Annotated in this window: 98 protein-coding genes, 4 tRNA genes and 2 pseudogenes (1 of these 104 only partly in view); 38 read left to right on the top strand and 66 right to left on the bottom strand. The window is 60.7% G+C overall.

The features are described from left to right. The 14 genes from BLU48_RS06265 to BLU48_RS06330 all read right to left on the bottom strand — a co-directional run. A protein-coding gene (locus BLU48_RS06265; protein ID WP_046068771.1) for a LacI family DNA-binding transcriptional regulator crosses the window boundary here: on the bottom strand, window positions 1-412 show its start. It extends 593 nt beyond the left edge of the window; 412 of the gene's 1,005 nt are visible here — the first part of the coding sequence; the start codon lies at window positions 410-412; its stop codon lies beyond the left edge, outside the window. Window positions 413-470: 58 nt separating this feature from the next. Next, the gene (locus BLU48_RS06270) at window positions 471-1,334 is read right to left on the bottom strand and encodes a LysR family transcriptional regulator (RefSeq protein ID WP_057024915.1); all 864 of its coding nucleotides are present in this window, start codon (window positions 1,332-1,334) and stop codon (window positions 471-473) included. A 154-nt stretch (window positions 1,335-1,488) separates the two neighbouring features. Beyond that, window positions 1,489-2,892, bottom strand: a complete 1,404-nt coding sequence (locus BLU48_RS06275) for an amidase (RefSeq protein ID WP_057024914.1) — start codon at window positions 2,890-2,892, stop codon at window positions 1,489-1,491. Then, complete coding sequence (locus BLU48_RS06280) at window positions 2,889-4,157, bottom strand: Zn-dependent hydrolase (RefSeq protein WP_057024913.1); 1,269 nt, start codon at window positions 4,155-4,157, stop codon at window positions 2,889-2,891. Before BLU48_RS06280 ends, BLU48_RS06275 begins: the two co-directional genes overlap by 4 nt. Before the next feature lie 13 nt (window positions 4,158-4,170). Next, window positions 4,171-4,866 (bottom strand): ABC transporter ATP-binding protein, encoded by a 696-nt coding sequence (locus BLU48_RS06285; RefSeq protein ID WP_057024912.1) that lies wholly within the window; start codon window positions 4,864-4,866, stop codon window positions 4,171-4,173. Continuing rightward, on the bottom strand, window positions 4,866-5,615 hold the full coding sequence (locus tag BLU48_RS06290) for an ABC transporter ATP-binding protein (RefSeq protein ID WP_056846641.1): 750 nt from the start codon (window positions 5,613-5,615) through the stop codon (window positions 4,866-4,868). The genes BLU48_RS06285 and BLU48_RS06290 overlap by 1 nt, the downstream gene beginning before the upstream one ends. Then, window positions 5,612-6,622: a branched-chain amino acid ABC transporter permease gene (locus tag BLU48_RS06295; protein ID WP_057024911.1), complete on the bottom strand. Its 1,011-nt coding sequence runs from the start codon at window positions 6,620-6,622 to the stop codon at window positions 5,612-5,614. The genes BLU48_RS06290 and BLU48_RS06295 overlap by 4 nt, the downstream gene beginning before the upstream one ends. A gap of 1 nt (window position 6,623) precedes the next feature. After that, entirely contained in the window at window positions 6,624-7,484 is an 861-nt protein-coding gene (locus BLU48_RS06300) for a branched-chain amino acid ABC transporter permease (RefSeq protein WP_003215751.1), read from the bottom strand. A gap of 56 nt (window positions 7,485-7,540) precedes the next feature. Then, complete coding sequence (locus BLU48_RS06305; protein ID WP_057024910.1) at window positions 7,541-8,743, bottom strand: ABC transporter substrate-binding protein; 1,203 nt, start codon at window positions 8,741-8,743, stop codon at window positions 7,541-7,543. A 226-nt stretch (window positions 8,744-8,969) separates the two neighbouring features. Next, on the bottom strand, window positions 8,970-9,737 hold the full coding sequence (locus tag BLU48_RS06310) for a FadR/GntR family transcriptional regulator (RefSeq protein WP_057024909.1): 768 nt from the start codon (window positions 9,735-9,737) through the stop codon (window positions 8,970-8,972). 108 nt (window positions 9,738-9,845) lie between these two features. Then, window positions 9,846-10,592, bottom strand: a complete 747-nt coding sequence (locus BLU48_RS06315; protein WP_057024908.1) for an alpha/beta hydrolase family protein — start codon at window positions 10,590-10,592, stop codon at window positions 9,846-9,848. Window positions 10,593-10,698: 106 nt separating this feature from the next. Then, on the bottom strand, window positions 10,699-12,111 hold the full coding sequence (locus BLU48_RS06320; RefSeq protein WP_057024907.1) for an efflux transporter outer membrane subunit: 1,413 nt from the start codon (window positions 12,109-12,111) through the stop codon (window positions 10,699-10,701). Beyond that, on the bottom strand, window positions 12,104-14,074 hold the full coding sequence (locus tag BLU48_RS06325; RefSeq protein ID WP_057024998.1) for a MacB family efflux pump subunit: 1,971 nt from the start codon (window positions 14,072-14,074) through the stop codon (window positions 12,104-12,106). The genes BLU48_RS06320 and BLU48_RS06325 overlap by 8 nt, the downstream gene beginning before the upstream one ends. A 1-nt stretch (window position 14,075) precedes the next feature. Next, entirely contained in the window at window positions 14,076-15,245 is a 1,170-nt protein-coding gene (locus BLU48_RS06330) for an efflux RND transporter periplasmic adaptor subunit (RefSeq protein ID WP_057024906.1), read from the bottom strand. A gap of 255 nt (window positions 15,246-15,500) precedes the next feature. On the opposite strand from BLU48_RS06330, the gene BLU48_RS06335 reads away from it, so the two are divergent. The 5 genes from BLU48_RS06335 to BLU48_RS06355 all read left to right on the top strand — a co-directional run bounded on the left by BLU48_RS06335 (window position 15,501) and on the right by BLU48_RS06355 (window position 21,353). Further along, on the top strand, window positions 15,501-15,983 hold the full coding sequence (locus BLU48_RS06335) for a sigma-70 family RNA polymerase sigma factor (RefSeq protein ID WP_057024905.1): 483 nt from the start codon (window positions 15,501-15,503) through the stop codon (window positions 15,981-15,983). Between the two features lie 120 nt (window positions 15,984-16,103). Next, window positions 16,104-17,441, top strand: coding sequence for a lysine N(6)-hydroxylase/L-ornithine N(5)-oxygenase family protein (locus BLU48_RS06340; protein ID WP_057024904.1), 1,338 nt, complete (start codon window positions 16,104-16,106; stop codon window positions 17,439-17,441). A gap of 76 nt (window positions 17,442-17,517) precedes the next feature. Next, a complete protein-coding gene (locus tag BLU48_RS06345; protein WP_043048769.1) occupies window positions 17,518-18,738 on the top strand; it encodes a putative DNA modification/repair radical SAM protein in 1,221 nt (406 codons plus the stop codon). Then, the gene (locus BLU48_RS06350; protein WP_057024903.1) at window positions 18,735-19,568 is read left to right on the top strand and encodes a TIGR03915 family putative DNA repair protein; all 834 of its coding nucleotides are present in this window, start codon (window positions 18,735-18,737) and stop codon (window positions 19,566-19,568) included. Before BLU48_RS06345 ends, BLU48_RS06350 begins: the two co-directional genes overlap by 4 nt. A gap of 253 nt (window positions 19,569-19,821) precedes the next feature. After that, window positions 19,822-21,353 (top strand): IS3 family transposase gene (locus BLU48_RS06355; RefSeq protein ID WP_231989018.1). Its coding sequence is split into 2 segments (ribosomal slippage): window positions 19,822-20,263 and window positions 20,263-21,353, totalling 1,533 coding nucleotides; the frame shifts between segments, so codons are not numbered across the junction. Between the two features lie 368 nt (window positions 21,354-21,721). Here BLU48_RS06355 and BLU48_RS06360 read toward each other — a convergent pair. The 7 genes from BLU48_RS06360 to ctlX form a co-directional block, all read right to left on the bottom strand. Beyond that, window positions 21,722-22,219 (bottom strand): Lrp/AsnC family transcriptional regulator, encoded by a 498-nt coding sequence (locus BLU48_RS06360; RefSeq protein WP_043048767.1) that lies wholly within the window; start codon window positions 22,217-22,219, stop codon window positions 21,722-21,724. 4 nt (window positions 22,220-22,223) lie between these two features. Then, window positions 22,224-23,054 (bottom strand): ABC transporter ATP-binding protein, encoded by an 831-nt coding sequence (locus BLU48_RS06365; protein ID WP_231989019.1) that lies wholly within the window; start codon window positions 23,052-23,054, stop codon window positions 22,224-22,226. A gap of 3 nt (window positions 23,055-23,057) precedes the next feature. Beyond that, window positions 23,058-23,771, bottom strand: a complete 714-nt coding sequence (locus BLU48_RS06370; RefSeq protein ID WP_046068753.1) for an ABC transporter permease — start codon at window positions 23,769-23,771, stop codon at window positions 23,058-23,060. Then, a complete protein-coding gene (locus BLU48_RS06375) occupies window positions 23,768-24,469 on the bottom strand; it encodes an ABC transporter permease (RefSeq protein ID WP_057025196.1) in 702 nt (233 codons plus the stop codon). The genes BLU48_RS06370 and BLU48_RS06375 overlap by 4 nt, the downstream gene beginning before the upstream one ends. A 173-nt stretch (window positions 24,470-24,642) precedes the next feature. Beyond that, on the bottom strand, window positions 24,643-25,422 hold the full coding sequence (locus BLU48_RS06380; protein WP_057025197.1) for an ABC transporter substrate-binding protein: 780 nt from the start codon (window positions 25,420-25,422) through the stop codon (window positions 24,643-24,645). A 226-nt stretch (window positions 25,423-25,648) separates the two neighbouring features. Further along, window positions 25,649-26,695, bottom strand: a complete 1,047-nt coding sequence (locus BLU48_RS06385; RefSeq protein WP_046068750.1) for an ornithine cyclodeaminase — start codon at window positions 26,693-26,695, stop codon at window positions 25,649-25,651. Between the two features lie 11 nt (window positions 26,696-26,706). Beyond that, window positions 26,707-27,633 carry a citrulline utilization hydrolase CtlX gene (gene ctlX, locus BLU48_RS06390; protein ID WP_057025198.1) on the bottom strand — a complete coding sequence of 309 codons (927 nt, stop codon included), beginning with the start codon at window positions 27,631-27,633 and terminating at the stop codon, window positions 26,707-26,709. Window positions 27,634-27,917: 284 nt separating this feature from the next. On the opposite strand from ctlX, the gene BLU48_RS06395 reads away from it, so the two are divergent. Next, window positions 27,918-28,814 carry a GNAT family acetyltransferase gene (locus BLU48_RS06395; protein ID WP_082636725.1) on the top strand — a complete coding sequence of 299 codons (897 nt, stop codon included), beginning with the start codon at window positions 27,918-27,920 and terminating at the stop codon, window positions 28,812-28,814. Window positions 28,815-28,857: 43 nt separating this feature from the next. Here the strand turns inward: BLU48_RS06395 and BLU48_RS06400 are convergent, their stop codons facing one another. Beyond that, the gene (locus tag BLU48_RS06400; RefSeq protein WP_057025199.1) at window positions 28,858-29,136 is read right to left on the bottom strand and encodes a hypothetical protein; all 279 of its coding nucleotides are present in this window, start codon (window positions 29,134-29,136) and stop codon (window positions 28,858-28,860) included. 226 nt (window positions 29,137-29,362) lie between these two features. On the opposite strand from BLU48_RS06400, the pseudogene BLU48_RS31630 reads away from it, so the two are divergent. Then, window positions 29,363-29,509 (top strand): annotated as a pseudogene (locus BLU48_RS31630) (GNAT family acetyltransferase); the annotation flags it as partial. A 128-nt stretch (window positions 29,510-29,637) separates the two neighbouring features. Here BLU48_RS31630 and BLU48_RS06405 read toward each other — a convergent pair. The 5 genes from BLU48_RS06405 to BLU48_RS06425 all read right to left on the bottom strand — a co-directional run bounded on the left by BLU48_RS06405 (window position 29,638) and on the right by BLU48_RS06425 (window position 35,808). Continuing rightward, window positions 29,638-30,657, bottom strand: coding sequence for a branched-chain amino acid aminotransferase (locus BLU48_RS06405; RefSeq protein WP_046068748.1), 1,020 nt, complete (start codon window positions 30,655-30,657; stop codon window positions 29,638-29,640). 208 nt (window positions 30,658-30,865) lie between these two features. Further along, window positions 30,866-32,245: a dihydrolipoyl dehydrogenase gene (lpdA, locus tag BLU48_RS06410; RefSeq protein WP_057025200.1), complete on the bottom strand. Its 1,380-nt coding sequence runs from the start codon at window positions 32,243-32,245 to the stop codon at window positions 30,866-30,868. 4 nt (window positions 32,246-32,249) lie between these two features. Further along, window positions 32,250-33,512: a dihydrolipoamide acetyltransferase family protein gene (locus BLU48_RS06415; protein WP_057025201.1), complete on the bottom strand. Its 1,263-nt coding sequence runs from the start codon at window positions 33,510-33,512 to the stop codon at window positions 32,250-32,252. Then, a complete protein-coding gene (locus BLU48_RS06420) occupies window positions 33,513-34,571 on the bottom strand; it encodes an alpha-ketoacid dehydrogenase subunit beta (protein WP_005789444.1) in 1,059 nt (352 codons plus the stop codon). It abuts the gene before it with no gap. Window position 34,572: 1 nt separating this feature from the next. Further along, window positions 34,573-35,808, bottom strand: coding sequence for a 3-methyl-2-oxobutanoate dehydrogenase (2-methylpropanoyl-transferring) subunit alpha (locus BLU48_RS06425; RefSeq protein WP_057025202.1), 1,236 nt, complete (start codon window positions 35,806-35,808; stop codon window positions 34,573-34,575). Between the two features lie 195 nt (window positions 35,809-36,003). Between BLU48_RS06425 and bkdR the strand changes: the two genes are divergently transcribed. Continuing rightward, entirely contained in the window at window positions 36,004-36,492 is a 489-nt protein-coding gene (gene bkdR / locus BLU48_RS06430) for a Bkd operon transcriptional regulator BkdR (protein ID WP_003174877.1), read from the top strand. A 121-nt stretch (window positions 36,493-36,613) separates the two neighbouring features. Here bkdR and BLU48_RS06435 read toward each other — a convergent pair whose 3' ends face one another. Continuing rightward, window positions 36,614-37,477: an MBL fold metallo-hydrolase gene (locus BLU48_RS06435; RefSeq protein ID WP_043048745.1), complete on the bottom strand. Its 864-nt coding sequence runs from the start codon at window positions 37,475-37,477 to the stop codon at window positions 36,614-36,616. A gap of 94 nt (window positions 37,478-37,571) precedes the next feature. Between BLU48_RS06435 and BLU48_RS06440 the strand changes: the two genes are divergently transcribed. The 6 genes from BLU48_RS06440 (at window position 37,572) to BLU48_RS06465 (ending at window position 44,551) form a co-directional block, all read left to right on the top strand. Then, on the top strand, window positions 37,572-37,907 hold the full coding sequence (locus BLU48_RS06440) for an ArsR/SmtB family transcription factor (RefSeq protein ID WP_043048744.1): 336 nt from the start codon (window positions 37,572-37,574) through the stop codon (window positions 37,905-37,907). 51 nt (window positions 37,908-37,958) lie between these two features. After that, the gene (locus tag BLU48_RS06445) at window positions 37,959-39,203 is read left to right on the top strand and encodes an NAD(P)/FAD-dependent oxidoreductase (RefSeq protein WP_057025203.1); all 1,245 of its coding nucleotides are present in this window, start codon (window positions 37,959-37,961) and stop codon (window positions 39,201-39,203) included. Next, on the top strand, window positions 39,204-40,010 hold the full coding sequence (locus BLU48_RS06450) for a sulfite exporter TauE/SafE family protein (RefSeq protein ID WP_057025204.1): 807 nt from the start codon (window positions 39,204-39,206) through the stop codon (window positions 40,008-40,010). It abuts the gene before it with no gap. 109 nt (window positions 40,011-40,119) lie between these two features. Beyond that, window positions 40,120-41,598, top strand: a complete 1,479-nt coding sequence (locus tag BLU48_RS06455; protein WP_057025205.1) for a DASS family sodium-coupled anion symporter — start codon at window positions 40,120-40,122, stop codon at window positions 41,596-41,598. A gap of 158 nt (window positions 41,599-41,756) precedes the next feature. After that, on the top strand, window positions 41,757-43,403 hold the full coding sequence (locus BLU48_RS06460) for an MFS transporter (protein ID WP_057025206.1): 1,647 nt from the start codon (window positions 41,757-41,759) through the stop codon (window positions 43,401-43,403). Continuing rightward, the gene (locus tag BLU48_RS06465) at window positions 43,400-44,551 is read left to right on the top strand and encodes an HlyD family secretion protein (RefSeq protein WP_043048736.1); all 1,152 of its coding nucleotides are present in this window, start codon (window positions 43,400-43,402) and stop codon (window positions 44,549-44,551) included. Before BLU48_RS06460 ends, BLU48_RS06465 begins: the two co-directional genes overlap by 4 nt. A 140-nt stretch (window positions 44,552-44,691) precedes the next feature. Here BLU48_RS06465 and BLU48_RS06470 read toward each other — a convergent pair whose 3' ends face one another. The 8 genes from BLU48_RS06470 to copC form a co-directional block, all read right to left on the bottom strand. Next, a complete protein-coding gene (locus BLU48_RS06470; protein WP_043048735.1) occupies window positions 44,692-45,972 on the bottom strand; it encodes a TRAP transporter large permease in 1,281 nt (426 codons plus the stop codon). Between the two features lie 2 nt (window positions 45,973-45,974). Continuing rightward, window positions 45,975-46,502 carry a TRAP transporter small permease gene (locus tag BLU48_RS06475; protein ID WP_043048734.1) on the bottom strand — a complete coding sequence of 176 codons (528 nt, stop codon included), beginning with the start codon at window positions 46,500-46,502 and terminating at the stop codon, window positions 45,975-45,977. 65 nt (window positions 46,503-46,567) lie between these two features. Beyond that, window positions 46,568-47,530 (bottom strand): TRAP transporter substrate-binding protein, encoded by a 963-nt coding sequence (locus BLU48_RS06480; protein WP_057025207.1) that lies wholly within the window; start codon window positions 47,528-47,530, stop codon window positions 46,568-46,570. 51 nt (window positions 47,531-47,581) lie between these two features. Beyond that, the gene (locus BLU48_RS06485) at window positions 47,582-48,457 is read right to left on the bottom strand and encodes an SMP-30/gluconolactonase/LRE family protein (protein ID WP_057025208.1); all 876 of its coding nucleotides are present in this window, start codon (window positions 48,455-48,457) and stop codon (window positions 47,582-47,584) included. 30 nt (window positions 48,458-48,487) lie between these two features. Continuing rightward, window positions 48,488-49,306 (bottom strand): NAD-dependent epimerase/dehydratase family protein, encoded by an 819-nt coding sequence (locus BLU48_RS06490; protein ID WP_057025209.1) that lies wholly within the window; start codon window positions 49,304-49,306, stop codon window positions 48,488-48,490. A gap of 137 nt (window positions 49,307-49,443) precedes the next feature. Beyond that, on the bottom strand, window positions 49,444-50,706 hold the full coding sequence (locus BLU48_RS06495; RefSeq protein WP_057025210.1) for an OprD family porin: 1,263 nt from the start codon (window positions 50,704-50,706) through the stop codon (window positions 49,444-49,446). Between the two features lie 261 nt (window positions 50,707-50,967). Then, window positions 50,968-51,825: a copper homeostasis membrane protein CopD gene (copD, locus tag BLU48_RS06500; protein ID WP_057025211.1), complete on the bottom strand. Its 858-nt coding sequence runs from the start codon at window positions 51,823-51,825 to the stop codon at window positions 50,968-50,970. A gap of 3 nt (window positions 51,826-51,828) precedes the next feature. After that, the gene (copC, locus tag BLU48_RS06505; protein WP_057025212.1) at window positions 51,829-52,194 is read right to left on the bottom strand and encodes a copper homeostasis periplasmic binding protein CopC; all 366 of its coding nucleotides are present in this window, start codon (window positions 52,192-52,194) and stop codon (window positions 51,829-51,831) included. A gap of 115 nt (window positions 52,195-52,309) precedes the next feature. Between copC and BLU48_RS06510 the strand changes: the two genes are divergently transcribed. Next, window positions 52,310-52,930, top strand: a complete 621-nt coding sequence (locus tag BLU48_RS06510) for a TetR/AcrR family transcriptional regulator (RefSeq protein WP_043048725.1) — start codon at window positions 52,310-52,312, stop codon at window positions 52,928-52,930. Window positions 52,931-53,043: 113 nt separating this feature from the next. On the opposite strand, the gene preA is transcribed toward BLU48_RS06510, so the two are convergent. From preA to hydA, 3 genes are all read right to left on the bottom strand, one after another. After that, on the bottom strand, window positions 53,044-54,318 hold the full coding sequence (gene preA / locus BLU48_RS06515) for an NAD-dependent dihydropyrimidine dehydrogenase subunit PreA (protein ID WP_057025213.1): 1,275 nt from the start codon (window positions 54,316-54,318) through the stop codon (window positions 53,044-53,046). Further along, window positions 54,318-55,685: an NAD(P)-dependent oxidoreductase gene (locus BLU48_RS06520; protein ID WP_057025214.1), complete on the bottom strand. Its 1,368-nt coding sequence runs from the start codon at window positions 55,683-55,685 to the stop codon at window positions 54,318-54,320. Before BLU48_RS06520 ends, preA begins: the two co-directional genes overlap by 1 nt. Before the next feature lie 162 nt (window positions 55,686-55,847). Further along, window positions 55,848-57,287 carry a dihydropyrimidinase gene (gene hydA / locus BLU48_RS06525; protein WP_057025215.1) on the bottom strand — a complete coding sequence of 480 codons (1,440 nt, stop codon included), beginning with the start codon at window positions 57,285-57,287 and terminating at the stop codon, window positions 55,848-55,850. Window positions 57,288-57,880: 593 nt separating this feature from the next. On the opposite strand from hydA, the gene BLU48_RS06530 reads away from it, so the two are divergent. Then, entirely contained in the window at window positions 57,881-59,371 is a 1,491-nt protein-coding gene (locus BLU48_RS06530; RefSeq protein WP_057025216.1) for an NCS1 family nucleobase:cation symporter-1, read from the top strand. A 164-nt stretch (window positions 59,372-59,535) separates the two neighbouring features. Further along, entirely contained in the window at window positions 59,536-60,819 is a 1,284-nt protein-coding gene (locus BLU48_RS06535) for a Zn-dependent hydrolase (protein WP_057025217.1), read from the top strand. Between the two features lie 116 nt (window positions 60,820-60,935). Here BLU48_RS06535 and BLU48_RS06540 read toward each other — a convergent pair whose 3' ends face one another. From BLU48_RS06540 to BLU48_RS06555, 4 genes are all read right to left on the bottom strand, one after another. Further along, window positions 60,936-61,394, bottom strand: coding sequence for an REP-associated tyrosine transposase (locus BLU48_RS06540; protein ID WP_057025218.1), 459 nt, complete (start codon window positions 61,392-61,394; stop codon window positions 60,936-60,938). 245 nt (window positions 61,395-61,639) lie between these two features. Further along, a complete protein-coding gene (locus BLU48_RS06545; RefSeq protein ID WP_057025219.1) occupies window positions 61,640-63,058 on the bottom strand; it encodes an efflux transporter outer membrane subunit in 1,419 nt (472 codons plus the stop codon). Beyond that, the gene (locus BLU48_RS06550) at window positions 63,042-64,211 is read right to left on the bottom strand and encodes an efflux RND transporter periplasmic adaptor subunit (RefSeq protein WP_057025220.1); all 1,170 of its coding nucleotides are present in this window, start codon (window positions 64,209-64,211) and stop codon (window positions 63,042-63,044) included. The genes BLU48_RS06545 and BLU48_RS06550 overlap by 17 nt, the downstream gene beginning before the upstream one ends. Then, the gene (locus BLU48_RS06555) at window positions 64,201-67,422 is read right to left on the bottom strand and encodes an efflux RND transporter permease subunit (RefSeq protein ID WP_057025221.1); all 3,222 of its coding nucleotides are present in this window, start codon (window positions 67,420-67,422) and stop codon (window positions 64,201-64,203) included. The genes BLU48_RS06550 and BLU48_RS06555 overlap by 11 nt, the downstream gene beginning before the upstream one ends. A gap of 204 nt (window positions 67,423-67,626) precedes the next feature. On the opposite strand from BLU48_RS06555, the pseudogene BLU48_RS06560 reads away from it, so the two are divergent. Continuing rightward, window positions 67,627-68,036: pseudogene (locus BLU48_RS06560) on the top strand (PA0061/PA0062 family lipoprotein). Here the strand turns inward: BLU48_RS06560 and BLU48_RS31980 are convergent. Then, window positions 68,033-68,194: a hypothetical protein gene (locus BLU48_RS31980; RefSeq protein ID WP_164484828.1), complete on the bottom strand. Its 162-nt coding sequence runs from the start codon at window positions 68,192-68,194 to the stop codon at window positions 68,033-68,035. The pseudogene BLU48_RS06560 and the gene BLU48_RS31980 sit on opposite strands and share 4 nt — an antisense overlap. A gap of 210 nt (window positions 68,195-68,404) precedes the next feature. Here BLU48_RS31980 and BLU48_RS06565 point away from each other — a divergent pair, with 210 nt between their 5' ends. After that, on the top strand, window positions 68,405-69,067 hold the full coding sequence (locus tag BLU48_RS06565; RefSeq protein WP_057025222.1) for a peptidase C39 family protein: 663 nt from the start codon (window positions 68,405-68,407) through the stop codon (window positions 69,065-69,067). Window positions 69,068-69,193: 126 nt separating this feature from the next. On the opposite strand, the gene pbpG is transcribed toward BLU48_RS06565, so the two are convergent. Together pbpG and folD are read right to left on the bottom strand one after the other, a co-directional pair. After that, a complete protein-coding gene (pbpG, locus tag BLU48_RS06570) occupies window positions 69,194-70,117 on the bottom strand; it encodes a D-alanyl-D-alanine endopeptidase (RefSeq protein ID WP_057025223.1) in 924 nt (307 codons plus the stop codon). A gap of 206 nt (window positions 70,118-70,323) precedes the next feature. Further along, entirely contained in the window at window positions 70,324-71,178 is an 855-nt protein-coding gene (gene folD / locus BLU48_RS06575) for a bifunctional methylenetetrahydrofolate dehydrogenase/methenyltetrahydrofolate cyclohydrolase FolD (RefSeq protein WP_057025224.1), read from the bottom strand. 275 nt (window positions 71,179-71,453) lie between these two features. On the opposite strand from folD, the gene BLU48_RS06580 reads away from it, so the two are divergent. The 10 genes from BLU48_RS06580 to BLU48_RS06625 all read left to right on the top strand — a co-directional run bounded on the left by BLU48_RS06580 (window position 71,454) and on the right by BLU48_RS06625 (window position 80,869). Further along, window positions 71,454-71,530 (top strand) — tRNA-Arg (locus BLU48_RS06580). 32 nt (window positions 71,531-71,562) lie between these two features. Then, window positions 71,563-71,638 (top strand) — tRNA-His (locus BLU48_RS06585). Window positions 71,639-71,694: 56 nt separating this feature from the next. After that, window positions 71,695-71,779, top strand: a tRNA-Leu gene (locus tag BLU48_RS06590). A gap of 78 nt (window positions 71,780-71,857) precedes the next feature. Further along, a tRNA-His gene (locus tag BLU48_RS06595) sits at window positions 71,858-71,933 on the top strand. 397 nt (window positions 71,934-72,330) lie between these two features. Then, window positions 72,331-73,641, top strand: a complete 1,311-nt coding sequence (gene tig, locus BLU48_RS06600; RefSeq protein ID WP_034120380.1) for a trigger factor — start codon at window positions 72,331-72,333, stop codon at window positions 73,639-73,641. A 91-nt stretch (window positions 73,642-73,732) separates the two neighbouring features. Beyond that, complete coding sequence (clpP, locus tag BLU48_RS06605; RefSeq protein ID WP_057025225.1) at window positions 73,733-74,368, top strand: ATP-dependent Clp endopeptidase proteolytic subunit ClpP; 636 nt, start codon at window positions 73,733-73,735, stop codon at window positions 74,366-74,368. 111 nt (window positions 74,369-74,479) lie between these two features. Continuing rightward, window positions 74,480-75,763 carry an ATP-dependent Clp protease ATP-binding subunit ClpX gene (gene clpX, locus BLU48_RS06610; RefSeq protein ID WP_017136464.1) on the top strand — a complete coding sequence of 428 codons (1,284 nt, stop codon included), beginning with the start codon at window positions 74,480-74,482 and terminating at the stop codon, window positions 75,761-75,763. 183 nt (window positions 75,764-75,946) lie between these two features. Next, window positions 75,947-78,343, top strand: a complete 2,397-nt coding sequence (gene lon, locus BLU48_RS06615; protein WP_057025226.1) for an endopeptidase La — start codon at window positions 75,947-75,949, stop codon at window positions 78,341-78,343. A gap of 148 nt (window positions 78,344-78,491) precedes the next feature. Beyond that, complete coding sequence (locus tag BLU48_RS06620) at window positions 78,492-78,764, top strand: HU family DNA-binding protein (RefSeq protein ID WP_003174819.1); 273 nt, start codon at window positions 78,492-78,494, stop codon at window positions 78,762-78,764. Window positions 78,765-78,994: 230 nt separating this feature from the next. Continuing rightward, the gene (locus tag BLU48_RS06625) at window positions 78,995-80,869 is read left to right on the top strand and encodes a SurA N-terminal domain-containing protein (RefSeq protein WP_057025227.1); all 1,875 of its coding nucleotides are present in this window, start codon (window positions 78,995-78,997) and stop codon (window positions 80,867-80,869) included. A gap of 80 nt (window positions 80,870-80,949) precedes the next feature. Here BLU48_RS06625 and nhaA read toward each other — a convergent pair whose 3' ends face one another. Both nhaA and BLU48_RS06635 read right to left on the bottom strand, forming a co-directional pair. Then, window positions 80,950-82,293, bottom strand: coding sequence for a Na+/H+ antiporter NhaA (gene nhaA / locus BLU48_RS06630; protein ID WP_057025228.1), 1,344 nt, complete (start codon window positions 82,291-82,293; stop codon window positions 80,950-80,952). A gap of 117 nt (window positions 82,294-82,410) precedes the next feature. Further along, complete coding sequence (locus tag BLU48_RS06635; RefSeq protein ID WP_057025229.1) at window positions 82,411-83,592, bottom strand: MFS transporter; 1,182 nt, start codon at window positions 83,590-83,592, stop codon at window positions 82,411-82,413. A 115-nt stretch (window positions 83,593-83,707) separates the two neighbouring features. On the opposite strand from BLU48_RS06635, the gene BLU48_RS06640 reads away from it, so the two are divergent. Continuing rightward, window positions 83,708-84,607, top strand: a complete 900-nt coding sequence (locus BLU48_RS06640) for a LysR family transcriptional regulator (RefSeq protein WP_057025230.1) — start codon at window positions 83,708-83,710, stop codon at window positions 84,605-84,607. 89 nt (window positions 84,608-84,696) lie between these two features. After that, complete coding sequence (locus BLU48_RS06645) at window positions 84,697-85,518, top strand: DUF2242 domain-containing protein (protein WP_057025231.1); 822 nt, start codon at window positions 84,697-84,699, stop codon at window positions 85,516-85,518. Window position 85,519: 1 nt separating this feature from the next. Here the strand turns inward: BLU48_RS06645 and aceE are convergent, their stop codons facing one another. After that, window positions 85,520-88,180 (bottom strand): pyruvate dehydrogenase (acetyl-transferring), homodimeric type, encoded by a 2,661-nt coding sequence (aceE, locus tag BLU48_RS06650; RefSeq protein WP_057025232.1) that lies wholly within the window; start codon window positions 88,178-88,180, stop codon window positions 85,520-85,522. Between the two features lie 144 nt (window positions 88,181-88,324). On the opposite strand from aceE, the gene BLU48_RS06655 reads away from it, so the two are divergent. Then, window positions 88,325-88,795, top strand: coding sequence for a MarR family winged helix-turn-helix transcriptional regulator (locus BLU48_RS06655; protein ID WP_057025233.1), 471 nt, complete (start codon window positions 88,325-88,327; stop codon window positions 88,793-88,795). A gap of 39 nt (window positions 88,796-88,834) precedes the next feature. Here the strand turns inward: BLU48_RS06655 and BLU48_RS06660 are convergent, their stop codons facing one another. Further along, window positions 88,835-89,839, bottom strand: coding sequence for a transketolase-like TK C-terminal-containing protein (locus tag BLU48_RS06660; protein WP_057025234.1), 1,005 nt, complete (start codon window positions 89,837-89,839; stop codon window positions 88,835-88,837). Window positions 89,840-89,961: 122 nt separating this feature from the next. Here BLU48_RS06660 and BLU48_RS31635 point away from each other — a divergent pair, with 122 nt between their 5' ends. Continuing rightward, complete coding sequence (locus tag BLU48_RS31635) at window positions 89,962-90,159, top strand: hypothetical protein (protein WP_124356201.1); 198 nt, start codon at window positions 89,962-89,964, stop codon at window positions 90,157-90,159. 8 nt (window positions 90,160-90,167) lie between these two features. Here the strand turns inward: BLU48_RS31635 and BLU48_RS06665 are convergent, their stop codons facing one another. Continuing rightward, window positions 90,168-91,202 carry an AraC family transcriptional regulator gene (locus BLU48_RS06665; RefSeq protein ID WP_057025235.1) on the bottom strand — a complete coding sequence of 345 codons (1,035 nt, stop codon included), beginning with the start codon at window positions 91,200-91,202 and terminating at the stop codon, window positions 90,168-90,170. A gap of 3 nt (window positions 91,203-91,205) precedes the next feature. Further along, complete coding sequence (locus BLU48_RS06670; RefSeq protein WP_057025236.1) at window positions 91,206-92,336, bottom strand: carbon-nitrogen hydrolase family protein; 1,131 nt, start codon at window positions 92,334-92,336, stop codon at window positions 91,206-91,208. Window positions 92,337-92,546: 210 nt separating this feature from the next. Between BLU48_RS06670 and BLU48_RS06675 the strand changes: the two genes are divergently transcribed. Continuing rightward, entirely contained in the window at window positions 92,547-94,586 is a 2,040-nt protein-coding gene (locus BLU48_RS06675; protein ID WP_057025237.1) for an NADPH-dependent 2,4-dienoyl-CoA reductase, read from the top strand. 57 nt (window positions 94,587-94,643) lie between these two features. Then, window positions 94,644-95,561, top strand: a complete 918-nt coding sequence (locus BLU48_RS06680; protein ID WP_057025238.1) for a 1-aminocyclopropane-1-carboxylate deaminase/D-cysteine desulfhydrase — start codon at window positions 94,644-94,646, stop codon at window positions 95,559-95,561. Here BLU48_RS06680 and BLU48_RS06685 read toward each other — a convergent pair. The 8 genes from BLU48_RS06685 to BLU48_RS06720 all read right to left on the bottom strand — a co-directional run bounded on the left by BLU48_RS06685 (window position 95,543) and on the right by BLU48_RS06720 (window position 104,412). After that, entirely contained in the window at window positions 95,543-96,565 is a 1,023-nt protein-coding gene (locus tag BLU48_RS06685) for a Rieske 2Fe-2S domain-containing protein (RefSeq protein ID WP_057025239.1), read from the bottom strand. The genes BLU48_RS06680 and BLU48_RS06685 overlap by 19 nt on opposite strands. A gap of 40 nt (window positions 96,566-96,605) precedes the next feature. Continuing rightward, window positions 96,606-97,718, bottom strand: a complete 1,113-nt coding sequence (locus BLU48_RS06690) for a terpene synthase family protein (protein ID WP_124356200.1) — start codon at window positions 97,716-97,718, stop codon at window positions 96,606-96,608. A 49-nt stretch (window positions 97,719-97,767) separates the two neighbouring features. Further along, window positions 97,768-98,706 (bottom strand): SAM-dependent methyltransferase, encoded by a 939-nt coding sequence (locus BLU48_RS06695; protein WP_057025241.1) that lies wholly within the window; start codon window positions 98,704-98,706, stop codon window positions 97,768-97,770. Between the two features lie 25 nt (window positions 98,707-98,731). Further along, window positions 98,732-100,558, bottom strand: a complete 1,827-nt coding sequence (dxs, locus tag BLU48_RS06700; RefSeq protein WP_057025242.1) for a 1-deoxy-D-xylulose-5-phosphate synthase — start codon at window positions 100,556-100,558, stop codon at window positions 98,732-98,734. A gap of 224 nt (window positions 100,559-100,782) precedes the next feature. Beyond that, window positions 100,783-101,328 carry an isopentenyl-diphosphate Delta-isomerase gene (idi, locus tag BLU48_RS06705; RefSeq protein WP_057025243.1) on the bottom strand — a complete coding sequence of 182 codons (546 nt, stop codon included), beginning with the start codon at window positions 101,326-101,328 and terminating at the stop codon, window positions 100,783-100,785. A 443-nt stretch (window positions 101,329-101,771) separates the two neighbouring features. Then, window positions 101,772-102,332: a cytochrome b gene (locus BLU48_RS06710; RefSeq protein ID WP_057025244.1), complete on the bottom strand. Its 561-nt coding sequence runs from the start codon at window positions 102,330-102,332 to the stop codon at window positions 101,772-101,774. Between the two features lie 114 nt (window positions 102,333-102,446). After that, a complete protein-coding gene (phnX, locus tag BLU48_RS06715) occupies window positions 102,447-103,274 on the bottom strand; it encodes a phosphonoacetaldehyde hydrolase (protein WP_057025245.1) in 828 nt (275 codons plus the stop codon). A gap of 28 nt (window positions 103,275-103,302) precedes the next feature. Then, window positions 103,303-104,412: a 2-aminoethylphosphonate--pyruvate transaminase gene (locus tag BLU48_RS06720; RefSeq protein ID WP_057025246.1), complete on the bottom strand. Its 1,110-nt coding sequence runs from the start codon at window positions 104,410-104,412 to the stop codon at window positions 103,303-103,305. A gap of 113 nt (window positions 104,413-104,525) precedes the next feature. Here BLU48_RS06720 and BLU48_RS06725 point away from each other — a divergent pair, with 113 nt between their 5' ends. Then, window positions 104,526-105,380, top strand: a complete 855-nt coding sequence (locus BLU48_RS06725) for a LysR substrate-binding domain-containing protein (RefSeq protein WP_057025247.1) — start codon at window positions 104,526-104,528, stop codon at window positions 105,378-105,380. Here BLU48_RS06725 and BLU48_RS06730 read toward each other — a convergent pair. Beyond that, window positions 105,356-106,246 carry a LysR substrate-binding domain-containing protein gene (locus BLU48_RS06730; RefSeq protein WP_057025248.1) on the bottom strand — a complete coding sequence of 297 codons (891 nt, stop codon included), beginning with the start codon at window positions 106,244-106,246 and terminating at the stop codon, window positions 105,356-105,358. The two genes, BLU48_RS06725 and BLU48_RS06730, sit on opposite strands and share 25 nt — an antisense overlap. Window positions 106,247-106,503: 257 nt before the next feature. Here BLU48_RS06730 and BLU48_RS06735 point away from each other — a divergent pair, with 257 nt between their 5' ends. Then, a complete protein-coding gene (locus tag BLU48_RS06735) occupies window positions 106,504-107,829 on the top strand; it encodes an MFS transporter (protein WP_057025249.1) in 1,326 nt (441 codons plus the stop codon). A gap of 109 nt (window positions 107,830-107,938) precedes the next feature. Further along, entirely contained in the window at window positions 107,939-108,646 is a 708-nt protein-coding gene (locus tag BLU48_RS06740; protein WP_005789254.1) for a YebC/PmpR family DNA-binding transcriptional regulator, read from the top strand. A gap of 972 nt (window positions 108,647-109,618) precedes the next feature. On the opposite strand, the gene BLU48_RS06750 is transcribed toward BLU48_RS06740, so the two are convergent. The 5 genes from BLU48_RS06750 to BLU48_RS06770 form a co-directional block, all read right to left on the bottom strand. Next, a protein-coding gene (locus BLU48_RS06750) for an IS3 family transposase (protein ID WP_124356199.1) occupies window positions 109,619-111,150 on the bottom strand; the annotation gives its coding sequence in 2 pieces (ribosomal slippage) (window positions 109,619-110,709 and window positions 110,709-111,150; 1,533 coding nt in all). 260 nt (window positions 111,151-111,410) lie between these two features. Beyond that, window positions 111,411-112,703, bottom strand: coding sequence for a protein kinase (locus BLU48_RS06755; protein WP_057024420.1), 1,293 nt, complete (start codon window positions 112,701-112,703; stop codon window positions 111,411-111,413). Window positions 112,704-112,741: 38 nt separating this feature from the next. Further along, window positions 112,742-113,836: a cell division protein ZapE gene (gene zapE, locus BLU48_RS06760; protein ID WP_057024264.1), complete on the bottom strand. Its 1,095-nt coding sequence runs from the start codon at window positions 113,834-113,836 to the stop codon at window positions 112,742-112,744. A gap of 111 nt (window positions 113,837-113,947) precedes the next feature. Continuing rightward, window positions 113,948-114,685: an anti-sigma factor family protein gene (locus BLU48_RS06765; RefSeq protein ID WP_057024265.1), complete on the bottom strand. Its 738-nt coding sequence runs from the start codon at window positions 114,683-114,685 to the stop codon at window positions 113,948-113,950. Further along, window positions 114,682-115,188, bottom strand: a complete 507-nt coding sequence (locus tag BLU48_RS06770; RefSeq protein ID WP_057024266.1) for a sigma-70 family RNA polymerase sigma factor — start codon at window positions 115,186-115,188, stop codon at window positions 114,682-114,684. Before BLU48_RS06770 ends, BLU48_RS06765 begins: the two co-directional genes overlap by 4 nt. Window positions 115,189-115,343: the final 155 nt, after the last annotated feature.

Below are 115,343 nucleotides of genomic sequence, written 5' to 3' on the forward strand. Positions count from 1 at the left end.
CGGGCTGGTAGCTCGGTTCATCGGAGACCGGCGACAGGATGATCCCCGCCACGCGGTAGCCCAGCAGGGTATCCACCGCTTTGCTCTCGAGTTCCTCCAGCTCATCGGTGTCCACCAGCATGATGGTGTAGCCGTGCTTTTTCGCCTCGCGGGAAATCGCCTTGATCATCTCGCTGTAGAACGGGTTGTCCACCGACGCGGTAATCACCCCGATGATCAGGCTCTCACTGCGCTTGAGCCCACGGGCGAAGGCGTTGGGCACATAGTCCAGCTCCCGCGCTACCTCCAGGATGCGCGCCAGGGTGGCGGGTTTGACCAGGTCGGGTTTGCTCAGCGCCCGGGACACCGTGATGGTGGTCATGCCGACGCGTTTGGCGATGTCGCTGATGGTGACGGACTTTTTCTTGTTCATCGGTAAGGCTGCAAAAGGACACACCCGCAGGCTAGCATGCGCGGCGGCATCCGGTGCTTCAAATCAGCGGATCCCAGCGTTGCGACCAGTCACTTTCAGCCTTGACCACTTCGCGTAGCAGCGCCAATGCCTGTTGCAGCACCGCCGAATCCCGCGCCCGTGAATACACCAGGTAGGTAGGGAAACTGAATTCCGGGGCCTTGGCCACCCGCTGCATCACGCCGCTGTCCAGGTAGCTTTGCACCACCCGCGTACGGAAGTAGCCGGCACCGCCATTTTCCAGGATGTACTGCAACGCCAACGGCCCGAGGTTGAAGCTCAGCGCGGCGCGGGCCTTGTCGGGCAGGGCGGCGTCATGTTGCTGGCGAAAACCCTGGCCCCAGTCGATATATACGTAGGGCTCGGGTTTGCTCGCCAGTTGCACTAGGATCAGTTTTTCTTCCAGCACTTGCTCCACTTGCAAGCCCGGCCAGTATTGCGGCTGGAACACCAGCGCTGCGTCGAGCACACCCAGTTCCAATTGGCGCAGCAGGTATTCACCCTCGCGGATTTCGGTGCGCAGGGCATGCCCGGGGATATGTTCGCGCAGCGCCTGAGCCCAGCCGAGCATCAACGGGTTGCACAGGCTCACCTCACCGCCGATATGCAGCACATTGCGATAGCCATCGGGCAACGGCAGATCACGGCGTGCAGCCTCCCAGGTTTGCAGCAGCTGGTTGGCGTACACCACAAAGGCTTCGCCATCGGCGGTCAGGCGCGCACCGGCACGGTTGCGGATAAACAGCGTGCTGCCCAGCTGGCTCTCCAGGTTCTTCACCCGGGCGGTGATGGCGGTCTGGGTGACGTGCAGTTTCTCGGCCGCTGCGGCCAGGCTGCCGCAGCGCGTGATTTCCAGGAAGGTGCGTGCCAGTTCGATGTCCATGAAGCCCCCCGGAAGATGAATGGAGGGCATTGTAGTGGAATGCGGTAAAACTGTGGGAGGGGGCTTGCTCCCGATGAGGGAGTTTCAGCAAATGCAGCGGTGACTGACTCGCCGCCATCGGGAGCAAGCCCCCTCCCACCGGTTCAACTGAATTTCAGCTCAGGGTTTCAGGTGCTGCCAAATGCTCGGTAGGGAATGCCTTTGCATACGCGTGGCAAACCCTCAACACCTGCTCATCGGCAAACCGTGCGCCCACCACATGCAGCCCCACCGGCAGCCCATTCGCCGCCAATCCACAGGGCACCGACGCCGCTGGTTGCTGGGTCAGGTTGAAGGGGTAGGTAAACGGCGTCCATTCCATCCATTCGTTCATCCCCGAACCCGGCGGTACGTTGTGCCCGGCTTCGAACGCGGTAATCGGCATCACCGGCGACACCAGCACGTCGTAGTGCTCATGGAACGCCGCCATGCGCGCAACCAGTGCGGCGCGCGCTTCCAAGGCGGCGTTGAAGTCATCCAGGCTCAGATGCTCGCCCCGTTGCGCAATACGCAGCAGCCCCGGGTCCAACAGTTGCTTTTGCGCGTCGCTCATGGAACTGGTCAGGCGTGCGGCGCCGGCGGCCCAAAGGGTGCTGAACACCTCAAGCGGGTCGCTGAAACCCGGGTCGATCTGCTCGACATGGGCGCCCAATTGCACCAGGCCCTCCACCGCCTGGGCGACGACCTTGGCGACTTGCGGGTCGACATCCACATAGCCGAACGAGGGGCTATAAGCCACGCGCAAGCCCTTCAGATCCGCCCCTGGGGTGAGCCAGGGCGTGGTCCTTGGCGCCCCGATCAGGCCATCGCGCACATCCATTTGTGCCACGGTTTGCAACATCAGCACGCTGTCTTCCACCGTGCGGGTCATGGGCCCCAGGTGCGACAGGATGGTCATGGAGCTGGCCGGCCACTGCGGCACATAACCGAAGGTCGGCTTGATCCCGAACGTGCCGGTGAAGGCACAGGGTATGCGGATCGAGCCGCCGGCATCGCTGCCCTGGTGCAGCACACCCAGGTTCAGCGCCGCTGCCGCACCGGCGCCACCTGAGGAACCGCCCGCCGTGGTGCGGGTGTCCCACGGGTTGCGGGTGATGCCGTACAGCGGGTTGTCGGTGACGCCTTTCCAGCCGAACTCGGGGGTGGTGGTCTTGCCCAGCAGCACCGCGCCGGCCTTGCGCATGAAGTGCGAGAAGGGCGCGTCCACATCCCACGGTCCCTCGGCGGATGAGGTGCGCGAGCCCTTGCGCGTAGGCATGCCGAGGGTCAGGGTCAGGTCTTTGATCGACGCTGGCACGCCATCCAGGGCGCCGCAAGGGGCACCTTTTAACCAGCGTTGTTCCGAGGCCCGCGCCGCGTTCAATGCACCCTCAGGATCGACATGGCAGTAGGCGTTCACCACCGGGTTGTAGCGCTCGATGCGCAGCAACGCATCTTCGGTGACCTCCACCGGTGACAAGCTTTTGTCGCGAAAATGCTGCAACAGTTGCACCGCTGTCAGTTGGCCAATCTCACTCATGCCAGATCCCCCTGTGCCGCATTCACCATGGCCCGCAGCAACACTGCGCAACCTGCCGCCAGGTCATCCGGTGTGGCGTTTTCGATTTCGTTATGGCTGATGCCGCCTTCGCACGGCACAAAGATCATCCCGGCCGGGCCCAGTTCGGCGACGAAAATCGCGTCATGCCCGGCGCCGCTGACGATGTCCATATGGCTCAAGCCCAAGGCGCTCGCAGCCTCGCGCACGGCATTGACGCAGGTCGGGTGGAAGTCCAGCGGCGGGAAGTCGGCGGTGGGCGTCAGCTCAAAGGTCAAGCCGTGGCGGGCGGCCGTGGTTTCGATCACGCCGCGCACTTCATCGACCATGGCTTGCAACTTGTCGGCATGCAGGTGGCGCAAGTCGATGGTCATCTGCACCTGGCCTGGAATCACATTGCGCGAACCGGGGTGCAGGCTCAGGCAACCAACGGTGCCGCAGGCATGGGGTTGTTGCTGATGGGCGATACGGTTGACTGCGCTGACCACCTCGGCGGCGCCGACCAGGGCGTCCTTGCGCAGGTGCATCGGGGTGGGGCCGGCGTGGGCTTCGACGCCGGTGAGGGTCAGGTCGAACCATTTCTGGCCCAGGCAGCCCATGACCACGCCGATAGTGGTGGCCTGGTCTTCCAGTACCGGGCCTTGCTCGATATGCGCTTCGAAGTAGGCGCCGACCGGATGGCCCAAAACCGCACGGGAACCGGCATAGCCGATGCGCTGCAATTCGGCGCCTACCGACAGGCCGTGGTCGTCGCGTTTGTCGAGGGTGTCCTGCAAGTCGAACTTCCCGGCAAATACCCCGGAACCCATCATGCACGGCGGGAAGCGCGAGCCTTCTTCGTTGGTCCACACCACCACTTCAATCGGCGCTTGGGTCTCGATCTGCAAGTCATTCAAGGTACGGATCACTTCCAGTCCGGCCATCACCCCGTAGCAACCGTCGAACTTGCCGCCGGTGGGTTGAGTGTCGATGTGGCTGCCGGTCATCACCGGGGGCAGGGCGGGGTTGCTTCCGGCACGACGCGCAAAGATATTGCCGATGGCGTCGACAGTGACGCTGCACCCGGCCGCTTCGCACCACTGCACAAACAGGTCACGGGCCTGGCGGTCCAGATCGGTGAGGGCCAGGCGGCACACGCCACCCTTGGCGGTGGCGCCGAGTCGGGCCAGGTCCATCAGCGATTGCCACAGGCGGTCGCGGTTGATCAGCGGGGCGTTGCTCTGCAGCGGTTGCGCAAAACTATTCATGGGCATTCTCCGGTCAGGCACTCAGGGCCAGATAGCGGTTCTTGATCGACGGGTCGGCACGGAAGTCAGCAGCGCTGCCTTCGTACACCACGCGGCCCTGTTCGAGTACGTAATGGCGGTCGGCGAGCTTGTCGCAGACCATCAGGTTCTGTTCCACCAGCAGCACCGGCAGGCCGTCGTCCTTGACCTTGCGCAGGATCTTCACCAATTCGTCGACAATCACCGGCGCCAAACCCTCGGTGGGTTCGTCGAGGATCAGCAGCTTGGGATCGTTCAGCAGGGCGCGGGCGATGGCGAGCATCTGTTGTTCGCCACCGGACAACGCATGGCCGGCGTTTTTGCGCCGTTCCTTGAGGCGCGGGAACATGGCGTAGACGTCTTCCAGCTGCCAGCGGCTGTTCTTGCGGGCGGCGATGCGCAGGTTTTCCTCAACGGTCAGCAGACGGAAAATCCCACGGTTCTCCGGCACCAGCGCCAAGCCCTGACGTGCGATTTCAAAGATCTTCTGCCCCACCAGTGCCTGGCCGTTGAAGTGAACCTGGCCCTGGCGCGGGCAGATGATGCCCAGGATGCTGCGCAAAGTGGTGGTCTTGCCGGCGCCATTGCGACCCAGCAGGGTCACCAGCTCGCCGGGGTTGACGGTCAATGACACGCCCTCCAGCACATGGCTCTTGTCGTAGTAGGAATGGATATTCTCGACGATCAGCATCAGGCAGCCTCCCCAAGGTACGCAGTACGCACACGCTCATCGGCACGCACGAAATCCGGCGTGCCTTCCACCAGGATCTGGCCGTGGCTCATCACCGTGATACGTTGGCTGATGGACATGACAATGCTCATGTTGTGTTCGATCAGCAGCACCGTGTGGTCGCGGCCGAGGTCGCTGATCAGTTGGGTCATGATCGGGATGTCGTCGATGCCCATGCCCGAAGTGGGCTCGTCGAGCATCAGCAGTTTCGGTTTGGAACAGATCGACATGCCCACTTCCAGTACCCGCTGCTGGCCGTGGGACAACTCGCCGGCCAAGGTGTCGGCACGGGCGGTGAGTTGCAGGCGTTCCAGCACCTGGTCGGCCATCTCCAGGTGTTCGCGCTTGCTGTCCACACGGCGCCAGAAATTCAGGGCGCGCGCACCGTCACGGCCCTGGGCGGCCAGGCGCAGGTTTTCGCGCACGCTGAGGTTCTGGAACAGGCTGGTGAGCTGGAACGAGCGCGCCATGCCCAGGCCGACACGGGCGTGGGCCGGTTTGCGCATCAGGTTCTTGCCGTCGAAATGCATCGCCCCGGCGGTGGCCTGGCGTTCGCCGGTCAGGCAGTGGAACAGGCTGGTCTTGCCGGCGCCGTTGGGGCCGATGATGGTGTGGATGGTGCCGGCCTCGACCTTGAGGTTGACGCCATTGACTGCATGGAACGCGCCGTAGGCCAGTTCCAGGTTCCGGGTTTCCAGCAGGATGCTCATAGCTCTTGCTCCTTGGTGACGACGGCGGGTTTGCGGCTGCCACGCACCTTCTCGAACAGCGACGCCAGGCCGCCCCATAAACCACCACGCATGAAGATCACCACCAGGATCAGGATCACCCCCAGCAGCATCAGCCAGCGCGGCCACAGGTCGGAGAGGAAATCCCCCAGCAGCACGATGGAACCGGCACCAAGCAGGGAGCCGAACAGCGAGCCCGTACCGCCGACAATGGTCATGATCAGGATGTTCTCGGACATCGCCAGGTCGATGTTCGACAGCGGCACAAAGTGCAGCAACATGGCGTACAGCGCCCCGGCAATCCCGGTGACCGCGCCGGACAGCACGAACACCAGGATCTTGAAGTGCCGCGTGTCGTAGCCGATGGCCGAGGCGCGGGTTTCGTTTTCGCGGATCGCCATCAGCGTGCTGCCGAACGGCGAAGCGATCACCCGGCGTGCGCCGATAAAGATCAGCAGGAACAGCACCGCGACAAAAGCATAGAAGGCGCGAGCGTCGGCCAGCGATAACAGTACGGTGTCACCGATACGGATTTCCGGGCGTGGCACGCTGAGCAGGCCGTTGTCGCCGCCGGTCCAATCGCTCAAGGTGTAGGCGACGAAGTAGGCCATCTGGCTGAACGCCAAGGTCAGCATCACGAAGTAGATGCCGGTGCGACGAATCGCCAGGGCGCCCACCAGCAATGCCAGGAAACCGCCGGCGATGGCGGCACCCAGCAGTGCGGTGAACAACCCCAGTTGCAGGTGAATCATCAGCAGTGCTGCGCAATAGGCACCGGCGCCAAAGAAGATGCCTTGGCCGAACGACAACAGCCCGGTGTAGCCCAGCAGCAGGTTGCACGCCAGGGCAGCCATGGCAAAGATCAGGATCTCGGTGGCCAGGGTCGCCGAGGGCAATAGCAACGGCAGGCCGATCAGCACCGCCAATACCCACAGCAGCATGGCTTTGGATTGCGTCTTGGCAAACGGCAGGGGGTTTTTCTCGCTCATGTCAGGCTCTCCCGAACAGGCCGTAGGGGCGCACCAGAATCACCACGGCCATCGCGCCGTAGATCATCAGGCTCGCACCCTGGGGCCAGAGTGTGGTCATCAGGCTTTGCACCACGCCCACCAGCAAACCGCCGACCAGCGCACCGCTGAAGGAACCCATGCCGCCGATCACCACCACCACGAACGCCACCCCGAGAATTTCAGGCCCGACAAAGGGCTGGGCGCCGCGCAACGGTGCGAACAGCACGCCGGCGACACCGGCCAGGGCTACGCCGAGGGCGAAGGTCATGGAGAACAGGCGGAAGATATTGGTGCCCAGCAGCGACACGGTTTCGGTGCTCTCACTGCCGGCGCGCACCAGGGCGCCGAAGCGCGTGCGTTCCAGCAGCAGCCACAGGCCGAGGCCAACCAGCCCGGAAAACACGATGAGGAACAGGCGGTAGTAGGGGTAGACGAAATCCCCCACCACCAGCACGCCGCGCAGCAGTTCCGGTACCGCGACGCTCTTGCCCACCGGGCCCCAGATCATCACGCTGGCTTCCTGGATGATCAGTGCGATGCCCAGGGTCACCAGGATCTGGAACATGTGCGGCAAGTGGTAGATCCGTTGGATCAGCAAGCGCTCGATCACCCAGGCCAGTGCGGCGACCACCAGCGGCGCGATCAGCAGCGCCAGCCAGAAGCTGCCGGTGAGGCTGACGGCGGTGTAGCAGATGTAGGCCCCCAGCAGGAAGAACGCGCCGTGGGCAAAGTTGACGAAGTTGAGCAGGCCGAAAATGATCGTCAGCCCGACCGCAATCAGGAAATAGATCATCCCCAGCCCAAGGCCGTTGAGGATCTGGAACAGGTAAAGATTAAGCATGCAGGAACCCTCGGCAGGACGCCGCTTGCGCGGCCCTGCGCTACATATTCAGGGGATCAGCCGAGCGAGCAGCCCGTCGCCTCGACCGCAGGGAACGATTGGCCGGCGCTGAGCACTTTGGCCAGGTCGTCCTTGTCGGCCATGTCGCCGCTGGCCTTGCCGATCAGCAGGTAGTAATCCTTGATCACCTGATGGTCGCCGGCACGGATCGACTCTTTGCCGGTCGGGCCTTCGTAGCTCAAGCCCTGCATGGCCTTGGCCACGGTTGCACCGTCGAAGCTGCCGGTGGCAATGATGGTGTCGAGCATGACCTTGGTACTGATGTAGTCGGCGGCCAGCGGGTAGGTGGGGTTGATCCCGTATTTGGCCTGGGTCAGCTTGACCAGTTCACGATTGAGCGGGGTGTCGACCTGGTGCCAGTACTGCGCGCCGAGGTACACGCCTTCGAGCACATCGCTGCCCAGTTCCTGGAACTGGTCGAGGCCGGCCGACCACACCAGCAGTACCTTCATGCGCTCCTTGATGCCGAAGTTCACTGCCTGGCGCAGGGTGTTGGACGACTGGCTGCCGAAGTTGAGCAGCACCAGCACATCGGGCCGGGTGGAAATGGCATTGGTCAGGTAACCGGAGAACTCCTGCTCCTGCAGCGAGTGATAGCTGTTGCCGACGTGTTCCAGGCCGTGCTCCTTGAGCACGTTCCTGGCGCCTTCGAGCAAGGCTTCGCCGAACACGTATTGCGGGGTGATGGTGTACCAGCGCTTGGCGTCCGGCAGCAGCTTGATCAGCGGCACCATGGTTTCGCGGATCGCGCCGTAGGTGGGCACCGACCAGCGGAAGGTCGCCTTGTTGCAGTCTTTACCGGTGACTTCATCGGCGCCCACCGGGGTCATGAACACGCCGCCGACCTTGTCGACTTCCTTGGCCACCGCGAGGGCGGAGGAGGACAAGGTGCAACCCTGGAAGAACCGTGCGCCGTCTTGCTGAATCGCCTCCTGCACCTTGCGCACCGCCTTGCCGGCGTTGCCTTCGGTGTCGATGACCTTGTAGTTCAGCGGGCGCCCGAGCAGCTCGGGGTGCTGGTCCACTGCCAGGCGCGAACCCATGTCGGCAAATTTGCCATAGCTGGCAAAGGCACCAGACATGGACTTGAGGCCGTAAAAGGTAAAGGGCTCGGCGGCGAATGCCGAACGCACGCTCAGCGGCAAGCTGAGGGCGGCGGCCGCGGTGAGGCTGGCTTTCAATAACGTACGACGCTGCATGGGGTGACTCCCTGGTTTAGTTATTGGCAGGAGCGGCAAGGGCGATACGGTGGTGCAAGGGCCTGTGGGCAGGCTTGTTATTGGGACGACGTGCTAGCTTGGTTGGAACAGGGTCAAACTGTAGGAGGGGGCTTGCTCCCGATAGCGGTGTGCCTGTCGACATCCCTGTTGAATGTGCCCGCCTTATCGCGGGCAAGCCCCCTCCCACATTGGATTGTCGGTGTGCTTAAGAGTGATCGAACTCCAGAAGGAAGTGGGGGCTGACTTGGCCTTCAAGGGCGGTCATGTGGTGTTCGGCATCGCACATATGCTCATGCATCAAGCTGCGCACCGCGCCCTCATCACCTGCACGAAAAGCGATCAGCAGTTGCTTGTGATAATCGAGGTTGGCCGCGTCGAACTGCTTGCGCTTGGGCTTGTAGGCTTTTTTCAGCACCACCAGGTCGCGCAGCAGGTCGTTGAGAAACTGCGCCATAAAGCTCAGCAGCGGGTTGGGGCAAGCCCTGGCCAGCAGGTTGTGGAACTCCAGTTCCGCCAGGCGCTGTTCGCGCTGGCCGGCTTCGCTGTCTTCGGGGGCGCTGCAGAAATCCACGTTGGCTTGCAGGGCTTGATAGTCGTCTTCGCCCAAGCGCCCGAGTACTGACACCGCCAGTTCCACTTCGATGACCTTGCGCAATTGATAGACCTGCTCGCCATCCAGATGCTGGAAGTGCAGGTAGTTGCGCAAGGCGCGGCTGGCCGGCTCGGTGCCGGCCTGGTTCAGATAGGCGCCACCACTGGGGCCGGTGCGCGTGCTCACCAGGCCCTCGACCTCCAGCGCCTTGAGCGCTTCACGGGCCGAGCCCTTGGAGCACTGGAAGCTCTCCATCAGCTCGCGCTCAGTGGGCAGGCGGTCGCCGGGCTTCAGGGCATCGGTGACGATGGAGCGCTTGACCGATTCGACAATTACATCGGACAGCTTCTGGCGTTTGCGGCGCAGCGGACGAGTCAGCATGGGTGCGATTTATCGTATTAATGCGGATAAATAGCACTTAATAACGATTGGGCTTGAGCGTCAACGCAGGGTGTCGTTTTCGGTGGCAACAGGTCGTAAATGTACTGATCAACGCCAGGTGCCGAGGTCGAGGCAACGGGCGGACGGCGGTGGCTGTTTGCCGAAGGCAAGGAAATCCCCCAGCCAGCGGCTGACACAGCCGTCGGCGTTCGACTCCTTGAGCAGGAGTTGCTCGACGCCCATGGCGATAGGTTCGCCAGGCTCGGCATTGATCAGCACCATGCGCGCCACGCGCTCGGGATACAGCGCGCCGTAGCGGCTGCCGAGGCGGGCGGCGGTGGCGTTGCCCAGGTAGTTGAGGCGTGCCTCGCCGAGTTGCACGCGTACAAACTCCATGTCCCGTGCGGCTTGCTCGACCGCATTCATCTGCCGTAGGTCGCGGGCGCTCAGTTCGATGACGTCATAACGGTCAACCAATGTGCGATAGGCGCGGGTGGCAAGGGATTCCCAGCGGCTGGCCAGATGCAGGGCGAAAGGCGCTTCCCTGGCCGGAGAGGGCTCGCCGGCCTGGATAAACACCACACCTTCGCGGTCGAGCGGTTGCCGTGCGCCGACGCGGGTTACGCTCAGGCGTATACGGCCGCGCTCGGGAGCGGCATGGTCGCGGGGTACGCTGACCAGGCCGCATTGGGTGCGTTCTACGACCTCTGGGTCCAGGCGCGCCGTCGTGGGCAGGGGGCAGTCCAGCAGCCAGTCGATCGCAGTAGGGGCAATCAAGGGCTCGGCCAGCGCCAGGTTGGGTATCAGCCAGCAGCAGAGGCAGGCCAGGCTTTTTACGAAAACGCTGGGTTTCATCAAGAGGTCCCGGGGAGCCGTGTGATAACGGCTTTTTTACCAAGGACCTTGGGTTGGAAAATGTAAGGTGAAGAAACAGCTCGTGTATGAAATGAGAGTTTGTTTATCAGCTTTCGGTGTTCCAACCCCCCCCTAATGCCTTGTACAGGGCGATGCTGGCTTGCATACGCGACAGGCGCAATTGCACGTTCAAGTCTTGGGCGGCGTAGAGGGTGCGTTGGGTCTCCAGCACCGTGAGCAAGTCCTCGGCCCCGGCCTCATAGCGGTTTTGTGCAATCTGGAATGCCGCCTGCGCCTGTTGCAGCTCTTCGGTCTGCCACTGGCGTTGCTGGTCCAGGCGGGTGATGCTGCTCAGGCCTTTTTCTACATCGGCAAAGCCGTTGATGATCGCTCCTCGATAGGTTTGCAGCAGCTCATCCTGGCGCGCCCGGGCCTTGTCGCGCTCGGCGCTTAAACGGCCGCTGTTGAAGATGGGTGCGACCAGGCCAGCGGTCAGGGTGTAGTAGGGGCTACGCAGGATTTGCCCAGCCTTATAGGCGTCGGAGCCGAGCGTGGCGCCGAGGGTCACGGCGGGCAGCATGGCGGCGCGGGCCACGCTGACATCCGCCTGGGCAGCGGCCAGCTCGGCTTCGGCCTTGGCCAGGTCGGGGCGCCGGCTCAGCAGTTGGCTCGGTACGCCCGGGCCTATGGATGGCCAGGTGAGCGTCTGGAAGGCTTCATGGCCCAGGTCGAGGGCCTGCACCGGCTGGCCGAGGAGGGCGGCGAGGGTGATCCGCGCCTCTTCGGCCACCTGTTGGATCAGCGGCAATTGCCGTTGCTGGCCGGCCACCAGGCTTTTCTGCTGGGCCAGCTCCAGGGCGGTGGCGGAGCCTGCGTCGTAGCGGGTCTGCACCAGGCCGAGGACGTTGCGCGCATTGGCCAGGTTGAGTTCGGCAATGTGTTGGCGTTGCTGCGCGGCCAGGGTTTGCGCATAGCGGTCGGCCACGTTGCTGAGCAAGGTCAGCTCCACCGTGGCCTGGTCCGACTCACTGGCGCGCAGGCTGTAGAGTGCGCTGTCGCGGGCGGCAGCGCGGCCGCCCCAGAAGTCCACTTCATAGCTGGCGCTGAAGTTTGCGCCGAAATTATTCACCGTTTCGTCGCTTTGCGAGGCGTCCAGGTCCGGCCCGCCCTGGCCGCGCAGCAGCCTCTGGTGACTGCTGGCGAGGTTGAATTTCACCTCCGGCAACAGTGGCGCGCCAGCGATCACTGCCGTGGCCTGGGCCTGCCGCACCCGGGCCATGGCGGCAGCCACGTCGAAACTGTCGCGCCGGGCCTGGTCGATCAGGCGGTTCAACGCCGGGCTGCCAAACTGCGTCCACCAGCGCTGGTTGGTGGCCTGGGTCGTCTCGCGTTCGGCGTATTGCCAGGCGGCGGGCGGGGCGATGCCGCTGGCGAGTGTGGGCGGGTTGCCGGTACAGGCGCTAAGCAGCAGGCACAGACTGAGCGCTGACAGCTGCGCTGGAATGGATCGATTATTCACTGGTCAACGCCTTAACCGGATCGAGCCGGGCAGCTTTACGGGCCGGCATAAAGCCGAATACGACGCCGGTGACCAGTGCACAGCCAAACGCACCGAACACGGCCACCAGGGAAAACTGTACCGCCACTTCGGCCAGCACCAGCACGCCGCCCACCAGCAACGCCAGGGCGATACCGAACAGGCCGCCGACCACCGAGAGCATCACCGCCTCGGTGAGAAATTGGCGCAGGATGTCGCGCTGGCGCGCCCCGGTGGCCATGCGAATGCCGATTTCGCGGGTACGCTCACGCACGGTCATCAACATGATGTTCATCACGCCGATACCGCCGACCAGCAGGGAAATCGCGGCAATCGAGCCGAGCATCAACGACAGGGAATTCTGGGTCCGAGCTTCGGCCTGGATCATCGCGGCGTTGTTGGTCAGCTCGTAGTCACGCTTGCCGTTGTGCAGCTTCAACATCAGCTGGTCGATCGCCACTTCGGCTTCATGCACCTTGCGTGCATCGGTGGTGCCAATCACCACGTATTCGGGGTTATAGCTGCCGAACAGGCGAACACTGGCGGCGCTATATGGAATGGCGATACGGTCGTCACTGTCCTTGTCGCCAGAGCTGGAGCCTTTTTCCGCGAGCACGCCGATCACCTGGAACGGCACATTCTCGATCAGAATGTACTGGCCGATTGGGTTGGGCACGTCCTTGAAGAGTTTCTGACGGATGCGCGCGCCGATCACGGCGACCGTGGCGGCAGCCTGTTCGTCGGCCTCGGTGAAGTAGCTGCCCTCGACCACCGGCCAGTTGAAGAGGTGCGGGAAGTTGGTGTCGTTGCCACCCACGTAGGCCATGTAGTCGACATTGGCGAAGCGCACGCCGGCTTCGGCGCCGTTGACCGGCATGATGCGCTTGACCTGGGGCAACGCCGCCAGGGCCTCGACATCCTTGAGGGTCACGATACCCGATGGCGTACGCGGGTTGGGCGAAGAGCCGCTGAGGTAGATGATATTGGAGCCGAACGCGCCCATCTGCGCCATGACCTGGCGTTTGCTGCCTTCGCCCACCGCTAGCATCACCACCACCGACGCCACGCCGATGATGATCCCCAGCAAGGTCAGGGCGGTGCGGAAGCGGTTGACCCACATCACTCGCCAGGCGGCTTGCACCGCGTCCAGCAACTCGGCCTTCCATGCGCCGTTGTGCTCGGCGCCGTCGGCCAGGCGCTGGCGCAGGTCCACGGCCTGCAGGGCGCCGGCCGCCAGGGCTGGCTTGACCGTGCAGGTGTCGGCCGAGTCGCTGATGATCTGGCCGTCGCGGATCTCGATGATACGGTTGGCCCGCGCCGCCACTTCGCGGTCGTGGGTGATCAGGATGACCACATGGCCCTGGCCCGCCAGTTCGTCGAGCAAGGTCATGACCTCGGCGCCGCTGTGGCTGTCGAGGGCGCCGGTGGGTTCGTCGGCGAGGATGATATGCCCGCCGTTCATCAGGGCGCGGGCGATGGATACCCGTTGCTGTTGCCCACCGGAAAGCTGGTGCGGGCGATTGCCGGTGCGTTCGGCCAGCCCCAGGCGGGTGAGCAGGGCGTTGGCGCGGGCATGCCGTTGGGCAGCGCTGATGCCGGCATAGATCGCCGGCATCTCGACGTTTTCCTGGGCCGAGCCTGAGGGAATCAAATGGTAGCCTTGGAACACAAACCCGAAGGCTTCACGGCGCAGCCAGGCCAGCTCGTCGCTGCCCAGGTGGGCGACGTTTTCCCCGGCGAAGAGGTAGTCGCCTTCGGTCGGTCGGTCGAGGCAGCCAAGGATATTCATCAGCGTCGACTTGCCGGAACCGGAGGCACCGACAATGGCGACGAACTCCCCGGCCTGGATCGACAGGTCGATGCCGCGCAACACGTCGACCTGCGGGCTGTCGCCGCCGCCGTAGGATTTGCAGATGTGCTTGAGTTCGATCAGCGGCGTGGCCACGTCAACCCCCACTGCTGTCGGACGGGCCGATCAACAGGTGATCGCCCTCATTGAGACCCTCGAGCACCTCGATGCGCAGGCGGTCGCTGATACCCAGGCGCACTTTGCGCTCTTCGATGGCGCCGTTTTGCGCCACGACCCGGGCGATCTGTGTGTCTGCGCCGGGCGTGCCCTGCAGGGCGGCGACGGGCACGGTCAGGGTGTCCTTGACTTGGCCTGAGACGAAAAATACCTGGGTGGTCATTTCCGCCATCAGCGCGTTGTCGGCGTTGTCCACGTCCAGCAGCACGGTGTAGAGCACCACTCGGCCGGTCCCGCTCTTGCTGGAGCTGCTCGGGCTGCCGCTGCCCTGGGTTTCGTTCAGGGGCTTGGGCGGGATCGGCAGGATCTGGCGCACGGTACTGGCCCAGCGTCGGCTGCCGCCGCTCAACGTGGTGAAATACGCACGCATGCCGGGTTTGACGTGGCCGATGTCGGCTTCGGAAACTTCGGCCCATACGGTCATCGGCGACAGCTTGGCGATGCGCAGGATCAGCGGGGTTTGTTGTTGTGCGTTGAGGGTCTGGCCGACCCGCGCATCCACGGCTACCACGGTGCCGGTCATCGGTGCATAGATGCGCGTGTAGCCCAGCTCGGCTTCATCGCTGCGCAGGCTGGCCCGGGCCTGGCGGATCTGGGCCTGGAACATGTCGACCCGGGCCTGGGTCGCGCTGAGTTCGGCCTGGGCGGTCTGCACGTCTTCTTCGCGGGTGGCATTGCCGGCGCTCAGGCGCTGCTGGCGCTGATACTTCTGGCGGGCCAGCGCGTGCTGGGCTTTTTGCTCCTGCAATTGGGCCTCGAGGTTTTCGATGGCGTAGCGGCTGGCATCGAGCTTGGCTTGTTGTGTCGAAGGATCGATCTCCACCAGCAACTGGCCTTCCTTGACCTGGTCACCGGCTTCGACATGGATCATGCGGATCTGCCCGGAGGCCTGGGCGCCGACGTCCACATACCGTCGCGGTTGCAGGGTGCCCAGGGCGGTGACGCTGTTTTCGATATCGCCGCGGGTCACGGTGACGGTCGCCAGGGCGTCGCGGCCCGGCGCCAGGCCCTGCCAGGTGGCGAACGCAACAATGGGAATCAGGCACGCTACCGCTAGCAGGGCGCGTCGGGCAGGTCGAGGGCGTTTCATGGGTAGGTTCCAGCCAGGAAAGATCGGGGCGCAGTTGCGCAGAGCTGACAGTTAAACGAGAAAAAGCCCCAGGGATTTAGGCTGTTACACACGCAGAAACAGGTCTGCGGAGAAAAAAAACCTACGTTGATGCAAGACTTCTTTAAAAGTAGATGAGAATTACTATAAATTGCACACACTCAAACTGCCATCATCGATGGCCTCGTTCCTGCTCGGGCGGGCATCGTCAGCACCACGGCCATGGGGCCAGGAGTCATGTTGGAAAACTACTATCGCGAGCTGGTGTGTTTCCTCAACGCCAAGCTGGGCAACCGTCAGGTGGCCGAAGATGTGGTGCATGACGCTTATGTGCGGGTGCTGGAGCGCGCCAGCGATACGCCGATCGAGCAGCCCCGTGCGTTTCTTTACCGCACGGCCTTGAACTTGGTGATTGACGGCCACCGACGCAATGCCTTGCGTCAGACCGAACCCCTTGAGGTGCTGGACAGCGAAGAGCGTTTCGCCCCTTGTTCACCCCACACCAGCCACGACCAGCGCCAACGCCTGGAGATGCTCGAGCGCGCCCTGGCCGAGTTGCCGGCCGCCTGTCGCGACAGCTTCCTGCTGCGCAAACTCGAAGGCCTGTCCCACCTGCAGATCGCCGCGCGCCTGGGCATTTCCCGCAGCCTGGTGGAAAAACACATCGTCAACGCGATGAAGCATTGCCGAGTGCGCATGCGCGAGTGGGAAGCGCACTGATCAGCTGTTGGTTAAATTTTATTTCACTGTCCTCGTTTCCTATCAACACACGGCCGGTTGTTCAGGCCATGAAAGGTATCCCGCCCCCACCGCCAAGGGGCTTATCCAGAGGACACTGGAATGACACAGGCAATTGCTTCGCCCGCGGTTCATGATTTGATCGGGATCGGCTTCGGCCCCTCGAACCTGGCGCTGGCCATCGCCCTGCAGGAACGTGAAAAGGCCCAGGGCAAGCTGGACGTGCTGTTTCTCGACAAGCAAGCCGACTACCGCTGGCACGGCAACACCCTGGTGACCCAGAGTGAACTGCAGATTTCCTTCCTCAAGGACCTGGTGACCCTGCGCAACCCCACCAGCCCATATTCCTTCGTCAATTACCTCAAGGCCCATGACCGCCTGGTGGACTTCATCAACATGGGCACCTTCTACCCCTGCCGCATGGAGTACAACGACTACCTGCGCTGGGTCGCGGGGCAGTTTCAGGCCCAGGCGAGCTACGGTGAGGAAGTGCTGGCCATCGAGCCGATCCTGCACCAGCAGCAGGTCGAGGCGTTGCGGGTGATCTCCCGTGATGCCCAGGGTGAGCAGCATGTGCGCACCACTCGCTCGGTGGTCGTCAGCGCCGGTGGCACGCCGCGTATTCCCGAGGCGTTCCAGGCGCTCAAGGGTGACAGCCGGGTGTTCCACCACTCCCACTACCTGGAGCGCATGGCCAGCCAGCCCTGCGTGAGCGGCAAGGCCATGCGCATTGCGGTGATCGGCGGCGGCCAGAGCGCGGCTGAAGCGTTTATTGACCTCAATGACAGCTTCCCGTCGGTGCAGGTCGATATGATCCTGCGCGGCTCGGCCCTCAAGCCGGCCGATGACAGCCCGTTCGTCAACGAAGTGTTCTCGCCGGCCTTCACCGACCTGGTGTTCCAGCAAGTCGGTGCTGAGCGCGAGCGCCTGGTCGCCGAGTACCGCAACACCAACTATTCGGTGGTGGACCTGGACCTGATCGAGCGCATCTACGGGATTTTCTACCGCCAGAAAGTCTCCGGCATCGCGCGCCAGGCGTTCCGCACCATGACCGTGGTGGAGAAAGCCACCGCCGGCCCGCTGGGTATCGAACTGGTGCTGCGCAACAACGCCACTGGCGAAACCAGCCTCAACCATTACGACGCAGTGATCCTGGCCACCGGCTACGAGCGCCAGATGCACCGCGAACTGTTGGCGCCGCTGCAGGCCTATATGGGCGATTTCGAAGTGGCCCGCGACTACCGCATCGTCACCGACGAGCGCTGCAAGGCCGGCATCTACATCCAGGGCTTCAGCCAGGCCAGCCATGGCTTGAGCGATACCTTGCTGTCGGTGCTGCCGATTCGCGCCGATGAGATTGCGGCGTCGTTGTATGAGAACGATCAAAATCGTGACAAGGGCCGTTCGGTGCAGGACCTGCTGCTGGCCACCGCCAGCTGAGCCGTTCCTACAGACGGCACTTGTGACAAGGTGTGGCTATTGGTACTGTACAAAAAACCAGTATCGGTAGCCCGCCATGCAGTTGATCGAAAAACTCAGCATCCTCGCTGACGCCGCCAAGTACGACGCATCCTGCGCCAGCAGTGGCGCGCCCAAGCGCAGTTCCGAGGGCAAGGCGGGGCTGGGGTCCACCGATGGCATGGGCATTTGCCACAGCTACACACCTGACGGGCGCTGCGTGTCGTTGCTCAAGGTGTTGCTCACCAACTTCTGCCTGTACGACTGCCAATACTGCGTCAATCGCCGTTCCAGCGACGTGCCCCGTGCGCGTTTCAGCCCGGAAGAGGTGGTGACCCTGACCCTGGATTTCTACAAGCGCAACTGCGTCAGCGGGCTGTTCCTCAGTTCCGGCATCATCCGTTCGGCCGACTACACCATGGAACAACTGGTGCGGGTGGCCAAGCTGCTGCGCGAAGAGCATGACTTTCGTGGCTATATCCACCTCAAGACCATCCCCGAGGCCGACCCGGCGCTGATCGCCGAGGCGGGGCGCTATGCCGACCGTCTCAGCGTGAATATCGAATTGCCCACCGATGCCAGCCTGCAAACCCTGGCGCCGGAGAAACAGATCGTCTCGATCAAGCAGGCCATGCAGACCATTTATACCGGCGAGCAGACGGTGCTGAACGAACCCCGTGCCCCGCGTTTCGCCCCGGCCGGGCAGAGCACGCAGATGATCGTTGGCGCCGACGACACCGATGACAGCACCATCCTCCACGGTGCCGAGGCGTTGTATGGCAATTTCAAGCTGCGCCGCGTGTATTACTCGGCGTTCAGCCCCATCCCCAACAGCCCGAAAAGCGTACCCCTGGCCGCGCCGCCGCTGATGCGCGAACACCGTTTGTACCAGGCCGATTTCCTCCTGCGCAGCTACGGTTTCAGCGCCAACGAACTGTTTACAGGCCCCGGCCACCTGGCCCTGGATATCGACCCCAAGCTGGCCTGGGCCCTTGAGCACCGCGAGGTGTTCCCGCTGGACCTGAACCGCGCCGAGCCGACCCTGATTGCGCGTATTCCCGGCATCGGCCTGCGCACCACCCAGCGCCTGGTGGACCTGCGCCGCGAACGCAAGATCCGCTTCGAAGACCTTGCACGCATGCGCTGCGTGCTGGCCAAGGCCAAGCCTTTTTTCATCACCAGCGACTACCACCCGCAACAGGCCGACAGCACCAGCGTGTTGTTGCGCGAGCAATTGCGCGACCGCCCGCAGCCACAACAGATGGGGTTGTGGGGATGATCAGCCTGGAATGCGACAACCTGTTCAGCACCTGGCGCGAACAGGCGCGCTGGCTGCTCAGCCATCAGGTCGACCCCAGCCAGGTGAGTTGGGGCCAGACGCAGGCGGCGGACCTGTTCGCCACCGATGAGCCGATCCCGCCAGGGCTGGGGCCGTTCCAGGCACGGATCCCCAAGGCGCTGCTGGAACTGCTGGAGTCGGCCGCCTGTTACCACGGCGATCAGCGTTGGAGTTTGTTGTACGAGGTGCTTTGGCGGGTCAGCCATGGTGATCGCACCGCGATGTTGGCGGGGGACAAGCTGGGCAGCGAGTTGCAGCGGCGCATCAAGCAGGTCAGCCGTGAAGCCCATCACCTGCATGCGTTTGTGCGCTTTATTGCCCTGCCGGCCGAGGCGGGGCCGGAACTGCCGGAGTACGTGGCCTGGCATGAGCCGGCCCACGACATTCTCAAAAGCGCCAGCCAGCACTTTGTCGGGCGCATGGGCCGCCATCGCTGGATGATCGCGACGCCCCTGGACGGGGTGTATTACGACGGCGAACAGTTGATTCATCAACGCCGGTGCCCCGAGGCCTGGCAGCAACTGGCGCAGAATGTTGACGACCCCCACAGTGCGATGTGGCTGACCTACTACAGCTACATCTTCAACCCGGCGCGGTTGAACCCCAAGGTGATGGAGGGGCACCTGCCGAGTCGATTCTGGAAGAATCTGCCGGAGGGCAAGTTGATACCGGGGTTGATCAGCGAGGCGCGGACGGGCAAGCAGAAGGATGGGCAAGCGAAGCTGGTGGGTACTAAACCCGGCAAGCGTATTGCAAGCGGGCACGGTTGAAAAAAATGTGGGAGCCTCCACCACATCTTCGATGTGACGCTGTCGCGCAGCAAACTAGGGAGCTTGCTCCCGTGGCGGCCTGACAGCCGACCGGGATGTTGGATCAGACCGAGTACATATCCGTTATTTAGGTTACGGCCACTATTGGTTCCGCTTTTACAGCGGGTCACTTTTGAAAAGAGCCCCCCGTGTCAGCCTATCTGTCACCTCTGATGTTTGACTCAATCATTCAAGGGGGCGAAGGTGTTTGGCAATGCCGAAATGTTATGACAATGACTTCAAAGATTGGGCGGTTCTGCAAATGATGCCGCCCCTTAATCGAGCGGTGGCAGAACTCGCCGTTGCAATCGGCGTCACCCCACAGTCACTACGAGATTGGAGACAAATGGCTAGAGATAAAGGTTTGGTCGTTCCAGGCAATAACAAGACAAGTGATCAGTGGTCCAGTGCCGATAAGTTTAATGCCGTTATGGAAACCGCACCGTTGAGCGAGGTTGAGCTTTCTCAATACTGCCGAATCAAAGGCATTTATCCTGAGCAGATTCAACAATGGCGCCTAGCGTGCCAGAACGCCAACGACACACCTGATCCTCAGCCCTCTAAGAAGCAATCCGTCGAGCAAACAACAATTAAGGAGCTTGAGCGGCAACTGCTTCGCTCCGACGCTGATCGCAAGGAGGCGGTGGCTTTGCTGGAGCTCAGAAAAAAAGCCAATGCGATTTGGGGCAAGGACGAGGAAGACTGATCAGCGCCTCCGATCGTATACAGGTTTTAGGGCTGATCGCCGAAGCAGTAGCCAGTGGGGCGCGCCGATTTCGGGCGTGTAATGAACTTGGGCTTTGTCTGCGGACAGTCCAGCGCTGGCGAACCTGCGCAGTAGACAGACGCCAGACAGTCCAGCGCGAAGCGCCGCCAAACAAACTTAGCGCTCTAGAGCGTCAGGCTGTTTTGGATGCCGCCAATCAACCTGGTTATGCGAGCCTGACACCGCATCAAATCGTCCCAAAACTAGCGGACGAAGGCATTTATTTGGCATCGGAGTCCACGTTTTATCGGGTGATGAGAGAAGCGAATCAGAACACACGCCGTGGTCGAGCGAAGGCGCCCAAGCGCAGAGTTTTGACCACACATCGTGCCGACGGCCCTAATCAGGTGTGGTGTTGGGATATCACTTGGTTACCCACCACCATCAAGGGCCGTTTTTACTACTGGTACATGGTCAAGGACATCTACAGCCGCAAGTTGGTGACCAACGAAGTACATGAGTCCGAATGTTCAGAACATGCTTGTGCACTACTTGAAAAGGGATGTTTACGGGAGCATACCGCGGGTCGGCCGTTGATTCTGCACTCGGACAACGGGCATGTGATGAAGGGCTCGCTGCTGCGTGAAAGCATGATCTCGCTGGGTGTTGAACCGTCCTTCAGCCGCCCTCGGGTTAGCAACGATAACGCATACGCCGAAGCGCTTTTCCGCACAGCCAAATATTGCCCGCTGTGGCCAGACCAGCCGTTCGACGACCTGACTCAAGCGAGGCTCTGGGTGCAGAAATTTGTTGAGTGGTACAACGAAGAACACCGCCACAGCGCCTTGAAGTACGTGACGCCGAACGAGCGCCACGAGGGTAAGGCGCCGGCTTTGCTGCTAGCCCGCAATGATCTGTACAAGTCCGCTAAAGCGGCTAATCCCAGCCGCTGGAGCGGGGACACACGTAACTGGCAGCTTGCAGAAGCTGTTTATCTGAACCCGGAGCGACCGGATGCTAAGGCCGCAATGGGTTGCTAAAACAGTAGTAAGGCGACAGATACATTGACACGTACCGTCTTTTCAAAAGTGAGCCGCCGTAAGGGCGGAACCTATAGTGGCCGTTACCTAAGCAACGGATATGTACTCGCCCCAACAACCCAACAACCCGGTCACATCGTCGACGTGGCGCCGTCGCGCAGCAACCTGGGCCGCCACCAAAATATCCGGCGTTAAGACTAAATTTTAACTCTTTAAAATCAGTAGCTTACTTGTTGTTTGAGGGGGCTTGCTCCCGATAGCGGTGGGTCAGTGAAAGATGAGCTGACTGACACACTGCTATCGGGAGCAAGTCGAATCGTCGCACCGCCCCTCCCACATTGGATCTTCATTGGCTTGGGGAAGAGGGATCAGGCCAGTTCGGTAGCAGTGTTCTTGACCACCGCCAACTCCGGATGCGCCACCAACTTATCAATGTGCAACTCATCATTATTCAACCAGGTCTCGGTCAGCACCCGGTAATGCTCCATGTCCCGGCAGCGCATGCGCAGGCTGTAGTCGAACGGCCCGCTGATCAGCTGGCATTCGAACACCTGCGGGCAGGCCTTCACACAGGCTTCGAAGGCCTTTTGTGCCGAACGCCCGCTCTGGTTGGACAAGGCCACCAGCACCAGCAGCGACAGCCCCGGTGAGACCATTTGCACGTCGATGATCGCCCCATACCCACGGATCACCCCGCGTCGCTCCAGCTTGCGCACCCGCTCCAGGCAGGGCCTGGGGGTGAGGTGCACCAGCGATGAGAGCCTTTCGTAGGTGATACGCCCCTGGTGCCGCAGCACGTCGATGATCGCTTCGTCGATGCGATCCAGCGCAGGGGAAGAATGGGGTCCGTTGGCCTTGGTATCCATGGGTTCACTTCAAACGGTTGGAAAGAAATTGCTGCAAGCGTTCGCTGTTGGGATGGTCGAGGATCTCGGCGCCGCCGTGTTCCTCGACCCGGCCCTGATGCAAGAACAGCACCTGGCTGGACACCTGGCGGGCAAAGCCCATTTCGTGGGTGACCATCAGCATGGTACGACCTTCCTCGGCCAACGTCTGTATGACTTTGAGGACTTCTCCTACAAGTTCTGGGTCGAGGGCAGAAGTCGGTTCATCGAACAGGATAATCTCCGGCTCCATTGCCAGCGCCCGGGCAATCGCCACGCGCTGCTGCTGGCCACCGGACAGGAACGCCGGGTATTGGTCCGCCACGCGGCTTGGCAGGCCAACCTTGTCCAAGTACAGGCGTGCGCGTTTTTCCGCTTCGGCGGCGCTCACGTCCAGCACCCGGCGCGGGGCCATGGTGATGTTTTCCAGCACGGTCATGTGGCTCCACAGGTTGAAGTGCTGGAACACCATGGCCAGTCGCGTGCGCAGGTTTTGCAGTTGCGCCTGATGCGGTGCGCGGCTGCCGGCGCGGCCTTGCTGCATCTGGATGCTGATGCCATCCAGGGTGATAACCCCGGCGTCGGGTTGTTCGAGAAAATTGATACAACGCAACATGGTGCTCTTGCCCGAACCGCTGGCGCCGATCAGGCTGATCACATCGCCCTGGCGCGCATTGAGGGACACGCCCTTGAGCACTTCATGGTCGCCGTAGCGTTTATGGATGCCTTCGACTTGCAGCTTGATCGCGGCAGTTGCAGCGTTGGTCACGGGTACATCCACCGGATAAGCGGCCAGGGCCTGCGCGGACTGATTCATGGGTTAGCCTCGGGTAGGAACAAGAAAACGCATCCAGCGACGTTCGGCCAGTCGAAACAGGCCCACCAGTGCAAAGGACAGCAGCATGTAGAGCAGGGCGGCGATGCCGAAGGCCTGGAAGGTCAGGAATGTCTCGGCATTTGCGTCGCGGGCGACCTTGAGGATGTCGGCAACCGTGGCGGTGAACGCCAGCGAAGTGGCGTGCAGCATCAGGATCATTTCATTGCTGTAGGCCGGCAGCGCGCGGCGCAAGGCGGCGGGCACCACCACATACAGGTTCAGCCGCCAGCCGTGCAGGCCATAGGCGCGTGCCGCTTCGATTTCGCCGTGGGGAATATTGCGGATCGCCCCGGCGAAGATTTCCACGGTGTAGGCGCAGGTGTTGAGCACAAACGCCAACAGGGTGCAGTTCAGCGCATTGCGGAAAAACTGGTTGAGCAGGGCGTTGTCCTGCACCACCTCCAGGCTGTACAGCCCGGTGTAGCAAATCAGCAATTGGATATACAGCGGTGTGCCACGGAACAGGTAGGTGTAGACCTCCACCGGCCAGCGCAGCCAAAAGTGCTGCGAAACCCGCGCCAGCGCCAGGGGGATCGACAGGCAAAAGCCGAGCACCACCGAGATGATGAACAGCCACAAGGTCATGGCCACGCCTGACAACCCCGTGCCATCGCTGAACAGATAGGCCAGGCCGTATTGCTGGAACAGTTCGATCATCGCGCCATCCCCTTGATGCCCAGGTTGTAGCGCCGTTCGAGGCGCTTGAAGATGCGGTTGGAGAGGGTGGTGATCACCAGGTACACCAGCCCCGCAAGGATCAGGAAGTACAGCGGCTCGCTGGTGGACTTGCCGGCGTTCTGCGCGGCCTTGACCAAGTCCGACAGGCCGATGATCGACACCAGCGCCGTGGACTTGAGCAGCACCAGCCAGTTATTGCCAAGGCCCGGCAGGGCAAAGCGCATCAGTTGCGGGAACAGCACCAGGTGAAAGCGCTGCCAGCGGCTCAGGCCATAGGCGGTAGCGGCTTCCAATTGGCCTACCGGCACACTGAGGATCGCGCCCCGGAAGTTCTCGGTGAAATACGCTCCATAGATAAACCCCAGGGTGACCACCCCGGCGGTAAACGGGTCGATTTCGAAATACCCCCAGCCGAACACTTCGGTCAGGTCATTGAGCCACAGTTGCAGGCTGTAGAAGATCAGCAGGATCAGCACCAGGTCCGGCACGCTGCGGATCAGCGTGGTGTACAGCGTGGCCGGTACGCGCAGCCATTTGGCGCTGGAGAGTTTGGCGCCAGCGGCGACCAGGCCCAGGCTGAGGCTCAGGGCCAGGGCCAGGAAGGACAGCTTGAGCGTCATCCAGGCACCCTGGGCCAGCATCGGGCCGTAGCCTTGCAGGTTGAAGAGTTCGTTCATGGGGAAGATCTCTAAAAGGCACACACTCAATCTCTGTGGGAACCGACTTGTGTGGGAGGGGGCTTGCTCCCGATAGCGGTGGTTCAGTCAATATTTTCAATGACTGACACACTGCTATCGGGAGCAAGCCCCCTCCCACACAAGCGTGTTCCACAGGGCAGGCGATGGCTTAGTTATTCGTTGTAGATATCTTGATCGCCGAAGTATTTCTTCTGGATCTTGGCGTAGGAGCCATCGGCCTGTACCGCGGCGATGCCCTTGTTGATCAGCTCACGCAGTGCCTGGTCGTTCTTGCGCAGGCCCATGGCGATGTCCAGGGGCAGGGTCGGGTCCTTGAAGGCCGGGCCGGTTTTGAAGTCGGTGCCTTCGGGCTTGGACAGGAAGTTGAGCTGGGCTTCGAGCTTGTCGGTCAGGGTAGCGTCGAGGCGACCGTTCTGCAGGTCGGCGTAGTTCTGCTCCTGGGATTGGTACGCCTTGATCTGCGCACCAAGCTTGGCCAGGTGTGCCCGCGCATAGGCTTCCTGCAGCGAGCCTTGCAATACGCCGACTTGCTTGCCATTGAGGGATTCGGGCGTGTCGCCGAAATCCGCGCCTTTGCGAGTGATCACCGACGTCGGGCTGAGGAACAGCCGATCGGTGAAATCGATGACTTTTTCCCGCGCCGGGGTCACCGCCATGGAGGACATGATCGCATCGAACTTGCGCGCCCGCAGGGCCGGGATCATGCCGTCGAACTCGTTGTGCACCCAGGTGCATTTGACCTCGAGCTTGGCGCAGATGGCGTTGCCCAATTCGATATCGAAGCCTTGCAGGCTGCCGTCGGCGGCTACGGATTCGAAGGGTGGGTATTCGGGGAACACGCCGAAGCGGATTTCTTTCCACTCCTGAGCGTGGGCAGCAGTAGCGCACAGTGGCAACAGCAAAGCAGCGAAAAGTGATCGCAGTGGAGTCATGTGGAGGTCCCTTTATTTTGTAATTGATGTCAGGGCAGTGAATAACTGGGAGCAGAGAATGCTTCATGATGGTGCGTTTTTTGTGTCGTTTACCCGGTGCACAAAGCGCAAATTGCGCTGTTAAAACGAGCAATGCAGCTGAATCGGCTGTGACACCCGCTGAATCGGCTTTTCATCGGTGAAAATCCGGCCTGCCCTTGGCGCAAAGCGGCAGGCCAGAGCGGTCTCAGGCGCGCTTTTTCTGCTGTGCGGCCGGCTGCTGGGCCAGGCGGGCAAACAGGTCTTTCGGGTCGGCCAGGTCGGGTACCAGTTCCAGTTCGCTGCCTACATCGAGGGCCTTGGCCACGTCCAGCACATAGCGCAAGGCCGAATAGTCTTCGATGGCAAAACCCACCGAGTCGAACAGGGTGACTTGGCGCTCATTCTCGCGGCCGGGTTTCTGGCCGTTGATCACCTGCCATAGCTCGGTGACTGGCGAGTCTTCCGGCATGTGCTGGATCTCGCCCTCGATACGGCTTTGCGGTTCGTACTCGACGATCACGCGGGCGCGCTCGACGATGCGTCGGTCCAGCTCGGTCTTGCCTGGGCAATCGCCGCCCACGGCGTTGAGGTGCATGCCGGGCTCGATCATCTCGTCCGTCAGGATGGTGGCGTAGGCCTTGTCGGCGGTGACGGTGGTGACGATATCCGCGCCTTTGACCGCTTCGGCGACGCTGCCGGCCAGGACCACCTTGATCGCCGGAAACGCCTTGAGGTTGGCGGCGAGCTTGGCGGTGGCCTTGGGGTCGATATCGAACAAGCGGATTTCAGTGATGCCGAGCATGGCGTGGAAGGCCAGGGCCTGGAATTCGCTCTGGCAGCCGTTGCCGATCAGCGCCATGCTGCGGCTGTCGGCGCGGGCCAGGTAGCGGGCAACCAGGGCTGAGGTGGCGGCGGTGCGGATCGCGGTGGTCAGGGTCATTTCCGCCAGCAGCACCGGTTTGCCGGTGTCCACATCGCCCAGGGCGCCGAAAGCCATCACCGTGAGCATGCCGGCCAGGGTGTTTTTCGGATGGCCGTTGACGTATTTGAAGGCGTATAGCGAAGCGTCGGACACCGGCATCAGCTCGATCACACCATCTGGTGAATGGTTGGCCAGGCGCGCGCATTTCTCGAAATCCTGCCAGCGCAGGTAGTCGGCGCGGATATAGTCGGCCATCTCGGTGATGCAGGTTTGCAGGCCTTTCTGCGAGACCAGGTAGCTGAGGTCGTTGACGTCGATGTAACGGGTCATGGCAAGACTCCTTATTGAAATGAGGGACGTGCTGGCAGATGCACTTCGGCCAGCATGCAGCGGGCACTGCCGCCGCCGATGCGTTCGATGTTGTCGATATTCACCACCACCGGCCGCGTGTGGCGCTCCACATGCTGGCGCTGGGCAGGTTGCAGCGCGCCCCAGGCGCTGGCGGACATCACCAGCAGCGGCTGACCGTCACGGTCGTGGACTTCGAGCATGTTGCCGGCGAAGGCTTCCAACTGGTCGAAGTCGAGGGCGAGGATGTCTTTGCCGGTGTCGCGCAGGGAGCGCTCCAAAGTCAGGCGCTCGCCCTCATCAGGCAGCGCCTGCAGGCACACCACCGCGAGGTCGCGGCCGACGCTCATCATTACGTTGCTGTGGTAGATCGGCGCGTGGTGGCGGTCGAGGGCGTGGAACACGCAGAGCTGGTAGTCGAGGCGTTCGGCGAACTGGCGCAGGGCGGCGTGGTGGGTGCGCCCGGAGTGGCAGGCGTAGCTGATGCGGTGCTGGCGATCGAGCACCATGCTGCCGGTGCCTTCGAGGAAGATGTTCTGTTGTTCAAGGTGACTCAGGTCGATGGTGTCTTTTATCGCAAAACGTTGCTCCAGTACCTGCAGTACGCCTTTGTTGCGCTCCAGGCGGCGGTTCTGGCCCTCCATGGGGTAGAGCACCAGGCTGCCGTCGGCGTGGCTGCTCCACCAGTTGTTGGGGAAGATCGAGTCCGGAGTGTGGGGCGCCGGGGTGTCCTGCACCACCAGTACTTCCACGCCGTGATTGCGCAGGGTTTCGACATAACCGTCGAACTCCTCCAGCGCTTTGTGCTGTGCACTGAGCGGGTCCGGCGGCGGGCGTTGAAAACGGTTGTTGATCGCGGTGTCCGGGTTGAAGGCAAAGCGCGCCGGGCGGATCATCAGGACGGTGTTGGTGGTTTGCATGGGGGCACGGGTCCATGGGGTGATCTTGTAGCGCTATTTTGTGCGTTGTCGGGGAAGTATCTCGGCTGAAACAGCAGGGCGGCCCAGCCGGGAAAGCTGAAAAGGGCAGTGATGCAGCCGAATCGGCTGTCAGATTGAAATGCGATCAACCTGTGGGAGCTGGCTTGCCTGCGATAGCGGTGTGTCAGCCCCATTAATCTGGCTGACACACCGCTATCGCAGGCAAGCCAGCTCCCACATTGGTATTGTGGTGATTGTTATCGTTGTGTCCGCCAGGAGGAATTATGTCTACCGCCGTTCGCCTCGCCCAGCCAGCCGATGCCGAGGGCATCAGCCAGGTCATCCTGGCCGCCTTGCACAGCAGTAATGCGCGGGATTATCCGGCGGATGTGATTGCGCGAGTCGCCAGCAATTTTTCCCCTGAGGCTGTGCTGGAATTGCTCAAGCGCCGTGTCGTGCTGGTGGCCACCCAGGACCAGGTGATCGTTGCCACCGCTGCCCTTGACGCCAACGTAGTGCGTTCGGTGTTCGTCAATCCGGCGTTGCAAGGGCAGGGCATTGGCCGGTTGTTGATGATCGAGATCGAATTGCGTGCCCGGGAGGCGGGCGTAACGGTATTGAGCGTGCCATCCTCGCTGACTGCGGAATCCTTCTACACCAGGCTGGGTTTTCATACCGTGCGCGATGTCTACCATGGCAACGAGCGCACGCTGGTGATGGAAAAGGCGCTGTCATCCCGGCACCCCATCGGCCTGTACCGTGACCGTCAGCACCGTGCGCAGGTGGTTGCGCTGTGGGAGGAGGCCTTTGCTTACGACACTGCGCATAACTTGCCGAGCCTGGCGATTGACAAGAAGCTGGCGGTCAACGATGGGTTGTTCTTCGTCGCCACCGACAAGAAAGCCGTGATCGGCACGATACTCGCCGGTTATGACGGTCACCGTGGCTGGCTGTACTCCGTGGCTGTGCATGCCGACTATCGTCGCCATGGTTTGGGATCGTCGCTGGTGCGCCATGCCGAGCAGGCGTTGACGGCCTTGGGCTGCATGAAGATCAACCTGCAGATCACCGGCGGCAATGACGTGGTGGTGGGGTTTTATGAGGCGCTGGGGTATGGGGTGGAGCCGAGGATCAGTATGGGTAAGAGGATCGTTGAGTGTATTCCAGGACAGAGTAGATGACCGACAGCAATCTGATCATCCGTCTAGCCTTTAAGGCTTACGCTTATTTTTTCCGCTTCGCGGTATAGCCTTTCATTGCCGCAAAAGCATTCGCCAAGTTCAGAAACAGGATCTTGTCGTCAATATCCCCTTCGACATCGCCGTCACCGTCGGCATCCCCCGGGTTTGAGGAACGGTCATAAAAACCATTTTTTTCGCTGGAACTGGCATACACCAGAAGAGGGTCGGGATCGTTGGGGGCATTCAATACTTCCATCAATATTTCTTTGCTTGCGTCACCTTCGAAGTCATCTGTCGTGAGGTGAATGATAAATTTGCCCATGAGGTGTCTCCTTGAGGTTTGGTGAGAATCCAGCCTCTGCATTTATAATCTCGATCCCTGCGCATCTCTACTGTCAAACTTGACAGGGTGGATGCATTTACAGTTGATCGTTCCCACGCTCTGCGTGGGAATGCCGCCAGGGACGCTCCGCGTCCCGCCGGACAACTTAAATGTCGGTAGATGACGCGGAGCGTGGGAACGATCAGCATGGCGCGACGCATAACCTGCCGAGCAGGCGGTGACGGCGCTGGGCTGCATGAAGATCAACCTGCAGATCACTGGCGGCAATGACGTAGTTGTGGGGTTCTACGACGCGTTGGGGTATGGGGTGGAGTTGGGCAAGAAGATTGTCGGGAATATCCCTCAATCCTGAAAATACTGGAGATCCAATGTGGGAGGGGGCTTGCTCCCGATAGTGGAGTGTCAGTCGATGAAGATGTTGACTGACCTGCCGCCATCGGGAGCAAGCCCCCTCCCACAGGGTATTGCGGTGTCGCTGGCTTATACCTTGACGATCCAACCCGCGGGCGCTTCAACATCACCGGTCTGCACACCCGTCAGCTCCTTATAGAGCTTCTGGGTGATCGGGCCGACTTCGGTCTCGCTGTGGAACACGTGCAGCTTGCCGTTGTACTGGATGCCGCCGATCGGCGAAATCACTGCCGCGGTACCGCAGGCGCCGGCTTCCTTGAACTGGTCCAGCTTGTCGATGAACACTTCGCCCTCGACCACTTCCAGGCCCAGGCGGGTCTGGGCCAGTTCGATCAGCGACAGGCGGGTGATGCCTGGCAGTACCGAAGGCGACTTCGGTGTGATGAACTGGTTGTCGTGGGTGATCCCGAAGAAGTTGGCCGAGCCGACTTCTTCGATTTTCGAGTGGGTCATCGGGTCCAGGTAGATCGCGTCAGCGAAGCCGGATTTCTTCGCTTCCGAGCCCGGCATCAGGCTGGCGGCGTAGTTGCCACCGACCTTGGCGGCGCCGGTGCCTTGCGGCGCGGCGCGGTCGTAGCCGGAGATCTGGAAGTTGTGCGGCACCAGGCCGCCCTTGAAGTAGGCACCGACCGGGATGCAGAACACCGAGAAGATGAACTCCGGCGCAGTGCGCACGCCGATGTTGTCACCGGTGCCGATCACGAACGGGCGCAGGTACAGCGCGCCGCCGCTGCCGTACGGCGGGATGAAGCGCTCGTTGGCCTTGACCACTTGTCTACAGGCGTCGATGAAGGCTTCGGTCGGTACTTGCGGCATCAGCAGGCGGCCGCAGCTGCGCTGCATGCGCGCAGCGTTCTGGTCCGGGCGGAACAGGTTGATCGAACCGTCCTTGCAACGATAGGCCTTCAAGCCCTCGAAGCACTGCTGCCCATAGTGCAGGGCGGTGGAGCCCTCGCTGATGTGCAGCACGTTGTCGTCGGTCAGGGTGCCTTCCTGCCATTCGCCGTTCTTCCAGACCTGGAGAAACCGCTTGTCGGTCTTGATGTAGTCAAAACCCAGCTTGTCCCAATTGATGCTTTCGTTACCCATGACACCCTCTATCTCTGGTCAAGTCGGATTTTTTTCTGGATGGGAGCAACAATACTGCATTCTTGGCTTGTGTGGGAGCCACTGAGTGGACGCCTTCAGCCTCTGTATTGACCGATCCACCACCGCTATCGGGGGCAAGCCCCCTCCCACATTTGGAATGCATTTCCCTGTGGGAGGTGGGCTTGCCCCCGATGGCCACGCCACGGTTTTACATATGCAACGCATGCCCCAATGCCCGCAACGCCGCTTCCTGTACCGCTTCACCCAGGGTCGGGTGGGCATGAATGGTGCCGGCCACATCCTCCAGGCGCGCGCCCATTTCCAGGCTCAGGCCAAAAGCGGTGGACAGCTCGGAGACCCCGGCACCCACGGCTTGCCAACCGACAATCAGGTGATTGTCACGTCGCGCCACCACCCGCACGAAGCCGGCTTTGGACTCCAGGGTCATGGCCCGGCCATTGGCGGCGAACGGGAAGCTCGACACGATGCAGTCCAGGCCGGCGGCCTTGGCGTCGTCCGGGGTCTTGCCGACTACCACCAGCTCCGGGTCGGTAAAGCACACCGCCGGAATCGCAGCCGGGTTGAATTCGCGGGCTTTACCGCTGATCAGCTCGGCAACCATCTCACCCTGGGCCATGGCCCGGTGCGCCAGCATCGGTTCGCCGCTGAGGTCGCCGATGGCGTACACATTGCGCATGCTGGTCTGGCAGCGGCTGTCGATCTTGATCGCTGCGCCGTTCATGTCCAGGTTCAGCGCTTCGAGATTCCAGCCCTGGGTGTTGGGCTTGCGGCCCACGGCCACCAGCACCTGGTCGGTGTCCAGCGCGAGAGAGTCGCCGTCGGGCGTGCGCACTTGCAGTTTGTTGTCGGCAAAGCCGGTGACACTGTGCCCAAGGTAAAACTTCACCCCGAGTTTCTTCAGGGACTCGGCCACCGGTAAGGTCAGCTCGGCATCGTAGGCGGGCAGGATATGTTCCTGAGCCTCGACCACACTCACTTCGGCACCGAGCTTGCGATAGGCAATGCCCAGTTCCAGGCCGATATAACCGCCGCCCACCACGATCAGGCGCCTGGGCACGCGGGTTGGCGCCAGGGCTTCGGTGGAGGAGATGATCGGCCCGCCAATCGGCAGCATCGGTAGATTGACGCTTTTCGAACCGGTGGCCAACAGCAGGTGCTCGCACTGGATACGCTGTTCGCCCACCTCGACGGTCTTGCCGTCGACCACCTTGGCCCAACCGTGGATCACCTGCACCTTGTGTTTTTTCAGCAGCGCTGCGACGCCGGTGGTCAGGCGGTCGACGATACCGTCTTTCCATTCCACGCTTTTGCGGATGTCCAGGGTCGGCACATCCACTTCGATACCCAGTTGCGAGCCCTGGCTGTGGTGCACGGTTTGCTGGAACTGTTCGGCCACATGAATCAGGGCCTTGGACGGAATGCAGCCGATGTTCAGGCAGGTGCCGCCCAGTGCCTGGCCTTCCACCAGGATGGTGGGGATACCCAACTGACCGGCGCGAATCGCCGCCACATAACCGCCCGGGCCGCCGCCGATAATCAGCAGCGTGGTGTGCAATGTCTGAGTCATGCCTTTACTCCAGGAACAGGCTGGCGGGTTGTTCGAGCAGGCCGCGGATGGCCTGGATGAATTGCGCCGCGTCCATGCCGTCGACCACGCGGTGATCGAAGGAGCTGGAGAGGTTCATCATCTTGCGTACCACGATCTGGCCCCTGATCACCATGGGCCGTTCGACGATGCGGTTGACACCGACGATGGCCACTTCCGGCAGGTTCAATACCGGCGTGCTGACAATGCCGCCCAAGGCGCCAAGGCTGGTCAGGGTGATGGTCGAACCGGACAACTCTTCACGGCTGGCCTTGCCCGTGCGTGCAGCGTTGGCCAGGCGTGCGATTTCCTCGGCAGTGCCCCACAGGCTGCGGGCTTCGGCGTGGCGTACCACTGGCACCATCAGGCCAACGTCGCTCTGGGTGGCGACGCCCACATGCACCGCGCCGAGACGGGTGATGACCTGGGCTTCGTCGTCATAGCGGGCGTTGATCTGCGGGAACTCGCGCAGCGCCACCACCATGGCGCGCACGATGAACGGCAGCAGGGTCAGCTTGCCGCGTGTGGCAGCGTGCTTCTCATTGAGGTGCACGCGCAACTCGTCGAGGGCGGTGACGTCGATTTCTTCCACGTAGCTGAAATGCGCGGCGCGACGGGTGGCGTCCTGCATGCGCTGGGCGATCTTGCGACGCATGCCGATCACCGGGATCTGGTGTTCGTCATTGCGCTCGGTGTAAGGGTTGACTGCACTCGTACCGGCGGCCGGACCCTGCTGCAGGTACGCCTCCAGATCTTCGTGAAGAATCCGGCCCGCCGGGCCCGTGCCCTGGACCAGGCGCAGTTGAATCCCCGCATCCAGCGCGTGCTTGCGCACGGCGGGGGAGGCCAGGGGGCGCTCACTGGCTTCACGGGCCACGGGGGCTTGCGGCGCTTTCACGGCAGGCGCGGGTTTGCTTTCCACCGGTGCCGGTGCAGGTTTGGCTTCGGCCACAGGCGCGGCCTTTACCGGTTCGGCGGCCGCCGGCACATCCCTGGTATTGCCCGCGCCTTCCACTTCAATGCTGATCAAAATACTGCCCACCGCCATGACTTCACCCGGCTCGCCGCCGAGGGAAATCACCTTGCCGTGGACCGGCGAGGGAATATCCACCATCGCCTTGTCGGTCATTACATCCGCCAGCACCTGGTCTTCAACCACCAGGTCGCCGACCTTCACATGCCATTGCGACAATTCAACTTCCGCGATGCCTTCGCCGATGTCCGGCATCTTGATAACGTGCGTACCCATTCAGACCTCCATGACCCGTTTCAACGCCGCGCCCACTCGGGACGGGCCTGGGAAATACGCCCATTCCTGCGCGTGCGGGTAGGGGGTGTCCCAACCGGTGACGCGCTCGATTGGCGCTTCCAGGTGGTGGAAGCAATGCTCTTGCACCAGCGACACCAGCTCGGCACCAAAGCCGCAGGTGCGGGTGGCTTCATGCACCACCACGCAACGGCCGGTCTTTTTCACCGACTTGACGATGGTTTCCAGGTCCAGCGGCCACAGGCTGCGCAGGTCGATGACTTCGGCGTCAATGCCGGTTTCTTCGGCGGCGACTTGGGAGACGTACACGGTGGTGCCGTAGGTCAGCACGGTCACGGCCGAACCTGGGCGCACGATGGCGGCCACGTCCAGCGGCACGGTGTAGTAACCGTCCGGAACCTGGGCTTGCGGGTGTTTCGACCACGGCGTTACCGGGCGGTCGTGGTGGCCGTCGAACGGGCCGTTGTACAGGCGCTTGGGCTCAAGGAAGATCACCGGGTCATCGTTCTCGATGGAGGCGATCAGCAGGCCCTTGGCGTCATAGGGGTTGGACGGCATCACTGTACGCAGGCCACAGACCTGGGTGAACACCGCTTCGATACTCTGGCTGTGGGTCTGGCCACCGTAGATGCCGCCGCCGCAGGGCATGCGCATGGTCAGGGGCGCAGTGAACTGGCCGGCCGAACGATAGCGCAGGCGTGCCGCTTCGGAGATGATCTGGTCGGTGGCGGGGTAGACGTAGTCGGCGAACTGGATTTCAGCCACCGGGCGCAAGCCGTAGGCACCCATGCCCACGGCCACGCCGACAATGCCGCTTTCCGAGATCGGTGCGTCGAATACCCGCGAGCTGCCGTACTTGGTCTGCAGACCTTCGGTGCAACGGAACACGCCGCCAAAGTAGCCGACGTCCTGGCCGAACACCACCACATTGTCGTCACGTTCAAGCATCACATCCATGGCCGAGCGCAGGGCCTGGATCATGGTCATGGTGGTGGTGGTCATGGCGGTTTCCAGTTCGATGCTGTTGTTGTGGTCGTTCATGTCACACCCCCAACTCTTGACGCTGGCGCTTCAAGTGCTCCGGCATCTCTTTATAGACGTCCTCGAACATGGTCGCGGCGCTTGGAATCTGGCCGCCGGCCAGGGTGCCGTACTGCTCGGCTTCCTTCTGCGCCTTGACCACTTCGGCTTCAAGCTCGGCACTGACCGCCGCGTGTTCCTCTTCGGACCACTGGCCAATCTTGATCAGGTGCTGCTTGAGGCGGGCAATCGGGTCGCCCAGCGGGAAGTGGCTCCAGTCGTCGGCGGGGCGGTATTTGGATGGGTCATCGGAGGTGGAATGCGGACCGGCGCGGTAGGTGACCCATTCGATCAGGGTTGGCCCAAGGTTGCGGCGCGCACGCTCGGCAGCCCAGGCCGAGGCGGCGTACACCGCGATAAAATCGTTGCCGTCCACCCGCAGGGAGGCCATGCCGCAACCGACGCCGCGTCCGGCGAAGGTGGTGGCTTCACCGCCGGCGATGGCTTGGAAAGTAGAGATGGCCCATTGGTTGTTGACCACGTTGAGTATCACCGGCGCGCGGTAGACGTGGGCGAAGGTGAGGGCGGCGTGGAAGTCTGATTCAGCCGTGGCGCCGTCGCCGATCCAGGCCGAGGCGATCTTGGTATCGCCCTTGATCGCCGAGGCCATGCCCCAGCCCACGCCCTGGACGAATTGGGTGGCGAGGTTGCCGGAAATGGTGAAGAAACCCGCATCCTTGACCGAATACATGATCGGCAACTGGCGACCCTTGAGCGGGTCACGCTCGTTGGACAGCAGTTGGCAGATCAGGTCCACCAGCGGCACGTCGCGGGCCATCAGGATGCTTTGCTGGCGATAGGTGGGGAAGCACATGTCGTCGATGTTCAAGGCCAGGGCCTGGGCGCTGCCGATGGCTTCTTCGCCAAGGCTTTGCATATAGAACGACATCTTTTTCTGACGTTGGGCGACCACCATGCGGTTGTCGAAGATGCGCGTCTTGAGCATGGCGCGCATACCGCGGCGCATGATCTCGACAGGCACGCCTTCGGCCCACGGGCCAAGGGCCTGGCCCTGGTCGTCGAGCACACGGATCAGGCCCTTGGCCAGGTCGGCGGTGTCGGCGGGTTCTACGTCGATGGCGGGTTTGCGTACCAGGCCGGCGTCGGTCAGGCGCAGGTAGGTGAAATCGGTCTTGCAGCCCGGGCGGCCCGAGGGTTCGGGAACGTGCAGGCGCAGCGGTGCATACGGCTGGGTCATGGCTTTCTACGCTCTATCTTGTGAATTTCTTGTAGTGGGCGCGCTAGCTGACAGTCAGTCTTCGGGTAGAAGAAATCCTGTCCTACAACAATCATAGGCGTGGCGTAGAAGAATATTTATCTGTGTTTCATTGCGCCCGGGACCATTTGCGGATAAAAAAACTGCATAAACATAATAAACAGGTGATTTTGTCTCATGCGCAAACTGGACCGTACCGATATCGGCATTCTCAACGCCCTGCAGGAGAATGCACGGATCACCAACGCCGACCTGGCCCGCTCGGTCAACTTGTCGCCGACGCCGTGTTTCAATCGGGTCAAGGCCATGGAAGAGCTGGGCCTGATTCGTGAGCAGGTCACGCTGCTGGATGCCGACCTGTTGGGGCTGCACGTCAATGTGTTCATCCATGTGAGCCTGGAAAAGCAGAATGAGCTGGCATTGCAGCAATTCGAAGGGGCGATCTCCGACCGGCCGGAAGTGATGGAGTGCTATCTGATGGCGGGTGATCCGGATTATCTGATCCGCGTGCTGGTGCCGACGATCCAGTCGCTGGAGCGCTTCATGATGGACTTTTTGACCAAGGTGCCGGGGGTGGCGAACATTCGCTCCAGCTTTGCCTTGAAGCAAGTGCGCTACAAAACCGCACTGCCATTGCCGGCCAACGGCATCAGCCTCGGTTCCTGATTCAACACAGGACAAAATGTGGGAGGGGGCTTGCTCCCGATAGCGGTGTGTCAGTCAACTTATGTGTAGCTGATCCACTGCTATCGGGAGCAAGCCCCCTCCCACATTTTTTTACCGCATTTCAAAGTTGGTTGAGGGGGATCTTCAGGTAGGTCACGCCATTCTCTTCCGCTGGCGGCATGTTCCCCGCCCGCACATTCACCTGGATTGCCGGCAACAACAGCGTCGGCATGCCCAGCCCGGCATCACGGGTGGTGCGCATCTCTACAAACGTCGCTTCATCCACCCCGTCATGCACGTGGATATTCCCCGCCCGTTGTTCCGCCACCGTCGTCAGGCACTTGGCCTCACGCCCCTCAGGTGGATAGTCATGGCACACATACAGCTTGGTATCCGAAGGGAACGCCAGCAGCTTGCGCATCGATGCGTACAACTGCCGCGCATCACCGCCGGGAAAGTCGCAGCGGGCGGTGCCGACGTCGGGCATGAACAGCGTGTCGCCCACCAGGATCAAGCGGCCGTCGATCAAGTAGGCCATGTCGGCCGGGGTGTGTCCCGGCACATGCAGGGCCTGGGCTTTCAAACCGCCGATATGAAAGATTTCATCCGGCGCAAACAGGTGATCGAACTGTGAACCGTCGACGCGAAATTCCGGCTCCAGGTTGAACAGGTGCTTGAACACACCCTGTACCTTGCTGATCGACTCGCCGATCGCGATCTTGCCGCCCAACGTGCGACGAAGGTAGGGCGCGGCGGACAGGTGGTCGGCATGGGCGTGGGTTTCGAGCAACCACTGCACCTGCAAGCCGTGCTCGCGCACAAAGGCAATGACCTTGTCAGCCTGGGCGGTGTCGGTACGCCCGGACGCCGGGTCGTAATTGAGCACCGAGTCGACGATGGCGCAGGGGCCGCCATCCGCTTCATAGACGATATAGGTGTAGGTCGACGATGCGTCATCCAGAAAGGCTTGAATCAACGCTGGCATGGCGGCTGTCCCCGATGAAGAAAAAAGTGGTTACAATCAGTTTATGTTTAAACATAATGTCTTGAGCTTAAGTGACATAAAGGACCCGAAGCAAATGGAATCTACCTTGAGTGAGGGCGAAGTCGCCCAGTTGCGTGCGTCGGCGTCCAAGGCCTGCTGCCTGCTCAAGGCCCTGGCCAATGAAGACCGGCTGTTGATCCTGTGCCAGTTGACCCAGGGCGAGCGCAACGTCGGCGAGCTCGAAGCCTTGACTGGCGTGCGCCAGCCCACCCTGTCCCAACAGTTGGGCATCCTGCGCGATGAAGGGCTGGTCGCAACCCGTCGTGAAGGCAAATACATTTTCTACGGCCTGGCCAGCCACGAAGTGATTCAAGTAATGAAGACCCTGTCCGGCCTGTATTGCGGCGCGGTCATAAAAAGCTGGGCGTGACGCCATCCGGCAGCGACCCTTGTGTGCATTGACTCAAAAAGGCAGTAGACAATGACCGAACAACACTGGGGACCCACCATCAGTGGCGATATCGTCGTTATCGGCGCCGGCTCGGCAGGCATCGGCCTGGTGGCCAGCCTGCTCAAGCGCGACCCGCACCTGAACATCACCCTGATCGAACCCAACGATTACCACTGTTACCAGCCGGCCTGGACCCTGGTGGGCGGTGGCGCCTACGACCTGGCAAAGACCCGTCGCCCGCTGGCCGACGTGTTGCCCAACGGCGTCAGTTGGGTACAGGCCGCCGTCAGCGAGCTGCTGCCCGACGAACAAACCCTGGTGCTCGACAGCGGCCAGCGCGTGACCTGGAACAACCTGATCGTCTGCCCCGGCCTGCGCCTGGCCTGGGAGAAAATCGAGGGCCTGCAGGACACCCTCGGCCGCCACGGCGTGACCTCCAACTACAGCTATGAGCACGCCGCCTATACCTGGCAACTGGTGCAGCAACTCAAGGGCGGCAAGGCGCTGTTCACCCAGCCGGCCATGCCGATCAAATGCGCCGGCGCGCCGCAGAAAGCCATGTATCTGTCGTGCGACCACTGGCTCAAGCAGGGCAATCTCAACAACATCGACGTCGAATTCAACCTGGCCGGCGCCGCGCTGTTCGGCGTGCCGACCTTTGTGCCGCCGTTGATGAAATACGTCGAGAAATACAACGCGCGCCTGGCGTTCAATTCCAACCTGGTGAAAGTCGATGGCCCGGCGCGCAAGGCCTGGTTCGAAGTGAAGGACGCCGAAGGCAAGGTGAACGTCGAAGAGAAAACCTTCGATATGTTGCACGTCGTGCCGCCGCAGCTGGCCCCGGATTTTATCCGCCAGAGCCCGCTGGCCGATGCCGCCGGCTGGTGCGAAGTGAACCCCCACAGTCTGCAACACCTGCGCTACCCGCACATCTTCGGCCTGGGCGATGTGTGCGGCACCAGCAACGCCAAGACCGCCGCCGCCGTGCGAAAGCAGATCGTGGTGGTGGCCGAGAACCTGCTGGCCCTGCGCAAACAGGCGCCGCTGCCGCTCAAGTACGACGGCTATGGCTCCTGCCCGCTGACGGTGGAGAAGGGCAAGGTGGTACTCGCCGAGTTCGGCTACGGCGGCAAGCTGCTGCCGACCTTTCCCCTCGACCCGACCCGGGCGCGCCGCTCCATGTGGTTCCTCAAGGCCACGCTGCTGCCGTGGTTCTACTGGAACGGCATGCTCAAGGGCCGCGAGTGGCTGACCCGCCTGAGCAAGGTGGACTGAATGCTGCTGGCCAGTGTGTTGGGTGTATTGATGGGCCTGGTCATGGGCCTGACCGGCGCCGGCGGCGGCATCCTCGGGGTGCCGGCACTGGTGCTGGGGCTGGGCTTGAGCATGACCCAGGCCGCCCCGGTGTCGCTGCTCGCAGTAGGCGCGGCGGCGGCAGTGGGCGCCATTGATGGCTTGCGCCATGGGCTGGTGCGTTATCGCGCTGCGCTGTTGATCGCATTGCTGGGCGCATTGTTTTCGCCGCTGGGCGTGTTCGTCGCCCACCAATTGTCGGAGCAACTGCTGATGGGTTTGTTCAGTGCCTTGATGGTGCTGGTGGCTTGGCGCATGTTGCGGCGCGAGAAAGCCGAAGCCGGGCCAAGCGACCATGGCTCGGCCTCATGGGGCCAGAAGAACTGCATGCTCAATCAGCAGACCGGGCGCCTGGCCTGGACGGCCAAATGCACGGCCACCCTGGCTGCTTTGGGCGCGGTGACCGGCGCGGTCTCGGGGTTGCTTGGCGTGGGCGGCGGCTTCCTGATCGTGCCGGCGTTCAAGCAACTGACCGACGTGCAAATGCGTGGGATCGTCGCGACTTCGTTGATGGTGGTCAGCCTGCTTTCCCTGATCGGCGTAGTGGGGGCGTTTCATGCCGGGGTTAGCATCGAGCCTGTAGGCTGGATGTTTATCGGCGCAAGCATCGTCGGCATGCTGGCCGGGCGGCGGTTGTGTTCGGTGATTCCTGCACGCAGCTTGCAGGTGGGTTTTGCCAGCCTGTGTGTGGTGGTCGCGGTTGGAATGCTGGCTAACGCATTGCGCTGAATCTCTTCGGGTGAGGGCGGCGGCGTGGTGCGTTGATGCCCGTCAACACCTGCTGCGGCGAATGGGTCCATGGTGTCTGCCTGATTAACAGGCCGACGGAGACCCCCCCATGAGCGCCCCGGCAATAACCATGGCATCCTTCAAATTACCCCTGGGCCTGGTGGTCGGCGTGCTGGTGATGGTCGGCGTCCTGCTGTTGCCGCTGCCCGCCGACCTGCCGGTGGCCGGGCATCGCATGCTGGCGATCCTCGCGTTTGCCGTGGTGGTGTGGATCACCGAGGCGGTGTCTTATGAAGCCAGCGCGATCATGATCACCTCGCTCATGGCGTTTCTGCTGGGCACTGCGCCGTCGCTGCAGGATCCCACGCACCTGATCGGCTCCAGCCCGGCCATCAGCATGGCGCTCACTGGCTTCTCCAATCCGGCGCTGGCGTTGGTGGCGGGAGCGTTGTTCATAGCTGCGGCCATGACCCACACGGGCCTGGACCGGCGCATCGCCCTGGTGACCCTGACCCGGGTCGGCACCAGCACGCGCGGTATTTTGCTGGGGGCGATTGCGGTGACTATCCTGCTCAGCCTCGTTGTACCCAGCGCCACGGCGCGCAGTGCCTGCGTGGTGCCGATCATGATGGGAGTGGTCGCCGCGTTTGGCGTCGACAAACGCTCGAACATCGCCGCTGGGCTGATGATCGTGGTGGCCCAGGGCACCAGCATCTGGAACGTCGGGATTCAGACCGCCGCTGCACAGAACCTGCTGACCGTGGGCTTTATGGACAAGATGCTCGGCCAGCGCGTGTCATGGATCGACTGGCTGATCGCCGGCGCGCCGTGGGCAGTGATCATGTCGGCGGTATTGCTGTTGCTGGTGATCAAGTTGCTGCCGCCGGAAACCGACAGCATTCCTGGCGGCAAGGAAGCGGTGGCCCAATCGTTGGTGGACATCGGCCCGATGACCGGACCGCAGAAGCGCCTGTTGGCGGTCTCGGTGTTGCTGCTGCTGGCCTGGGCCACCGAAGGCCGCCTGCACGCGTTTGACACTACTTCGACGACCTATGCAGGTCTGGTCTTTTTGCTGCTGCCGGGCATCGGTGTGATGACTTGGAAGGATGTGCAGTCGCGCATCCCCTGGGGCACTGTGATTGTGTTCGGCGTGGGGATCAGCTTGGGTACCGCACTGCTGACCACCCAGGCTGGGCAATGGCTGGGCTCGCAGGTGGTGACGCATACCGGGTTGGGCCTTGTCGGGCCGTTAGGGGTGTTTGCGATCCTGGCGGCGTTTTTGATCGTGATCCACCTGGGGTTCGCCAGTGCGACGGCGCTGACCTCGGCGTTGCTGCCGATATTGATCGCGGTGTTGCAGACCTTGCCGGCGGAGTTCAATCGGTTGGGGATGACGATGCTGCTGGGGTTTGTGATGAGCTACGGGTTTATCCTGCCGATCAATGCGCCGCAGAATATGGTGTGTTTGGGCACCGGAACGTTTACGGCGCGGCAGTTTGCCAAGGTGGGGATCCTGGTGACGTTGATTGGTTACGGGTTGATGTTAGTGTTTGCGGCCACTTATTGGAGTTGGCTCGGTTGGATCTGATTGGAATGCGCATGTCGTCGAGCACAGAAAGCAGCGTGTGACTGGCTGGATGGGGGCTTACCGATACGTCCGAGATGGCAAGATGACCGCCGCTCAGGTTTACTGTGCCTGAGTAATGGTTTTACCGACTTCACCCGTCGGGTCATCTAGGTCACCGAATGGACAAATACACCCCCCACAGCTGGCAGCCCCACGAGCGCCCGAGCCTGCCCGGTTCGCCGTCGACGCCGCTGCACCCTACCCACAAGCGCTGGCTGTACGCGATGGTCGGAGTGCTGGTGGCGATCACCGGTGGCCTGGGCAACGCCCTGGTCATCGCCAACCTGCAATACCTGCAAGGCGCCCTCGGCGCGACCACTGCGGAAATGGCCTGGCTGCCGGCCGCCTATGTAATGACCAACGTGTGCATGAACCTGCTGCTGGTGAAGTTTCGCCAGCAGTTCGGCCTGCGCGCGTTTACCGAGGTGTTCCTGGTGCTCTATGCGCTGGTGACCTTCGGGCATTTGTTTGTCAACGACCTCAACTCGGCTATCGCCGTGCGCGCCGCCCATGGCATGGTCGGTGCGGCACTGAGTTCACTGGGCCTGTACTACATGATCCAGGCGTTCCCGGCGAAGTGGCGTTTGAAAGCCCTGGTGCTCGGCTTGGGCACCGCGCAGCTTGCGTTACCGTTGGCGCGATTGTTCTCTGAAGACTTGCTGCAGATCGCCGAATGGCGCGGGTTGTACCTGTTCGAATTGGGCCTGGCCTTGATCTGCCTGGGCTGTGTGTTCCTGCTCAAGCTGCCGCCCGGCGACCGCTTCAAGACCTTTGAAAAACTCGATTTTCTCACCTTCGCCATCCTCGCCAGCGGCGTGGCCTTGCTCTGCGCGGTGCTGTCGTTGGGGCGTATCGACTGGTGGCTGGAAGCACCCTGGATCGGCGTGGCCTCGGCCTGTTCCCTGGTGCTGATCATGACGGGGCTGGCCATCGAGCATAACCGCAGCAACCCGATGCTGATGACGCGCTGGCTGGGCAGCGGCGCGATGATTCGCCTGGCCTTGGCGGTGGTGCTGATCCGTATGGTGCTGTCCGAGCAATCCACCGGTGCGGTGGGGTTCATGCAGATGCTCAACATGAGCTACCAGCAGATGCATACCCTGTATGTGGTGATGCTGGCCGGCGCGATCGCCGGGCTGGTGGTCAGCGCATTGACGATCAACCCGGCGCACCTGCTGATGCCCCTGGTGATTTCCCTGGCGCTGATGGCCACAGGCTCGGTGATGGACAGTTTCTCCAGCAACCTGACTCGCCCGCAAAACCTCTACATCAGCCAGTTCCTGCTAGGCTTTGGCGGCACGTTCTTCCTTGGGCCGACCATGGTACTGGGCACTAAAAACGTACTGACCAACCCACGCAACCTGGTGAGTTTCTCGGTGATGTTCGGGATCTGCCAGAACCTCGGCGGCCTGATCGGCGCGGCCTTGCTCGGCACCTTCCAGATCGTGCGCGAGAAATATCACTCGAGCATGATCGTCGAGCACCTGACCCTGATCGATCCACGTGTAGCGGCGCGGGTGCAGAGCGGCGGTTCGGCCTATGGCGGGATCGTCGCCGACCCGGAGTTGCGCAACCTCATGGGTATTCGCAGCCTGGCCACGGCGGCCACCCGTGAGGCGAACGTAATGGCCTACAACGATGTCTTCATGCTGATCGCGATTATCGCGATCCTGACCATGCTCTGGATCTTTACCCGCAGCTTGTGGCTGATGAGCACCACTAAGGCAGCAGCCCCTCCCGTTCAACCCAGCGGCGCTTCTTCATGACCGAACCGACTTCTACCACCACGACCACCAACGCCATCGCCGCGACCCCGGAAGGCACCACGCCCCCCGGCGCCACGGTGACCGAGCCGCGTTCCCTGCGGGTGCGTATCGTCTCGTCCCTGGGCTTTGCCGCGATTGCCATCATCGGTGTGTTGATCGTGCTGTATGCCTGGCAGTTGCCACCGTTCAGCAGCGCGGTGGAGACCACCGAGAATGCCCTTGTGCGCGGGCAGGTGACGATTATCGGCCCGCAGCTCAGCGGCTATGTATTCGAAGTGCCGGTGCAGGACTTCCAGTATGTGAAGGCCGGTGATCTGCTGGTGCGCCTGGACGACCGTATTTATAAGCAGCGCCTGGACCAGGCCCTGGCGCAACTGGCGGTGCAGAAGGCGTCGCTGGCCAATGTGGTGCAGCAACGCAACAGCGCCGAAGCAACTATCAAGCTGCGCCAGGCCGCGTTGGTCGATAGCCAGGCCCAGGCGCGCAAAAGCACCGCTGACTTGCGCCGCAACGAAGAACTGATCAGCGACGGCTCTGTGTCCAAGCGCGAGCTGGACGTGACCCGCGCCGCCAATGCCCAGACCATCGCCGCCGTGGCCCAGGCCCAGGCCAGCCTGGAAATTGCCCGCCAGGACCTGCAGACCGTCATCGTCAATCGCGGCTCCCTGGAGGCAGCAGTGGCGAGTGCCGAGGCGGCGGTGGAGCTGGCACGGATCGATTTGTCCAACACCCGCATCACCGCCCCCCGCGACGGCCAGCTCGGGCAGATCGGCGTGCGTCTGGGGGCCTACGTCAATTCCGGCGCGCAATTGATGGCCCTGGTGCCCAAGCAGCTGTGGGTGATCGCCAATATGAAAGAAACCCAGATGGACAATGTGCAGGTGGGCCAGCCGGTGACCTTCACCGTGGACGCGCTGAACCATCGCAAATTCCATGGCACGGTGCAGCACATCTCACCGGCAACCGGGTCCGAGTTCAGCCTGTTGCAGGCCGACAACGCCACCGGCAACTTCGTCAAGATCGCCCAGCGCGTGCCAGTGAGGATTACCGTGGATCCGGATCAGGCCGAGAGTGAGCGGTTGCGGCCGGGGTTGTCGGTGGTGGTGAGTATCGATACTGCCGGGCGCCTCAAAAACTCACCGCCCTGACACTGACACAGTGCAGAGCAAAATGTGGGAGGGGGCTTGCTCCCGATAGCAGTGGATCAGTCATATCTGTAGTGACTGTCACACCGCAATCGGGAGCAAGCCCCCTCCCACATTTGCTCACCTCTGTTCTGACGTTCGGGTTACAGCACCAAGTGCGGCAACCACAACGACAACGCCGGGATGTAGGTGACGGCGATCAACACCAGAAACAGCACCGCATAGAACGGCAGCAGGGCGGTCACGGTTTTCTCGATGCTGACCTTGCCCACCGCCGCGCCGACGAACAATACCGCGCCCACTGGAGGCGTGATCAAGCCAATGCCGAGGTTGACCAGCATGATCATGCCGAAGTGCACCGGGTCAACGCCGATGCCGAGGATCACCGGCATCAGGATCGGCGTGAGGATCAGGATCAGCGGCGCCATGTCCATTACCGTGCCGAGCAACAGCAGCATGACGTTGATGCACATCAGGATCACGTAGCGGTTGTCCGACAGGGTCAGGAACAATGTGGTGATCTTCGCTGGGATCTGCATCAGGGTCATGATGTAGCCGAAGCTGGCGGCGAAGGCGATGAGGATCATCACGATGGAAATGGTGCGCACCGTGCGGTGCATCAGCTTGGGCAGCTCGCTCCACTTGTAGTCGCGGTAGATGAACATGGTGACGAAGAACGCCCACAGCACCGCGATGGCCGCGGACTCGGTGGCGGTGAAGATGCCTGACAAGATGCCGCCAAGGATAATCACCATGGCCATCAGGCCCCAGAGCGCATCAGCGCAGATTTTCAGCGCCTGCTTGAGCGGGATGACTTCGCCCTTGGGGTAGTTGCGCTTTTTTGCGAAGATCAGGCACAGCACCATCAGGCACGCGCTCATTAAAAGGCCCGGCACCACGCCGGCCATGAACAATGAGGCGATCGACACCGTGCCGCCGGCAGCCAGGGAGTAGAGCACCGAGTTGTGACTGGGCGGCGTCAGCAGCGCCTGTACCGAGCCACTCACGGTCACCGCCGTGGCGAACTCCCGCGGGTAGCCACGGCGTTCCATTTCCGGGATCAGCACCGAACCGACCGAGGCGGTATCGGCCACCGACGAGCCGGAAATCGCGCCGAAAAACGTCGAGGCCATGATGTTGACCAGGGACAGGCCGCCACGCACAAAGCCCACCAGCACCCCGGCAAACGCCACCAGGCGCCGCGACATGCCGCCCTCGGCCATGATTGCGCCGGCCAACACGAAGAACGGAATCGCCATCAGCGAAAACTTGTTCACCCCGCCCGCCACCTGGATCATCAAGGCCTGGAAGGGAATGTCGATCCACCACGCGCCGATCAGCGCCGACAGCCCGAGGGCGTAGGCCACCGGCATGCCAATCAGGATCAGGGCGATAAAGCTGCCCAACAGAATCAATGCGTCCATAGTCAGGCAGCCCCTTCGCTTTCTTCCACCAGGTCGAAGCGCACAACGCGCCGGTTGCTCTGGTCCCCGAGCAGGAGTTTTTCCACCACAAAGATCAGGGTCAGCAGGCCGCCAATGGGGATCGGCATGTAGGTGATGCCCACGCGCAGGGTGGGGATCGCGCTCATGAACTGGTTCCAGGTCGACAGGCACAGCTTGGTGCCCCAGAGGGTCATGAACAGGCAGATGGTGCCCATCAACAGTTGCGAGAAGATGCCGACGATGCGGCGTTGGGCGGGGGGCAGGCGGTCGGTGACCATCGCCACCGACATATGTGCGCCGGCGCGGTAACTGGCGGCGGCGCCGATAAAGGTGAACACCAGCATCAGCAGGATCGCAGTGGGCTCCGGCCAGCTGGAGCCGGTGCCGAGGATGTAGCGAGCGAAGATGCCCCAGGGAATGATCAGCGCCACCCCCAGTACCGAGAGGCCGGCAACCCAGATGCAGGTCATGTAGATACGGTCGTTGATGCGCAGCAGTAGATTCTTCATGGCGTTCACCGTGACCGGGCGCGTCGATGCCGACCGCGCCGGGCCTTATGCAGGGAGCAGGGAGGTTATTGAACGGCGTCGATGCGCTTGATCATGTCTGCATAAGGTGCGCCGTACTTGGCGCGCACCTGGGCGGTGGCATCATAGAAGGGTTTTTTGTCGACGCTGATAAACTCCACGCCGGCCTTCTTGAGTTTCTCTTCGCTGCTGGCGGACTTGGCGTCCCACAGCACGCGCTCGTCGGCCTGGGCGGCCTTGGCGGCTTGCTTGACCATGTCCTGCTGCGCTGGCGTGAGCTTGTTCCAGGTGATTTTCGACATCACGATAGGCTCGGGCAGAATCAGGTGCTCGGTAAGGGTGTAGTACTTGGCGTTCTGGTAGTGGTTATGTTCCAGCAAGGTCGGCGGGTTGTTTTCCGCACCGTCGATGACCCCGGTCTGCAAGGCGCTGAAGATTTCGCCGGTGTCCATTGCGATGCCGTTGGCGCCCATGGCGTTGAAGGCGTCGATAAACAGCGGGTTGCCTTGCACACGGATCTTCATGCCCTTGAGGTCTTCGATCTTACGCACCGGCTTCTTGGTGTAGAGGTTGCGCGTGCCGCCATCCATCCAGGCCAGGGCCACCAGGCCGAACTCGGAGTCGGTGATCTTGGCGAGGATTTCGTCGCCGATCTCGCCATCGATGACCTTGCGCATATGCGCCTGGTCACGGAACACGAACGGCAGGTTGAACACGTTCACATCCGGCACCACCGGGCCGACGATGCCGAGGCTGACGCGGGTCATCTGGACTGCGCCGACCTGGGCCTGTTCGACCACCTCTTTCTCGGAGCCGAGCACACCGCCGGGAAAGTACTTGAAGGTCAGTTCGCCGTTGCTCGCTTTGGTAAGGGCCTTGCCCATGTTTTCTTCGGCGACCACGGTGGGGTAGCCGGCGGGGTGGATGTCGGCAAACTTGATTTCCAACGCGTGGGCGGTGCTGCTGAGGGTGATGAGTGCGACGGCGAGCAAGGTGCGTTTGAAGTCCATGGGGTGTCACTCCTGTCTTGTTATTGTTGTATTCAAGGCACAGCAGTACAGCTAGAGGATGAAGTACGGTTCGGCCAGTCCCTTGACGCCCGGGTTGAGCGCGAATACGCCGCCGGACACCGACTGTTCGCTCGCATCGTCACGAATCGAGGTGACGTACAGGGTGTCCAGGCGGCTGCCGCCAAAGGCGCACATGGTGGGTTTTTTCACCGGTACGCTGAGGGAACGATCCAGGCGGCCCTCGGGGGTGAAACGGTGGATCAGCCCGGCGTCATTGGCGCAGATCCAATAGCAGCCCTCGGCGTCCACGGCAGCGCCGTCGGGGCGGCCGGGGAAGTGGTTCATATCGATAAACACGCGGCGATTGGACGGCGTGCCGGTGTTGGTGTCGTAGTCGAAGGCCCACACCTGCTGCACCTGCGGATGCGAATCCGAGGCGTACATCGTGCGGCCATCGGGGCTGAAGGCCAGGCCGTTGAGGGTGATGAAGCCATCCAGTTGCGCGTGGGGCGCGGCCCCGGACGCATAGCGGTAAAGAATGCCCTTGGCCGCGTTCAAGCCCATGTCCAGCACCATGCTCCCCGCCCAGAAACGGCCCTGGCGATCACAGCGACCATCGTTCAGGCGCATGTCCGGACGCGGGTGTTCGACACCGGCCAAGAGCGTAGTGTCGAGGCTACCGTCATTATGGGTGGTCAGTTCAAAGAAGCCGGTTTCCATGCCTGCCACCCAGTTGCCCACTTGAGTACGTGCGATGCAGGCGAGCATCTGTGGTGCCTTCCACGCGCTGAGGTAACCGGTGGCGGCGTCCCAGCGTTGCAGGCTGCCGTTGGGGATATCCACCCAATACAAGGCGTTTTCTTCGGGCACCCACACCGGGCATTCGCCCACGGCGTTGCGGGCGTCGACAATCAATTCAGCGCTCATGGCCACTCATTCCCTTGGGTTGCTGTGCACTCAGTCACCGAACGGCCCTGCCGCGCAAAAAGCCCCGCCCTGGTAGACCGCGGCCGGGTCATCGGCGGCGACCGGTGGCTGGGCTTCGACCTGGGCGCGGAACATTTCGGAGCTGTCCTTGGGAGCAAAGCCCAGGTGCGCGGCGTAGCGGTTGTTCCACCAGGTGTCGAGGTTCGCCGACATGCCGTACACCACGGTGTGGCCGACGTTGGGCGTATACAGCGCGCGCTCGAGCAACTGGGTCAGGTCATCGAAGCTCAACCAGGTGTGCATCATCCGGCGGTTCTGCGGTTGCGGGAACGAGGAGCCGATGCGGATGCTCACGGTCTCGATGCCGTAGCGGTCGAAGTAGAAACTGGCCATGTCCTCGCCGTAGGACTTGGACAGGCCGTAGTAGCTGTCCGGACGGCGAGGGGAGTGGGCGTCGAGTTGTTCGCCCTGCTTGTAGAAGCCGATCACATGGTTGGAGCTGGCGAAGATTACACGCTTGACCCCATGGCGGCGGGCGGCTTCGTAGATATGGAAAATACCGCTGATATTGGCGCCGAGGACTTCTTCGAAGGAACGCTCCACCGATACGCCGCCAAAGTGCAGGATGGCGTCGACGCCTTCCACCAAGTGGTGCACGGCTTGTTTATCGGCTAGGTCGCAGGGCTGTACTTCTTCGTGAGCGCCGGCAGCGGCGGCCATGTCGGCGATGTCCGACAGGCGCAGGACCTTGGCGTAAGGACGCATGCGTTCGCGCAGGACTTTGCCGAGGCCACCGGCAGCGCCAGTGAGCAGCAGGCGGTTGAAGGGAGCGGGCGTGGTGGTGGTCATGGGTATTCCAGTTTTGTTGTAGGTTGTCGTATGACTATCTTGAAATAGTGTTAGGGATTCCCTGTATTGTCAACGCCCTTCCAGACAAGTGAGATCAAATGTGGGAGGGGCGGTGGCTGACAGACCATCTGCGTCCTTTAGAGCAGTGAAATCGGATAGCTGACAAATATCCGGTTCTCATCAAACTCGTTATTGCTGAAATCCCGGCGCATGGTGGAGTTGCGCCACCGCACGTTGAGGTTCTTCAACGCACCACTTTGCACCGTGTAGGCCAGCTCCGATTCGCGTCCCCATTCCTTGCCATCGGTGATCGCCCCGGTGTGCACGTTACTGCCACTGATATAGCGGTTCATCAGGGTCAGCCCGGGGACGCCGAGCACCACGAAGTTGAAGTCATGGCGCAACTGCCAGGATTTTTCCTTGGCGTTGTCGTAGCTGGCGTTATAGCTGTCGTTGGCCAAGGTGCCGCCACTGGTGCCGTTGACGCGCATCCACACGCTGTCGCCGGTGAGCTTCTGCAGGCCGACGTAGAAGGTGTGGCCGTTGTATCTGGCTGAGAGCAGGGCGGACACGGTCTTGTTATCCAGGTCACCGGCCAGGGCGCTGCCGTCTTCCTTGCCGTTGAAGAAGCCGAGGTTGGCGCCCAGGGTCAAGTCGCCCACAGGTTGGCTGTGGGTGAGGTTGAGGTATTGCTGCTGGTAGATATCGGTGAGTTCGGCGTACCACAGGCCAACCTGGGTGCGTTTGTCATTGAAGGTGTATTCGCCGCCACCGAAGTTGAAACGGTCCGAGGTGAAGGCGGCTTTGCCGTTCATGAACATGTCTTCCATGCTCGCGTCGTTGCGCGGGCTGTTGCCGCGAAATTGGCCGCCGTAAAGGGTCAGGCCGGCAATCTCATTGGACGTGACCTGGCCGCCCCGGAAGGTCTGGGGCAGGGAACGGCCATCATCGGAACGCAGGATCGGCAGCACCGGCATCCATTCGCCCACCTTCAATTCGGTCTTCGACAGCTTGGTCTTCAGCGCCACGCCCAGGCGGCCGAAGTTATCGGCGGGGCGGCCATCGTCATGCACCGGCAGCAACTGGGTACCGGCGGTGCCCTTGCCGCCATCGAGTTTTTGCGAATACAGGCCCAGCACATCGATCCCGAAGCCCACGGTGCCTTGGGTAAAGCCCGACTTGGCGTCGAGAATGAAGTTCTGCGTCCACTCTTCGGCCTTGCCCTGGGGGTTGGTCGGGTTGGTGAAGTTGCGGTTGAAGTAGGCGTTGCGCAGGTTGAGCGTGGCCTTGGCGTCGTCGATAAAACCTTCGGCCTGGACGGCCAGGGGCAGGGTGACGGCCAGGCTACCGAGGCTGATAAGGCCCAGGCGCGCAGAGCAATTGCGGGCGAATTGACTCACAGTGAGGCTCCCTTTCTTTTGTTGTTTTTATTATTTGTTATACGTCGTCGTACAACATTGAGCGGGATATTTACGGGGTTTTTGGGGAGTGTCAAGCAGAAGTTATACGATGACTGGGTATGGCCTGATCTAAAGCGGGCAGGGTCAATGTGGGAGGGGGCTTGCTCCCGATAGCGGTGTATCAGTCACAGATGATATGACTGCTACACCGCTATCGGGAGCAAGCCCCCTCCCACATTTGACCGAGTCAGACTTGGTTTTTTATCCCGCCAGGACCATCGGCGGCAGGGTGCCAAGGAGTGAAACGGCGGCCACAGCGCAGACCCCCAGCAGCCACTCCACCATCACACTGGCCTTCAAGCTGCACAGCCGCTGCTCGCAGCGATCAAGGCGCAACCGGTTCAGCAGCGCCAGCGTCAACATGCCCAGTACCAGCATCACCTTGATCAACAGAATCAGGGCAAAACCACTGAACAACGGCGTGGGCCATAGTTGCCCGGTGAGTACGCGCACGTTGATCAAGCCGGTTACCAGCAAGCCGGCGACCAAGCCATAACCGACGCCGCTGAAGCGTCGCAGCACAGGCTCCAGCCGGTGGTCCTGCGGACGCTTGAGGATCAGCACCAACAACAGCAAACCACCCAGCCAGGCGCCTACACACACCAGGTGCACCACCTGATTAAGGATCAATAATTGCCCACTCAGCCCGTCGAGCATGGCGCCGTGGCCCACAGGTGCCAGGGTCACCAGCAGCAGGCTGATCAGCGGTAAGCGCAAGGCTGGCCAGGGCTTGATCAGCGCGATCACCAGCAGCAGGCTCAGCAGCAGATGCCAGGTCCACACTTGGCCGAAGAAGGTTTTGCCCAGCACCAGTTGGACGGTGGCCGGTTGCAGCGCTGCGTCCCAACTGCCCGCCATGCTGGCGGTGATCAGCAGCAACCACGCCAGGCCGGAACCGAGCCCCACCCAGGCCAGGCCACGGGTGATGCGCAGCAATTGCCGGTCCAGTGCCGGCTGCCTTTGAGTGCCGAGCAGCCAGGGCCTGAACACCCAGGCCCCGAACATTAACAGCACCACGACGAAATGCAGGAAGCGGCACAGCACCAGCAGCGTTGCCATGGGTTATTGGCCGACCTTGAAGCTGTATTCACCGTTGCTCTTGTGGGTGTCGACCGACACCGCGTTCCATACCACTTTGTAATTGCCTGCCGCGAGCGGTGCAGCGGGAGTCACCACCAGGACTTTTTTGTCGGCGTCCGGGGTTTCCAGGCCCTTGATGGCGATTTCGGTGCCGTCCTTGCTCAGGGATACTTTGGTAAAGGTGGCTTCGACGCCCTCGGTAAAGGTCAGGCGCAGGTCTTTCGGCGCGGCGACGCTGCTGTCGGCCGCTGGTTCTGCACTCTTGAGGTGGGCGTGGGCAAACGCTGCCGAAGCGCCCAGCAGGGATGCCAGCAAAGTGACGGTGGTCAGGGCTTTCTTGATCAACATTGTTCAATACCAATCAATGGGAAGGACAAGCAGTGTACGAAGTTTGCACCGCGCCTGTCGCCCCGATCTAGAGCCGATGGTAGTCTTTAGGCCGTGTTGTTGTCAGGGAGCCCTTATGGGCAATCACAAGAGTGGAATTCGTCGGGTCAACGTCGAGAAAATCTTGTTGGCCGCAGAAAAAGTCTTCGCCGAAAAAGGCTATGGCAGCACCGCCATGGCCGACATCGCCGAAGAGGTGCAACTGCCGCGCTCTAACCTGCATTACTACTTCACCACCAAGAGCGAGCTGTACAGCGCGGTGCTGTTCGACCTGCTCGAGCTGTGGAAGCAGGACGCTCTGAGCTTCGAGACCTTCGACGACCCGCGGGTGGTGCTCAGCAGTTATATCCGCGCCAAGATGCAGCGCTCGCGGACGCGACCCTATGGCTCCAAGGTCTGGGCCAATGAAATCATCCACGGCGCGCCGACCCTCGGCGAGGCGTTGGATGAAAGCCTGTACGACTGGGCCAAGATGAAGGAGGCGAAGATTCGCCAGTGGGTGGAAGACAAACGCATCCTGCCGGTGGAGCCTTCGAGCCTGCTGTATATGATCTGGGCCTCGACCCAGCACTATGCCGACTTTGATCATCAGGTGAAGATCCTGAACGACCACCAGCCGTTGTCGGACATGCAGTTCGAGAAGGCGATCCAGACCGTGACCAGTGTGATTTTGCGGGGGATTGGGTTGGAGCCTTGAGTCTTGTCCTGAGGCTGAGGGCCTCATCGGGGGCAAGCCCCCTCCCACATTTGATCAGATTCACATAGATCCACTGTGGGAGGGGGCTTGCCCCCGATAGCGGTCTAAAAGGCCTACACAGCCTCGCGATAAGGATTGCGTGGGTCGTGCGTCCAATTCAAAAACGGCTTGCCGGTGTCCATCGGCACCATCTCGATACAGTCCGCCACCGGGCAGGTGATCTGGCACAGGTTGCAGCCCACGCACTCATCATCAATCACTTCGTACTTATGCGTGCCATCTGCCTGCTTCAAACTGGCGATCGCCTGGTGCGAAGTATCCTCACAAGCAATGTGGCAACGCCCACAGCCGATACACGCCGCCTGGTCAATCTTGGCGATGACCTGGTAGTTGATATCCAGGTACTTCCAGTCTGTAGTGTTACCCACGGCCCGCCCCGAAAATGCCTGCAGACTGGTGTAACCCTGGCTGTCCATCCACCGCGACAGCCCGTCCTTCATCTCGTCCACAATCCTGAAGCCATGCAGCATCGCCGCTGTGCACACCTGCACCGCGCCGCAACCCAAAGCGACGAATTCCGCGGCATCGCGCCAGTTGCCGATACCGCCGATACCGCAGATCGGCAGGCTCTGGGTCTGTGGATCACGGGCAATTTCAGCCACCATGTTCAAGGCAATCGGCTTCACTGCCGAGCCGCAGTAACCGCCATGGGTACTCTGGGTACCGACCATCGGCAGGGCGACCATGCGTTCCAGATCCACGCTGGTAATGGAGTTGATGGTGTTGATCAGCGACACCGCATCCGCACCGCCGCGATACGCCGCCCGCGCCGCCACGCGGATGTCGGTGATGTTCGGCGTGAGCTTGACGATCACTGGCAACGAACAGTAGGTCTTGCACCAGCGCGTTACTTGCTCCACATACTCCGGCACCTGGCCGACGGCGGCGCCCATGCCGCGTTCGGGCATGCCGTGGGGGCAGCCGAAGTTCAGTTCAATGCCGTCGCAGCCGGTGGCCTCCACCAGGGGCAGGATGTTTTTCCAGGATTCTTCAACGCATGGCACCATCAGCGACACGATCAGCGCACGGTCGGGCCAGTCCTTTTTGACCTGGGTGATTTCCCGTAGGTTGATCTCCAGGGAACGGTCGGTGATCAGTTCGATATTGTTGATGCCCAGCACTTCGCGATTGGCGCCGTAATGCGCCGAGTAACGCGACGACACGTTGACCGCCGCGGGGTCTTCCCCAAGGGTTTTCCACACCACGCCGCCCCAGCCGGCTTCGAAGGCGCGGACCACGTTATAGGCTTTGTCGGTGGGAGGCGCGGAGGCCAGCCAGAATGGATTGGGGGCCTTGATACCGGCGAATACAATCGAGAGATCGGCCATTACGCAGCCTCCACATTCAGCATGAGTTGGGCGTGCATGGCCTCGGCGGCCAGCTTGCCATGTTGCACGGCCTGGACGGTGAGGTCCTGGCCGAGGCTGACGCAATCACCGCCGGCATACACGCCAGGGATGCTGGTTCGCAGCTGTTCGTCGACGAAGATGCGCTCGCCCACGCGGTGCAGTTGCTGGGCCAATGGGTCGTGCAGCGCGTCGCCGTCAAACCCTTGGCCGATGGCCTTGAAGATCGCGTCGGCGGCCAGCTCGAAGGTTTCGCCAGTGGGCTGCAGGCGCCCGTTGTCCAAGCGGGTGCGGGCGAAACGCATGCCGCGTACGCGTCCCTGATCATCGAGCAACACTTCTTCGGGTTGGGCCCAGGTCAACAACCGCACCTGATTGGCTTTGGCGATGTCCTGTTCGTGGTGGGTCGCGCCCATGTCTGCCAGGCCGCGGCGGTACACAAGGTTCACATCCCGGGCACCGAGGCGGGCCATTTGCACGGCCATGTCGATGGCGGTATTGCCGGCGCCGAGTACGATGCAGCGGTCGGCCAGGGGCAATTGGCTGAGGTCATCGGCCTGGCGCAGTTCGCGGATGTAGTCGGTGGCGGCGAGTAGGCCCGGGGCCTCTTCGTGGGGTAAGCCGAGCTGTTTGCTGGCGGCCAGGCCGAGGCCGAGGAACACCGAATCGAACTGCTGGTGCAGTTCGCTCAAGCTCAGGTTGTCGCCCAGGCGCTGGCCGTGGCGGATTTCGATGCCGCCGATCTGCAGGAGGAAATCCAGTTCCTTCTGGGCAAAATCATCCACCAGTTTGTACTTGGCGATCCCGTATTCGTTCAGGCCACCGGCTTTTTCCCGAGCTTCGAAGATCACCACGTCATGGCCGTGCAATGCGGCACGATGGGCACAGGCCAGGCCCGCTGGCCCGGCGCCGACTACGGCGATGCGTTTGCCGGTGGGTGCGGCGCGCTGGAACGGGTGTGCGCTGAAGTGCGCGTTGTCGATGGCGTAGCGCTGCAGCAGGCCGATCAGCACCGGGGCGCATTCTTCGGCGTTGTTACGCACGCAGGCTTGCTGGCAGAGGATCTCCGTCGGGCAGACCCGGGCGCAACTGCCGCCGAGGATGTTGGCCGAAAGGATTTTCTGCGCGGCACCCTGGACGTTGTCGGTGTGGATATTGCGGATGAACGACGGAATGTCGATCTCGCTGGGGCACGCATTCACACAAGGCGCGTCGTAGCAGTACAGGCAGCGCGAGGCTTCCAGTTGGGCCTGGCGGGCGTTGAGGGGCGGTGCCAGGTCGGTGAATTGGCTGGCGAGGGTGGCCCCGTCTTCGCGGGGGTGAGGGAGGTGGGTCAGGGTCTGGATCACGGTTGTGGCCTCACGGTTTTTTTTGGATTGCCTCTATGTGGGCATTTTTGTTGGCTGTACTGGCCTCATCGGGGGCAAGCCCCCTCCCACACTGGATCTATGTGAACCCGATCAAATGTGGGAGGGGCGGTGCGACGATTCGACTTGCCCCCGATGGCGGTTTCAGCGCTTCACAGCAACCGGCCTGGAATGCTCCGCCCGCTTGCTCAACTGCTCAAACACCGACGGATACGCCGGCCGCTCCACATAGCGCCCGGCGCCACGTTCGGCGCGCAGGTCGCCATCGGCCCAGACCAGCTTGCCCTGGCTGATGGTATGGCTCGGCACGCCGCGTACGGTCTTGCCTTCGAAGATGTTGAAGTCGACCTGCTGATGGTGGGTCTTGGCGGAAATCGTCCGCGTGCCTTGCGGATCCCACAGCACCAGGTCGGCGTCGGCACCTACGCGCACCGCGCCTTTGCGCGGGTAGAGGTTGAAGATCTTCGCGGTGTTGGTGGAGGTCAGCGCAACGAACTCCTGCATCGACAGGCGCCCTGTGTTGACGCCTTCGTGCCACAGCAGCGCCATGCGGTCTTCGATGCCGGCGGTGCCGTTGGGAATCTTGCTGAAATCGTCACGCCCGGCGGCTTTTTGTTCGGCGCAGAAGCAGCAATGGTCGGTGGCGGTGGTGTGCAGGTTGCCCGACTGCAGGCCGTGCCATAGAGCCTCCTGGTGCCCGCGTGGGCGGAACGGCGGGCTCATCACATAGCCGGCGGCGGTCTGCCAGTCGGGGTGCTGGTAGACGCTGTCATCCAGCAACAAGTGGCCGGCGAGCACCTCGCCGTAGACCGCCTGGCCCTTGCCCCGGGCATAGGTGATTTCATCCAGCGCTTCCTTGGTCGACACATGCACCAGGTACAGCGGAGTACCGATGGTTTCGGCAATACGAATCGCCCGGCTGGCCGCTTCGCCTTCCACCTGGGATGGACGCGACAGCGGATGCGCTTCCGGCCCGGTGATGCCCTGGGCCATCAGCTTGCGTTGCAGGTGGTACACCAACTCGCCGTTTTCGGCATGCACGGTGGGCACCGCGCCCAGCTCCAGGCAGCGCTCGAAGCTGGCCACCAAGGTGTCGTCGGCAGCCATGATCGCGTTTTTGTAGGCCATGAAATGCTTGAAGCTGTTGATGCCGTGATGGCTGACCAACTCGGCCATTTCTTCGCGTACCTGTTCGCTCCACCAGGTGATTGCCACATGAAAGCCGTAGTCGGAGGCGGACTTCTCTGCCCAGCCGCGCCACTGGTGAAACGCTTCCATCAGCGATTGCTGCGGGTTGGGAATCACGAAGTCGATGATCGATGTGGTGCCACCGGCCAGACCCGCCGCCGTACCACTGAAAAAGTCTTCACTGGCCACGGTGCCCATGAAGGGTAGTTGCATATGGGTATGGGGGTCGATGCCGCCCGGCATCAGGTATTGGCCGCTGCCATCGAGTATTTCAATGCCGGCGGGTATATCCAGATCCGTGCCAATGGCGCGAATTAGACCGCCTGCGCATAAAACATCGGCGCGGTAACTTTCATCATGGGTAATAACGGTGGCGCCACGGATCAACAGCGACATGTCGAGTTCCTCACAGGCTTGACCGGCTTGTGCCAGTTCTAAGTGTTGTAATGCTGAACGCCGATGGTCGGTTAATTCCTGTCATCGGTGACAGGAATAGAAACTAGCCCGAGTTTTTGGATTGGGCAAGAAGATTTTTCCTCAGCTTTTTCTGACATTAAGCTGCTGATTTATATGGTAAAAATTATAAATTCACCAAAATGTAGCATTGCCTCACCGTTTTGACGCACTTGACAGGTTCTGCTTATAAGCAACATTTCTTATTGCAAATCAGGCGCTTGAGATATGCCTCTTGACGGCGTCGGAAAATAAAAATAATTGTGTTGCACCAGATTGAGTCCGGACGGTTCGGATAACTTTCCCGTTATGGAGCCTGCTTAACGTGGACAGTTATCAGGATGCAATCTGAAAGTTGAATAACATCAGCACCTTATATAAGCGGTGCGGGTTCAAGTTGGGTTGTCGGCACGGTAATTGAGTGCAGTGGCGGCTGGCAGGAGCCCGTGATGTCATGTTGTTTACGCGGTACTCCGGCCACCTGGACACAACGTGCAGGTGAGCAAAAATAATTTTAAAAACACCGTGGAGCGGCCATGCAACAGAACAGATCGCAAGTCATCGAGCGCAACGGCCTGTACGAACTCGACGCCGGCCCCGACGTCCTCGACAGCCCTCGCTACAACCACGACATGGCACCCACCAAGGTGCAAGAGCGCACTTGGAACAAGTGGCACATCACCGCGCTGTGGGTCGGCATGTCGATCTGCGTGCCCACCTACACTCTGGGCGGTGTGCTCACCGCATATTTCGGGCTGTCGGTGGGCGAGGCGCTGATGGCGATCCTGCTGGCCAATCTCGTGGTGCTGATCCCGCTGACCCTCAACGCGTTTCCAGGCACCAAGTACGGCATTCCGTTTCCAGTGCTGCTGCGTTCGTCCTTTGGCATCCTTGGTTCCAACGTGCCGTGTCTGATCCGTGCGCTGGTGGCCTGTGGGTGGTTTGGTATCCAGACCATGTTCGGCGGGCTGGCGATCCACCTGTTCCTGGGTTCGATTTTCGACGGCTGGAAGGCCCTCGGTGGCACCGGCGAGGTAATCGGTTTCATGATCTTCTGGTGCCTGAACCTGTGGGTGGTGCTGCGTGGCGCAGAGTCGATCAAGCGCCTGGAAACCTTGTCGGCGCCGCTGCTGGTGGCCGTGGGGGTTGGCCTGCTGGTGTGGGCGATGCCGAATGTATCCCTCAGCGAGCTGATGGCGATCCCACCCAAGCGCCCCGAAGGCGCGAGCCTCACCGGCTATTTCATGGCGGGGCTGACGGCGATGGTGGGGTTCTGGGCTACCTTGTCGCTGAACATTCCCGACTTCAGCCGCTACGCCAAGAGCCAGAAAGACCAGATCCTCGGGCAGATTTTCGGCTTGCCGCTGACCATGTTCCTGTTCGCCGCCCTCGGCGTGATCATGACCGCCGCCTCGGTAAAACTGGTGGGGGTCAGTGTCTCCGACCCGGTGACCCTGATAGGCCATATCCAGAGCTCGGTATGGGTGGCCGTGGCGATGGCGCTGATCATTGTCGCCACCTTGTCCACCAACACGGCGGCGAACATTGTCTCGCCCACCAACGACTTCCAGAACATTGCGCCCAAGCTGATCAACCGCACCACGGCGGTGATCCTGACCGGCCTGGTCGGGCTGGCACTGATGGCCCATGAGCTGCTGAAAAAACTCGGCTTGATCGTTTCCGATGTGAGTCTGGAGACCGTGTATTCCAACTGGCTGCTGGGCTATTCGAGCCTGCTGGGGCCGATTGCCGGGATCATGGTGGTGGACTATTTCATTACCCGCAGACAGCAGCTGGACCTGGCGGGGCTGTACCGCGATGACGTGTACCCGGCCTGGAACTGGAGCGGTTTTATCGCCTTTGGCGTGCCGGTGGTGCTGACGCTGCTGTCCCTGGGCAGCGATGCGTTCAGCTGGTTCTACAGCTATGGCTGGTTTACCGGTTCGGCGTTGGGTGGAGTGTTGTATTACGGCTTGAATGCCAAGCGTGCGACCAACCCAGTGGCTGCCAAATCACCGTTGCAGTGAATGTGAAATGCAAACCAAATGTGGGAGGGGGCTTGCTCCCGATAGCAGTCATTCAGCCAATGCATGTGTGACTGGCCCACCGCAATCGGGAGCAAGCCCCCTCCCACATTTGGACCGCGTTCCACCTGTTGCAATCATAAGAAATACAGACTGAGGAGATCCCCATGAACGCTGCTATCGACGTTCTGCAATCGACCCATCAGCACATCAACCGCGACCGTCTGTGGCAGTCGCTGATGGACCTGGCCAAACTCGGCGCCACCCCCAAGGGCGGGGTGTGTCGCCTGGCCCTTACCGACCTCGACCGCAAGGCCCGCGACCTCTTCGTACAGTGGTGCGAAGCGGCCGGTTGCACAGTGACCGTCGACGGCATCGGCAATATCTTCGCCCGCCGCCCGGGCCGTAATCCCGACCTGCCCCCGGTGATGACCGGCAGCCACATCGACACCCAGCCCACCGGCGGCAAGTTCGACGGATGCTTTGGTGTGTTGGCCGGTGTGGAAGTGTTACGCACGCTCAACGATTTAAAGATCCAAACCGAGGCGCCGCTGGAAGTGGTGGTGTGGACCAACGAAGAAGGTTCGCGTTTCCCGCCGTGCATGATGGGCTCCGGGGTGTTCGCCGAGAAGTTCAGCCTGGCCGATACCTTGGCCAAGGTCGATGTAGATGGCGTCAGTGTCGGCGAGGCATTGAACGCGATTGGCTACGCGGGCACCCGTCCTGAGAGTGGGCATAAGGTCGGTGCCTATTTCGAGGCCCATATCGAACAGGGGCCGATCCTGGAGGATGAAAAGAAAACCATCGGCGTGGTGCTCGGCGCCCTGGGGCAAAAGTGGTTCGACCTGAAACTGCGTGGCGTGGAAGCCCATGCGGGGCCGACACCGATGCATCTGCGCAAGGATGCCCTGGTGGGCGCGGCGGCGGTGGTGGCAGCGGTGAATGCGGCCGCGCTGGGGCACCAGCCGCATGCATGCGGTACCGTGGGTTGCCTGCAGGCGTATCCGGGCTCGCGCAACGTGATTCCCGGTGAAGTGCGCATGACCCTCGACTTCCGTCACCTGGAACCTGCGCGGTTGGATTCGATGATTGCCCAGGTACGCCAGGTGATCGATGACACCTGTGCCAAACATGGGCTGACTTACGAGATGGAACCCACCGCCGATTTCCCGCCGCTGTACTTTGACAAAGGCTGTGTCGATGCCGTGCGCGATGCGGCCAACAGCCTGGGCCTGTCGAACATGGATATCGTCAGCGGGGCAGGGCACGACGCGATCTTCGTCGCCGAGCTGGGCCCGGCGGGGATGATCTTCGTGCCGTGTGAAGGTGGTATCAGCCATAACGAAATCGAGAACGCCACGCCGGATGATTTGGCGGCGGGGTGTGCGGTGTTGTTAAGGGCGATGGTGGCGGCATCAGCAGCCATTGCCAGTGGCAAGCTGGCGGCCTGAAACGCGGTAAAAATGTGGGAGGGGGCTTGCTCCCGATAGCGGTGTGTCAGGTACATGTGTATTAACTGAACCACCGCTATCGGGAGCAAGCCCCCTCCCACATTTGAATTGCGCCGCTACAACCAGATGGCATCCCACAGTGGGTAGTCGCCAATGCGCTCGACCAACCCCGCTCGCAATGGATTGGCCACCACATACCGTGCCATTTTCACCAAGTCATCTTCCTTGCGCAGGGCACGGTCATGGAAGCTCTCCTGCCACAACCGCCCCTTACGGCCGCTTGCACCATTCACGGTGCGCGTGCTTTTCGATTTCACCTGACATATCAAATCCGCCAGCGAGCCTTTTCGCAGCTCGATGATCCAATGAAAGTGGTCGGGCATGGTCACCCATGCCAGAGAGTTCGCCAGCCCTTGGTACTGGGCGACGCGAAATTGCCAGACCACCAGGCGACCGAGATAAAAGTCGCTGAAGATGGGTAGGCGTTCATAGGTGTTGGTGGTGATGAGGTAGATGCGATTCGGCTCGCTGAATCGACCGATGCGCAGGCGGTGTGAAGCCGGTAGATTTGCCATTCCCTGGCCCTCTCAGATAGGTCTACAGAGGCTAGGTCGCAGAGCAAGAAGCTGGTGGGCAGGCTTTTGGCAGGATGTGTCTGGAAGGACGCTATCGGGAGCAAGCCCCCTCCCACATTGGCTCTGCGGTGTTTGTACTTTATGTTTCTGGCGCAGGTCCCTTGTGGGAGGGGGCTTGCTCCCGATAGCGATGTTTCAATCACAGCATCATTGACTGACTCACCGCCATCAGGAACAGAATGATGTCAGGCCCCAGGCTGCCAGCCGCCGCCGAGTGCGGTCACAAGTCCCACACTCGCCTGCAACTGCCGCGTCTGCACTGCCTGCAATGTCCGCTGCGCCTGCAACGCTGCCGTCTGGGCGGTGACCACATCCAGGTAACTCACGGCCCCGGCCTGATAGCTGTTCATCGCCAGGGCTTGGGTATGCCGTGCCGCATCCGCCGCCGCTTGTTCATCCTGCGCTTGCTGCTGCAAATCCCTTAGCTGGCCCAGGTTATCTTCGACCTCTCTCACGGCTTTCAACACCTGACTACGGTACTGCGCCGATGCCTCTTCAAACTCGGCCCTGGCTTGGCGTTCGTTGGCACTCAACCGCCCGCCATCAAAGATTGGCAGATTCACCAGCGGCCCCAGCGCCCAATAGCGATTGCCTGCAGACAGCAGGTTACCCACGCCTTGGGTTTGCCCGCCAATCAACCCGGTCAGGCTGAAATCCGGATACCACGCGGCCTTGGCCACGCCGATATTCGCGTTGGCCGCAAACACCCGTCGTTCCGCCGCGGCGATATCCGGGCGGCGTTGCAGCAGGTGGCTCGGCAACTGCGACGGAACCCCTGGCAACGCAAGCAACTGCGGGCTGGGCGGCAATGAAAAATCGCTGGCCGCCACCCCCACCAATTCACCAATGGCATGCTCGGTCAGGTTGCGTTGCCCACGCACTTCATCGCGTTCGGCCTTGGCTTGCGCCAGTTGGTTTTGTGCGCGGGTCAGGTCCAGCTCCGAAGCAATCTGGCCTTCATAACGGTTGCGGGTCAGTTGTAGCGCCTGGCGGAAGTCCTCCAGTGAGCTGTCGAGTATCCGGCCCTGTGCATCCAACCCATTGAGCTGCACATACAAGCTCGCCAATTGATGTTGAAGGCTCAATCGCGCCACCGCCAGGTCATCCGCGGACGCTTGCGCCTGGGCATCTCCGGCAGCCACCTGGTTGCGGATTTTGCCCCACAGGTCGAGGTCATAGCTCAGGGAAAAGCCGGCGGTGTTGCTGTTGTACACCGACGGCTGCGTGCTCCCCCGCAACGGTCGCGAATCCGATTGTCGCTGGCGCAGCGGTTGTGCACTGGCGGCGATTTGCGGGAACAGGCCGGCATGCAACTGGCTGGCATACGCTTGGGACGCGTCGAAATGCGCCAGCGCTGCCGCCAGGTCGGGGTTGGCCTGGAGCAGGCGCTGTTGCAGGTTATCCAGGGTTGGGTCGTTGTAGAGCTTCCACCATTCGGGCGCCAATTGGTCGGAAGGTTGTGCGCTGTGCCACGGGCCGTCGCTGGTCTGTTCGCGGTAATGAGTCGGCAGGTCCACCCTTGGCATTGTGTAGGTGGGCGCCATCGAGCACCCCTGCAATGCCAGCAGCATCAGTGCGGCGAGGGGTTTAAGCCTTGGGCGCATGGGCACCTCCGGAGGCGTCAGCCAGTTGCACCGGGTCGCCTTCGCGCAGGGCGTCAGGCGGGTTGTCGATGATGCGGTCGGCGGGCTTCAGGCCTTGGTCGATCACCAGGCGTTCGCCCAGGTCGAGGCCGATATGAATGGCTTGCAAGTGCACATGATTGTGCTTGTCCAGCACCGCAACCTGGGTGCCCTGGGCGCGGAAGATCAAGGCGCTGGCCGGGATGCTCACGCCATGGGTATCGGCCGGGATCGGCAGGGTGGCTTCGGCGTAATCGCCGGGCAGCAGTTCGCCGTTGGGGTTGTCGGCGACGAACTGGGCAAGCAGGGTGCCGGAGCGGCGGTCGATGGCGGTGGAGTCACCGATCAGGCGCGCCTTGAAGTGCTCGCCAGGGTGTTCGGGCACGGTCAGCTCGGCTTCCAGGCCAGGATGGATCACCGCTGCATAGTTCTGCGGCACCGGCACATACAGGCGCAACTGGTGAGTGTCGGCAATGTTGAACAGCTCAGGGTCGCTGTCGGTATCGGCCTTGATCAACTGGCCGATATCGGTGTTGCGCGCAGTAATGGTGCCGGCGAATGGCGCCCGAATGGTCTTGTAGCTTTCCAGCGCCGACAGTCGCGCATAGTCGGCAGCGGCGGCCTGGGCGTTGGCCTTGGCCGCCGCGGCGTTGGAGGTTTTTTCATCGGCCTCCTGGCGCGATACCGAGTGGCTGGCCAGCAGGTTTTGCCAACGGGTCGCGCTGGTGGCGGCCAGGCGCGCATTCGCTTGTTGTTGGATCAGCCGCGCATGGGCCTGGGCTAGTTGTTGATCAAGGTCGGGGCTGTCGATTTCGGCGAGGATCTGCCCGGCCTGGACCTGGCTGCCGATGTCGACTTTCCAGTCCTTCAAGTAACCGCTGACCCGCGCATGGATCGGCGCCTTGCTCCAGGCCTCGAGGTGCGCGGGCAGGCGCAGGGTATCGCCGGCGGCGTTCTGCTTGGGTTGAAACACCATCACTTGGGGGATGGCGGCGGCCTCGGTCCAGGCAGTGACCGATTGTTCGTGCAGCGTGCGAGCGTGCAGGCCGCTGGCGACCAACAGGGCGGCCAACGTCAGGCCGCCGGCACCCATGAGCATCAGACGCTTGCGCGAGGGTTTTTGATCAGACGACATGTGCGGTTTCTCCAGCTGCAGCGCGAGTAGGGTGACGACCGTGGACCAGGCTGAAGACCACGGGAACAAACAACAGGGTGGCGAGGGTGGCGAAGATCAGTCCGCCGATCACCGCACGGCCGAGCGGGGCGTTTTGCTCCTCGGAAATCGCCAGGGGCAGCATGCCGATGATCATCGCCAGAGCGGTCATGCACACCGGGCGGAAGCGTGTGTAGCCCGCCTCAAGCGCCGCCTTCAATGCATCGCCATGTTCGGCCAGGCGTTCACGGCAGAAGCTCACCACCAGGATCGAGTTGGCGGTAGCCACGCCCATGCACAAGATGGCTCCGGTAAGGGCCGGCACCGACAACGAGGTGCCGCTGAGGAACAGCATCCACACGATGCCTGCCAGTGCGGCCGGCAAGGCCGTGATGATCACGAAGGGATCGGCCCAGGATTGGAAATTGACCACGATCAGCAGATAGATCAGCACCACCGCGCCGAGCAAACCGAAACTCAAGCCACTGAACGCCTCATGCAGCGCATCGATCTGCCCATGCAGGCTGATCGTCGCGCCCTTGGGGCGCATGGCGGCGGTGTCATCCAGGACTTTTTGCACGTCGCGGGCGACGCCGCCGAGGTCGCGGCCTTGTACGTTGGCATACAGGTCCAGGGTGGGTTCGATGTTGTAGTGGGTGACCACCGCCGGGCTTTGCACACGGGAAATGGTGGCCACGCCGCCAAGGATCTGCGACTGGCCATCGGCGCCGGTCACCGGCAGCGCTTCCAGGGACGGCAAGCTGTCGAGGCGGTATTGCGGGGTGGCAGCGACAATGGAATAGGACACGCCATTGGCCGGGTTAAGCCAGAAGGTCGGTGCGGTTTGCGAGCTGCCTGCGAGGGAGGCGACCATGCTGTTGGTGACGTCGCGCTCGGTGATGCCCAGGCCATTGGCGCGCATGCGGTCGACATTCACCTGCAATGAGGGATAGCCAGTGGACTGCTGGATACGCAGGTCGGCGATGCCCGGCACATGTTGCAGGCGCCGCTCCAGTTCCACGGCGTAGGCGCGGTTTTCTTCATCGCTGCGCCCGGAGATTTTTACATCCAGCGGGGCCGGCGCGCCGAAGTTGAGGATCTGGCTGCTGATGTCGGCCGGCAGGAAGGCGAAGTGGCTGCCGGGGAAACTCTGCGGCAGGGCTTCACGCAGTTTTTTCACGTAGTCGGCAGTGGGCGCATGGTCTTTTTTCAGGGTGACCTGGATGTCGCCATCTTGCGGGCCAATGGTGCCGCTGCTGCTGTAGGCCATGTCGATGCCGCTGAGCGGGATGCCGATATTGTCGACGATGGTGTCCAGTTCTTCGGCGGGGATCACTTCACGGATCCGCGCTTCGATGCGGTCGAAGGCCGCGGCGCTTTCCTCGATGCGCGTGCCCAGCGGCAAACGCACGTGCAGCGCCAGGGCTCCTGCATCGGTGGCTGGGAAAAAGTCCTGGCCCAGGCTTGGCAGTAGCAGGAATGACGCGAGTACACAGGCCAGAAAACCCACGATAAAGCGCTTGCGATGACCCAGGGCCAACGTCAGCAAGCCATAGTAGGTGTCGCGGATATTCGAGAAGTGGCGCTCGAAACCTTGCTGGAAATTCAACACGGCTTGCAGCGCGGCATTGCGCGGCTGCTTGTGCTGCTCACCTTCATGGTGGTTGATGAACGCATCTTCAGGATGATGCCCAACACCTGGCTCCGGTGTGTGCGGCTTGAGCAGAAACATCGCCAGTGTCGGCACCAGGGTGCGCGAGAGGATGAACGAACTGGCCATGGCGAAGATCACCGCCAGGGCCATCGGCCGGAACAGATAACCGGCGATGCCTTGCAGCAAGAACATCGGCACGAACACGATGCAGATGCACAGCAGCGAGACGAACGCAGGGCCGACGATTTGTGCGGCACCGTCGAGGATCGCAGCCTTCACCGCCTTGCCTTGTTCCAGGTGCCAGTTGATGTTTTCGATGGTCACCGTGGCGTCGTCCACCAGGATCCCCACCGCCAACGCCAGCCCGCCGAGGGTCATCACGTTGAGGGTTTGCCCGCTGACCGCCAGCAGCGCAATGGCCGACAGTACCGCCAGGGGAATCGACGCGGCAATGATCAGGGTCGAGCGCCAGCTGCCGAGGAACAGCAGAATCATCGCGCTGGTCAGCAACGCGGCGATGATGCCTTCCTGGGCCACACTGCCCACCGATTGCTTGACGAACACCGAAGCGTCACCCAGCAGCGAGGTTTTCAGTGAAGGCGGCAGGGTTTCGTTGATGCGCGGCAGCATCTGGCGGATGCCGTCGATGATCGACAGGGTGGAGATGCTGCCGTTTTTCAGCGCCGGCATCAGTACGGCGCGATGACCGTCGACGCGCACGATGTTGGTCTGTGGTGGCGAGCCGTCGCGCACGTGGGCCACTTGGCCGATGGTGATCAGCGCACCATCGACGGTCTTGATCGGCAGGTCGTTGAGCTCATCGATCGCCTTGGGGCTGTTGTTGAGCAAAATCGTGTATTCGTTGGGGCCGAGCTTGGCGGTGCCCACCGGGATGATCTGGTTCTGCAACGCCAGGGCATTGCCCACGTCCTGGGCCGATAAGCCTTTGGCGGCCAGGGCCTGCGGGTCAAGGTCGAGGGTGATCTGCCGTTGCTTGCCGCCCATCGGCGTGGGCATGGCCAGGCCGGGCAGGGCGCTCAGGGGCAGGCGGATATTGTTCTGTACCAGGTCGCGGATCCTGGCTTCGGACAGACTGGGGCTGGAGAACGCCATTTGCAGGATCGGCACCGTGGAGGCGCTGTAGTTGAGGATCAGCGGCGGGGTAATGCCCGGTGGCATCTGCTTGAGCACGGTTTGTGACACCGCCGTGACCTGGGCGTTGGCGGTGCGGATATCGACGCCGGGCTGGAAGAAGATCTTGACGATGCCCATGCCGGGCAGCGATTGCGATTCGATATGTTCGATGTCGTTGACGGTGGTACTCAAGGAGCGTTCGTAGGTGTAGATCACCCGCCCGGCCATGGCGTCCGGGGACAGGCCGTTGTATTGCCAGACCACGGCGACCACCGGGATACCGATATCGGGGAACACATCAGTAGGCGTGCGCAGGGCCGCCATGGGCCCGATGATGCAGATGAATATGGCCAACACGATGAACGTGTACGGCTTTTGCAGTGCGGTCTTTACCAGCCCGAGCATGCGTGAGTCTCCGAGAAAAGCAGGGTTGCAAACCCCGGCAGTCTTGCCCGACCCACCTAACACGCACCTTTCAGCCAGGTGAAGGAAGATTTAGTTAACGGCTGAAGATCGTTTCATATGTATTCATTTGTTCTACAAAGGCGGGCTGATCAAGCTTGTCAGCCATCGGATACCCCCTTTTTTTGATGCCTTTGGAGCCCTGCCATGTCACTTAAACCACTGTTGTTGATTCCCGCACTTGGCGTTGTATTGTTGCTCTCGGCCTGCGCCGGTCCAATCCCCAAGGCTGACCCCAGCGAAGCCTGGATCGGCTTGAAGGAAGAAGCGCCGAATGACCTGATGGCTGAACGGGTCGACGGCAAGCGCGTGGATGATGGCCGCTATTTGAAGTGACCCCGGGGGACCATCGCCTGGATGTAACGTTATTTGAAGAGGAGCCAGGCGACGACAACCAGCAGGATTGCCAGGGCCGGATCGAGTACAAGCATTTCAAGGCAGGTGAACACTACACCCTGGTGGAGTCGAGCCTGGGCACCACAGTGCGTGCAACCCTAGAGGATGGGCACGGCAAGGAAATCGCGGCGACCCAGGACTTCAATTGCATGCCGGGTTAGGCGTGATGCGCCGTCGCCTTGGAAGGCTTGGCGGGGGCTGCGGGTTTAACCTGGGGGTGATGATGCCGGCGGGTCACGCGCATTACGCCCCACAGCATGGCGGCGGCGACCGCCAGCCAACCACAGATCAACAGGAAAATCGTCGTAGCAAGGCTCATTCGGGCCTCCTTTCGCCCCTTGGGGCACACACAGTCTTCTCAATGGACAGTCTAGCTACACGGCGGTTGCGTGCTATTGACCAATGGTCGAGTCTGTCCAACTTCTTTGCTCTATCAGCAAGGCTTTACTAGCTCAGTGGGCTATACCCACGTCGCAGAGCGCCCTATGATCGGGGCCTTCACCGGCAGTTGATCAAGAGAGTCAAAAAATTGTGTACACGGTCGAACATTAGAACCTCACTGCTGCTGGCCGTTACCCTGGGGCTCGTGGCCTGTTCCAGCCAGCCCTCGAAACTGCCTGGCCTGCCAGAGCGCGTCGAACTCAACGGCGTGCCGACCTTCCGCAGCGAGGCTTATCAGAGCGGTCCTACGGCATTGGCCAGCATGCTGTCGCAACAAGGCATTGTCATGACACCCGGGCTTTTGGATAAACCGCTGCGTCTTCCTGGCGCTGAGGCGGGTCTTGAACGCAACATGCAGGTATTGGCCCGTGAATACGGGCTGATGGTCTACCCGCTGGATGCCAAGCTGCCTGCGCTGCTTGCCCAGGTGGCGGCAGGTTACCCGGTAATGGCGCGAATCAACTCCAGCTTCTGGTCCGGGGCGCGCTATGTCGTGGTGGTGGGGTTCAACCAGCAGAAGAGTACGGTGTTGCTGCGTTCCGGGAACGAGCGCCGATTGACCATGGGGTTCAGTGACTTCGAGTCGGCGTGGAAGAGTGCGGGGCACTGGGCCATCCTGACTCAGCGGCCGAGCCAGTTGCCGGCGAATGTGGATGCGCAGCGCTGGCGTGATGCGGCGAATGCAACGGCCCAGGCGGGGCAGGAGCAAGCGGCAGCGCAGGCGCTCAAGGTCCTGGCAGAGCGCAAGTAAAAATGTGGGAGGGGGCTTGCTCCCGATAGCGGTCTATCAGGATAAGTTTTATAGCCTGGCACACTGCTATCGGGAGCAAGCCCCCTCCCACATTTGGTTTGCGGTGCTTCAGTAATGCTGGTGAGGTTAGCGGCGAACCTCTACCGCATTCCCCCGGTTCTTCAGATTCTTGTCAGCCTTGTAGCGCAACGCTACGTCCGGCACCGCGCCGCCTTTGCCGGTCTCGACCCAGCTGCGAATGCGGCTGGCGTCGGCAAAATGGGTGAACTTGCCAAAGGCATCCAGGATCACCAGCGAAACCGGGCGGTTGCCCATGCTGGTCACCAGCACCAGGCAATGCCCGGCCTGGTTGGTAAAGCCGGTCTTGGTCAGCTTGATGTCCCAGTTGGCGCGGTTGATCAGGTGGTCGGTATTGGAAAAGCCCAAGGTGTAATTGGGTTTGCGGAACGCCACAGTTTTTTCCTTGGTGGTGCTCAGTTGGCTCAGCATTGGAAATTTGCGCGCATAAGCCAGTAGCTTGCTCAGGTCGCGGGCGGTCGACACGTTATGAATCGACAGGCCAGTGGGCTCAACATAGTGGGTGCTGGTCATGCCCAGGGCCTTGGCCTTGGCGTTCATTGCCGCGATGAAGGCCGCGTAGCCACCCGGATAGTGGTGGGCCAGGCTTGCCGCAGCGCGGTTTTCCGAGGACATCAGCGCGATCAGCAGCATCTCCTTGCGTGGCATCTGGCTGCCGATCTTTACCCGCGAGAACACGCCTTTCATCTCTGGCGTGTCAGTGATGTTGATGTCGATGTACTCGTCCATGTTCTGCTTGGCTTCGAGGACGATCAGGCCGGTCATCAGCTTGCTTACCGAAGCGATGGGTACTACCACGTCGGGGTTGCTGGAATAAATGACTTTATTGGTCTGCAAGTCGACCAGCATGGCGCTGCCGGAGGCAATTTGCAGCTTGGAGGCGTCACGCGGGGCCAGGGTGGATTCGGCGGCGTGGGCGAAGGTGCCTGTGAAAGCGAAAAACAGGCTGACAATAGAGAGACGAATTTTCACGCGGATGAACTCGCTAAAAAGTAAGAAATACCGTCTGGGAACGGGTTTTATGATAAATGGCGTTACATTTTAGGAGTATGGATGAAGAACTGTCGAATGTTCTTCTAGAACCAGACGAAAGTGCTTAAAAACTAACAAAAAAAAGTTTTTTCGCGGGCAATAAAAAGCCCCGCGATAAGGCAGGGCTTCTTCATTACGCCTGGTTATTAACCGTGCAGGCTTTCCGCAGCGTACAGGGTATTTTCCAGCAGGCAGGCCCGGGTCATCGGGCCGACACCGCCGGGTACCGGCGTAATCCAGCCGGCGCGGGGCAGGGCGGTTTCATACACCACGTCGCCAACCAACTTGCCGTCGTCCTGGCGGTTGATGCCCACGTCGATGACGATGGCGCCTTCCTTGATCCATTCACCTTTGACCAGCCCTGGCTTGCCGGCGGCCACTACCACCAGATCGGCACGGCCGACATGACCGGCCAGATCCTTGGTGAAACGGTGGGTAACAGTCACAGTGCAACCGGCCAGCAGCAGCTCCATGGCCATCGGGCGACCGACGATATTGGATGCGCCGACGATAACGGCATCGAGGCCGTACAGGTCGACTCCGGTGCTTTCCAGCAGGGTCATGATGCCTTTGGGTGTGCAGGGGCGCAGCAGCGGGATGCGCTGGGCCAGTCGGCCTACGTTATAAGGGTGAAAACCGTCGACGTCTTTGTCCGGGCGGATACGCTCCAGCAGCTTGGAGGCGTCCAGATGCTCGGGTAATGGCAGTTGGAGCAGGATGCCATCGATCGCCGGGTCTTCGTTGAGGCCATCGATCAGGTCGGTAAGGGCCTGCTGGGTGGTCTCGGAAGGCAAGTCATAGGCCTTGGATATAAAGCCGACCTCTTCACAGTCTTTACGCTTGTGCGAGACATAAACCTGAGAGGCAGGATCGCTGCCGACCAGGATCACCGCGAGGCCCGGCGTGCGCAAGCCTTGCTGGCTGCGCTCGGTGACTCGTTTGGCGATCTGCTGGCGCAGGCTGGCGGCGATTGATTTGCCGTCGATAAGTTGTGCAGTCATTACGCGTGATTAACCATCGAGAGGGGGAAGAAAAGTGCGCGCATTCTCGCACGCCAAGGCGCGAGGGCAAAGGCGCTTGGTCTGCAAATTGCCCTAACCCCTTAAATAAAATCAGTTTTTTTCAAAAAAGATTTGACGGGTTTCCGGGGCATCTATACTATTCGTCGCACTTGTCGGGCACAGCCTAGCACTGGTTAAGAAGGTCGAGCAGAATAGTTGTCCTGCAAGGCTGGAAGCACTTAGTTTGTAATCCTCCAAGAGTACAGATTAATAAGGCGCCCGTAGCTCAGCTGGATAGAGCATCCGCCTTCTAAGCGGATGGTCGCAGGTTCGAGTCCTGCCGGGTGCGCCATTAGGCAGCTTTGGCACAAGTAGCGCTATATGGTGGGCGTAGCTCAGTTGGTAGAGCACGGGATTGTGACTCCCGTTGTCGAGGGTTCGATCCCCTTCGTCCACCCCATATTTTGAAAGGCGCCAGATTAATCATCTGGCGCCTTTGCTTTAAGAGCTTCAAGCGCGGATGTGGTGGAATTGGTAGACACACTGGATTTAGGTTCCAGCGCCGCGAGGCGTAAGAGTTCGAGTCTCTTCATCCGCACCAATTAAGCTTTACTTGGCTGTCAGGCCAGTAGGGCTCGACAAAGAAGAAGTGGTTTGGTTTCTTTGTTAACGCAATATGGTGGGCGTAGCTCAGTTGGTAGAGCACGGGATTGTGACTCCCGTTGTCGAGGGTTCGATCCCCTTCGTCCACCCCATATTCGAAAGGCGCCAGATTTAACAGTCTGGCGCCTTTTTTGGTTTCAGGGGTTTGAATATTCGGCGGTTGCAGATACTGGGCCGCATCGGCAGGGCATTTCATCGTATTTGTGTATCTCGATGATGCGCGCTGCTTGCCCGCTCTGTTCGCAGGACGGGTCGTCAGGGAGATGAACGGCTTCGCCTTCTATATATAAGAGGCGGCGCAGGGCCCTGGCGCAATTGGCTGTATTTGTCACCGGGGCGAGGTACATCAGTGCCTTCGTACCGATAAATTGCCGGCGGTTTTCCGGTGTATTTTCAGTAGGGTGACTTCTTGAGTTTGACCCACTAGAATGCATGCCCTTGATTGGGGTCGGAAATGGCCGGCTAACGTCTGTGCAACGAGGAATATCCATGCAAGTTTCTGTTGAAAATACTACTGCTCTCGAGCGCCGCCTGAGCATCACCGTGCCGGCAGAGCGTATCGAGACTGCGGTCAACAAGCGTCTGCAGCAGACTGCCCAGAAGGCCAAGATCGCTGGTTTCCGTCCAGGCAAAGTGCCGATGAGCGAAATCAAGCGTCGTTTTGGTGCCGATGCGCGCCAGGAAGCTGTAGGTGACGTGATCCAGGCTTCCTTCTACGAAGCCGTTGTCGAGCAGAAGCTGAACCCGGCTGGCTCGCCTTCGATCGAGCCTAAGTCCCTGGAAGCGGGCAAGGACCTGGAATACGTTGCCGTATTCGAAGTGTTCCCAGAGTTCGAAGTGGCCGGTTTCGACGGTATCGCCATCGAGCGCCTGAGCGCCGAAGTGGCTGATTCGGACCTGGACAACATGCTGGAAATCCTGCGCAAGCAGAACACCCGTTTTGAAGTGGCCGACCGCGCTGCCCAGAACGAGGACCAGCTGAACATCGATTTCGTTGGCAAGGTTGACGGCGAAGTCTTCGCTGGCGGCTCCGCCAAGGGCACCCAGCTGGTACTGGGTTCCAACCGCATGATCCCGGGTTTCGAGGACGGCCTGGTTGGCGCCAAGGCCGGCGAAGAGCGCGTGCTGAACCTGACTTTCCCTGCTGACTACCAGAACCTGGACCTGGCCGGCAAAGCCGCCGAGTTCACCGTGACCGTCAACAGCGTTTCCGAGCCTAAGCTGCCAGAACTGAACGAAGAATTCTTCGCTCAGTTCGGTATCAAGGAAACCGGCATCGAAGGCTTCCGCACCGAAGTTCGCAAGAACATGGAGCGTGAGCTGCGCCAGGCGATCAAATCCAAGGTCAAGAACCAGGTCATGGACGGTCTGCTGGCCGCCAACCCGATCGAAGTGCCTAAGGCCCTGTTGTCCAACGAAGTGGATCGCCTGCGCGTACAAGCTGTGCAGCAGTTTGGTGGCAACATCAAGCCTGACCAACTGCCGGCCGAGCTGTTCGAAGAGCAAGCCAAGCGCCGCGTTGTGCTGGGCCTGATCGTGGCTGAAGTGGTCAAGCAGTTTGATCTCAAGCCAGACGAAGACCGTGTTCGCGAAATGATCCAGGAAATGGCTTCGGCCTACCAGGAGCCTGAGCAGGTTGTGGCGTGGTACTACAAGAATGACCAGCAGCTGAACGAGGTACGTTCGGTTGTGCTGGAAGAACAAGTTGTGGATACTGTTCTGCAGAAGGCTAAGGTGACCGATAAAGCGGTCTCTTACGAAGAAGCAGTCAAACCGGCGGAAGCAGCACAAGCCGACTGATTGTCCAACTCGTTGGAAATTCAACCATAAGCCAGCCTCGCGCTGGCTTATGCGTTTTCAAGACATGACTATTTGGGAGTAACTGCAGAGCATGTTCCGTAATTCCTATATTCAGCAGAACTCTGATATCCAGGCCGCAGGCGGCCTGGTCCCGATGGTTGTCGAGCAGTCCGCTCGTGGCGAACGCGCCTACGACATCTACTCGCGCCTGCTCAAGGAGCGAGTGATCTTTCTGGTGGGCCCGGTAGAGGACTACATGGCCAACCTGATCTGTGCGCAACTGCTGTTCCTTGAAGCGGAAAACCCGGACAAGGACATCCATCTCTACATCAACTCGCCGGGCGGTTCGGTGACCGCGGGCATGTCGATCTACGACACCATGCAGTTCATCAAGCCAAACGTGTCGACCACCTGTATCGGCCAGGCCTGCAGCATGGGCGCGTTCCTGCTGACCGCAGGTGCCGAGGGCAAGCGTTACTGCCTGCCGAACTCGCGTGTGATGATTCACCAGCCACTGGGCGGTTTCCAGGGCCAGGCGTCGGATATCGAAATCCATGCCAAGGAAATCCTCTTCATCCGCGAGCGTCTCAACACGCTGATGGCCAAGCACAGCGGGCGCACTCTGGAAGAAATCGAGCGCGATACCAACCGTGACAATTTCATGAGCGCTGAAGCCGCGAAAGAATACGGGTTGATCGACGCAGTGATCGACAAGCGCCCCGCTTAATTAAGCCGCTCAAAATAGGGCTGGTCGGCATGTCCGACCACTGGCGGGCTTGAAAAAGCCCGCATAAGCCTTCATCTTGTGTTGCAAGCCTATCGGATTTGGATCGAACGAATGACTGACACCCGCAACGGCGAGGACAACGGCAAGCTGCTCTATTGCTCCTTCTGTGGCAAAAGCCAGCATGAAGTACGCAAATTGATTGCCGGCCCCTCGGTGTTTATCTGCGACGAATGCGTCGACCTGTGCAATGACATCATCCGCGAGGAGGTGCAGGAAGCCCAGGCCGAGAGCAGCGCGCATAAATTACCTTCGCCGAAAGAAATCAGCGGCATCCTTGACCAGTATGTGATTGGTCAAGAGCGTGCAAAGAAGGTTCTGGCCGTAGCGGTGTACAACCACTACAAGCGCCTGAACCAGCGTGACAAGAAAGGCGACGAAGTCGAACTCGGCAAGAGCAACATCTTGTTGATCGGTCCTACAGGCTCGGGTAAAACCCTGCTTGCAGAAACCCTCGCTCGCCTGTTGAACGTTCCGTTCACCATTGCCGACGCCACCACCCTCACCGAGGCTGGCTACGTGGGTGAAGATGTCGAGAACATCATTCAGAAACTGCTGCAGAAGTGTGACTACGACGTAGAAAAGGCCCAGATGGGTATTGTCTATATCGACGAAATCGACAAGATTTCGCGCAAGTCCGACAACCCGTCGATTACCCGGGATGTTTCCGGTGAAGGCGTGCAGCAGGCCCTGTTGAAACTGATCGAAGGCACGGTTGCTTCCGTACCGCCCCAAGGCGGCCGCAAGCACCCGCAGCAGGAATTCCTTCAGGTTGATACGCGTAACATCCTGTTCATCTGCGGCGGTGCATTCTCTGGCCTGGAGAAGGTTATCCAGCAGCGCTCCACCCGTGGCGGCATTGGTTTCGGCGCGGAAGTGCGCAGCAAGGAAGAAGGCAAGAAGGTGGGTGAGTCCCTGCGTGAAGTCGAACCTGACGATCTGGTCAAGTTCGGTCTGATCCCGGAATTCGTTGGCCGTCTGCCGGTCCTGGCCACGTTGGACGAGCTGGATGAGGCTGCTCTGATTCAGATCCTCACCGAGCCGAAAAACGCCTTGACCAAGCAATACGCCAAGCTGTTCGAGATGGAAGGTGTAGACCTCGAGTTCCGTACCGACGCACTCAAATCGGTGGCCAAACGGGCACTGGAGCGCAAGACCGGTGCACGTGGCCTGCGTTCGATTCTCGAAGGCGTGCTGCTCGACACCATGTACGAAATCCCCTCGCAGTCCGAGGTGAGTAAAGTGGTGATCGACGAAAGCGTTATAGAAGGCAAGTCCAAGCCACTGTATATCTACGAAAACAGTGAGCCGGCTGCCAAGGCTGCGCCAGACGCGTAAGCGTCCAGCGGTACAAGCAAGGGGCCTTCAGGGGCCCCTTGTTTTTTTGGGGTGGTTTCTCAAGGCAGTGGTTAAATTCGCGGTTATTCATGCGTTTAACTGCTGGCATTGAGCTTGTTTTTTTTGCATCGAACCCCCATCTTGGTTTCAAGCTTACTTTTCAACTGTCATAGAGGCGAAATCATGAAGACAACCATCGAATTGCCTCTCCTGCCGTTGCGTGATGTCGTCGTCTATCCGCACATGGTTATCCCGCTGTTCGTGGGGCGCGAGAAGTCTATCGAAGCCCTCGAGGCCGCGATGACGGGCGACAAGCAAATCCTGCTGTTGGCCCAGAAGAATCCAGCTGATGATGATCCAGGCGAAGACGCCCTGTATCGCGTCGGCACCGTTGCGACTGTATTGCAATTGCTCAAGTTGCCCGATGGTACCGTCAAGGTACTGGTAGAAGGCGAGCAGCGCGGCGCGGTAGAGCGTTTCATGGAGGTGGACGGCCACCTGCGCGCCGAAGTGGCGCTGATTGAAGAAGTCGAGGCCCCGGAGCGTGAGTCCGAGGTGTTTGTACGCAGCCTGCTCTCACAGTTCGAGCAGTATGTGCAGTTGGGCAAGAAAGTCCCGGCTGAAGTCCTGTCTTCCCTCAACAGCATTGATGAGCCAAGCCGTCTGGTCGACACCATGGCGGCGCACATGGCGCTGAAAATCGAGCAGAAGCAAGACATCCTCGAAATCATCGACCTGCCGGCACGTGTCGAACATGTGCTGGCGCTGCTCGATGGCGAAATCGACCTGTTGCAGGTCGAGAAGCGCATCCGCGGCCGCGTGAAGAAACAAATGGAGCGCAGCCAGCGCGAGTACTACCTGAATGAGCAGATGAAGGCCATTCAGAAAGAGCTCGGTGACGGTGAGGAAGGCCACAACGAAATCGAAGAGCTGAAAAAGCGTATCGACGCCGCTGGCCTGCCGAAAGACGCCTTGACCAAGGCCACCGCTGAGCTGAACAAGCTCAAGCAGATGTCGCCGATGTCGGCCGAAGCCACCGTGGTGCGCTCCTATATCGATTGGCTGGTACAGGTGCCGTGGAAGGCCCAGACCAAGGTGCGCCTGGACCTGGTCCGTGCCGAAGAGATCCTCGATGCCGACCACTACGGCCTCGAAGAGGTCAAGGAACGCATCCTCGAGTACCTCGCCGTACAAAAGCGCGTGAAGAAAATCCGCGGCCCGGTGTTGTGCCTGGTCGGCCCTCCAGGTGTAGGTAAAACCTCCCTGGCGGAGTCGATTGCCAGCGCCACCAACCGCAAGTTTGTGCGCATGGCGCTGGGCGGCGTGCGTGACGAGGCGGAAATCCGTGGTCATCGCCGTACCTACATCGGTTCGATGCCAGGAAGATTGATTCAAAAGATGACAAAAGTGGGTGTGCGCAACCCGCTGTTCCTGCTCGATGAAATCGACAAAATGGGCAGCGACATGCGTGGCGATCCTGCGTCGGCGCTGCTTGAAGTCCTCGATCCAGAGCAGAATCACAATTTCAACGACCATTACCTGGAAGTCGACTACGACCTGTCCGACGTAATGTTCCTGTGCACCTCCAACTCCATGAACATTCCGCCAGCGTTGCTGGACCGGATGGAGGTGATTCGTCTGCCGGGCTACACCGAAGACGAGAAGATCAACATCGCGGTCAAATACCTCGCGCCCAAGCAGATTTCAGCCAACGGCCTGAAGAAGGGCGAGATCGAATTTGACGTCGAGGCGATCCGCGACATCGTGCGTTACTACACCCGCGAGGCCGGCGTGCGGGGCCTCGAACGCCAGATCGCGAAGATCTGCCGCAAGGCGGTCAAGGAACACGCCCTGGAAAAACGCTTCTCCGTGAAGGTGGTGGCTGACTCCCTGGAACACTTCCTGGGTGTGAAGAAATTCCGCTACGGCCTGGCCGAGCAGCAGGATCAGGTGGGGCAGGTGACTGGCCTGGCGTGGACCCAGGTGGGTGGCGAATTGCTGACCATCGAAGCCGCGGTAATTCCGGGCAAAGGCCAATTGATCAAGACCGGCTCCCTGGGTGATGTGATGGTCGAATCCATTACGGCCGCGCAGACCGTGGTGCGCAGCCGCGCCCGCAGCCTGGGCATCCCCCTGGACTTCCACGAGAAGCACGACACCCATATCCACATGCCGGAAGGGGCGACCCCGAAGGACGGCCCCAGCGCTGGCGTAGGCATGTGCACGGCCCTGGTGTCGGCATTGACCGGGATTCCTGTGCGCGCCGATGTGGCAATGACCGGGGAAATTACCCTGCGTGGCCAAGTATTGGCTATCGGTGGTCTGAAAGAGAAATTGCTTGCTGCACACCGGGGTGGAATCAAGACGGTGATCATTCCTGAAGAGAATGTTCGCGATTTGAAGGAAATTCCTGACAACATCAAGCAGGATCTTCAGATTAAACCGGTTAAATGGATTGACGAGGTCCTGCAAATTGCGCTGCAATACGCGCCGGAGCCCTTGCCGGATGTGGCTCCGGAGATAGTCGCGAAGGACGAAAAACGCGAGTCCGATTCCAAGGAAAGAATTAGCACGCATTAATGTGTTAAAGCCTGGGGGCTTCCTTGACAGCTTTTTAGAGCCCTTGTTATAAAGCGGCTCTTAAGTGTCTGTAGGCCATTCAGCACTGGTTTTTGCTTTTACCAAAAAACTTAGAATCATACTCAATAGATATATAAGGGGACTTAGAGTGAACAAGTCGGAACTGATTGATGCTATCGCCGCATCCGCTGATATCCCGAAAGCTGCTGCTGGCCGTGCGCTGGACGCAGTAATCGAATCCGTCACTGGCGCTCTGAAGGCCGGCGACTCCGTGGTACTGGTAGGCTTCGGTACTTTCTCTGTGACCGATCGCCCAGCTCGCACTGGCCGTAACCCACAGACCGGTAAAGCACTGCAAATCGCTGCTGCCAAGAAACCAGGTTTCAAAGCCGGTAAAGCCCTGAAAGAAGCAGTTAACTAAGCTTCGTTCTTGCCTTACCTACCCGGGTTAGACGCAGGTCTGGCCTGGCAGCGGAGCGGCAGCTGACCCACATATCCATTGGGTCGCCATGCCGGGGGTGTGGGTTCTAACCCCCGTCCGCTCCGCCAGTTACGAGAAGGCGCATCCTCGGATGCGCCTTTCTTCTATCCGGACTCTACCCACGCTCCACGGTTGCCTAAATTTGAAGTTCAACCGTTTCTGGGGGACGCATGCTGCAAAATATCAGGGACAATTCACAAGGCTGGATTGCCAAGACCATTATCGGGATCATCGTCGCATTGATGGCGTTCACCGGTATCGAGGCTATTTTCCAGGCTTCGGGTAACAACAAGCAGGACGTGGCCAAGGTCAACGGTGAGGAAATCACCCAGACCGAATTGAGCCAGGCCGTCGACATGCAACGGCGCCAGCTGATGCAACAGCTGGGCAAGGATTTCGACGCTTCCCTGCTGGACGAAAAACTGCTGCGCGACGCGGCCCTCAAGGGCCTGATCGATCGCAAGCTGCTGCTGCAAGGCGCTGCTGATTCCAAGTTCGGCTTCTCGGAAGCGGCACTGGACCAGGTGATCCTGCAGACGCCGGAATTCCAGGTGGACGGCAAGTTCAGCGCCGAACGCTTTGACCAGGTGATCCGTCAGCTGGGCTACAGCCGTATGCAATTCCGTCAGATGCTGACCCAGGAAATGCTGATCGGCCAGGTTCGCGCAGGTATCGCCGGCAGCGGTTTCGTGACCGACGCCGAGGTGCTGGCATTCGCCCGTCTGGAAAAGCAGACCCGCGATTTCGCCACCGTCAATATCAAGGCTGACCCTGCGGCGGTGAAACTCACCGATGACGAGGTCAAGGCTTACTACGACCAGCACGCCAAGGAGTTCATGACACCGGACCAGGTGGTCATCGACTATCTGGAGCTGAAGAAGTCGTCGTTCTTCGACCAGGTCACCGTCAAGGACGATGAATTGCAGGCTGCCTACGAGAAGGAAACCGCCAACCTCGCTGAACAGCGTCGTGCCGCGCACATCCTGATTGAAGTCAACGACAAGGTCACCGAGGCGCAAGCCAAGGCCAAGATCGAAGAGATCCAGGCGCGCCTGGCCAAGGGTGAGAAGTTCGAAGCCCTGGCCAAGGAGTTCTCCCAGGATCCAGGTTCGGCCAACAATGGCGGCGACCTGGGCTTTGCCGGTCCGGGCGTCTACGATCCGGACTTCGAAACCGCCTTGTACGGCTTGAAGCAAGACCAGGTATCGGCGCCGGTGCGCAGTGCCTTCGGTTGGCACTTGATCAAGTTGCTGGGCGTTGAAGCACCTGAGGTGCCATCGTTCGCCAGCCTGAAAGACAAGCTGACCCGCGAGCTCAAGACCCAGCAGGTAGAACAGCGGTTTGTCGAAGCGACCAAGCAATTGGAAGATGCGGCATTTGAAGCGTCCGACCTGGCCCAGCCGGCATCTGACCTGAAACTGACCGTCCATACCTCCGCGCCGTTTGGCCGCGAAGGTGGCGAAGGCGTCGCGGCCAACCGTGCCGTGGTCACCGCCGCGTTCAGCCCGGAAGTGCTGGATGAAGGTGCCAACAGCAGCGCCATCGAGCTGGACCCTGAAACCATCATCGTGCTGCGTGCCAAGGAGCATCTCAAGCCGGCCCAACTGCCGCTCGAGAAGGTCGAGGCCGCCATTCGCACACAGATGACCAAGGAGCGCGCGAGCGCTGCTGCCAAGGCCCATGCCGACGAGTTGATCGCCAGCCTGCGCGACGGCAAGACCGCGTTGGACCAGCCGATTGACGGCCAAGCCTGGAAGGTCACTGAAGCGGCGACCCGTGGTCAGGAATCCATCGACCCGGCCGTGCTGCAAGCCCTGTTCCGCATGCCCAAGCCTGCGGCCAAGGACAAGCCGACCTTCGCCACCGTGACCCTGCGCGATGGCAGCCTGGTGATCGTGCGCTTGAACGGCGTCAACGAAGCGGCAGCGCCTACGGACGAAGAAAAGACGCAATACCGCCGCTTCCTCGCTTCCCGTATCGGCCAGCAGGACTTCGCGGCGTACCGCAAGCAGCTGGAAACCCAGGCAGACATCAAGAAGTACTGATGCCGGCCTGAATAAAAAGACCCCGTCCTGAAAAGGCCGGGGTCTTTTTTTGCCCTCGATAACGCGCTGCTGAACTCGCCTTAAGTAGGCTTGCCGGCGAACTTGAGCTTGCCCCAGGTCAGGCCGATCAACGCCGCCAGGGTCGAAGCGGCCAATACACTCAGCTTGGCAGCCGACAGCAGGGCCGGGTCGGAGAAGGCCAGGGAGGAGATAAAGATCGACATGGTGAAACCGATCCCCGCCAACAGGCCGACCAGGCCCACCCCCGTCCAGGTCACCCCATCGGGCAGCTTGCAGATATTGAGCTTGACCAGCGCCAGGCTCGCCAGCATCACGCCCAACGGCTTGCCGAGCACCAGGGCGAAAATGACACCCATAAACACACCGTGGGCCAACGGATCATCCAGGTTGAAACCGTCCAGGCTCACTCCGGCATTGGCCAGCGCGAACAGCGGCATCACGCCGAACGCTACCCATGGGTGCAGTGCCGATTGCACCCGTTGTACCGGCGTTAATATTTCCCGTTGGGCTTCGCGCAGTTGCTTGAGGGGCTGGGCAACCTGTTGGGGGCCTTCTGACGATTGCGAGAAACGCTCCATCAGTTCGTTGAACGTGCGTTCGATGGTCTCCAGCGGACGTTCAGTGGTGGGCTTGGAATTGACCGGCGTCATCAAGCCAAGGATGACCCCGGCGAGGGTAGGGTGCACGCCGGTCTTGAGCAGGCCAAACCAGACAATCGCGCCTGGCAGCAGATAGATCGCGGCCTTGCCGATGCCCATGCGCTGAAACACCAGCACCAGGGCCAGCCCGCCTGCAGCAATCACCAAACCCATGTAGTCGAGGCTGGCGGTGAAGAAGATCGCGATGATCAGGATCGCCACGATGTCATCGATGATCGCCAGGGCCAGCAGCAGAATACGCACGCCACTGGGAATCGATTTGCCCAGCAACGCCAGCACGCCCACGGCAAAGGCGATGTCGGTCGCGGTGGGCACGGCCCAGCCACTCGCGGCGGCAGTGCCGTGGTTGAGCAGGGTGTAGATGAGCGCTGGCATCAGCACGCCGCCCAACGCCGCGCCCAGCGGCAGCGTGGCGAGCTTGAGGTTGGCGAGGGCACCGTCCTTGATTTCCTGGCGGATCTCGGCGCCGACCACCAGGAAGAAGATGGTCATCAGCCCATCATTGACCAGAAAGTGCAGGGAGCGTGAGACGCTGTAGTCGCCCAGCCCCAGGGTGATGGGCGTGTTCCAGAAGTGCTCGTAGGTCGCCGCGGCGGGGCTGTTGGCCCAGATCAGCGCCGCAATGGCCGCCAGCAGCAGGACGATACCGCTGACGGCTTCGATACGGGAAAAGCGCTCAAGGGCAGACAGCGCGCCCTCAGCCAGACGTTGAGGGCGAGGGATCGCAGGGTGTTTATCAGGCACGACAAATCTCCATTGGCGGCCCGACCAATGCTTGGCTTTTAACCTGCGCCGTACTTTATGCAGCGACGCACCCAGGGGGATGATAGGAAGCTGATGAATAAGTTGTAAACAAACTTGTCATGGTGCGTGCTTTGTCTTACCCAGGATTGCGCCCACCGCCAGGGCCATCAGGCCTAAAACTGCCCATGGGAATACCTCGACACCGAAACTTTGCAGCAACAAACCACCTGCCAATCCTCCCCCGGCAATGCCCAGGTTCCACACTGTGACCAGCATTGATTGCGCGGCATCGGCCGAGTGGCCCGCCGCCCTGGCCAGGGCGGTTTGCAACAGGGCCGCGAGGCCACCGAACGCCAGGCCCCACAACGCCACGCTGATGTAGAGGCTGATTGGCGAGCTGATCCAGAGGCCAAGCAGCAAGGCGGCCACGGCGAACATCGCACAACTGATGAGGGTCAGTAGCCGTAGATGCCGGTCAATCCAGATGCCTACCAGCCAGATGCTCAACAAGGACATCAAGCCGAACACGAGCAATACCCTGTCGATGTCGCCGCCAATCCCGGCCGGCACCAGGAGCGGCGCGATGTAGGTGTAGAGGATGTTGTGGGCCAACACGTAGGTAAGGGTCACCCACAGCACCGGACGTATGCCCGGTAAGGTCAGTACCTTATGCAAGCCCAGGCGCTTGCTTGCCGGTTCACCGGCGAAGTCCGGCAGTTGCCAGCGCGCCCATACCAGCAGTAACAGGGTCAGGCCGGTCATGATGGCGAAACTGGTGCGCCAACCGACCAGCGTACCCAGCAACGTGCCGGCAGGTACGCCGAGGGACAAGGCCAGCGGCGCGCCCAGCATGGCCACGGCAATCGCCCGGCCCTGCAGGTGCGGCGCAACCATGCGGCTGGCGTAACCCGCCAGCAGTGCCCACAGCAGCCCAGCGAACACACCCGCGAAAAAGCGTGCGATCAAGGTCAGGCCGTAGTGGCTGGAAAACGCGGTAACACTGTTGACCAAGGCAAAGCCGCCAATGGCAATCAATAGCAGGGGACGTCTGCGCCAGCCCCGGGTCAGCAGCGTCAGGGGGATGGCCGCAAGTAACGAGCCGAGGGCGTAGAGCGTCACCAACTGCCCGACCAGGGCCTGGGACACGCCCAGCCCTGCACTCATTTGCGGCAGCAATCCGGCGGGCATCGCTTCGGTAAGAATGGTGATAAAGCCAGCCGAGGCCAGGGCCAGCAAGCCTGCCAGGGGTAGGGCCTCATGCTGGGGGGCAGTACCGACCAATAAAGGGCTGTCGTTCATGGGGTTCTCCTTGAAGGGGCAAGGAGACAGGGTAGGGGGCTGCGGCGTGCGGAAAAACAGGCTAAGGTTCCGAACTTATCGGACGTTGTTGTCCTTAATCAGCCAAGGCATCACCATGGACAACCTCGGCAGTCTCTCGGTATTCGTACAGGTCGCGGACACACGCAGCTTTACCGCGGCGGGTCGGATATTGGGTGTGTCATCTTCGGCGGTAGGCAAAAGTATCGCGCGGATGGAAGAGCGCCTGGGTGTCAGGCTGTTTCATCGCAGCACCCGCAGTATCACCCTGACCAGTGAGGGCGGGCTGTTCCTGGAGCGCTCGCGACGCATCCTGGCGGAAGTGGAGGCGGCCGAACAGGAATTGACCCAGGCCAGCGCCACGCCTCGGGGTAAGTTGCGTATCAGCGTGCCCCAGGTGCGTGGTTTGTTGATGCCGGTGATCAGCGACTTTATGCGTGCCTACCCTGAAATCGAGTTGGACGTGGATTTTTCCGACCGCATGGTGGACGTGATCGAAGAGGGCTTCGATGCGGTGATTCGCACCGGCAAACCGGAAGATTCGCGCTTGATGGCGCGCCATCTGGGGCACTACCAATTGGTCCTCGTCGGCACACCCGGCTACTTTGAGCAGCACGGCATTCCAAGTCAGCCGCAACACCTGGATCACCACGCCTGCCTGCGGCATAAATTCTGCGCCACCGGCAAGCTGGAGCCCTGGCCCCTGCGTCAGGTTCCGGGCTCAACGGAGCCGAGCCTGCGCACGCCATTGGTTAGTACCACCATCGAGTCGCTCTATCATGTGGTGCAGGAAGGTCTCGGTATTGCATGCCTGCCGGACTACATGGTCAACCAGGCGGTAAGCAAGGGGCAATTACAGCGAGTGCTGGACGAGCATCTCGAGCACCGCGGCAGTTTCTGGTTGTTGTGGCCGGCCAGTCGCCATGCCTCGGCCAAACTGCGGGTATTCATCGACCATATGTGTGCCGGGCTTTTTCCTACCGACGCGGTTCCCTGAGCCGGTGACGTTTTACCGACAGGAATGCGCGCCTCCAAGGCTCGTTCTGTTGCACAATACCGTCCGGACCGTTTTCCTCAGGATTTTCAATGTCGACATCATTTCACTTGCGCAGCCTCGGGTTGGCGCTGGTGCTGGCGGGCGCAGCGGGTTGCTCGTCACCCAAGACCGCTATCTATGAACACGAGAATTTCGATGACTCCGGTACGTTTTCCCGTGACTACCCGGTCAGCGACGTGGCCGCCTGTGAAGCGGCGCGCCGTGCGTTGCTGAGCCAGGGTTACATCATCACCAGCAGCGATCCGAAACTGGTGGCCGGCAACAAGAGTTTCCAGCAGACCGGCGAGACCCACCTGCAGATCAGCTTCAATGTGGTGTGTGCCGCAGATGGCAAGGGCAGCCATCACTCGACGATGTTTGCCAATGCCTTGCAGGATCGCTATGCGTTGAAGAAGGTCAACAACTCCGCCAGCCTGGGCGTGGGTGTACTGGGTTCGGTGTCGATGCCGATTGGCTCCACCGATGACTCGATGGTGAAGGTGGCGAGTGAGACCGTCTCGGCGCCGAAGTTCTACGAACGGTACTTCGCCCTGGTGGATGTGTTCCTGCCCCAGGAGGTGAAGCAGGCCGAGCATATTCCCGAAAAGCCCAAGGCTGACCTGGGCATGCCCGAACCCAAGGCCGCTCCGGTAGCCGAGAAGGTCGAGGCGCCGCAGGACACACCGCAGCCTGCCGCCGCGCAACCTCTTGCGCCGCCACCTGAGGCCGCGCCGATCGCGCCGATCCCAGAGCCGACCTCGGAACCTGCGCCGGCCTCGACACCGGTAACCGAGCCTGCGCCGGCGCCGAGCAACCCCAGCCTGCCGGCACCGACAGAGGCGATTCCGCCCCTGCCAGCGCCTGCGCAGTGACTCAGACGGCTACGGGATCCACCTTGTCGACGTTGATCCCGTAGCGGCTGATGGCCAGGGCGATTTTGTCCCGGCCAATCACACCGTCATCCGCCAGTGCTTTCAAGGACGCCAGAACAATGAAGTGGCGGTCGACCTCGAAAAACTCGCGCAATGTTTCGCGGGTATCCGACTGCCCGAACCCGTCGGTGCCCAGTGCGACGAAACGGCGACCGTGCACGAAAGGGCGAATCTGGTCGGCGAATAACTTCATGTAGTCGGTCGCTACCACCACTGCTCCGGTTTTTCCGGCGAGGCAGCTTTCGACATAGCTCTGGCGCGGCTCGCTTTGCGGGTGCAGCAGGTTCCAGCGCTCGGCGGCGTGTCCGTCACGGCGCAGCTCGGTCAGGCTGGTGACGCTCCAGACATCGCTGTGCACGGCGAAATCCTTGGCGAGCAACTCGGCTGCGGCGATCACTTCGCGCAAGATCGAGCCGCTGCCCATCAGCTGCACCTGCGCTTGCGGGTGGGTGCTCAGCGGATACATGCCCTTGAGGATTCCTTCTTCAACGCCTTCGGGCATCGCTGGGTGCGGGTAATTTTCGTTGAGCAGGGTGATGTAGTAATAGATGTCCTCTTGCTCGACATACATGCGCCGCATGCCCTCGCGAATAATCACCGCCAGCTCGTAGGCAAACGTTGGGTCATAGGCCACGCAGCACGGAATCACCGACGCCAGGATATGACTGTGCCCGTCGTCGTGCTGCAAGCCTTCGCCCATCAGCGTGGTGCGCCCGGCCGTGGCACCCAGCAGGAAGCCGCGCGCACGCGCATCACCTGCGGCCCAGGCCAGGTCGCCAACGCGCTGGAAGCCGAACATCGAATAGAAAATGTAGAACGGCACAGTCATCAGGCCATGATTGCTGTAGGACGTACTCGCCGCGATCCACGAAGAAATGGCGCCGGATTCATTCAGCCCTTCCTGCATGATCTGTCCATCCTTGCTCTCCTTGTAGTAGCTCAATTGCCCAGCGTCCTGTGGGGTATAGAGCTGCCCGACGGCGGAGTGGATGCCGATCTGGCGAAACAGGCTTTCCATGCCGAAGGTACGCGACTCATCCGGCACGATGGGCACGATCAGCTTGCCCAGGTGCGGGTCCTTGAGCAGGGTGCCGAGGATGCGCACAAAGGCCATGGTGGTGGAGATGGCGCGTTCGCCGGTGTCTTTGAGTTGGGTGGCAAACGCGCTCAGTTCGGGGATCTGCAGGGGGGCGGCAGCCGTGTGGCGCGCCGGTACATAGCCGCCCAGGGCTTGGCGTCTTGCGGCGAAGTAGCGAGCTTCTTCGCTGTCGGCGGCGGGTTTGAGGTAAGGGATTTCGTCGAGCCGGTCATCGGCGACTTCCAGGCCGAAGCGGTCGCGAAAGGCTTTTACCGCCTCGGCGCCCATCTTCTTCAGCTGATGGTTGATGTTCTGGCCTTCGCCGGCTTCACCCATGCCAAAACCCTTCACGGTCTTGGCCAGGATCACCGTGGGCTGGCCCTTGTGGCGCACGGCGGCGGCGTAGGCGTTGTAGACCTTGTCCGGGTCATGCCCGCCCCGTGAGAGTTTCCAGATATCGTCGTCGGACATGTCCGCAACCAGCGCCAGCAACTCCGGGTATTTGCCAAAGAAGTGTTCACGCACATAAGCGCCATTCTGGGATTTGTAGTTCTGATAGTCGCCGTCCACGCACTCCATCATGCGTTGGCGCAGCAGGCCGCTTTGGTCCTTTTCCAGCAGTGCGTCCCAACCGCCTCCCCAGATCACCTTGATCACATTCCAACCGGCGGCGCGATACAGGCTCTCGAACTCTTGAATCACCTTGGCATTGCCGCGCACCGGGCCGTCCAAGCGTTGCAGGTTGCAGTTGACCACGAAGATCAGGTTGTCGAGTTTTTCGCGGCCTGCCAGGGAGATGGCAGCCAGGGATTCCGGCTGGTCCATTTCGCCATCGCCGAGGAAGGCCCAGACCTTGCGGCCCTGGTGTTGCTTGAGGGCGCGAAACTCCAGGTAACGCATGAACCGCGCCTGGTAGGCGGCGGTAATCGGCCCAAGGCCCATGGACACGGTGGGAAATTGCCAGAAATCGGGCATCAGCCGTGGGTGAGGGTAGGACGACAGTCCCTCGCCGCCGGCCTCGCGGCGGAAGTTGTCGAGCTGGGCTTCACTGATGCGGCCTTCCAGGTAGGCGCGGCCGTAGATGCCTGGGGAGGAGTGGCCTTGGATGTACACCAGGTCGCCATCGAAGGTGTCGGTTCGGCCACGGAAAAAATGATCGAAGCCGACGTCATACAACACCGCCGCTGATGCATAGGTGGCGATATGCCCACCCACACCTGAGTGTTTGCCTGCGCGCAAGACCATGGCCATGGCGTTCCAGCGGATAAACGCATTGGTGCGACGCTCGATATCCAGGTTGCCGGGGTAGGGCAGTTGGCGTTCGACCGGGATGCTGTTGACGTAGGGAGTGGTGACCCGCCCGTAGAAGTCGCCATGGCGCGCAACGTCGAAATCCAGCAACTGATCGATCAGGTAATGGGCGCGGGGGCGGCCTTCGGTGGATAGCACCGATTCGATGGACTCCAGCCATTCGCGGGTTTCCTGTGGATCATCGTCGAGTCTTGCTGTGTTATTCGAGGTCATGTGAGGCTCCAGGGTAGGCAGATTCAAGCGGTGAGCTCCTTGTGGGAGTGACGCCAATGTAGTTGCAATTGCAACTACATGACGGAATCTAGCGCGGGATGAGCTACTATTGCAACCTTCTTGAAATCCCCCGGATGGTGTTGCATGTCGTCGAAAGAACCGGATGTCTGGTTCCGTTTTGTCAGGGCCCACAGGACGGTCATCCGTGAAATCGAGCGGCGGCTGGCCGCGGTCGATCTGCCGCCGTATGCCTGGTACGACGCCTTGTGGGGCCTGGAGAGCGGGCCCGACGGTACCCGTCGCATGCACGAATTGGCCGATGTGCTGGCCATCGAGCGCTACAACCTCACGCGTCTGGTAGACCGCCTGGAAAAGGAAGGCCTGGTGGTGCGCTCGCGTTCCGACGGCGACGGTCGTGCGGCGTTTGCCTCGATCACGGACGCCGGCCGGGTGTTGCGCAAAAAAATGTGGAAGATCTACGAAAGCACCGTGGACGAGCTGTTCCTGTCGCAGATCGAACCCGGGCAACGCCAGGCGTTTGCCGATGCCCTGGAGCGCACCGCCGGACTTGCGATGGCGGCGGGCGTGCCGACCCGCAGCCGCGGCAAGCGCTGAGCAACAATGAAAAGCCAATGCAAGCCCGAACATTCCAGCTCATCCAAGTGGGTAGCGGGCCATTGCCTTCTTCACGTCTAGTGCATCGATCCGTCCTTGTTCCGCCAACGCCCTGAGCGCCGATACCACCACCCAATACCGGCTCGGCGCCGTCGCCTGCACCGATCCCGCGCCCAACGCTATAAACCGCGTATCCACGTGCGCCCTCAACTGATCGACAATCGCCTGCGGATAGCCGGTCACTGCAATCACCGGCGCTGTATTTCCCGCCAGGCACTCACGCAGGTGGCAACTGCGCCTGGGGGCCAGGGGGTGCAAGCGATTCCAGCGCTCGGCCGCCGCCGCCTCACGGGCCAGCCGTGTGTAGCTGGGGCAGCTCCATACCTGCGCCGTGATATTCCAGTCCTGTGCCAGCAACCGAGCGGCGAGCATGACTTCTTCAAGCGCCCGGCCAGCGCCGAGCAGGCGCACATCTCCCACTTGGCCACGTTGGATCGGATACATGCCTTTGTGGGCGTCTGCACGGTCCTGACTATCCAGCGTGGTGCTAGCGTCCTGATCATGCAGCGCCAGGTAATAAAAGCCCGGCTGCCCGTCGACGTACAGCGTGCGCAGCCCCGCCAGCACAATCGCCCGGGCTTCGTCACCCGAGGCGGGATCGTAGGGTGTGCAGCGTGGATGGGTCGCCAGCCACAACGGCAGCGACGGGTGCGCGCCCTTGGGCCATGGGGAGGGCTGGTTTTCGATGTCATTGCACAAGATGCCGCGCTGGGCGGTCTGGTCCGACAGTGCACACAGCTGTGCCGACGATGTCGCGCTGTGCAGGTAGAGCAAAGGTTTTTCGCCGCGATTGCGTGCAAACCAAGTGGGCCAGTTGCCCACGCGGCGGCTGCGTGACTGGCCGCGGATCACCCAGGCTTCTCGGCTGGATTCCAGGGTATTGGCCATGGTCATGACCGTATACAACGGCGAGCTGCCCGGGCTGGCGGCGGTGTCGAGTGCGTCGATGCAGCGCAGCGCAGAATGCGCGGTGGAAGCAGGCATGGGGCGAAGCTCCTTTCAACGGATGCTCGTACCCTAATGGAAATGTGGTTGCATTTGCAATGATTGCAATTGCACTTGAAAAGCCTCGCGGTTAAATCATCCCGACCCTGGCGCGTTTAACCTTGAAATGCCGGAATGTCATCACGTCGACATTTTTTCGTCATGACGGCACTTTAGGCTGGGTTCGCTGGTCATTTATCTGCAATCGATTTCAATTCAAGAAGGAGTTCACCATGGACGAATACCAGGAAGAATTGCTGGAGTACCAGGCATTCGAGCTGGATCCCCTGGATCCCGCCGACGATGCCACCGAGCTGTAAAACCGACTTCAGGTGGAATGCCGCTGACTGCGGCGAAATTCCCCTGGGGTCTGGTTGTTCCAGCGCCTGAAGGCCCGCTGGAAGGCTTGGGCCGAAGCAAAACCGAGCAAGTAGGCGATTTCGCCGAATGCCAGCTCCGTATCGCGAATGTAGGTCATGGCCAGGTCGCGGCGGGTGTCGTTGAGAATGGCGCGAAATTGCGTGCCTTCCTCGGCCAGTTTGCGCCGCAGCGTCCAGGTCGGCAGCTTCAAGCGTGCCGCCACCTCTTCCAGGTCGGGCTCCCGGCCCCCATTGAGCATCGGCCCGAGCAACTGGGTAATGCGTTCGCGCAGGCTGCGGGTGCGGGTCAACTGCTCCAACTCTCTCTCACACAACTGCAACAACAGGTGCCAGGTGCTGGGGCAATGCTGTGGGTTGCGCAGGGCCAGGGTCGGTTGGCTGAGGCGCAGTTGATTGGCGTCGGCGCCGAAGTGCACCAGGCCGTCTCCCAGCACGCTGTATTGTTCGTGGTAGTCCGGCGCTTGGAATTCGATTTCGATCCGTTGCGCCTGCACCGGCTGCTGCGCCAGGCCAGACAGTTGCTGCAGCCAACCGGCGATGATCGAATCGACGACAAAGCGGTTATAGGCGTTGTAGGGACTGATGGAATAGAACCGCAGCCAAGCGCCCTTGGCATCCTCGTGAAAACTCGATTGCCCGCGATAATTGGAGCCGTACAGCGCTTCAAAGCGTGTCAGTGCGCGCGCTGCTTCGCGCACATTGGGTGCCTGGGCGGCGGTGACGCCGGCAAGGCCAGCCTGGCTCAAGCGACTGAGCTGGCCCATGCGCAGGCCCAGGCCCGGGTCGCCGGTCAGTTGGATGGCCGCGTGACCCAGGCGCATATAGCGCGGGATTGATAAGCGTGCGCCGGCCTCGGCCAGGCGCGCCGGATCGAGGCCGTATTGCAGCAGCAGCGGTTGCGGGTCCAGGCCGTGGCTGTGGATGGCGTCGGCCAGGGTGTGCACGAAGCCCACCGACAGATCCCCCAGGCGCACCGGCTTCAAGGGCTACAACCAGATGTTCAGCAGGCGCGCACCGCGGGCATCGCTGTCGGCGAACACTTGCCCGTTGCTGCTGAGAAAGCTCTGGCCGGCGCTGCCCAGGTCCCAGAACTGCCCACGTAAAAATACGCTCATGCCCGCCGTGGCTTGGCTGACGGGTTGCTGGCTGATCAGGGTCAGGCGGCGCCAGGCGGCGCCCTCGCTGGTTTCTTCGGGCTTGAGGCTGACTTCAGCAGGCGTCGACACGCTCTTGAAGCCACGCCATGGGCGGTCCCAGGTGTCGCGCCCGGTGACAAAGGCTGGCACCGCGACCAGTTGCGCACCCTGTTCGTTGAGCTTGCGGTAGTTGTCCGGGTACCAGCTGTCGCTGCCTACCAGAATGCCCAGGCGCCCGGCGGGCGTGTCGACCACGCTGAGGGTGTTTTCATCTCCTGGCGCGATAAATCCGCGTTCATCGTAGATCGGGTAGAGCTGGCGCTGCGGCTGGCCCAATGGCAAGCCATCGGCGGCAAACACCAGGCTGGCGTTGTACAGCGCGCCGTGGCCTACCTGCAGCACCCCCTGGCTGACAGTCGGGTTGGGCAGGGCGATGGAACCGGCCACCAGGGTCACGCCGAACTCCTTGGCCAGGCCGCCGAACAGCACTTGGTAGTCTTGCGCCATGGCCGGGGCTTTCATGCGCAAATACGCGTCGTCCATGCGGTTGTCACCGGTGGCGCTGATCCAGGCGCGCATGAAGGGCAGCGGGTTGCTGATCGACAGCCAGTGCATGGCGTCCTTCAGATGCGCGGCCTGGTACAGCTCGTTTTTTTCGCCACTGAGCATCAGCCAGGTGCCGATATGTTCGGGCAGCACCACGATGGTCTTGGGGTTGATCAGGCCCAGGTTACGCGCGTTTTGCAGGTAGGCCGCCAGTTTCAGGTGCAGGCGTTCCAGGCTCTGGTAGTCGGCGGGGAACAGCTCCGGCTGGATGCCCAGCAGGTTGCCACGCTCGGCCGGCTGGCCCTCATTGACGGCGAGGGTGATGCGCAGGTCTGACAGGTAATGCGCCACGGGGCGCTCCTGGGTCCAGACCAGATACGCGGCGAGGGCGGCAACCAGGGCCATGGTGACGGTGAACGCTAGAAGTTTACGCATGGGCAACAGACAACAGACCAGGTACAGGGTTCGCGACTAGGGTAGGGCCCATGGCGCGGCTTGCCAAGGGGCGCTGTGCATTTGGATCAATAACTTGTCAGTTTCAGTCATTGAGCGGTGGTCCACTGGCTCTTAGTCTGTGGGACATAAACCGATGGCACGCCGTTCGAGTGCGCCACGTCCCGTGATGATCCGTTGTGGAGCTGTACCATGACCGCTGCTGCCTACCCGCACCTGCTGGCCCCGTTGGACCTGGGTTTCACCACCTTGCGCAACCGTACCCTGATGGGCTCGATGCACACTGGCCTGGAAGAAAAACCCGGTGGTTTCGAGCGCATGGCGGCCTACTTTGCCGAGCGCGCCCGTGGCGGCGTGGGCCTGATGGTCACTGGTGGCATTGGTCCGAATGATGAGGGCGGTGTGTACGCCGGTGCCGCCAAGCTGACCACTGACGAAGAAGCGCAGAAACACAAGATTGTCACCCAGGCCGTGCACGAGGCGGGTGGCAAGATCTGCATGCAGATCCTCCATGCCGGGCGCTACGCCTACAGCCCCAAGCAGGTGGCACCCAGCGCGATCCAGGCGCCGATCAACCCGTTCAAGCCCAGGGAGCTGGATGAAGAGGGCATCGAGAAGCAGATCCAGGATTTCGTCACCTGCTCGTTGCTGGCTCAGGTCGCCGAATACGACGGCGTGGAAATCATGGGCTCGGAAGGCTACTTCATTAACCAGTTCCTCGCTGCCCACACCAACCACCGCACCGACCGCTGGGGCGGCAGCTTTGAAAATCGCATGCGCCTGGCGGTGGAAATCGTGCGCCGTGTGCGTGAAGCGGTAGGCCCGAATTTCATCATTATCTTCCGCTTGTCGATGCTCGACCTGGTGGAAGGTGGCAGCGTCTGGGAAGAAGTCGTGCAGTTGGCCAAGGCTATCGAGCAGGCCGGCGCGACCATTATCAACACCGGTATCGGTTGGCACGAAGCGCGTATCCCGACGATCGCCACCAAGGTGCCCCGTGGCGCGTTCAGCAAAGTCACGGCCAAATTGCGCGGCGCGGTGCAGATCCCGCTGATCACCACCAACCGCATCAATACCCCGGAAGTCGCCGAGCGGATCCTGGCCGAAGGCGATGCCGATATGGTCTCGATGGCGCGCCCGTTTCTCGCCGACCCGGAGTTCGTCAACAAGGCCGCGGCCGGGCGTGCTGATGAAATCAACACCTGCATCGGCTGCAACCAGGCGTGCCTGGACCACACCTTCGGCGGCAAGCTGACCACCTGCCTGGTCAACCCGCGGGCCTGCTATGAAACCGAGCTCAATTATTTACCGGTCAAGCAGATCAAGAAAATCGCGGTCGTCGGTGCTGGCCCTGCGGGCCTGGCCGCTGCCACCGTGGCCGCCGAGCGCGGGCACCAGGTGACCTTGTTTGATTCCGCCAGCGAGATCGGCGGCCAGTTCAATATCGCCAAGCGCGTGCCGGGCAAGGAAGAGTTCTTTGAAACCCTGCGTTACTTCAAGCGCAAATTGCAGACCACGCACGTCGAGCTGTGCCTGAATACTCGCGTGAATGTCGAGCAACTGGTGGCGGGTGGTTATGACGAGGTAATCCTGGCCACCGGTATCGCGCCACGCACCCCGGCGATCCCGGGCGTCGAAAACGCCAAGGTCTTGAGTTACCTGGACGTGATCCTTGAGCGCAAGCCGGTGGGCAAGCGCGTAGCGGTGATTGGCGCAGGCGGCATCGGCTTTGACGTGTCGGAATTCCTCGTACACCAGGGCGTGTCCACCAGCCTGGATCGCGAGGCGTTCTGGAAAGAATGGGGCATCGACATCCAGTTGCAAGCGCGTGGCGGTGTGGCAGGGATCAAGCCCGAGCGCCATGCACCGGCCCGTGAAGTGTTCCTGCTGCAACGCAAGGCCTCCAAGGTCGGCGACGGCCTGGGCAAGACCACCGGCTGGATTCACCGTACCGGCTTGAAGAACAAGCAGGTGCAGATGCTCAACAGTGTCGAGTACTTGAAGATCGATGACCAAGGCTTGCATATCCGCATCGGCGCCGAAGGCGAACCGCAGGTGCTGGCGGTGGACAATATCGTCATCTGCGCCGGCCAGGACCCGCTGCGCGAATTGCACGATGGCCTGGTCGCCGCCGGCCAGAACGTGCACCTGATCGGCGGTGCCGACGTGGCGGCCGAGCTGGACGCCAAGCGCGCCATCAACCAGGGCTCGCGCCTGGCCGCCGAGTTATAAGGCGACAACAGGGGCGGTGTTAGACTACCGCCCCTTTTTTCATGCAGATGCGCCCACATGGGTCCTTTCGACTGGCTGCCCCACGCGCCCCTTGAACCTTTGCAACTGGATTGGCTGAACGGCATCGAGCTGGCCGTGCTGCGCCTGGACCGTATCGATCCACTGATCAGCGGCAACAAATGGTTCAAGCTTACTGAGCACCTGGCTCAGGCTCGCGCTATCGGCGACAAAGGGGTTATCAGCCTCGGCGGGGCCTACTCCAACCATCTGCACGCATTGGCGGCGGCGGGCAAGCGCTTTGGTTTTCCCACCGTCGGCCTGTTGCGCGGCCATCCTCAAGACACACCCACGGTGCTCGACCTCAAGGCCTTCGGCATGCAACTGCATTGGCTCGGTTATGGCGGCTATCGCGCACGCCACGAGCCGGGCTTTTGGCTGCCTTGGCGCGAACAATATCCCCATCTCCATCCGGTGCCCGAAGGTGGCGGTGGGCTGGCTGGTGCGCTGGGCTGCGGGGTGTTGGTCGAACAGGCACGGGTGCAGTTGAGCAACCTCGGTTGGGCGGATTACGACGCTTGGTGGTTGGCGGCGGGTACCGGCACGACATTGGCCGGGTTGGCGTTGGCCGAGGCTGGCGCGCATCCGGTCTACGGCGCCATGGCGGTACCGGATGACCACGGAGTGGCGCGAAATGTGAGTGCCCTGGTGCAGGGCGGTTATGAACTACTGGAGGCCAGCCGAGGCGGCTTTGCCAAAGTCGATCCGGTATTGCTCGAGTTTATCCAGTGCACTGAACAGGCCTGCGGGTTGCCGCTGGAACCGCTCTACACCGCCAAGGCGCTGCTGGCATTGAAGCAACAGATCGAGGCCGGACGCTTTGCTTGCGGCACGCGCCTGATTTTTGTTCACACCGGGGGCCTCCAAGGCCGCCGAGGGCTACCCCTTGCTAGAGCGGGCTATATCTCTGGAATGTAAGAGCGTCTGACTGCCGCATCAGAACCTGTGGTTTTCCCGCTTGAGTAAAACTGCATTGCCCAGCGCCGGTAAGCGACCAATGGTGCGTCGGTGGCAGAGGGTTTCGGGTGGCGAATAAAACTCCTTTTTTCCCAGATGTCGATATCTTGTTGCAGCTGTCGCACATACCACAAATGATAAACAGCCGGGGCTAGAAGCGCATATGCGGCTTTTCGTGCCCACGACGGCCACTTGCGTAACCAGGCGATATGCAGCTTCATGCTTTCTCGATAGGTCCATTTCAACGGGGCGATTTGTGCAGGTGTAACCAGGAATTTAGCTTGAATTCCAGCACGTTCCAAATTGACATCTACTATCATTAACCCCAGGCCATGGAGCTCTACGTCGATGCGTATTGGAAGTCCTTTCAAGGTTATACTGGTGGTTAGAGCAAGCCGATGGCCCTCATTTTTCTGCAGTTTTGAGACCCCGTTCTCCCAGCCATGAAGATGTTGGAGGTGAGCAGGGTCAAAGCCATTTTCGCTCGGATTCTGAACGCTGCCGGGAAGCACACGAAGGCCCTGGATGGGCGCGGAATAACCGCTCCAATCGAATTCTGGTAATTCCCATTCTGGGGGCTGCCCGTGCGCACTCTGCCAGACGGCAATCAGGCCGTTCCAATCCCGGACATGTCGACTGTCCAACCGAGCCTGGGGTGGCTTGTCCCCACATCCGGTGCGTACGCATCGGCCGTCGGGTGCGAAAGCGAACTTGTGATAAGGACAAACGATATCCTCACCCTCAACCTTTCCATCGCCGAGGTGGGCGCCGAGGTGTGGGCAATAGGGGCCAACTGCGCGTAACACACCAGTGTTTGTTCGATAGAGCACTACATCTTTACCCATGAACGGCTTGGTAATGATTGCTCCGGGCCTGAGCTCATCGGCGGTGGCGATCACAAACCAGCCGTCCGGATAAGGAAACGACAACAGATCAGTTTCGTTGGTGTGATCAGGGGCGTCCATGACATTTTCCCTCGATGTTGAGTCCTATGTGGGACGAAAATCATCTCGTACGGCTGGCCTGCTGCTCTGCAATATCTTCAGCTGCGATCTCATCGGTAGAAGGCAATGGCCTGATGGTCACTTCCCCGCAGATAAAGCGTTTTCCTTTGAAATCGCTTCCGTGATAGCGCGTGCTGACAGCATGGAACTCTGCATTTCCCGAGGCCAGATGTTCCAATTCCGTAAGGTATTGTCGTACGTCGTTGCGTTCTCCTAGGGGGCCGGCGAGAACCCTGTCGCGGGCGTCAATCAGTTTTTTCTCATTGTTCTGGACGATGACTGCCAGTTTATTTAGCGATTGCTGAAGGGTGAGCCCCTCAAGGCGCATGAACAGCCACACGGAGTTGACTGAGTCGGCGATATGTATTTCTTTGCGAAATGAATAAGGGTCGTTCACCAATGTGATCGAGTCGATAGCCGCGGTTCTTACGGTAACGAGCGATTCATCGGTAGCCAGTGCGTCAGTCATATCTACGTCGATTGCATACTCCGTCATCATGGCTGCCCACTCTCCATAATTATCAATGCGCCGTAACTCCACGTAGCGCTCAAAGGTGAGCGTGTCCATCTCAAGCGCCAGGGAGTTGGTTTGCCTCGTGATTAAGGTGTTTAACGACTCTTCCAAGCGACGCCACACCTGTGGTTTCGAAGATAGCTGGTCCTTTATAGGGACTAATCCCTCATATAGTAGTTGGGCGATGGGGAAGTCCGCAGGAGGCCTGATACCCGCTATCGCATCGAAATAATGCTGACGAAGTTCAGCTTGCCGTTGTTGGTCGGCGAGTATGTCGGGCTTGGTAGTGGTATCGTCGATCAGCGTGGTGATACTCATCATCCGCTCTAAATTGTAAATTCTGTCAGGTTTAGTATGTGGATATGCGAGACCACCATAGGCGGTCATTTCCATGGATAAGTAGTGATCAACGGCTTTCTGACTACCATAGTGAGCAAGAATATAGGGGCTGTCAGTGAGTGCGACCTGCATGGTTACTGCCTCATGATCCGGGTGCCACATAGGTTTTAGCGTTAAATTAAAGTCAGGGTGATATATTGTATCGCCAGGTTTTGGTAGGTTTTTCAAAGCGTGCACAAAGTTTTCAGGTGAGTTGTTCATGGATTTTTCCGAGGTATTGACAAATGCTTGGATGGCCTGAGGTAAAAACTTAGTAAGGTTTTAGTATCACGCTGTAAATCGAAATTTTATTCTTGATTATTGCAACTGACAAACTTTCACAGGTTGTGTGCAGCTCTTCCAGTGCGCCAGTTACGCCGCCAGGAAAGTTATTCTCAATGTTTGTTTTTATATTAAGTAGCCAGTGCGTCGCATCAGCGTTATCGGGTAGTATACGCATGTCCTGGATGGCAAATCCGCTTTGCTTTATTACCCGCGAGAGGTACTCAGGCGTCTTTCGGTGTTTGCAAGCAAGCCTGTCAACAGTGTCAGCTGTGTCGGAAGTGTATTTTTCAAGTTCTACGTTGTAGAGGTTGTCAGAAATGATAATTGTACCGTTTGGAGCAAGCTGCTTGGACAGTTTTTTCATTACTGTTTCGTATAGATCATTAGGGAAGTGAGATATGACTCCGCGCATAATAACCAGATCATAGGGTTCCTCTATTGAGGGTAATAGATCAATGTCTTGCGCGTTGCATTGATATAAATGAATGCGATCTGATAAAGCTTGATCTGCATGGAGTTTGGCTGCGTATTCCAGCTGACGTGCGCTGACATTAATGCCGTCCAAGTGCCTGCAATCAGGGAAATACTTAGCTAGATACACCAAGACGGTCCCCCAACCACAGCCGATATCGAGAATACGCTTAATTTCAGGGTTGCCTGGTTGCGCAAGGCCGGCCAGTTTCAGTTGTTTTTCAAAGTAACGCAGGCCCGATTCATCAAGCGTGATCGGCTGTGCAGAGCGTGGGTCGTCGTAAACACCGAACTGGAACCAAAGGGCGTTGCCAATTGCTTTGCGCCAGTCCTCAGGACTACCGCCATAGGTGTACACGACCTTTTCCTGGTAGTCATTGACACTGGAGCCTTGAATGATTTCATAGGTCAGGCTTTCCCCTGCAGGGTTGTACTGCTCGACTGAGGTACTCATGGCGCTCTCCTTGTGAGTATTCACTTTATGCTTGGGCTCGCAACACATCGGCGTGTGAGGCAGAGCCATTCAACGGGACCTCCAGGCTTTGTCGCGCCAGGAATGTCTGTATTGAACTGGTGATCCCGGCGGCATCAAGACCACAGGCACCAAGTAGTTCTTCAGGGCGACCGTGCTCGATGAATTCGTCGGTAAAACCCAGCTGCAACGTTGGGCGTGATAGGCCAAAAATAGCGGCCAGATGCTCCAGGCACGCAGAGCCCACACCACCCATCACACAGCCTTCCTCGATGGTCACCAGCAAATCGTGGGTGCGGGCCAATTCCTCGATCAGTGCGCCATCCAGTGGTTTGATGAAGCGCATATTGGCTACTGTCGCATCGAGTGCTTCGCCTGACTCAAGGGCGGGCAAAACCATCGAGCCAAAGGCCAGAATGGCAATGCGATCTCCCGCAGGTTGGTTTGAGGTGCGCCGTACTTCGCCTCTGCCAATCGGTAGGGGAGGCAGCGCAGATAGCGCGGCGACTGAGTTGCCTTTCCCGCGCGGATAACGCACGGCGGTGGGGCCGTTCTGGAGTAGTGCGGTGTGCAGCATCTGCCGACATTCGTTTTCGTCGGCGGGGCACATAATCGTCAGGTTGGGCACGCAACGCAGATAGGCTATATCGAAAGCCCCGTTATGGGTGGCGCCGTCCGCACCCACGATGCCGGCCCGGTCGATGGCGAACACTACGGGCAGGTTTTGAATGGCGATATCGTGAATCAGTTGGTCATAGGCTCGCTGCAAGAAGCTCGAGTAGATGGCGACTACCGGCTTCAGGCCTTCGCTGGCGAGTCCGGCGGCGAAGGTCAGGGCGTGTTGCTCGGCAATGCCGACGTCGAAGTAGCGATTCGGGAAGCGTCGCTCAAACTCGACCAGCCCTGAGCCTTCACGCATGGCGGGGGTGATGGCGACGACACGTGGATCGTTTTCCGCTTCGTCGCACAGCCACTGGCCAAATATCTGTGTATAGGTAGGTTTGCCAGGCATGGTGGGAAGAATGCCTTGCGTGGGTTCGAATTTTCCGGTGCCGTGATAGAGCACAGGGTCAGTGGCGGCCGGTGAGTAGCCGTGGCCCTTCTCAGTAATGATGTGTAGCAGTTGCGACCCTCGCAGGTTACGCACGGCTGAGAGGGCAGAAACCAATTCATTCAGGTCATGACCGTTGATGGGACCTGTATAGTTGAACCCCAGTGTCTCGAACAACGATGCCGGGGCAACAAGCTCTTTGAGTTCACCCAAGTGATAACGCAACGCCCCGACGGAGGGTGAAATTGATATGTCGTTGTCATTAAGGATTACCAGCAGCGGCAAGTCGCTATACAAGCCTGCATTGTTCATCGCTTCGAATGCCATGCCACCCGACAGTGCGCCGTCTCCAACCACCGCGACGCAGTGACGATGCTCGCCTTTGAGCCGGGCGGCTAATGCCATGCCCAGCGCCGCCGAAATCGAGGTGCTGGCATGCGCGGTACCAAAGGCGTCGTAGCTTGATTCGCTACGCCGTGGGAATCCGGAAATACCTCCGAACTGGCGAATACTCGCCATGGCTTCACGGCGTCCAGTAAGGATTTTATGGGCGTAGGCCTGATGGCCCACATCCCAGACAATCCGGTCCTTGGGCGTATCGAATACATAGTGCAAGGCGATGCTCAGTTCGACGGTGCCCAGGTTCGCCGAGAGGTGGCCGCCAGTGCGTGAAACGCTATGCAGGATGAACGCACGCAGCTCGTCTGCCAGAGGCGCAAGCGCTCCCGAATGCAGGGCTCGTAAATCAACCGGGTTGTCGATGGTATTGAGCAGCTCGAACATGCTGGACTCCTTGTTATAGCGCTATTCCCGTGACGGCATGTCTCAGTGCGTGCCCGTGCTGATCAGGTCAATCATCTGGTCCAGCCATGTTTGATCGTCATGCAGGGTTAATTCTGTGTGATCGTCGAGGTATCGAATGTTGGGTTACCTTGCGCGATGACGTTACCGAAGCCATCGTTGGGTTGCAGTGCAGGGTGTTCACTGGGGCAGGGCGTGAATTCAGCCTAGCGGTCGATGGGCGCAAGCTCTTTCCAAGCGAGCACTCCGGCAAGTCCGATGGTCTCGAATATTCGGCGGAACCAGACAGTAAAAGCCCCCGGAGTTGCGTCGATTTGCGTATGAATGTGCGAAAGCTTCATCCATCGCCAAGCATGTGCTTCGTCGGGATTGGCAATGGGGTCGCTACGGCTGATACCGACAAATATGTGGTCGAACTCGTGCTCGATGAGCTGATTTGAAACTTTCTCTCGATAGAGCAGAGTGGAGACCTTATGCAGAGAGCACGTAATTCCCATTTCTTCCTGCAAGCGTCGTGCTGCAGCCGCTTTTGTCCGTTCACCAGGGCGTGGGTGGCCGCAACAGGTGTTGGTCCATAGGCCTTGCGAGTGGTATTTGCCGAATGCGCGCTGCTGTAGCAATAAAGCCCCTGCGTGGTCGAAAATAAAGATCGAAAACGCGCGATGTAACTGGCCTTTTTGATGGGCTTCTAATTTGGGGGCGCAACCTTTTTTGCGGTCATATTGGTCGACTAGAATAAGTAACTCTTCCATAACGAGACCCCATTCATTGCGTCTTCGCTACTTGGTTACTGCTGACCAGACTGCGTAGGAAAAATCAGACGTGCATATTGGTAGTTGGAGAATTTAGTTGGGTTTTTGTGGTTTTCAAGTTTTTAAATAGAGTTGTTTTTTGCAATTTTCTACTGAGTAATTTCGAGTAGCTATAAGAGCGGTTTATGATTTTCCGCAATTTTATATATAGCTAAAAATTATGAGTTGAGGTTTATGGCGCGTTGTGGCTTGTTACGCTCAAGCTAATATAGGGATATTAGTAATGTCTGCCGTTTTTTTAACTGGCGCAGAGGTGACATGTTTAGTTTGTGCCGTCAGTCGAGAGAGAATGACGTTGTGGTAGTTCGCAGGAGATGTAAGACCTGGGCCTAACACCCCCTGCTCGTGGCGGCGAGCAAACTCACTCCTATAGGGAAAAGCTGTCAGCCGGCGGGTGTATGCCTTCCCGGTATCATGCGCAGCGCCGTGTTATCGCGCATCACATAATGGTGAAAGATCCCCGCCAGCGCATGCAGCCCGATCAACCAATAACCAACCTGGCCGAACAACACATGCCAGCTTTCAATCTCCTCGGCCAACGCCTTGTTTTCTGCAATCAGCGGCGGTAACTCCATCCCATAGAACATCACCGAATGCCCTTTGGCACTGACGATCAACCAACCGGCAATCGGCAAGCCGATCATCAACGCATACAACGCCCAGTGCATCAGCGTCGCCAGCAGGCTCTGCCATTGCGGCGGTGCCGGCACGATCTTCGGCGCGACTCCCAGGCTGCGTGCAAACAGGCGCAGCCACACCAGCACAAACACGGTCAGGCCGAGCATGAAGTGCATTTCGACGATCAACGTGCGCGCACCGCTGCCTTTGGGGAATTGCCCGCGCAGTTCAATGCAGGCGTAGACCACCGCCAGCAGCACCACCATCAACCAGTGCAGCGCAATCGACATGGTGCTGTAGCGTGAATCGGAATTTTTCCACGGCATTGCTGGGTTCCTCTCTCATCAGGGCATGCCTCCGTTCTTTGGCGACGGAGTGGGTTAACTGTATGCCCGTTTCAAGCGCTTCGCTCGTTGCAAATGCCGTTGTCTTGATCCTGGTCAGTCGCTCTGCGGCATTTCCCCGCGGGCCAGGCGAGCATTGATCTCGGCGATGACAGCCGGCAGATCGGTGATGGTGTCGATCAGATAATGCGGGCGCGAACTTTCGAACATCGCTTCGATACGCTGGCGCTCGCTGGTCAACGTGGCGCTGTCCAAGGCACGGAATTGATCAAGGGTCAGGCCCAGGGCATTGCCCGAGCAGGTCAGCGCCACCGTCCACATGCCGGCGCGACGGCCTTCAAGAATGCCCGGCACGGTGTCGTCGACCTTCACGCACGCGGCCACGTCATCAATGCCCAGGGCGATCACATTGGCCAGGGCCTGGGCCGGCCACGGGCGACCGTTGGGGACTTCGTCGGTGGCGACCACATGGTCGGCGACATAGCCGTTGGTGGCGGCCAGGGCCACGACCTTGTCCATCACTTGCTTGGGATAGCCGGAGCAGGAGCCGATCCTGATCCCTTGCGCCCGCAGCGCTGCAATGGTGTCGAGGGCACCGGGGATCAGCGCCGAGTGCTCGGCGATCTTCTCGATCTGCAGCGGCATGAAGCGCTGGTAGATGGCGGTCACATCATCATCGGTCGGCGTGCGGCCGAACGCCTTGCGGTAGCGCTCGGCAACTTGCGGCTGGTCGCAGAGGGTGCGGATATGGTCCCACTTGCCCATGCCCATCGGGCCACGGGCTTCCTCGATAGAGACTTGCACGTCGAACTCGGCAAAGGCCTCGACAAAGATCTGCGTGGGCGCGAAGGAGCCGAAGTCGACCACGGTGCCGGCCCAGTCGAGGATAACGGCCTGGAGGGTGTTGGGGTTTTGGTAGTTCATGGTTCAGATCCTGTGGTAATGGGGGGAGTCAAATGTCCAACACTTCCATTTCTTGCAGCACCTCGGCGATGGCCTTGACCGCTGCGCGCATGCCGGCCGCGTCGACATGGCCGATGCAGCCCACGCGAAAGGTTTCCACCTGGGTCAGCTTGCCCGGGTACAGGATGAAGCCCTTGGCCTTGACCCGTTCGTAGAAGTCCTTGAACTGGTAGCGCGGGTCTTTTGGTGCGTGGAAGGTGACGATGATCGGCGCCTGGATCGCCGCCGGCAGAAAGCTGCGCAGGCCCAGTGCGGCCATGCCATCCAGCAGTGCCTGGCAGTTATCCGCGTAGCGTTGATGGCGGGCGGGCAGGCCGCCTTCCTCAGCGTATTGCAGCAAGGCTTCATGCAGGGCGGCGACCACGTGGGTCGGCGGAGTGAAGCGCCATTGGCCGGTCTTGACCATATAGCTGTGCTGGTCGAACAGGTCCATCGCCAGGGAATGGCAGTTGCCTTGGGCAGCGGCCAGCGCATGTTTTTCTGCAAAGACAAAGCCCATGCCCGGCACGCCTTCCAGGCATTTGCCGGAGGCGGCGATCAACGCTTCGAACGGGACTTCGCGGGCATCGATCGGCAGCGCGCCGAAGGAACTCATGGCATCGATTATCAGGCGCTTGCCGTGGTGTTTGACCACCTGGGCGATCTCCGGCAGTGGGTTGAGGATGCCGGTGCTGGTTTCACAATGGATCAGCGCGACGTGGGTGATGGCGCTGTCGGCGTGCAGCAGGCGATCCACATCGGCAGCGGTGGTGGGCGCGTCTTCGGCGGTTTCAAAGGTGCTGAATGCGCGGCCAAGCACCTCGCAGATCTTCGCCAGGCGCTTGCCGTAAGCACCGTTGATCAGCACCAGCACCTTACCCTCGCGGGGCACCAGCGTGCCGATGGCCGCTTCGACGGCGAAGGTGCCGCTGCCTTGTAACGGCACGCAATGATGGCTGTCAGCACCGTTGAGGATCGCCAGCAGCTGCGTGCAAACGCTGGCGGTGAGCTGGTTGAAGCGGTCATCCCATGAGCCCCAATCCACCATCATCGCCTGGCGGGTGCGGTTCGATGTGGTCAGGGGACCAGGGGTCAACAGGATCGGCGCGGCAGTGGTCATCTCAAGTCCTCGCAAGGTATCGGGGGTTGAAGCTACGGCGCCTAAATTGCAGTTTGGCTTGTTATCAATCAAATTGTTTGTTGTTATGCGAGCTATCAGTGAGGCCGATAACTATGAACCTGTTCCAACTACGTGCATTCGATGCGGTGGCCCGCGAGGGCAGTTTTACCCGGGCAGCGGCTCGGCTGTTTATCAGCCAGCCGGCGGTGACCGGGCATATCAAGGCGTTGGAGGAGCACTACCAGATCCCGTTGTTGCGCCGTACCGCCCGGCGCGTGGAGTTGACCGAGGAGGGCGCGCGCCTGGCGGCCATTACCCGGGCGATCTTCGGTTTGGTGGACGAGGCGCAGACCATGCTGGAGGCCAACCGCCAGTTGCTCACTGGACGCCTGGAAGTGGCCGCCGATGGCCCGCACTTGGTGATGCCGATGATCGCCAGCCTGCGCTCGCGCTACCCGGGCATTACCGTGAACCTGCGCTTGGGCAATGCCCAGGAAGCCTTGGCGGCGCTGCTGTCCGAACATGCGGACGTGGCGGTGCTCACCGAGGTGGAGCCGCGTAATGGCCTGCACTTGCAGCCTTTGGACGAGTCACGGATTTGCGCGCTGGTGCCGGCTGCGCATCCGTGGGCAAACCAGCGCGAAGGCATTCAACTGACGCAATTGCACGAGGTGATCATGGTGCTGCGCGAGCCCAGCTCCATCACCCGGCGCACCTTTGACGACGCCTGCCTGGCGGCGCATGTGCAGCCCAAGGTACTGCTGGAGTTGGACAGCCGTGAAGCCGTGACCGAGGCCGTTGCGGCTGAGTTGGGGGTAGGAGTGGTGTCGTCGATGGAGGTCAGCCCGGACCCGCGTGTGCAAGCGGTCCCGATCCTGGGCGATGGGCTGCTCAACCGGCATATGCTCGGGTGCATGGAGCGGCGCCGCTCGCTGCGCTTGATTCAGGCATTTTTCGAATTGGCATGAAGGCTCTCACGCACGATTTCCAAAAAGGTCCGCACCACCCGACGTGAGCTCTGTTCCTTCAGGCACACCAGGGTTTCCTTCATGCGCTGGGTGCAATCTCGAATCGGCATGGCGTACACCCGTGCGTCGGCGCCGAACTCGGCTGCCGACACCACGCCCACGCCAATGCCCACCACCACCGCCTCGCGGGCGGCTTCGCGGCCTTCTACCTGGATCGCCGGGCGAATGCGCAGGCCGGCCTGACTCATTTCCTGCTCCAGGGTTTGACGGGTGACCGAGCCGATTTCGCGCAATACCAAGGGTGTGTCGTCGAGGTCGGCCAGGCAGATCGACTCGCGTCCGGCCCAAGGGTGGTTGCGTGCGACAAACGCCAGGAGCTGGTCGTCGGGCAAGGGCAGCGACAACAGGCGCGCATCGTCGACATCGCGCCCCAGCAACGCCAGGTCAGCCTGATAGTTGTACAGGCGAAACAATGATTCATCGGTGTTGCCGGTTTCGATCTTCACGCTGATTCCGGGGTACAGCTGGCAGAAGCGCGCAATCTGCGGCAGTACATGCACCGGGGCATCCACCGCCAGGGTGAGGGTGCCGGTAAGCAGGGCGCGGGAGTCCTGCAGCAATTCCTCGGCTTCGGCCTCGATCACAAACAGCCGTTGAGTAATGCCCAGCAGGCGTTCACCGAGGTCGGTCAGGCGTACCGAGCGCTTGTTGCGGTGAAACAGCAATACGCCGAAGCGCTCTTCGAGTTTGCGTACCTGGTCGGAAATCGCCGGCTGGGTCAGGAACAGCCGCTCGGCAGCCCCGGTAAAACTGCCATGGACGGCCACCGCGTGGAAGGCCTTGAGCTGGGCATGGGAAACCGACATGGCAGGTCCTCTTACAAGCTGGGCTTCTATTTGAAATACGATAAATCGATTTTACCTATTAGTCAGCCATTGCTTTGATGCACCTCAGTCGCCGTAGGTTGAGTCCTACAACCTCGGTGGCCATGGGCGCAGGCATACCGCACCCATCTGACCAATGTTGCGGCCCCACGGCCCGGCATTGCAGTGCTCAACCATAAAAACAACAGGCGTTTTCTTTCGATTCTGCCGGCACACTCACACCTGAGGTCAGAACCACCATGAATATCCCTATGGGTAGCATCAAGCGTTGGCGCGTGCAGATTTTCGCCATCACCTGGCTGGCGTACGCCGCTTTCTATTTCACCCGCAAAGCATTTTCCGTAGCGAAGCTGGGGATCGGTGACGACCCGGGTTTCCCCCTCGACAAAATGATGATGGCCAACCTGGATGGCCTCTACCTCGCCGCGTACGCCGTGGGCCAATTCACCTGGGGCATGCTCGCCGACCGCTTCGGGCCACGGGTGGTGGTGCTCGGCGGCTTGCTGGTTTCTGCCGCCGCGGCGCTGGTGATGGGCACGTTCGCCACCTTGCCGATCTTCGTCACCTGCATGTTGATCCAGGGCTTGGCGCAATCCACCGGTTGGTCGGGGTTGTGCAAGAACCTTGGCAGTTTCTTCCCGGCCCAGCAGCGGGGGCGGGTGCTGGGGCTGTGGAGTTCGTGCTATGCCTTTGGTGGCTTGGTCGCTTCGCCGTTTGCCGGCTGGTGGGCGTATACGCTGATCGGCAGTTGGCACGCGGCGTTTATCTCCAGCGCCGCAGTGGTGGCGGTGGTGGCCGTGCTGTTCTTTATGTTCCAGCGCAATACCCCGCAGGACGTAGGCTTGCCGGCGGTGGAGCCCGAGCCGGTCTTGAGCGCCGAAGAGGCTGCTGCTGAAAAGCGCATCAGCGTGCTCGAACCGCTGCGTGCGATCCTGCGCAATCGCACGGTGTTGACCCTGGGCCTGGCGTACTTCCTGCTCAAGCCGGCGCGCTACGCGATCCTGTTGTGGGGCCCGGTGATCGTCTACGAGCAGATGCCGTCGGTGGGCAAGGTTGGCGCGGCCATCGTGCCTACTGCGTTCGAGCTGGCCGGCTTGCTCGGGCCGGTGCTGATCGGCCTGGCCTCCGACAAACTGTTCGGCGCCCGGCGCATGCCCGCCTGTGTGCTTAGCCTGCTGGCGCTGACCGTAGCCTTGGCGTTATTCATGGGCGCGCTGCACACCGGCAGCGTGGTGTTGGTGATGGCTCTGTTGTTTGTGATGGGCCTGACTCTGTACGGCCCTGATTCGATGATCAGCAGCACGGCGGCCATCGACTTCGGCACCGCCAAGGCCGGCGCCACGGCGGCAGGTTTTGTCAATGGTTGCGGTTCGGTGGGGGCGATCCTTGGCGGCTTGCTGCCGGGCTACTTCGATACCGTCACGGTATTTATCGTCTTTGCCGGCGCGGCGCTGTTTTCATCCCTGGTGCTGATGCCCTACTGGAACGCCAGGCCTGCGGTACTGGCCCAGGTCGGGGACTTCGTCCCTGATCGCAATGTCACAGGCAAACCCCTGCGCACCTGAGGCACCTGGCCGGTTTTTTGGTGGATTAGAGTGTTTTTGCGCTATAAACTCTGCCCCCAAAGCGCCGGCCAGTAGACGTTTCGGCGCCATGGATAGTAGAGAGTGAGTCATGGGCGCACAGTGGAAAGTCAAACATAAAGAAGCGGCAGCCAATGCCAAGGGCAAGATCTTCGGCAAGCTGGTGAAAGAAATCACCATCGCCGCCCGTAACGGTGCCGATACCGCGACCAACGCGCACCTGCGCCTGGTGGTGGAGCAAGCCAAGAAAGCCTCGATGCCCAAGGAAACCCTGGACCGCGCGATCAAGAAGGGCGCCGGTCTGCTCGGTGAAACCGTGCAGTACCATCGCGTGACCTACGAAGGTTTCGCCCCGCACCAGGTGCCGTTGATTGTCGAGTGCGTGACCGACAACATCAACCGCACCGTCGCGGAAATCCGCGTGGCATTCCGCAAGGGCCAACTGGGCGCTTCTGGCTCGGTGGCCTGGGACTTCAACCATGTCGGGCTGATCGAAGCTTCGCCGGATACCCCGGACGCGGATCCGGAAATGGCCGCCATTGAAGCCGGCGCCCAGGACTTCGAAGACGGTGAAGAAGAGGGCACCACCCTGTTCATCACCGAAACCACCGACCTGGATGCCGTGCAAAAGGCCTTGCCGGAGCAGGGTTTCACCGTGCTGTCGGCCAAATTGGGCTACCTCTCGAAGAACCCGGTCAGTGGCTTGACGGATGAGCAGATGGCCGAAGTCGAGGCGTTCCTGGAAGGCCTGGACAACCATGATGATGTGCAGGATATGTTTGTTGGCCTGGCTGGCTAGCCACTGGACAAATGCGGTCAAAAATGTGGGAGGGGGCTTGCTCCCGATGCAGTGTGTCAGTCATGAAGATATTGACTGAACCTCCGCTAACGGGAGCAAGCCCTCTCTTATCAAAGCCTCAAGTAAGCTACTGATTTTAAATAGTTAAAATTTAGTCTTAACGCTGGATATTTTGGAGTCGGCCCAGGTTGCTGCGCGACGGCGCCACCTCGACGAGGTGACCGGGTTGTTGGGTTGTTGGGGCGAGTACATATCCGTTGCTTAGGTAACGGCCGCTATAGGTTCCGCCCTTACGGCGGCTCACTTTGCAAAAGCGGCAAAGTAAGCAAAACGCTCTTGCCCCACCACTCGGCACCTCGCCCAGGCTCGGTGTGCCCTCTCTCCGGCTTGAAACCGTGGGCCGCCGTCATGGGCCATCCTTGGCCCAGGACGGCTAACCCGGCGTCCTGCCGGGTTGCCCACGGCTTCAAGCCTGCGTTCGGCCAGCGTGGTTTAACGGGGCGCCTAAGATCAAAAGCAAGATCAAGAGCGACTCGCTGCGCATCGCAGATACGCTGGCGGCGCTCGTGCTTTTCTGTAGGCGCGAGCTTGCTCGCGAAAAACCTGAGAACGCCGCGTTCTTTCTGGTTTCCCGCGTCATCGTTAACGACCTTCGCGGGCAAGCTCCCACAGGGGTACGCGCAAGCTTCAACGATCAGGTCGGCTATAAGGCCGCCTCGCTGTGTTTTTGATCTTAGGCGCCCCGTTAAACCACGCTGGCCGGAATTCGACAGGGATTTGGGGGGTAAACCGGCAGGGATGCCGGTTTAGCCGCCCCGCGCCATGGGTGGCGCGTGGCGGCGGCCCCCCAAATCAATGTCGGATTACGGGCACACCGAGCCTGGGCGAGGTGCCGAGTGGTGGGGCAAGAGCCTTTTGGTTACTTTTGGGCTCTTCGGTACGTGTCAATGTATCTGTCGCCTTACTACTGTTTTAGCAACCCATTGCGGCCTTAGCATCCGGTCGCTCCGGGTTCAGATAAACAGCTTCTGCAAGCTGCCAGTTACGTGTGTCCCCGCTCCAGCGGCTGGGATTAGCCGCTTTAGCGGACTTGTACAGATCATTGCGGGCTAGCAGCAAAGCCGGCGCCTTACCCTCGTGGCGCTCGTTCGGCGTCACGTACTTCAAGGCGCTGTGGCGGTGTTCTTCGTTGTACCACTCAACAAATTTCTGCACCCAGAGCCTCGCTTGAGTCAGGTCGTCGAACGGCTGGTCTGGCCACAGCGGGCAATATTTGGCTGTGCGGAAAAGCGCTTCGGCGTATGCGTTATCGTTGCTAACCCGAGGGCGGCTGAAGGACGGTTCAACACCCAGCGAGATCATGCTTTCACGCAGCAGCGAGCCCTTCATCACATGCCCGTTGTCCGAGTGCAGAATCAACGGCCGACCCGCGGTATGCTCCCGTAAACATCCCTTTTCAAGTAGTGCACAAGCATGTTCTGAACATTCGGACTCATGTACTTCGTTGGTCACCAACTTGCGGCTGTAGATGTCCTTGACCATGTACCAGTAGTAAAAACGGCCCTTGATGGTGGTGGGTAACCAAGTGATATCCCAACACCACACCTGATTAGGGCCGTCGGCACGATGTGTGGTCAAAACTCTGCGCTTGGGCGCCTTCGCTCGACCACGGCGTGTGTTCTGATTCGCTTCTCTCATCACCCGATAAAACGTGGACTCCGATGCCAAATAAATGCCTTCGTCCGCTAGTTTTGGGACGATTTGATGCGGTGTCAGGCTCGCATAACCAGGTTGATTGGCGGCATCCAAAACAGCCTGACGCTCTAGAGCGCTAAGTTTGTTTGGCGGCGCTTCGCGCTGGACTGTCTGGCGTCTGTCTACTGCGCAGGTTCGCCAGCGCTGGACTGTCCGCAGACAAAGCCCAAGTTCATTACACGCCCGAAATCGGCGCGCCCCACTGGCTACTGCTTCGGCGATCAGCCCTAAAACCTGTATACGATCGGAGGCGCTGATCAGTCTTCCTCGTCCTTGCCCCAAATCGCATTGGCTTTTTTTCTGAGCTCCAGCAAAGCCACCGCCTCCTTGCGATCAGCGTCGGAGCGAAGCAGTTGCCGCTCAAGCTCCTTAATTGTTGTTTGCTCGACGGATTGCTTCTTAGAGGGCTGAGGATCAAGTGTGTCGTTGGCGTTCTGGCACGCTAGGCGCCATTGTTGAATCTGCTCAGGATAAATGCCTTTGATTCGGCAGTATTGAGAAAGCTCAACCTCGCTCAACGGTGCGGTTTCCATAACGGCATTAAACTTATCGGCACTGGACCACTGATCACTTGTCTTGTTATTGCCTGGAACGACCAAACCTTTATCTCTAGCCATTTGTCTCCAATCTCGTAGTGACTGTGGGGTGACGCCGATTGCAACGGCGAGTTCTGCCACCGCTCGATTAAGGGGCGGCATCATTTGTAGAACCGCCCAATCTTTGAAGTCATTGTCATAACGTTTCGGCATTGCCAAACACCTTCGCCCCCTTGAATGATTGAGTCAAACATCAGAGGTGACAGATAGGCTGACACGGGGGGTCTTTTCAAAAGTGACCCGCTGTAAAAGCGGAACCAATAGTGGCCGTAACCTAAATAACGGATATGTACTCGGTCTGATCCAACATCCCGGTCGGCTGTCAGGCCGCCACAGGAGCAAACTCCCTGGTTTGCTGCGCGACAGCGTCACATCGAAGATGTGGTGGGGACTCCCACATTGTTCCAGCGGTGTTAGATAGAGCTCAGTACGCCTTCAATTTCTTCAAAGCTTGGCCGCGCCAACACATCGGGTTGGCAGCAGCTTTTTTGCAGTTCAATCAGATCCTCACTGACTGCCCCTTCACCCCGCTCCAACAATTCCCCCAGCAACACCCCGAATGCGCGCACTTCAATACGCTGCAACGCCCTGGATTCCAAGGTGTCGGTCGTGGCATGGAATGACGCCGCGCCGAAGTCTGCGAGCAAACAATCGCCCGTCGCATTCCACAGAATGTTGTGGCCATACAAGTCACCATGGGTAATCCCCTGAAGGTGCAAGTGCGCCGCCACCGAAGCGATGCGTCGTGCCATGCGCAGCACCACATCGAGGCTGAAACGGGTATCGGGTTCGTAGATGTCCCGGGTGCAAGACGCCAGGCTAGGCAGGGCCGCGAGGTTGCGGTAGCTCGGGTCAATCAGGCTCATGACCAATGCCGCCTGACCCTGCGGGTGCTCGATGACACGACCTTGCACCTTGATCAGGTTGGGATGCAGCCCGGCGGCAATGCAGGCGTGCATTTCATGCTGCGGTGACCCGTCGCTGGTGATAGTGCCTTTGTATAGCTTGACCGCGACCGGCAGCGCCTGGGGTTTCCAGATTGCTTTGTGAATGATCCCGGAAGCGCCTTCGCCCAATACTTCTCCCAGTTCCAGTTCAGACCAAGGAATGTTCGGCGTCCCATCATCGCCCGTCACGGTCACCGCCATTTCCACCGGGTTACCGGCGTAGGCCAGCCACGTCAGGCTGGGCAGCGTCAGCAGCCAATCCGGCAGGTGTGTAAGGCGATTGGAGGCAATGCGGATCAGCTCCAGGTTGGCGCAATTGGCCAGACTTGGCGGTAAATGCGTCAGTTGGTTACCGGCCAGCATCAACTTTTGCAGCAACGGGCGCTGACCCAGTTCATCGGGCAATTGGCTGATGCTGTTATCGGTGAGGATCAGCCAGCGCAACTGGGGCGGCAGTGCGGCGGCGGGCACGTGGCTGATTCGGTTGGCCTTGAAGCCGATCATGCTCAGTTTCGCGCACTGGCCCAGGCATTCCGGTAGCTCGGTAAAGGCGTTGTCCGAGCAGAACAGCACGCGCAGGTGCGTCAGGCGATGCAGGTCGGCGGGCAAGCTGGTCAGGGCGTTGCCCGTGAGATTGAGGATTTCCAGGGAGTCGGCCAGTTCGAAGATTTCCCGGGGGAACTCGGTCAGCCCGCAGGCGAGGTCCAGGCGCGTGGCGCCGGCCAATTGGCCGGCCTTGAGTTGGGCGAGGGTAGTCATGAACAGCGCGGCACTCGGATGGGGGGCGTAAAAGGCGCTCATGATACCGGGTCGGGGGCGGTTTGCGCGCAGGGTGTTTGCAACTGGCGCAGGCGGCTGGCAGTGCGGGCGAGGTCGATGGCCTGACCTTCCAGGCATTTATCCAGCGGCTGGTGGCCGATGAGCGTCAGACGTTTGTCCTGGTCGTAGAGCACGTCCACCAGGTTGATGAACCGCTGCTGCACGGCAATTGGGCATTCGGCCAGGTGCGGCAGGCCGTCGATGATCCAGTGGTCGAAATCCTCGCACAGCAGCAGGTAGTCCATGACCGCCGTGAGCTGTTCGCACAGGTCGTTGAAGGTGAACACGATGGTGCGCGCCTGATGGCCACGGCACAGCAGCTGCCGAGTGCCGACCGTCAGGTGCTGCGCCGGGCAAGCCGTGGCGGGCAGCCCGAGGCTTTCACGCTGGGTCGGTGTACCGGGCCACACATACTGGCCGCTGGTGAAACGCTGTTGTGCGTGGGCCTGGGGCAGGCTGCGAAAGTCCTGGGGCGAACTGACTTCCAGCACATCCATGCGCGCGGCGATCAGGTCGATCACCGGCTTGAATCGTTCGTGGTACAGCGGGTTGGGCAGCAACCCCTCGGGCGGATAGTTGGAGGTCACTAGCACTAGCACGTCGCGTTGGAAAAGCGCCCTGAACAAACGGCGGATGAGCATCGCATCGCCGATATCGTGAACGTGGAATTCGTCGAAGCACAGCACGCGGCAGCCGGCCAGCAGCTGATCCAGGGTGACGGCCAGGGCATCGTCATGCCCGCGGTGCAGGAACATGCCTTGGTGCAGGCGGGCGAAGAAATCGTGAAAGTGCACGCGTTGCTTTTCGGCAATGGGCAGAGCCTTGAAGAACCCGTCCAGCAGCCAGCTTTTGCCGCGCCCCACCGGGCCGTGCAAGTACAGGCCGCGGGTGGCTTGGCCATTGAGCAGGCGCTGTGCCTGGCGATTCAGGGCGGTAATCGCCCGCATTTGCCCATCACTGAGGGTGTAGCCCTGTTGCTCGGCCTTTCTTTGGAAATACGCCGGGATAGTCGAGGCGTCCGAAACGCTGGATTGTTTCGCGAACAGGCGCTGGAGCAGGGAAAACACGGCCAATGGAGTCACTCTGTGCTGCGGTGGTCGCTTACTTTAGGGCGCCCACCGCGATTTGACCAATAGGGTAGGGGGCGGCCAACTGGCTCGAAAACCTAATGCTGGACATGGCTTCTAGAACTTCATCAACCCCGTGGTCGGCTGGTCCACCGGGCTGACCATTGCGTAGTTATAGCCGCCGCCTGACCAGTATTCGGCCTGCAAGCCATCGGCGCTGCGGCTGCCGCGGGGCAGGAAACCGTTGTTCGGGCCTGGCGGGCGGATATAGAAGCTGATACGCCGGCCTTGCGGGTCTTCGTACAGCACCATGGCTGCCGCGCCCTGGTCGGTGGTGAGCAGGCGCCCGCTGACCGGCTTGAACCCCGCCTGGCTCAGGTCGGGCAGGCGGTGGGCCTGATTGAAATAGCGGTCGAGCCATGCCTGCATATTGCCGCTGCCCTCGGCACTGAAGTCGGCGGGCATGATGCCGTCCTGGGCAAACAGGCGGTAGGCCTGCATGGCATCGGTCATTGGCAATAGCGGCGGCTGGGTGGCCTCGCGGGCCTGCCAGCCGCCTATCCCGCCGAGGCTCACGGCAATCAGCAGCAGCGCCGCGGTGGCGAAGTGGCGGCGGGACTGACGCTTGATACGCTGGCGAATCAGCGCCGGGTCCAGTGCCGGGTTGTTCGGCTGTCGCAGGGCGCCGCTTAAAGACGCACGCAATAATTGCGCATCCTGTTGCCAGGCCTGGACCTGAGCAGCCACTTCGGGGTGGCTGGCCAGCCAGGTTTCAAGCACGCGGCGGTCACTCTCCAGTAATTGGTGATCGACGTAGGCATGCAAGTCGCGTTCGCTGGGGGGCAGGCTGATCATTTGAGTCTCCGCAGGGCAGGGCTGGCAATTTCGCCATCGCTGAGTTGACGCAACGCTTGGCGTGCGCGGGACAGGCGTGACATCACAGTGCCGATGGGCACGTCGAGGATGTCGGCCACGGCCTTATAGCTCAAGCCTTCGACGGACACCCACAGCAGCAGGGCACGCTGTTCGGCGGTGAGCTGGTCGAAGGCTTGCAGGGTGGATTGGGCCATCACCGTGCGTTCCACCGAAGGCTGCGCGTCATCACGGCCGGTGAAGAATTCGAGCATGCGCGCATAGCGTCGGCTGCGGCGGTGGGCGTCGAGGAACTGCCGGTAGAGGATCGAGAACAGCCATGCGCGCAGGTCACCTTCGATACGTTTATCGGCCCAGGCGATGATCGCCCGTTCCAGGGTTGCCTGCACCAGGTCGTCGGCGCTGCTGGTGTTGCGCGTCAGCGACACGGCAAAACGCCGCAACCTGGGGATGAGTTCACGTAACTGTTCGTCGAGTTCATGCATGGGTGTCTGGCTGGTCACTACGCTGGGTCTAGAAAGACGTCCGGCGTTAAAGGTTATTCCACTGCCCGCAAAATAATTCGAAGGTCAGGGAATAGAGCAAATCGGCGTTCGTCTTAATGCTCCGACCTTATGTTTCACCCTCAGGCCACTGGCCC

It is taken from the genome of Pseudomonas synxantha, assembly GCF_900105675.1.
Taxonomy (GTDB): domain Bacteria; phylum Pseudomonadota; class Gammaproteobacteria; order Pseudomonadales; family Pseudomonadaceae; genus Aquipseudomonas; species Aquipseudomonas synxantha.

Excerpts from the sequence above, each read along its gene's own strand:
- BLU48_RS06270 (WP_057024915.1), bottom strand. The coding sequence starts at position 1,334 with ATGGACATCGAACTGGCACGCACCTTCCTGGAAATCACGCGCTGCGGC.
- BLU48_RS06275 (WP_057024914.1), bottom strand. The coding sequence starts at position 2,892 with ATGAGTGAGATTGGCCAACTGACAGCGGTGCAACTGTTGCAGCATTTT.
- BLU48_RS06280 (WP_057024913.1), bottom strand. The coding sequence starts at position 4,157 with ATGAATAGTTTTGCGCAACCGCTGCAGAGCAACGCCCCGCTGATCAAC.
- BLU48_RS06285 (WP_057024912.1), bottom strand. The coding sequence starts at position 4,866 with ATGCTGATCGTCGAGAATATCCATTCCTACTACGACAAGAGCCATGTG.
- BLU48_RS06290 (WP_056846641.1), bottom strand. The coding sequence starts at position 5,615 with ATGAGCATCCTGCTGGAAACCCGGAACCTGGAACTGGCCTACGGCGCG.
- BLU48_RS06295 (WP_057024911.1), bottom strand. The coding sequence starts at position 6,622 with ATGAGCGAGAAAAACCCCCTGCCGTTTGCCAAGACGCAATCCAAAGCC.
- BLU48_RS06300 (WP_003215751.1), bottom strand. The coding sequence starts at position 7,484 with ATGCTTAATCTTTACCTGTTCCAGATCCTCAACGGCCTTGGGCTGGGG.
- BLU48_RS06305 (WP_057024910.1), bottom strand. The coding sequence starts at position 8,743 with ATGCAGCGTCGTACGTTATTGAAAGCCAGCCTCACCGCGGCCGCCGCC.
- BLU48_RS06310 (WP_057024909.1), bottom strand. The coding sequence starts at position 9,737 with ATGCTGACTCGTCCGCTGCGCCGCAAACGCCAGAAGCTGTCCGATGTA.
- BLU48_RS06315 (WP_057024908.1), bottom strand. The coding sequence starts at position 10,592 with ATGAAACCCAGCGTTTTCGTAAAAAGCCTGGCCTGCCTCTGCTGCTGG.
- BLU48_RS06330 (WP_057024906.1), bottom strand. The coding sequence starts at position 15,245 with ATGAAACGCCCTCGACCTGCCCGACGCGCCCTGCTAGCGGTAGCGTGC.
- BLU48_RS06335 (WP_057024905.1), top strand. The coding sequence starts at position 15,501 with ATGTTGGAAAACTACTATCGCGAGCTGGTGTGTTTCCTCAACGCCAAG.
- BLU48_RS06340 (WP_057024904.1), top strand. The coding sequence starts at position 16,104 with ATGACACAGGCAATTGCTTCGCCCGCGGTTCATGATTTGATCGGGATC.
- BLU48_RS06345 (WP_043048769.1), top strand. The coding sequence starts at position 17,518 with ATGCAGTTGATCGAAAAACTCAGCATCCTCGCTGACGCCGCCAAGTAC.
- BLU48_RS06350 (WP_057024903.1), top strand. The coding sequence starts at position 18,735 with ATGATCAGCCTGGAATGCGACAACCTGTTCAGCACCTGGCGCGAACAG.
- BLU48_RS06360 (WP_043048767.1), bottom strand. The coding sequence starts at position 22,219 with ATGGATACCAAGGCCAACGGACCCCATTCTTCCCCTGCGCTGGATCGC.
- BLU48_RS06365 (WP_231989019.1), bottom strand. The coding sequence starts at position 23,054 with ATGAATCAGTCCGCGCAGGCCCTGGCCGCTTATCCGGTGGATGTACCC.
- BLU48_RS06370 (WP_046068753.1), bottom strand. The coding sequence starts at position 23,771 with ATGATCGAACTGTTCCAGCAATACGGCCTGGCCTATCTGTTCAGCGAT.
- BLU48_RS06375 (WP_057025196.1), bottom strand. The coding sequence starts at position 24,469 with ATGAACGAACTCTTCAACCTGCAAGGCTACGGCCCGATGCTGGCCCAG.
- BLU48_RS06380 (WP_057025197.1), bottom strand. The coding sequence starts at position 25,422 with ATGACTCCACTGCGATCACTTTTCGCTGCTTTGCTGTTGCCACTGTGC.
- BLU48_RS06385 (WP_046068750.1), bottom strand. The coding sequence starts at position 26,695 with ATGACCCGTTACATCGACGTCAACGACCTCAGCTACCTGGTCTCGCAG.
- ctlX (WP_057025198.1), bottom strand. The coding sequence starts at position 27,633 with ATGCAAACCACCAACACCGTCCTGATGATCCGCCCGGCGCGCTTTGCC.
- BLU48_RS06395 (WP_082636725.1), top strand. The coding sequence starts at position 27,918 with ATGTCTACCGCCGTTCGCCTCGCCCAGCCAGCCGATGCCGAGGGCATC.
- BLU48_RS06400 (WP_057025199.1), bottom strand. The coding sequence starts at position 29,136 with ATGGGCAAATTTATCATTCACCTCACGACAGATGACTTCGAAGGTGAC.
- BLU48_RS06405 (WP_046068748.1), bottom strand. The coding sequence starts at position 30,657 with ATGGGTAACGAAAGCATCAATTGGGACAAGCTGGGTTTTGACTACATC.
- lpdA (WP_057025200.1), bottom strand. The coding sequence starts at position 32,245 with ATGACTCAGACATTGCACACCACGCTGCTGATTATCGGCGGCGGCCCG.
- BLU48_RS06415 (WP_057025201.1), bottom strand. The coding sequence starts at position 33,512 with ATGGGTACGCACGTTATCAAGATGCCGGACATCGGCGAAGGCATCGCG.
- BLU48_RS06420 (WP_005789444.1), bottom strand. The coding sequence starts at position 34,571 with ATGAACGACCACAACAACAGCATCGAACTGGAAACCGCCATGACCACC.
- BLU48_RS06425 (WP_057025202.1), bottom strand. The coding sequence starts at position 35,808 with ATGACCCAGCCGTATGCACCGCTGCGCCTGCACGTTCCCGAACCCTCG.
- bkdR (WP_003174877.1), top strand. The coding sequence starts at position 36,004 with ATGCGCAAACTGGACCGTACCGATATCGGCATTCTCAACGCCCTGCAG.
- BLU48_RS06435 (WP_043048745.1), bottom strand. The coding sequence starts at position 37,477 with ATGCCAGCGTTGATTCAAGCCTTTCTGGATGACGCATCGTCGACCTAC.
- BLU48_RS06440 (WP_043048744.1), top strand. The coding sequence starts at position 37,572 with ATGGAATCTACCTTGAGTGAGGGCGAAGTCGCCCAGTTGCGTGCGTCG.
- BLU48_RS06445 (WP_057025203.1), top strand. The coding sequence starts at position 37,959 with ATGACCGAACAACACTGGGGACCCACCATCAGTGGCGATATCGTCGTT.
- BLU48_RS06450 (WP_057025204.1), top strand. The coding sequence starts at position 39,204 with ATGCTGCTGGCCAGTGTGTTGGGTGTATTGATGGGCCTGGTCATGGGC.
- BLU48_RS06455 (WP_057025205.1), top strand. The coding sequence starts at position 40,120 with ATGAGCGCCCCGGCAATAACCATGGCATCCTTCAAATTACCCCTGGGC.
- BLU48_RS06460 (WP_057025206.1), top strand. The coding sequence starts at position 41,757 with ATGGACAAATACACCCCCCACAGCTGGCAGCCCCACGAGCGCCCGAGC.
- BLU48_RS06465 (WP_043048736.1), top strand. The coding sequence starts at position 43,400 with ATGACCGAACCGACTTCTACCACCACGACCACCAACGCCATCGCCGCG.
- BLU48_RS06470 (WP_043048735.1), bottom strand. The coding sequence starts at position 45,972 with ATGGACGCATTGATTCTGTTGGGCAGCTTTATCGCCCTGATCCTGATT.
- BLU48_RS06475 (WP_043048734.1), bottom strand. The coding sequence starts at position 46,502 with ATGAAGAATCTACTGCTGCGCATCAACGACCGTATCTACATGACCTGC.
- BLU48_RS06480 (WP_057025207.1), bottom strand. The coding sequence starts at position 47,530 with ATGGACTTCAAACGCACCTTGCTCGCCGTCGCACTCATCACCCTCAGC.
- BLU48_RS06485 (WP_057025208.1), bottom strand. The coding sequence starts at position 48,457 with ATGAGCGCTGAATTGATTGTCGACGCCCGCAACGCCGTGGGCGAATGC.
- BLU48_RS06490 (WP_057025209.1), bottom strand. The coding sequence starts at position 49,306 with ATGACCACCACCACGCCCGCTCCCTTCAACCGCCTGCTGCTCACTGGC.
- copD (WP_057025211.1), bottom strand. The coding sequence starts at position 51,825 with ATGGCAACGCTGCTGGTGCTGTGCCGCTTCCTGCATTTCGTCGTGGTG.
- copC (WP_057025212.1), bottom strand. The coding sequence starts at position 52,194 with ATGTTGATCAAGAAAGCCCTGACCACCGTCACTTTGCTGGCATCCCTG.
- BLU48_RS06510 (WP_043048725.1), top strand. The coding sequence starts at position 52,310 with ATGGGCAATCACAAGAGTGGAATTCGTCGGGTCAACGTCGAGAAAATC.
- preA (WP_057025213.1), bottom strand. The coding sequence starts at position 54,318 with ATGGCCGATCTCTCGATTGTATTCGCCGGTATCAAGGCCCCCAATCCA.
- hydA (WP_057025215.1), bottom strand. The coding sequence starts at position 57,287 with ATGTCGCTGTTGATCCGTGGCGCCACCGTTATTACCCATGATGAAAGT.
- BLU48_RS06530 (WP_057025216.1), top strand. The coding sequence starts at position 57,881 with ATGCAACAGAACAGATCGCAAGTCATCGAGCGCAACGGCCTGTACGAA.
- BLU48_RS06535 (WP_057025217.1), top strand. The coding sequence starts at position 59,536 with ATGAACGCTGCTATCGACGTTCTGCAATCGACCCATCAGCACATCAAC.
- BLU48_RS06540 (WP_057025218.1), bottom strand. The coding sequence starts at position 61,394 with ATGGCAAATCTACCGGCTTCACACCGCCTGCGCATCGGTCGATTCAGC.
- BLU48_RS06545 (WP_057025219.1), bottom strand. The coding sequence starts at position 63,058 with ATGCGCCCAAGGCTTAAACCCCTCGCCGCACTGATGCTGCTGGCATTG.
- BLU48_RS06550 (WP_057025220.1), bottom strand. The coding sequence starts at position 64,211 with ATGTCGTCTGATCAAAAACCCTCGCGCAAGCGTCTGATGCTCATGGGT.
- BLU48_RS06555 (WP_057025221.1), bottom strand. The coding sequence starts at position 67,422 with ATGCTCGGGCTGGTAAAGACCGCACTGCAAAAGCCGTACACGTTCATC.
- BLU48_RS31980 (WP_164484828.1), bottom strand. The coding sequence starts at position 68,194 with ATGAGCCTTGCTACGACGATTTTCCTGTTGATCTGTGGTTGGCTGGCG.
- folD (WP_057025224.1), bottom strand. The coding sequence starts at position 71,178 with ATGACTGCACAACTTATCGACGGCAAATCAATCGCCGCCAGCCTGCGC.
- tig (WP_034120380.1), top strand. The coding sequence starts at position 72,331 with ATGCAAGTTTCTGTTGAAAATACTACTGCTCTCGAGCGCCGCCTGAGC.
- clpP (WP_057025225.1), top strand. The coding sequence starts at position 73,733 with ATGTTCCGTAATTCCTATATTCAGCAGAACTCTGATATCCAGGCCGCA.
- clpX (WP_017136464.1), top strand. The coding sequence starts at position 74,480 with ATGACTGACACCCGCAACGGCGAGGACAACGGCAAGCTGCTCTATTGC.
- lon (WP_057025226.1), top strand. The coding sequence starts at position 75,947 with ATGAAGACAACCATCGAATTGCCTCTCCTGCCGTTGCGTGATGTCGTC.
- BLU48_RS06625 (WP_057025227.1), top strand. The coding sequence starts at position 78,995 with ATGCTGCAAAATATCAGGGACAATTCACAAGGCTGGATTGCCAAGACC.
- BLU48_RS06635 (WP_057025229.1), bottom strand. The coding sequence starts at position 83,592 with ATGAACGACAGCCCTTTATTGGTCGGTACTGCCCCCCAGCATGAGGCC.
- BLU48_RS06640 (WP_057025230.1), top strand. The coding sequence starts at position 83,708 with ATGGACAACCTCGGCAGTCTCTCGGTATTCGTACAGGTCGCGGACACA.
- BLU48_RS06645 (WP_057025231.1), top strand. The coding sequence starts at position 84,697 with ATGTCGACATCATTTCACTTGCGCAGCCTCGGGTTGGCGCTGGTGCTG.
- aceE (WP_057025232.1), bottom strand. The coding sequence starts at position 88,180 with ATGACCTCGAATAACACAGCAAGACTCGACGATGATCCACAGGAAACC.
- BLU48_RS06655 (WP_057025233.1), top strand. The coding sequence starts at position 88,325 with ATGTCGTCGAAAGAACCGGATGTCTGGTTCCGTTTTGTCAGGGCCCAC.
- BLU48_RS06660 (WP_057025234.1), bottom strand. The coding sequence starts at position 89,839 with ATGCCTGCTTCCACCGCGCATTCTGCGCTGCGCTGCATCGACGCACTC.
- BLU48_RS06670 (WP_057025236.1), bottom strand. The coding sequence starts at position 92,336 with ATGCGTAAACTTCTAGCGTTCACCGTCACCATGGCCCTGGTTGCCGCC.
- BLU48_RS06675 (WP_057025237.1), top strand. The coding sequence starts at position 92,547 with ATGACCGCTGCTGCCTACCCGCACCTGCTGGCCCCGTTGGACCTGGGT.
- BLU48_RS06680 (WP_057025238.1), top strand. The coding sequence starts at position 94,644 with ATGGGTCCTTTCGACTGGCTGCCCCACGCGCCCCTTGAACCTTTGCAA.
- BLU48_RS06685 (WP_057025239.1), bottom strand. The coding sequence starts at position 96,565 with ATGGACGCCCCTGATCACACCAACGAAACTGATCTGTTGTCGTTTCCT.
- BLU48_RS06690 (WP_124356200.1), bottom strand. The coding sequence starts at position 97,718 with ATGAACAACTCACCTGAAAACTTTGTGCACGCTTTGAAAAACCTACCA.
- BLU48_RS06695 (WP_057025241.1), bottom strand. The coding sequence starts at position 98,706 with ATGAGTACCTCAGTCGAGCAGTACAACCCTGCAGGGGAAAGCCTGACC.
- dxs (WP_057025242.1), bottom strand. The coding sequence starts at position 100,558 with ATGTTCGAGCTGCTCAATACCATCGACAACCCGGTTGATTTACGAGCC.
- idi (WP_057025243.1), bottom strand. The coding sequence starts at position 101,328 with ATGGAAGAGTTACTTATTCTAGTCGACCAATATGACCGCAAAAAAGGT.
- BLU48_RS06710 (WP_057025244.1), bottom strand. The coding sequence starts at position 102,332 with ATGCCGTGGAAAAATTCCGATTCACGCTACAGCACCATGTCGATTGCG.
- phnX (WP_057025245.1), bottom strand. The coding sequence starts at position 103,274 with ATGAACTACCAAAACCCCAACACCCTCCAGGCCGTTATCCTCGACTGG.
- BLU48_RS06720 (WP_057025246.1), bottom strand. The coding sequence starts at position 104,412 with ATGACCACTGCCGCGCCGATCCTGTTGACCCCTGGTCCCCTGACCACA.
- BLU48_RS06725 (WP_057025247.1), top strand. The coding sequence starts at position 104,526 with ATGAACCTGTTCCAACTACGTGCATTCGATGCGGTGGCCCGCGAGGGC.
- BLU48_RS06730 (WP_057025248.1), bottom strand. The coding sequence starts at position 106,246 with ATGTCGGTTTCCCATGCCCAGCTCAAGGCCTTCCACGCGGTGGCCGTC.
- BLU48_RS06735 (WP_057025249.1), top strand. The coding sequence starts at position 106,504 with ATGAATATCCCTATGGGTAGCATCAAGCGTTGGCGCGTGCAGATTTTC.
- BLU48_RS06740 (WP_005789254.1), top strand. The coding sequence starts at position 107,939 with ATGGGCGCACAGTGGAAAGTCAAACATAAAGAAGCGGCAGCCAATGCC.
- BLU48_RS06755 (WP_057024420.1), bottom strand. The coding sequence starts at position 112,703 with ATGACTACCCTCGCCCAACTCAAGGCCGGCCAATTGGCCGGCGCCACG.
- BLU48_RS06765 (WP_057024265.1), bottom strand. The coding sequence starts at position 114,685 with ATGATCAGCCTGCCCCCCAGCGAACGCGACTTGCATGCCTACGTCGAT.
- BLU48_RS06770 (WP_057024266.1), bottom strand. The coding sequence starts at position 115,188 with ATGCATGAACTCGACGAACAGTTACGTGAACTCATCCCCAGGTTGCGG.